This window comes from Mesorhizobium sp. M0772 (assembly GCF_040320135.1).
Classification (GTDB): domain Bacteria; phylum Pseudomonadota; class Alphaproteobacteria; order Rhizobiales; family Rhizobiaceae; genus Mesorhizobium.
The window spans coordinates 1-108306 of sequence record NZ_JAMYPB010000018.1 but is presented as its reverse complement, the minus strand read 5'-3'; the positions used below and the strand labels follow the sequence as shown (position 1 = coordinate 108306).

Here is a 108306-nt window from a genome sequence, read left to right as displayed (position 1 = left end):
CCCCCCCCCCCCCCCCGTGGCGTGGGGGGGGAGTGGGGGCCCCGCGAGTCGGCGGGGGGCGGCGCGGCCCAGCGGCGGCGCTTTGTCACGACCCCCACCCCGGCTCACCAGCTTTGCGATGCAAAGCTTGTTCGCCGACCCCCCCCACAAGGGGGAGGGTGAAGCGCCCTGATGGCCACGCCCCCCGCTTCGACTCTCAAACCCGATTTTCCCTGGTGGCTTGCCGCCGCGATCGCGCTCGCCGTCGTCGCTGCGCTCTCCATTGCCGCCAGCGATCTCTACGCCCAGGTTTTTGCCACCGTCGCCAAAGGCATCGGCATCACCATTCTTGTCACCGTGGTCGCCTTCGCGCTGGCTTCCGCCGTCGGGCTCGGCATTGCGCTGATGGGGCTGTCGGGGTCGCGTTGGCTCAGGCAGATCGCTCGTTTCTATGTCGAGATCATCCGCGGCGTGCCGATCCTGGTGCTGTTGTTCTGGATCGCCTTCGCCGGCGCGCCGGCCTTCGTGGCTGCGTGGAATGCGCTGACCGCGCCGCTGCAAAACGCCGGCTATCTCGGCGAGCTTTTGGTGCGCGACGTGTCGCTGTTGTGGCGTGCAATCATGGCGCTGACCATCGGTTATTCCGCCTTCATCTCCGAGGTCTTCCGCGCCGGCATCCAGTCGGTCGAGAAAGGCCAGATCGAGGCTGCCAAGGCGCTCGGGCTGACGCGCACGCAGCGCTTCCGGCTGATCGTCTTCCCACAGGCGATCCGCACCATCCTGCCGCCGCTCGGCAATGACTTCGTCGCCATGGTCAAGGATTCCTCGCTGGTCTCGGTGCTCGGCGTCGCCGACATCACGCAGATGGGCAAGATCTACGCCGCCGGCTCGTTCCGCTTCTTCGAGACCTATTCGATCGTCGCCTATATCTATCTCATCCTCACCGTCAGCCTGTCGCTGGTGCTGCGGGGGCTGGAGCAACGACTGCGGCGGGCGCAGCAGGAATAGAAGTCCGACGCGGGCACGGCTACGATCGCGGAGGACAGGATTCCGGAGGATGCAGGCGATGACGATCGACAAGGCCAATGCGGCGCTGGGCACCGTCTATTCGGCCGACACGCCGGAAGGGCTGGCCAAGGCCTATGCGGACTGGGCCGCGACCTATGACAGCGAAACCGCTTCGCTAGGCTATCTGCTGCCGTTCCTGATCACCGCCTGGGTGGCGCGCCATGTGCAGGCGGGCGAAGGACCGCTGCTCGACGCCGGCTGCGGCACCGGCCTGTCGGGCCCGTCATTGAAGGCGCTGGGTTATCACGACATTGCCGGGCTCGACCTCTCCGACGACATGCTGAAGATCGCCGGCAGCCGCAATGCCTATGGCGATCTGAAGCAGGCAATGCTCGGCGGGCCGCTGCCCTGGCCAGACGGGCATTTCCGCGCCTTCTTCTCGACTGGCGTGTTCACCATCAGCCATGCGCCGGCGTCCGGCCTGCACGAGCTTGTCCGCATCACCAGAAAAGGCGGCCACGCCATCTTCACCGTGCGCGACCAGGTGTTTGACAGCGGCGGCTTCCAGGCCGTGTTCGACGGGCTGGAGCGGGCCGGGAAATGGCGGCCGGCCGAGCAAAGCCCATGGTTCCGCTGCTATGCGATCGCCGAGCCGGACGCGCTGGTGAAGACTTTTGTGTTCGAGGTGCTTTGAGCGCCGCCCTCTTCGCCTTCTCTCACAAGGGGAGAAGCGAAAACACGCCGCAATTGCCGAAAAGCCAAAACATTGGTATGAGCCACGCCATGGAAGAGCTTTTTGGCGATCCGGCCTATAAGGGTTTCGTGCTGCAGGACAGAAAACGCCTGCCGTCGCGTTTCTCTTCGCGCATTTCCGGCGCGCTCACCAGCCAACTTAGCTAAGCCGCTTTCGCTGGGCCGAAGGCTTCGGCGCGTCTGCCCTTCCCCTTTTTGCAAATCGACGGATTTACGCACATGAGCGCACCGCGCACCCTCTACGACAAGATTTTCGACGACCATGTCGTCGATCGCCAGGATGATGGCACCTGTCTGCTCTACATCGACCGCCATCTCGTCCATGAAGTGACCAGCCCGCAGGCCTTCGAAGGTCTGCGCATGACCGGCAGAAAAGTCCGGCATCCGGAAAAGACGCTGGCCGTGGTCGATCACAATGTCTCGACCTCGCCCGAGCGCAAGTTCGGCATCAAGAACGAGGAAAGCCGCATCCAGGTCGAGGCCTTGGCCAAGAACGCTAGGGATTTCGGTGTCGAATATTATTCCGAGAACGATATCCGCCAAGGCATCGTCCACATCATCGGGCCGGAGCAGGGCTTCACGCTGCCTGGCATGACGATCGTCTGCGGCGACAGCCACACCTCGACGCATGGCGCCTTCGGCGCACTGGCGCATGGCATCGGCACCTCCGAGGTCGAGCATGTGCTGGCGACGCAGACGCTGATCCAGCGCAAGGCCAAGAACATGCTGGTGCGTGTCGATGGCCAGTTGCCGGAAGGCGTCACCGCCAAGGACATTATCCTCGCCATCATCGGCGAGATCGGCACCGCCGGCGGCACCGGCTATGTCATCGAATATGCCGGTGAGGCGATCCGCGCGCTGTCGATGGAAGGCCGCATGACGATTTGCAACATGTCGATCGAGGGCGGCGCGCGCGCCGGCCTGATCGCGGCCGACGAAACCACCTTCGCCTATGTCAAGGGCAAGCCGCGCGCGCCGAAGGGCGCGTCGTGGGACGCCGCGCTCGAATACTGGAAGACGCTGCAGTCCGACGAGGGCGCGCATTTCGACAAGGTGATCGTGCTCGACGCGGCCAAGCTGCCGCCGATCGTCTCCTGGGGTTCCTCGCCCGAGGACGTCGTTTCGGTGCAGGGCGTCGTTCCCAATCCGGAAGAGATCACGGACGAGAACAAGCGGACGTCAAAGATCCGCGCGCTCGATTATATGGGGCTGACGCCGGGCACGAAGATCACCGACATCACGCTCGACCGCGTCTTCATCGGCTCCTGCACCAATGGCCGCATCGAGGATCTGCGTGCGGTGGCCAAGGTGGTCGAAGGCAAGACGGTGAGTGCGCATGTCGATGCGATGATCGTGCCGGGCTCCGGTCTGGTCAAGGAACAGGCGGAGGCCGAGGGTCTCGACAAGATCTTCATTGCCGCCGGTTTCGACTGGCGCGAGCCGGGCTGCTCGATGTGCCTGGCCATGAACGACGACCGGCTGAAGCCGCATGAGCGCTGCGCCTCGACCTCGAACCGCAATTTCGAGGGCCGGCAAGGCTTCAAGGGCCGCACCCATCTGGTGTCGCCGGCGATGGCGGCGGCGGCGGCGATCGCCGGCCATTTCGTCGACATCCGCGACTGGAAATAGCGCAGACTGTTTCAAGCCTGATCTGAGCTTATGCAAACCCCGAACGGCAAAACCGTTCGGGGTTTTGTTTAATGCGCGCCGCTCTAAGGCCCTTGGGGTATATGCCCTAGCCGGCACGCCGGATGATTTCATGAAATTCCTCCCGGCTGCCGGGTTCGTCGGCCGCGACCACCAGCGCCAGTTCGCGCTCGTCGAAGATCTTGAACCACTCGTCCCATTCGACCAGCTCGTAGCCGCCTGCGTTGACCGGGCGTTCAGGTTGATCCTGGTCCTGATAGGCGTGCTGGCCGAAGACGAGCCTCAGCAACGGCTGCGTTCCGGTTTCGGGCGATACATCGACGATCGCCGGAAATCCGGCGCGCCCTGCGGCCCATGAGCGAATTGCTTCGTGGTCGGTCAGCGTGATCGTGTCGGCCATGAATAACTTCTCCTTGATTGCTGTCACGAAACGCCTGCCTCAGGTCCCGGTTCCGTGCAGCAGCTTCATCAGTGGCGACTTGCATATTCGTCCCGGCTTAACCGCTTGTTGGGGCTTGCGCTCTAAGGTCTTCCCTGACGTCAAGCGGGGAAGTCACCGTCCTTTGGACACCGGCCTGTTCATAGCGCTGCTCAATCCGACGATCGCGCTGGCGCTCGGCGCGGCGTTCCTCGTGCTATGGTTCTATCAGCGCCACCGGCCCTATCTGGCTGTGCTCGGCACGAGCTATTGCGTGTCCGCGCCCGGCTTCCTGCTGCAGTATTTCACGCTGCCCGGCGGCATGGTGCTGACCAAGCTGGTCTCCAACCTCTGCTTCACGCTCGCCGCCTGTTGCCTCGTCGGTGCGATCATCTCACGCTACGGCAGGCGCGTGCCCTATATCGCGATCGGCATTCTGGCGGGTGGCGGGATGGTGGCATTCTGCTGGTTCCTGTTCGTCCAGCCGGACTTGACTTGGCGCATCCTGTCGATCAATTTCGGCTTTGGCGGCCTCAGCCTGCTGGTCGCCGCCGAGCTGCGCGCCGTGCGCAAGAACGGCCCGACGGAAAAAATCCTGTTCGTACTGTCGCTGCTGTCCGGGCTGAACTTTATCGGCCGCACGCTGCTCGTCGTCATCTCGCACGGGCCGTTCACCAGCTATGACGGGTTTTATGGCTCGTCCTACTGGACGACGGCGCTTTTGACGCACGCGCTGCTGTCGTTGCTGATCGCGCTCTGCCTGTTCTCGGCAGCTGCGCTTGACGTGATGAAGGCGCTGAAGACCGAGACGCACACCGATCCGCTGTCTGGCCTGCTCAACCGCAGGGGTTTCGAGGAGCGCGCCTTGCTGGTGCTGCAACACTGCGCCGCCGCCAAGGTGCCGGTCGCGCTGGTGCTGGCCGATCTCGATCACTTCAAGGCGCTCAACGACAAATATGGACATGCCGCGGGCGACCAGGTGATCGCCGACTTCGCCGCCAAGCTTCGCGCGGCCGCCGGCACGCGTGCGGTTGCCGGCCGCATCGGCGGCGAGGAGTTCGCCGTGCTTCTGTCGCTGAGCGATCTTGCCACGGCGCGGCTGTTTGCCGAAGCCGTGCGCACGCACTATTCGGCCGGCAGTGTCGACGGGTTGCCGCCGGGCACCAGGGTGACCGCGAGCTTCGGCGTCGCGGCGCGCACCGGCGACGAAGGGCTGGAGCCGCTGATGCGGCGCGCCGACGAAGCGCTCTACAAGGCCAAGAAGAACGGCCGCGACAGCGTGCGATTGTCCTATGAGCGGGCGGAAACGGTGTTCATCCCGGATACAGGCAGCGTCGGTTAGCGTCTCGCTTAAACGGCCTCTCGGCCGTGCCGGATCATCAGCGGCAAGGGCTGAGGTTGGGCATTTCGCCATCGGAGAGGCCGTACATATAGGAGCGGCCCTTCACGAACACCGGCGGCTGGTAGCAGCCACGCCTGGAGATGTGATCCGCCTCGTCTTCATAAAGGACTTCCGGTTCCGCTTCCGGCTGCCCGGCGCTGGTGTAGTCGGACAATTTCTTGGCCAGCCTGCCTTGGCCGACAATGATGCGCTTGTAGCCGGCGGCGCTGTCGATGACGAGATTGCCTAGGGAATCGGCATAGACGCGGTCATGATGGCGCGACCAGGCCATTGCCGGGGCGGCGAAGCCGAGACTGGCTGTCGCCAGCACAAGCGCCGCAAGGCGCGCTCTTCCTGAATTCGAAAGCATGGTGTCCTCTCTGCTGTGGACCCGATCGAATCGGAAATTAACCTTTTCTTAACCTTTGTTAAGAGGGCAGGCGCATCCGGCGGCGATCTCTCGCCAAACATGGTTAATATCCGACGGGATGGAAACCCGGGCGTCATCATTCGGCCATGCTTGCCCGCACCATCGGCCGCGACGCACACAACTACGCTGACGTCGGGTGAGCTTGATCTTGGCGGAACATCGCGGCTAGTTAGCCGCGCAGGAGGACAGCATATGGCGTTACGCCGGACGTTTCGGGTGACGCTGTTGTCGATCCCCTTGCTGACTGCCGCAGCCTGCGTGCCGCAGAACGGCGCGCCGACGGCGGTGAATACCGTACCACCCACTGTCGCGCCCGTGCCGGCTCAGCAGTCCGCCGCACCTGTGGCGCCCCCGGCTTCCGCAACGGCTCCGACAGCGCCTGCCGCACCTTCAGCCAAGATCGTCACCGACCTTACCGCGCCGCGGTCTGCTGTCGGCACGGCAACTTACAGATGCGGCAATGGCGGCATGATCACCATCCAGAACCTCGGCACGGCGTTGCGCGTTGTCAGGCCCGATGGCACGACCGAGGAGTTTGCCGCATCACCCGCCAACCAGTCCAGCCGCTACCAGGAAGCCGCGTCGCATGACGCAATCGTGATCGACGCGCGCGAGGCGCTGGTGATGAAGAGGGGCTCGACACCACAGACCTGCAAACGATAGCCTAGCGTCAATTGCAAAGGAAATGCCGCACTGCAGCGAACGGTGCGCCGGCTTTCGACGGTGGCCAAATCGATTGAAGCGAAACAGCAGCCTTTTGTCAGACTAAATGACGTTTTCAAAACGATTTTCCGGCTTTGACGCGGTGCAAAAAGAGCATTAGAAACCGGCTGTCTGAAGTCATATATCGAGGCGGTAAGTGCCGCTTTCCACCGCGGCTCCGGACATCGAACTGGGGCAGCCATGAGCAAATCACCAGCCACCCGAACCGCCAGACGTGAACGGCCGCTCTCGCCGCACCTGACGATTTACCGCCCACCGATCACCATGACGATGTCAATCATTCATCGCATCACTGGCGGGGCGCTGTATTTCGGCACGCTGCTGGTCGCCGCGTGGCTGATGGCGGCGGCGAGTTCGCAAGGCGCTTTCGATTGGATCAACTGGGCCTTCGGCACCTGGCTCGGCCGGCTCATCCTGTTCGGCTACACCTGGGCGCTGATGCACCACATGCTGGGCGGCGTGCGCCATCTCGTCTGGGACACAGGCGCCGGGCTGGAGAAACACACGGCATCGAAGATCGCCTGGGCGACGCTCGCCGGTTCCATCCTGCTCACGCTGCTGATCTGGGTCGCCGGCTACATGGCGCGGGGAACCTTGTGATGAGCGGCACGAACAACAACGATATGCGCACGCCGCTGGCCAAGGTCCGCGGTCTGGGCTCGGCCCGCGAAGGCACCGGGCATTTCTGGCGACAGCGGCTGACGGCCATTGCCAACATCCCGCTGATACTGTTCTTCGTCGGGTTCCTGATCGCGCTCAATGGCGCCGGCTTCGCCGAGGTGCGGGCGGCGCTCGCCAGTCCGTTCGTGGCGCTGGTGTTGGCGCTGGTGCTCGTTTCCGGTCTCACCCATATGCGTGTCGGCATGCAGGTCATTATCGAGGATTACGTGCATGCCGAAGGCATGAAGCTGGCGCTGATCGCACTCAGCACGTTTTTCACCATAGCGGTCGGCGTCGCCTCGATCTTCGCCCTGCTCAAACTGGCATTCGGAGGCTGATTTGGCCAAGGACGCGAAATCGGCCACCGGCTATACCTTTGTCGACCACAAGTTCGACGTGGTGGTCGTCGGCGCCGGCGGCGCCGGCCTGCGCGCCACGCTCGGCATGGCCGAGCAGGGCCTGCGCACGGCCTGCATCACCAAAGTGTTCCCGACCCGCTCGCACACGGTGGCGGCACAAGGCGGCATTGCCGCGTCGCTGTCCAACATGGGTCCGGACTCCTGGCAGTGGCACATGTACGACACCGTCAAGGGTTCGGACTGGCTGGGCGACGTCGACGCCATGGAATATCTGGTGCGCGAGGCACCGGCGGCGGTCTACGAGCTCGAGCATTACGGCGTGCCGTTCTCGCGCACCGAAGAGGGCAAGATCTACCAGCGGCCGTTCGGCGGACACATGATGAATTATGGCGACGGCCCGCCGGTGCAGCGCACCTGTGCTGCCGCCGACCGCACCGGTCACGCCATCCTGCACACGCTCTACGGCCAGTCGCTGAAGAACAATGCACAGTTCTTCATCGAGTATTTTGCGCTCGACCTGATCATGGAACCGGACGGCACCTGCACCGGCGTCGTCGCCTGGAACCTCGACGACGGCACTATCCATCGCTTCTCCGCCAAGATGGTGGTGCTGGCGACCGGCGGATATGGCCGCGCCTATTTCTCGGCGACGTCGGCGCACACCTGTACAGGCGACGGCGGCGGCATGGCGGCACGGGCCGGCTTCCCGCTGCAGGATATGGAGTTCGTGCAGTTTCATCCGACCGGCATCTATGGCGCCGGCTGCCTGATCACCGAAGGCGCGCGCGGCGAGGGCGGCTATCTCGTCAATTCCGAGGGCGAGCGCTTCATGGAGCGCTACGCGCCGTCGGCCAAGGACCTGGCCTCGCGCGACGTCGTCTCGCGTTGCATGACGCTGGAGATCCGCGAAGGCCGCGGGGTCGGCAAGAACAAGGACCATATTTTCCTGCATCTCGACCATCTCGATCCGGCCGTGCTGCATGAGCGGCTGCCGGGCATTTCGGAATCGGCCAGGATTTTCGCCGGCGTCGACCTGACCAAGGAGCCGATCCCGGTGCTGCCGACGGTGCACTACAATATGGGCGGCGTGCCGACCAATTACTGGGGCGAGGTGCTGAACCCGACGGTCGAGAATCCTGACCGGGTGTCACCCGGGCTGATGGCGGTCGGCGAGGCCGGCTGTGCCTCGGTGCACGGCGCCAACCGGCTGGGCTCGAATTCGCTGATCGATCTGGTGGTGTTCGGCCGCGCCGCGGCAATCCGCGCCGGCCAGGTCATCGACCGCAATTCGGCGATCCCTTCGCCCAACGAAGCCTCGGTCGAAAAGATCATGGATCGCTTCGACCGGCTGCGCCACGCCAATGGGTCGACGCCAACCGCTGTTCTGCGTGAGAAAATGCAGAAGGCGATGCAGGAAGACGCCGCCGTGTTCCGCACCCAGGAGTCGCTCGAAAACGGCTGCAAGCGCATTTCGCAGATATGGACCGAGCTCAAGGACCTGAAAGTCTCCGACCGCTCGATGATCTGGAATTCCGACCTGGTCGAGACGCTGGAGCTGGAAAATCTGATGGCCAACGCCATCACCACGGTCTACGGCGCCGAGGCGCGCAAGGAGAGCCGCGGCGCGCATGCGCGCGAAGATTTTTCGGCCCGCGACGACACTGTCTGGCGTAAGCATACGCTGGCCCGGCTAAGCGAGGACGGCCAGGTGAGCCTCAGCTATCGTCCCGTGCACACCGAGCCGCTGGTGGCGGAAAAGGACGGCGGCATCAGCCTCGCCAAGATCGCGCCCAAGGCACGGGTGTACTGACCATGGTGCCGAAGCTCGTCATCCGAAAGGACCTGAGGTAATGGTGGAACTCACGCTTCCCAAGAACTCCAAGGTGCAGCCGGGCAAGACCTGGCCGAAGCCGGAGGGCGCCACCAACCTGCGGGAATACCGCATTTACCGCTGGTCGCCGGACGATGACGAGAACCCGCGCATCGACACCTATTTCGTCGACATGGACGATTGTGGGCCGATGGTGCTCGATGCACTGCTCTGGATCAAGAACAAGATCGATCCGACGCTGGCGTTGCGCCGCTCTTGCCGCGAAGGCATTTGCGGCTCTTGCGCCATGAACATTGACGGCTCCAACACGCTGGCCTGCACCAAGGGCTGCGACGACATTTCCGGCGCGGTAAAAGTCTACCCGCTGCCGCATATGCAGGTGGTCAAGGACCTGGTGCCCGACCTCACCAATTTCTACGCCCAGCACGCCTCGATCCAGCCATGGCTGAAGACAGTGTCGCCAGAGCCAGCCAAGGAATGGCTGCAGAGCCATGAGGACCGCGAAAAGCTCGACGGGCTCTACGAGTGCATCCTATGCGCCTGCTGCTCGACCTCGTGCCCGAGCTATTGGTGGAACGGCGACCGCTATCTCGGCCCGGCGACGCTGCTGCAGGCCTATCGCTGGCTGATCGACAGCCGCGACGAAGCCACGGGCGAACGGCTCGACGATCTCGAAGACCCATTCCGGCTCTACCGCTGCCACACCATCATGAACTGCGCCCAGACCTGCCCGAAGGGGCTCAACCCGGCCAAGGCGATTGCCGAAATCAAAAAGATGATGGTGGAGCGGCGGGTTTAGTTGAGGCGGATTCGCTCGGGCAAATATCGAACGCGGCGATCCTTCGCGCCCCCCTCTGTCCTGCCGGACATCTCCCCCACGGGTGGGGAGATTGGCCGTCATCGCGGCTTTCGCCAATCTCCAAGGTTGAAGGATGGCGCGCTGTCGGCGAAGCTGCCGATCTCCCCCCGCGTGGGGAGATATCCGGTAGGACAGAGAGGTGGGCGCTGTCTCGCCGGCGCTAGAAAGGATACTCAACCCAATGAGCGAAGAGCTTCCAATCCTTAATCCGGCCGAAGTCCGTGTGCTCGGCTGCCTGATCGAGAAGAAGGAGCTGACGCCGGATGTCTATCCGCTGACGCTGAATGCAGCACTTGCAGCCGCCAACCAGAAGACGGCGCGCGAGCCTGTGATGGCGCTCGAGCCGACAGAGGTGCATCGGACGCTGAAGCTGCTCGAGCAGAAGGGGCTGGTGCGTCAGATGTTCGGCTCGCGCGTCGAGCGCTATGGGCATCAGATGGCGCAGCGCTTCTCGCTGACGACGCCGCAGACTGCGGTGATCGGCCTGCTTTTGCTGCGCGGGCCGCAGACGGCGCATGAGTTGCTGGCGCGAGCTGAGCGCATGGCGCGGTTTTCGTCGATCGAAGACCTGCGCGCTGAACTCGACATGCTGATCGGCCGCCGACCGCCGCTCGTCCAGGAAATACCGCGCGGGCCGGGGCAGCGCGAGGACCGTTTTGTGCATCTGCTCGCCGGCCCCGTGGACGTTGCTGCCCTCTCTGCACAACGGAGTTCGCCGGTCCTGCCGGCCTCTGACCTGGAAGCAAGGATTGAATCGCTGGAGCAGGAAGTCGCAGCGCTTCGCGCCCGGCTTGATGCGCTGGGGGCTTAACTATCACCGGAGCGTTGGCGCGACGGATCGCTGGCCTCTGAAAATGCAAACGCCGGCGTTAAGCCGGCGTTTCTCACTTCGAATCCCTTCGTTTCACCCCAGCTTCGCGTCGAGCGATACTTTGATGGCGCCGAGTGCCTTCGAAACCGGGCACTCCGCCTTGGCCTTCTCGGCCAGTTCCTTGAACTTCGCCGCATCGATGCCCGGCACCTTGCCGATCAGGGTGATGGCGCTGCCGGTGATGCCGGTGCCGGGCACCAGCGTCACCACCGCCTTGGCGTCGAGCTCGGTGGCGGGCGTGCCGTTCTCGGCCAGGAAATGCGACAGCTGCATGGCGTAGCAGCCGGCGTGTGCCGCCGCGATCAACTCTTCGGGATTGGTGCCGGATTTGCCGCTCTCGTCCTCGAAGCGAGCCTTGAACGAATAGGGCGTGCCCTTCAAGGTGCCGCTCTGGCTGTCGAGCGTGCCCGTGCCCTCCTTCAGATTGCCTTTCCAGACGGCGTTTGCGGTGCGGTCCATAAGATTCTCCTTGATTACAGCGACAGCGCCGGCCACGCGGCGTTCCCTCCAACTATAGCGCGGCGGCAGGGGAAGACCACCGCGCTGTTTCGGCCGGATGCGACGCCGGCGAGCCCTGCAAATCTTTTCTGAAAAATGTGCGTGCAAAAATGTCGACTTGCATCGGCGCCGGCCGTCCTGCGAGCGTCCACGGATTCTCGTGGCGGATGGAGATCCAAGATGAACAATCTGTTTTCTGCCCATTGGAACGACGCCGACAAAAGCGCGCGTCTACGCGAGATCGAGTGCTCGCGATCTTCCGGCTTCGGCCGGCTGCTTGCTGCGGTCGCCGTGATCGGCATTGCGGTCTGCGTGCTCGACCACGCTGCTGCCGGCAAGGATGCCGCCGGCACCGTGATCACCTATGGGTCGTCACAGCAAGGGAGCTGGAAATGAAATATGTCTGTCTGGTCTACGGCGAGGAAAAGGACCTCCATGCCATGACGCCGGAGCGTCTGGCCAAGCTCGACGCCGATTCGATGGCCTATGACCGGTCATTGGACCAGCAAGGCAAGCTGATCATCGCGCAGGCGCTGCAATCGGTGAAGACGTCGAAGACGGTGCGGCGGCGCCAAGGCAAGCGGCTGATCACTGACGGTCCGTTTGCCGAAACCAAGGAGCAATTGCTCGGTTTCGTCATGGTCGAGGCCAACAGTCTCGAACAGGCGCTGGCGATCGCAGGCGAGATTCCGCTGGCCGAAATCGGCACGATCGAGGTCAGGGCGATCTACGACGTGCCGGGGTCGTAGGCGGCAGCGGCGAGGTCATGCAGGCCGGCGGATCATATCCGCCGCCTTCTCGGCGATCATCACCACTGGCGAGGCGGTGTTGCCGGAGACGATGCGCGGCATGATCGAGGCGTCGACGACGCGCAGGCCCTCGACACCGGTCACGCGCAGGTCCGGGCTGACGACGGCGCGGCCGTCGACACCCATCCTACAGGTGCCGACCGGGTGGAAGATGGTCGTCGCGATCGAGCCGATCTGGTGCAGCAGGTCCTCGTCCGACTGGTGGGCGAGACCAGGCAGGATTTCTTCCGGATGGAAGCCGGCAAGAGCCTTGGCGGTCATGATGCTGCGCGCCTGGCGCACCGAACGCAGCGCGATCTCGCGGTCGCGCCCCGTAGAGAGGTAGTTCAGCCGGATCTCCGGCTGCACGGCCAGCTCGCGCGTCGTAGCGTGCACCGAGCCGACGCTCTCGGGCCGCAGATTGCAGACCGACATGGTGATTGCCGGGAACGGGTGCAGCGGGTCGCCCAGCCGGTCGGTAGACAAGGGCTGGACGTGGTACTCCAGGTCCGGCGTCGCCATCGACGGATCGGATTTCGAGAACATGCCGAACTGGCTCGGCGCCATCGACATCGGTCCCGAGCGGCCAAAGGCATATTGCAGCGCGATCTTCGCCTTGCCGCTCAGGCTGTTGGCTAGCGTGTTGAGCGTCAGCGCCGACGACACTTTGTAGACAGTGCGGATCTGCAGATGGTCCTGAAGGTTCTCGCCGACATCGGGGCTGGCGTGAACCACATCGATGCCGAGCGCGGCGAGGCGATCCGGCTCGCCGACCCCGGAAAGCTCCAGCAGTTTCGGCGTGTTGATCGAGCCGGCGGTCAGCAGCACCTCGCTCCTGGCCTTTGCCTCGATGGTTTGGCCGCCGACGCGATAACAAACGCCGATAGCACGCTTGCCCTCGAACAACACCGTCTCGACATGCGCGTTGACGACCAGCCTGAGGTTCGGCCGTCGCAGCGCCGGGCGCAAGAATGCCTTGGCTGTGTTCCAGCGCACGCCCTTGCTCTGGTTGACTTCGAAGAAGCCGGACCCCTCATTGTCGCCGTCGTTAAAATCCTCGCGCGGCATGATGCCGAATTCCTTGGCCGCCTCCTGCACGGTGTTCAGGATCGGCCACGACAGGCGTTGCCGCGCCACTTTCCATTCGCCGCGGGAGCCATGCAGCCCGGTCTTGCCGCCATGATGGTCCTCGGATTTGAGGAAGTAGGGCAGCACATCGTCCCAGCCCCAGCCGACATTGCCCATCTGCCGCCAGCCATCGTAGTCCGCCGCCTGTCCCCGCATGTAGATCATGCCGTTGACCGAGGTGCAGCCGCCCAGCACCTTGCCGCGGGGATAGACCAGCGAGCGGCCGTTCAGGCCGGCTTCGGGGGCAGTCTTCATCATCCAGTCGGTGCGCGGATTGCCGATGCAATAGAGATAGCCGACCGGGATATGCACCCAGTGATAATTGTCGCTGCCGCCGGCCTCGAGCAGCAGCACGCGCGTCGCCGGGTTTTCGCTCAGGCGATTGGCCAGCACGCAGCCGGCGGTGCCTGCGCCGACGATGATGTAGTCGTAGTCGCCATCGAGCCGTTGGGTCATTGCGGTGGTTTACTCGGCGGTGTTCTACTCGGTTCTGCGGCGTGTTCGGCCCAGAACGATCGCAGCGTATCGGCAAGGCCGCAATAGGCGCGATAACGCCTGTTGTAATGGTCCTGCATGGCCGGGTTCGGACGGTAGGCGGCGCTTGACCGGGTCATGGCGTCGACGCCGGCCTCATAGTCGGCGAACAGGCCGGCCGCGACCCCGGCGCCGATCGCCGCACCAAGTGCGCCGGTCTCGCGTGCTTCAGGGACGGTGATCGGCACGCCAAGCCCGTCGGCGAAGATCTGCGGCCAGTGCTCGCTGCGCGAACCGCCGCCGGACAGGACCGCTTTGTCGAAGCTGACACCGGCGTCCTTCAGAACATTGATGTGGCGCCGGTGCTCGAACATCACGCCCTCGAACAGCGCGCGCAGCATATGGCCTTCCCTATGCCAGCCGGCGAGGCCGTAGAAGCCGGCGCGGAACTCCGCCCCTTGTCCCGACCCGTAGAGAAACGGGTGGAACATCGGATCGTCCCAGGTTGGCGTCACCGCGCCGACAGCCGCGTTGCAGTGGCCGAACGGATCGTCATAATGGGCACCGCGCTCGACGAGTTCGCGTACATACCATTCGAGATTGGCGGCCGATGTAGCGCTGGATTCGATGTTGACGAAACGGCCGGGACCGAAGCGCGCCACCATGAAAACATCTGGGTCGACGACCGGCGCGGTGGAGAAGACCTGATTGACCGACCAGGTGCCGGCGATAACAGAGGCTTCGCCGGGACGCACGACGCCGGCTCCCATGGCGCTGGCGACGACGTCGAAATAGCCGGCGATGACCGGCGTGCCTTCCGCCAGTCCGGTCTCTTCAGCCGCTTGTGCGGTGACCGCGCCGGCGATGTCGGCGCTGTCGCGCAATCGAGGCAGTTTGGCCTGCGCGTCCTCGATGCCGTAGAGCGCGAGAAGCTCGGAATCATAGACGCCTTCGGGCATGCGGACGAGGCCGCAACCGGACATGTCGGAGACGTCGCTCCCCCGCTCCCCTGTCAGGCGGTAGGTGATGAAATCCTTGCACAGCATCGCTGTGCCGGCCGCGGCATAAAGGTCGGGCGCATGCTGCTTGACCCAGGCCAGCAAGGTCGGCGTCTGCGCCGGCCACGGCTTTTGCAGGCAGATGGCGTGCAGTGCCTCGGCATTGCGCGACGCCAGGGACGCCGCCATGCCGGCGGCGCGGGTGTCGAGCGACTGGATGCCGATCAGCGGTTCGCCGGCACGGTCGACCAGATAAAGGCCGTTGCCATGGCCGGCGCAGCCGACGGCGGCGATCTCGCGGGCATCGATGCCGGCCTGCGCAATGCAGGCGCGTATGGCGTCGCGCGCAGCGGCCCACATGCCGCCGAGGTCGCGCTCGACATAGCCCGGCTGCGGCGTGTGCGAACGGCCGGCGACCGCATGCATGGCGAGCTGCCGTCCCGTATGATCGAACAGCACCGCCTTGATGATGGTGTTGCCGGCGTCGAGGCCGAGCAGATAGGCGGCTTGATCAGCCATTGTTGTAGATGTCCCAAGCCTCTTCGCCGCCGGCGTCGTTGTGGATCATCGCCATCAACGCACTCACTACCGCCTTCGGATTGGCATGCTGATAGATGTTGCGGCCATAGACCAGCCCCTTGGCGCCTTGTCTGAGCAGGGCTGACGATTTTGCCAGCACCGTCTTGAGATCGTCCTTGCCGCCGCCACGCACCAGCACCGGCACGCGTGCCGCCTCGACCACGCGGTGGAAATCTTCCGCGTGCTCGGTCGGGTCGGCCTTGATGATGTCGGCGCCCATTTCGGCGGCGAGCCGCACCAGCGTCACGATCTTTTCGGCGGCGCCGTCGACCTGGTAGCCGCCCCTGATATCGTTGGGCAGCATGACCAGCGGCTCGATCATCAAGGGCATGCCGTATCGCTGGCAGGCGGCGCGGACCTTGGCGATGTTTTCGACGCATTGGCGAAACAGCTCCGGCTCGTCCGGCAGCATGAACAGATTGACGACGACGCAGGCCGCATCCATTTCCAGCGCGCCGATGATCGGCTCGTCATGGTTCTGCAGCATCGACCACATCACCCGGTGGCGCTGTGCATTGTAGGGGTTGCCCATGTCGATGCGCATGGCCAGCGCCGGCTTGTCCTTGTCCGGCCGCGATTGCAGCAGATCGGCCTGGCCATAGGCGAGCTGCAGCGCATCGGGCCCTGCCGCGATCAGCGTGTCTATGACACGTGGCATGTCCTCCAGGCCGATGAGAAACCCCGGTTCATTGCAGACGCCGTGATCGAGTGCCACGTCGAGGCAATTGCCGTTGGTGAACATCCGGTTCATCCGGGCCTTGGTGCTGACTTTCATGTTCTGCTCCTGGGATCGTGCGTTGGTCGAGCATCTCTTGCGAGACGCCGTGATAGGTGTCGAGTTCGACAACCAGGCTTTTTACCGCGTCGCCCCGATACCGGCGGTTCCAGCCGCGTTCGGCGGCCAGTGCATCGGCGATGCGCTCGATCATCGCCATCGAAATGTCGCCGCAAATGGCAAGCGAGGTGCGACGCAGGACAAGGTCTGACAGGCTGGTCACGAACTCATGCCTGATGAGGTAGACGATCTCGGCAGCCGTGGTCTCGGTCCTGTCGTCGAGCCTGATATCGTCGGGACGTCCGAGGCAGAACAGGATGATGTCGCGCGCGCCGCTGCCGTAGCGATCGACGAGATACGCGGCGCGGTCGGAGCTGATCGCGAACTCACCGGCGAGATCGGCTGCCATCGATGCCGGATCTGCGGGGAAACCGAGGCCGCCGCCTATCGGCAGCGCCAGCGTGCCGCGAATGCGCTCGCGGCCAAGCTCGGCCAGCACTTCGTCGGCCGCCTGTTCGGCGAAGGCGCGGAAGGTCGTCCACTTGCCGCCGATCATGCAGAACTGCGGGATGCCGCCGGCTATGCGATGCACGGAATGGCCGCGCGATATCCTGCCGGTGAAGGCATGGTCGCTCTTCGGCAGCGGCCGGATGCCGCTATAGGTGAAGACGACGTCGGCGGCACGGACCGAAATGGACGGGAATACCAACCGCGCCGCCGCCAATATGTAGTCGGTCTCGGCCGGTTCGCAGCGCACGCGCCCGGCTTCGCTGACGCGGATATCCGTCGAGCCGACCAGCACCTTGCCGAGATAGGGAAACATGATGCAGACGCGACCGTCGGCATTCTCGAAGAAAATCATGTGACCGCCGAGCGCACGGTAGAGCGGCTCGTTGTCGAGGATGAGGTGCGAGCCCTTGGTGCCCTCGACCAGGGGCGCCGCGGGCTTTTCGGAGGCGTCGAGCCGGGCGATCGCCGAATCCAGCCATGCGCCGGTCGCATTGACGATCGCCTTGGCGGTCACGGTGAAGCCTTCACCACCCACCGTATCGGTGAGCTCGAAGGAGGAGCCCGCGCGCGCGATCTCGGCGCGATTGAGCGCGAGGCTGTCGGGCGCCAGGCGTGCGGTATCGAGCAGCAATTCGATGCCGAGCCGTTCGGGGTAGCTGATCCAGGCGTCGTAATAGGTAGCGGAAAAGCGCAGTTTGGGATCGAGCGTCGGCCATTGCGCGAAGGTCGCCCTGGCGCCACGGAAACTGTGGCGCGGCAGCACCCGGCGCTTGTGCGTCGTCCAGTCGTAGAGCGCGAGGCCTGCCTTGATCGCCAGCGCGCCGCGGCTGGAAGGCGTTTCCGAAAAGCCGAGAAAGCCTGCCGCGCCGTTCATCAGCCCGGAGAAGACGGAGCGGATCGGAATTGTCGTCGGCAGCGGCCGCACCATATGCGGCGCATTGGCCAGCAGCGCGTCGCGTTCGCGCAGCGATTCCTGCACCAGGCCGAACTCGCCATTCTCGAGATAGCGCAGGCCGCCATGGATCATGCGCGAGGGTGCCGCACTGCAGCCCGAACAGAAATCGTTGCGTTCGACCAGCAGAACTCGGAGACCCTGCAGCGCCAGTTCGCGGAAAACGCCGATGCCGTTTATGCCGCCGCCCATGACGACGACATCGAACGCGCCGTTGCGGCGGATCGTGTCGACGATGACGGTTCTCTGATCAGGCATGGCTTTGCCGGGCAAGGTTGGGCCGTTCTGCCGTCCGGTGGACGGCAGCTCAACTTGGTTCGGGTTACTGGTGGCGGTCAGGCGTCGAGATTGGTCAGATGGCGTCTGGCGGCCTCACTGATCTGGTTGATCTCCTGTCCCGACAATTTGATGCGGCCGGCCTGCGCGTTTTCCCTGGCTTGCTGCGGGCTGCGCGCGCCGCAGAGTGAGAAGGTGATGCCGGGCTGCTGCAGCGTCCAGGCGATGACCACCTGCGCCTCGCTGGCGCCGTGCGCCTCGGCACTCGGCCTGATCGCTTCCATCAGCGCTGCCACCTTGCGGCGGTTGGCGAGCGAGAAGCGCGGATTGTCCTTGCGCTGGTCGTCGCCGGTAAAGACGCGGTCGGGACCGATCTTGCCCGAGAGCAGACCGAGCGCCAGGGAGGAATAGCTGAGCACCGACACGTTGTTCCCGGCGCAGAAGGGCAACAGGTCTTGTTCTATGTCGCGCGCGACCATGCTGTATTCCTGCTGGACCGCATCGAGCTGGCCGGCCGCGAGATAGGCCTTCACATCGGCGACGCTGACATTGCTGGCGCCGATGGAGCGGATCTTGCCCTGGGTTTTCAGCCGGTCGAGCGCTTCCATCGTTTCAGCGACCGGCGTCGTCGGATCCTGCCAGTGGGTGATGTAGTGGTCGATGTGGTCGGTGCCGAGACGGCGCAGGCTCTGCTCGACTTCGTAGACGACAGAGTCGGCACCGAGATAGCGATGCACGGGCGCGCCGTCATAGTCGAAGAAGTGGTTGCCCTTTTTCGCGTGCCAGATCAGCCCAAGCTTGGTGGCGAGCACGACCTTGTCGCGGCGGCCCTTGATCGCCTTGCCGACGATTTCCTCGGACAGCCCCTTGCCGTAGGCCGGCGCGGTGTCGATCAGCGAAACGCCTTCATCGATCGAGGCGCGGATGGTGTCGATGGATTGCGCCTCGTCGGTGCCGCCCCACATCCAGCCGCCAATGGCCCAGGTGCCAAGGCCGATTGCGGAGGCGGATATTCCCGACGCGCCAATGGTGCGCGTCAACATTTCAGGCGACATTGCGTATGCTCCCCGCATTGCTCAGGACTGCATTGGCCGTCTCTTCGTCGACGACCAGTGATTTGAGATAGTTGCCGCGAAGCGTTGCGCGGATCGGCCAGACCTTTTCGGCGCCGCTAGCGACGCCCATCACCGACCGGCAGCGACCGAGTTCCGAAGGCGCCAGCGCCACCAGGCGGTCGTTGGGCGGATAGTCGGCCAGCGTGCCGTCGTCGCGGATCAGATGCGCAAGGAACTCGCCGACCGCGCCGCTGGCGGCGAGTTTTTCGCGGTCGGGATCGAGGCCGGGGTGGAGGTCGTAGTAGCTCGACCCCGGCGTCTGAATCGACCCGACGCCGACCAGCGCGATCGCGGCTTTGCGGGCCAGGTCGAAGATTTCGCGCACCGAGGCCATGTCCAGCAGGAGATCGCGCTGCTCGCGGCTTTCGGCAAAGAGCGGCGCGTGCAAGAGCATGCTGGTACCGCCGAGGCGTTCGGCCAGCCGCGTCGCCAGATGGTTGACGTCGGTATAGTGCTTGCCCTGGACGCCGCCGGTCAGCGGCACGACGGTGACGTCGAAGGCGCGCTCGGGCTGCAGGTTTTCGACCAGCGCGCTGATCGCCTTGCCGCCGGTGATGGCAATGACGTCGCCGTCGCGCAAGGTCTCGAGCAACTGGTTGGCCGCCGCGCGTCCCACTTGCTGCAGGGTGCTGTCGGGACTGCCGGCCACGGTCGGCGTCACGATCGCGGCCGCCAGTTGCGCGACCTCGATCAGCTGCTTTTCGATGTCGACGAGGCGCTGGAACGGGCTCTCGACCGCGATCCGCAGCATGCCGAGCTTGCGCCCTTGCGCGATAAGCCGATTGACTTTCGACGCCGAAAGGTTGAGCGCCGCCGCAATGTCGTTCTGCTTCATGCCGTCGACGAAGTGCAGCACCAGAACGGTGTGGATCTGCCGGATCGCCTCGAAATCTTCCCTGCCGTCCGCCATCTCAGCCCCGCCGCTTGTTGAAGTGGTAGTCGGCGGTGACCGCCGTCAGCAGAATGGACCCGCGGATGATGTCCTGCCAATAGACGGACACGTCGAGCAGAGCGAGCGAGCTTGAAACGACGGAGAGCAGGATGGTGCCAAGGATGGCGCCGAGAATGGTGCCGGAGCCACCAGTGAGGCTGGCGCCGCCGATCACCGCGGCGGCGATGACGTTCAGCTCCATGCCGGCGCCGAAGGTCGGCTGGGCCGAGCCGAAGCGGGCCATGTAGATCACGCCGGCAAAGCCGCACAGCGTCGAGCACAAAGTTGTCGTCAGGAACACGACCTTCTTGGTGCGAATGCCGGAATAGGCGGCGGCCTTCTCATTGCTGCCGGTGTAGAAAACTTTGCGAAACATCGTCGTGCGGCGCAGCATGAAGTCGGACAGGATGACGAAGACGATGAAGATGATGATGACGACCGGAATGCCGCCAATGGCGCCCTGGCCGATGAATTTGAACTCGGGCGGCAGGGTATAGAGCCCGAGCGGGCGGCCGCCGGTGCCGAGCAGGCAGAGCCCGCGCGCAATCACCATCACGGCCAGAGAGACGATGAAGTGGTGCAATCCCACCTTGGTGACGAAGAAGCCCATAAAGGCGCCGATGCCTGCACAGGCCGCTATTGCAATCAATGATGCCAGCCAGGGGTCGACGCCGCCGAGGAAGAGCAGGCCGGCAATGACCATGGCGAGTGCGGTGACCGAACCGACCGAAAGGTCGATGCCGCCTGAGATCAGAAGGATCGTCATGCCGACGACGACGATGCCCTCGACCGCGAAGGCCATCGCCATCGCCCGCATATTGTCCCAGGTCAGGAAGTACGGCGATGCGAACGACATGACCGCAAAGAGCACGGCGATGATGAGGATCAGACCGGTCTCGCGCATCCTGATCAGGCCGCCAAGCCTTTCACCGAACCCGATGCGGGCCGGCGGCGTCACGCTGTCCATGCTTTCCCCCACGATGCTCATGCGGCGCTCCGTTGCCGGCCGTCATCGGCAAGCGATGCCAGGACCATGATGTTTTCTTCGGTCATTTCCGCGCCGGTGACCTCGCCGGTGATGCGTCCCTCGCGTACGATCAGCACCCGGTCGCAGACACCGATCAGTTCCGGCAGTTCCGACGAGATGACCACGATGCCGACGCCGTCGCGCGCCAGCTTGCGCAGGATCCGGTGGATTTCGGCCTTGGCGCCGACATCGACGCCGCGCGTCGGCTCGTCGAGGAAGATCACCTTCGGGTCGACCGATAGCATCTTGGCGATCGCCACCTTCTGCTGGTTGCCACCCGAGAGCGTCGAAACCGGCTGGCCGACATGGCCGCATTTCAGCGACAGCTGCCTGCCGATGGTTTCCGCCCGCTGCTTCTCGCGGCGGTCGTTGATGAGGCCGAAGCGCGTCGAGATCCGATCCACCGCCAGCGCCGAGATGTTGGCGGCGATCGACATGTCGAGGAACAGCCCGTCACCCTTGCGGTCCTCGGAGAGGTAGACGATGCCGGCGGCGATGCTGTCGCCATAATGGGTCAGCGACAGCGGCTTGCCATGCAGGCTGACATTGCCGGTCACCTGACCCTCCAGCCGGCAGATACCCCGAACGATCTCGCTGCGACCGGCGCCGATCAGGCCGCCAATGCCGAGGATTTCGCCCTTGCGCAACTGGAAGCTAATGTCGCGGAAGGTGGTTGTCTCGCAGAGGTTGCTGACCTCGAGCAGAATTTCCTCGGACCGCTCGTCGCCGCGCAGCTTCTCGGGATAGAGGCTGTCGATGACGCGGCCGACCATGGACGCCACCACCTGTTCTGGCGTCGTCGCCGATATGTCGAGCGTGGTGATGTACCGGCCGTCGCGCAGCACCGTGACGCGGTCGCAGTTTTCGAAGATTTCGGCCATGCGGTGCGAGATGTAGATGATGCCGATGCCTTCGCCGGCAAGCTGGTGGATGATCTCGAACAGTTTCTTGGCCTCGCGCTCGGTCAGCGCGGCGGTCGGCTCGTCGAAGATGAGGATGCGGCAATCGAGCGTCAGCGCCTTGGCGATCTCGACCAGCTGCTGCTGGGAGATCGACAGGCTGCGCACCATCGCGGTCGGATCGATGTTGCCAAGCCGCGCCAGGATCGCGGCAGCGCGCTTCTCGAGGTCACGGTAATTCATCAGCAAAGCCTTGCTGGCGTTGGTGATCGACATGAAGATGTTTTCCGCCACCGAGACATCGGGGCACAGCGCGATCTCCTGGTGCACGAAGCCGATGCCGAGCTTTTGCGCCACCAGCGGCGAGCGGATCGAAACGGAGCGGCCGTCGATCTGGATGTCGCCGCTGTCGGGCGGCAGTATGCCGTCGATCACCTTCATCAGCGTCGACTTGCCGGCGCCGTTCTCGCCGGCAATGGCGTGGATTTCGCCGGCGCGCAGCTCGAAACCAACATCGCGCAACGCACGGACAGGGCCGAACGATTTGCTGAGGCCGGATATTTTGAGGAGGGCCGGTTTTTCCACTTGTGTGCTCACCTGCTCAGGGAGGGATAAGGCAACCGCGCCGGATGGCGCGATTGCCTGATGGACGCGATTAGCTGGGATCGCGGCCCTGCATGTACTTGTTCAGGTCGAACGAGTCGGCATTCTCCTTGGTGATGACGGCAAAGCCGTTATCGGCGAAGGGGATGCTCATCGGGTTGTGGCCCGACGTCTTGTAGTCGTTGAACGGGTCGATCAGCTCCGGATGCGCCGCCATGAAGGTGGCTACGAAGCCGAGATAACCCTGCATGCCCTGGTTCGGGCTCAGCGCCATGTGGATGTTGCCGGCCTTGATCTGCTCCAGCGTCGCCGGGGTGATGTCGGCGTGCATGATCAGCACCTTGGCCTTGGCTTCGAGAACGGCCGCGACCGCGCCTTCGGCCGAACCGGCTTCCGGAATCCACAGCGCCTTGAGGTTCGGGTTGGCTTGCAGCATCGAGGCCACCGCCTTGTTGGCGACATTGGCGTCCTGATTGGAGGCCTGGCGTCCGACCAGCTTCATCTTCGGATAGTTCTTGGCGAGATAGTCGATGAAGGCGGTGACGCGCAGATCGTGGTTGCTCTGGCCGGGGTTCTCAAGCACGCCATATTCGGCGTCGTCGCCGACCTGCTTGACGATCTCCTCGGCGGCAAACTTGGCTTCCGCCAGATTGTCCGAGGTGATGTAGGAGACGCGCTTGGATTTTGGCGAGTCGGCGGCGAAGGTGACGACGGTGGTGCCGTTCTCGATGGCGCGGTTGATCGGCTCGATGAACGGATCGGCCTGCATCGGGTGCAGCAGCACGCCGGCCGGCTTCTTGATCAGATCCTGTTCGAAGGAAGCGATCTGCTTGGCGATGTCATAGTCCGGCGTGCCCGAAAACACTGTCTTGCAGCCCATCGCCGCAGCCGCCTGCTTGAAGCCCTGATAGACCGGCACCCAATAGGGATGCGCGGAGACCATGACGTTCATCACGTAGGTCTCATCCGGCTTGCACTGAAACTTGCTCTCTGCCGACGCTGGCATCGCCAGGGTCAACGTCATCACAGCGGCGCTCAGCGCGCCCACCAGCCCAATCCTGTTCATTCTCTCCTCCGGGTTCCCCGACGATGAAAGCCTCGTCGCATCAGCTTTGCAAGAAATTTCATAAGATGAAATCTCTGGCGAGATTGAATACGGCGGGATTTATGGCATGTCAATGATGGCGAACGAAATATCAGTATGTGAAATATCTTGCAGGTGGGTGGGGTGGATGCGAAGTCGGCGTTATCGCCAAGCGGTTGCACCATCAGATGCCCGTGACGAGCGACCTGAACCCAGGACGTCCGATCTCGGCGTCTGGATGATTAGGGGGCCAGCTCTGCTTTCTCATCAGATACAATTCTTGCGTGTTGAAGCAACGCCGGAGTTCTCCTATCGTCGCCGCAATTTTCGGGGGAATTCGACATGCCTTTCCTGATTGCTATTCTCGGCGTGCTGGGAGCCGGGGCGTTCTGGTGGTATCGCATGAAGGCCATGAACGAAGCCGCGCGCGAGGTCGCCGACGTCGTCGGCCGCGTCCAGGGCAACATAAGGCGCAAGAAGCTGCGCAAGCAGGCGGCGCTGTCGCCGCTGACGGCGATCGACGATCCGGTGGTGGCGGCAGCAACGCTGATCATGGCAATCGCGGCGGAGCATGGTCCGATCCTGCCGAAGCGCGAAACGGTTATCCGCGAGGTGATCTCGCAGATTGCGGACAACCAGAAGAAGACCGATGAAGCCGTCGTCTACGCCAAATGGGCCGCGGCGCAGATCGACGACACGACGATCGTCATCGACAAGCTGGCGCCCTTCCTGCGCGAGCGCCTCGATCCGCATGAGCGCGAAGACCTGCTGCAGATGCTGGATCGTGTTGCCAAGAGCGGCGAGCAGAGTTTCAAGGTCGCCGACCAACGCATGCTGCGACTGCGGCAGAAGCTGGGGTTTGAGGTCAACTGACCTCGGTCAACATTGATCTTGAACGGAAGGCGGTCGTCCCCACATCAATGGGACGGTACCCCCAAACCGTCAAGGCACAGATGGAAGCAATTGCGTACGTGGCTGCGGAATTGGCCGATCTGATCGGCATGCTGTTTGGTGACAGATTGCGCAAATCCCACGCCGGCAGGCTGGTGGTCGGCACGCTGGTCGCCATTGTGGTCTTCTACTACCTTGTCTGGCTGCTAGATCGCCTCCCCCTTCAATAGTCGCGGTGTGCCGTTGGACAACCCCGACGCCTGGCGGATGAAGAACTCCTTCAGCCTGGGCATCCGTTCGACAAGGCCGAGGCCTATGTCGCGGAGCTGGCGCAGCGGGCCGATGTCGTTGGAAAACAGCCGGTTCAGCACATCTGTGGTGACGCCCATCTGCACCGTGTCGAAGCGGCGCCATTGCTGGTAGCGCTCGAGCACGTCGAGCGCGCCGATATCCTGTCCCAAGCGATCGGCCTCGACCACCACTTCAACAAGGGCCGCCACATCCTTGAAGCCGAGATTGAGGCCCTGGCCGGCGATCGGGTGGATGCCGTGCGCGGCGTCGCCGGCAAGCGCGATGCGCGGGGCGACGAAGGCGCGCGCGATGGTCAGGCCGAGCGGCCAGGCGCGCGGCTTGTCGGTGACGCGGATTTCGCCGAGCTTCAGGCCGAAGCGCAATTCAAGCTCCTGCTCGAAGACGAGGTCGTCGCCCGAGACCAGCTTTTCGGCATCCTCGGAACGTTCGACCCAGACCAGCGACGAACGGTTGGTGCCGTCCTCGGTCGGCTTGAGCGGCAGCGTTGCAAACGGGCCGGCCGGTAGAAAATGCTCTTCGGCGCGGCCATTGTGCGGGCGCTCATGCGCCACCGTGCAGACGATGCCGGACTGGCCATATTCCCATTTCACCGTCTTGATGCCGGCCATGTCGCGCAATTTGGAATTGACGCCGTCGGCGGCGACCAGCAGCCGCGCCTCAATCGCCGCGCCGTCGGCCAGATGCACGGTGATGCCGACGCCATTGCCGTCGAACGATGCGACCGCGACACCTTCGATGATGTCGATGCCGAGCTTTTGCGCGCGGTGGCGCAAGGCGCCGTTCAGGTCCTTGTTGGCGACCATGTGGGCGAACGGTTCGCCCGGCGCGACCTCGCCATCGAAGGTGAGAAACACCGGACGCACCGGATCGGCGGTGCGCGAATCGGTGACGATCATCTCGGTGATCGCCTGCGATTGCCCGACGATTTCCTGCCAGATGCCGAGCTGGTCGAGCATGCGGCAGGCGGCGGCGGCGATCGCCGAGGCGCGGCCGTCTTTCTGCCAGACGCCGGGGGGCGTGGCATCGACGACGGCGACAGCCAGGTTCGGCCGCGCCTGTTTCAGCGACACGGCGGCGGCGAGGCCGACATAGCCGGCGCCAGCGACCAGCACGTCGAGCGGGGTTTTTGCGTCCGGGTTGCGGTTCGCCATGTCAATTCCTTTCGAAGTCTCGACCATCCCCGCCCACTGGGGCATTCCGGCCTTGACTGCCCGCCATTCCTGTCGGAAACCGCCATAGCATCTTACGGCGAGGTCACGAAGCATGACGGCGGCCATGGACGAGCTTCTCAGCATTCTCGACCTCGAGCAGCTGGAACACAATCTGTACCGTGGTCGCAGCCCCAAGCTCGACTGGCAGCGCGTTTTCGGCGGCCAGACCATCGCCCAGGCGCTGGTCGCCGCGCAGCGCACCGTCGAGCCCGAGCGCCACGTGCATTCGCTGCACGGCTATTTCATGCGGCCCGGCGACACCAAGGTGCCGATCGTCTACGAGGTCGACCGCATCCGCGATGGCGGCTCCTTCACCACGCGGCGCGTGGTGGCGATCCAGCACGGCCAGGCGATCTTTTCGCTGGAAGCCTCGTTCCAGCAGGACGAGGTTGGCCTTGAGCATCAGCTGCCGATGCCGCGCGACGTGCCGCCGCCCGACAGCCTGTTGTCGCAGCGCGAATTGCTGGGCAAGTTCGGCGAGGCGGTGCCGGACGGCATCAAGCGCTACTGGGAGCGTGACCGGCCGATCGAGATGAAGCCGGTGATGCTGAAGCATTACACCAGCCGCGAAAAGCTGGAGCCGCAGCAGAACATCTGGATCCGCACCACCGGCCCGGTGCCGGCCGACCGCGGCATCCAGGCGGCGGTGCTTGCCTACCTCTCCGACATGACGCTGCTCGACACCTCGACCTTTGCGCACGGCCGCGCCATTTTCGACCGCGACATCCAGGCGGCGAGCCTCGACCATGCGATGTGGTTCCATCGCAGCCATCCGCTCGATGATTGGATCCTGTACACGCAGGACAGCCCGTCGACGCAGGGGTCGCGCGGCTTCACCCGCGGCTCGCTGTTTGCCCGCGACGGCACGCTGATCGCCTCGGTTGCCCAGGAAGGCCTGATCCGGCTGAAGCGGCCGCCTGCGGAATAGGCATTTTCGAAAAATTGCCTACTTTTTAATCAGTGACTGTCCGTTGACAGTGCGCGCCGTGGCGCCGGGACTCGAGCGATCCGTTTATTTACAATGAGTTAACGCCCTGCTTCGGCAACTGGCACGGAGCTTGAATCCTGTTGGGCACTCTCCGGGCTTTTTGGGATCGGTGAAGGTGTGCAAACGCGGGGGACCGCAACAGCAAAGGGTGAAACCTTATGAAAATCGTGATGGCAATCATCAAGCCGTTCAAGCTCGACGAGGTGCGCGAAGCGCTCACCGCCGTCGGCATCCAGGGCCTGACCGTCACCGAAGTCAAAGGCTACGGGCGTCAGAAGGGACACACGGAAATCTATCGCGGGGCGGAATACGCGGTCAGTTTCCTGCCGAAAATCAAGATCGAAGTCGCGGTTAGCACAGACCTGGTCGACAAGGCCGTCGAAGCCATCACGGCGGCGGCCAAGACCGGCCAGATCGGCGACGGCAAGATCTTCGTCTTCGGCATCGATCAGGCGGTGCGCATCCGTACCGGCGAAACAGACACCGACGCACTTTGAGCGGCGAACACGTATTCCAATGGAGAGTTCAATGAATATACCTTCCACCTTGAAGTCAGTGGCGCGCTCCGCGCTGCTGGGCTCCTTAGCGCTCGGAGCATTGGGCACGGTTGCTGCCTTCGCGCAGGAGGCGGCTCCCGCCGTCGCGGCGGCAGCGCCAGCAGCGCCGGCTTTTACCGTCGACAAGGGCGACACCACGTGGATGATGATTTCCACCGTGCTGGTGCTGTTGATGACCATTCCCGGCCTTGCGCTTTTCTACGGCGGCCTGGTTCGTACCAAGAACATGCTGTCGGTGCTGATGCAGGTCTTCACCATCACCAGTGTGGTCATGATCATCTGGGTCTTCTACGGCTACAGCCTCGCCTTCACCCCGGGCAACGCCTTCGTCGGCGGCCTTTCGAAAATGTTTCTCTCCGGCGTCAACGTATCGACGCTTTCGGAAACCTTCAGCAAGGGCGTCGCCATTCCTGAACTGGTGTTCGTCGTCTTCCAGATGACCTTCGCCTGCATCACGCCCGCCCTGATCGTCGGCGCATTCGCCGAACGCGTCAAATTCTCCGCCTTGATCCTTTTCGTTATCCTATGGGTGACGTTAATCTACTTCCCGATCGCGCACATGGTCTGGTTCTGGGGCGGCCCGAGCGCCTATGCCGACCCGTCCGGCCTGATCTTCAGCTTCGGCGCCATCGACTTCGCCGGCGGCACGGTCGTTCACATCAATGCGGGCATTGCCGGTCTCGTCGGCGCGCTGATGATCGGCAAGCGCATCGGCTACAAGAAGGACATCATGGCGCCGCACTCGATGACGCTGACCATGGTCGGCGCTTCATTGCTGTGGGTCGGCTGGTTCGGCTTCAACGCCGGTTCGAACCTCGAAGCGAACGCCTATGCGGTGCTGGCGATGATCAACACCTTCGTCGCCACGGCGGCGGCGGCAGTGGCCTGGATCGTGCTTGAATCGCTGCTGCGCGGCAAAGCCTCCATGCTCGGCGCTGTTTCGGGCGCGGTCACCGGCCTCGTCGCGATTACGCCGGCTGCAGGTTTTGCCGGCCCGATGGGCGCTATCGTGCTTGGCATCGTCGCCACCTTCGTCTGCTACTTCTTCGTCTCGGTGGTGAAGAACACGTTCGACTATGATGACAGCCTCGATGTCTTCGGCGTCCACTGCGTCGGTGGCATCATCGGTGCGCTAGGCACTGGCATTCTGGTCAATCCCGCCCTCGGCGGCGCCGGCATCGTCGACTATTCGACGGCCGACTTCGCCGCCGGCTATGCCGGCACGGCCACGCAGCTCCTGGCGCAGGGCAAAGGCGTCCTGGTAACCCTGCTGTGGTCGGGCATCGGCAGCGCAATCCTCTACAAGGTCGTCGACTTGATCATCGGTCTGCGTCCGACAGCCGACGCCGAGCGCGAAGGCCTCGACCTGACTTCGCATGGCGAAGCGGCCTACCACTCGTAAGCCTTGCGGGGCGGCCTTGGCCGCCCGCATTCTCCCATCCCGTCGTGACGCTCCCGAAAGGAGTTCACGCTTTGAGGCCCGGGTCATTCCGGGCCTCTCTTTTTGGCAACCGTGCTGGCAGGCCTCGGTCCCTGCGCAATCACGTTCTAGTGATGGCCGCCGGCGGGGAGACGTCGACCGGATTGGTTCCGAACTGTTGAGACTGCCTACAGTGGAGTGAGCAAGATCGTGGCTCTGGGTGCGTATAGTTAATGCGGCCTTAACCTTCCCCCCGATAGTCTGACATCCGAATCTGCCGGAGTGCGTCATGCGCCCGGCCAGTCCATGACAGACGGGGAACGAAGCATGCGTTCAGGGGCTTCAGCACCGCTCGCGCTGACCGATACGGGGCACGGCATCCAGGCATTCGCGCGGCGCCAGGTCGGGCGGCTGGTCGGCGCCGGCCTGTTTGCGCTGGTCGCCTTCGGCGTCGCGGCGCTGGCGACCTGGAACGTCGCCGATCCCAGCTTCTCGCACGCCACCGACAACATCGTCACCAACGCCATGGGTTATGCGGGCGCGGTGTTCTCCGACCTCGCCATGCAGTTCTTCGGCCTTGCCGCGGTCGCCACCCTGGTGCCGGCGGTGATCTGGGGCTTTCTTCTGTTTTCGGCGCGCGGCGTCGACAGGCTGCCGAAGCGCGGCCTTGCCTGGTTCGGCTTCGCGCTGCTCGCGGCGGCGATGGCCGGCTGCGTGGTGCCGCCCAAGACGTGGCCGTTGCCGACCGGCCTCGGTGGCGTGTTCGGCGACATGGTGCTCAATGTTCCGGGCCTGGTCATTGGCGGCTACCCGACCGGAATCGTTGCCAGCATCATTGCCATGGTGCTCATTGCGCCGGCGCTGTGGCTGTTTGCCTATGGCTCGGCGCTGATTGCGCGCAAGAACGGCTTTGCCGTCATGGAGCGCACCGCGGAGCCCGATCCCCGAGAGGACGACCTGCTCTTCGACGAAGACGACGACGAGGGCGACGAAGGGATACTGGCGCTCGGCGCCATTACCCATTGGTGGCTGTCTTTCCGCGCCTGGATGCATCGCAGGGCTGTGCGCCGCCAGCAGGAGCGCGACGAGTTCGAGCCGGAGATGGAGCAGCGCTCCACCGCATGGCGCCGCGCCGCCGAACGGGTCGAATCGGCGGAATTCGCCGAAGCGCGGATGAGCCCGGATGGCCGCGCCCGCGTCGAGCCGGAATTCTTCGCCGCCATGGTCAATGACCGCAGCGTTTCCGTCGATCCGGACGATGACGACGTCCTCGATGCCGGTTTCGACAATGGCGACGACGAGGTCGAACTCGACGACGAGCCGGTCCAGCGCCGTGCCGCGCCTAACGCCAAGGTGCAGAACTTCCGCTCCGATGCGGCGACCCGCGTCGCCGCACCTGCGCCGCGTCCCGCTCCGGGCGCGCGCGTCCAGCGCGAGGCGCAGACCTCGCTGATTGGCTCGGAAACATTCGAAATGCCGTCGCTGCATTTCCTGTCGGAGCCGAAGAACGTGGTGCGCGACGCCAGCCTGTCCAAGGACGCGCTGGAGCAGAATGCGCGCCTGCTCGAAGGCGTTCTGGAGGATTTCGGCGTCAAGGGCGAGATTATCGCGGTACGGCCCGGCCCGGTGGTCACGCTCTATGAGTTGGAGCCGGCGCCCGGCATCAAATCGTCGCGCGTCATCGGCCTGTCCGACGACATCGCCCGCTCGATGAGCGCGATTGCCTGCCGCGTCGCCGTGGTGCCCGGCCGCAACGCCATTGGCATCGAATTGCCGAATGCCAAGCGCGAGACCGTCTATCTCCGGGAGATCCTGGCCAGCCGCGATTTCGAGACGACCAAGTCCAAGCTGGCGCTGGCGCTGGGCAAGACCATCAATGGTGAGGCGGTGATCGTCGACATCGCCAAGATGCCGCATGTGCTGGTCGCCGGCACCACCGGCTCCGGCAAGTCCGTCGCCATCAACACCATGATCCTGTCGCTGCTCTACAAGCTGACGCCGCAGGACTGCCGGCTGATCATGATCGACCCGAAGATGCTGGAACTTTCGGTCTATGATGGCATCCCGCACCTGCTGACGCCGGTGGTCACCGACCCGAAGAAGGCGGTGGTGGCGTTGAAATGGACCGTGCGCGAGATGGAGGACCGCTACCGCAAGATGTCCAAGGTCGGCGTGCGCAACATCGACGGCTTCAACGCGCGCGTGCAGTTGGCTGAAAAGAAGGGCGAAAAAATCTCGCGCACCGTGCAGACCGGCTTCGACCGCCAGACCGGCGAGGCGATCTACGAGACCGAGAACCTCGATCTCGAGCCGATGCCCTACATCGTCGTCATCATTGACGAGATGGCCGATTTGATGATGGTCGCCGGCAAGGACATCGAAGGCGCGGTGCAGCGCCTGGCACAGATGGCGCGCGCGGCCGGCATCCATGTCATCATGGCGACGCAGCGTCCGTCGGTCGACGTCATCACCGGCACCATCAAGGCCAATTTCCCGACCCGTATCTCCTTCCAGGTGACGTCGAAGATCGACAGCCGCACCATTCTGGGCGAGCAGGGCGCCGAGCAGCTGCTCGGCATGGGCGACATGCTGTACATGGCCGGCGGCGGCCGCATCCAGCGCGTGCACGGCCCGTTCGTCGCCGACGACGAGGTCGAGAAGATCGTCGCCCATCTGAAGCTGCAGGGCGTGCCCGAATATCTCGACGCCATCACCGAGGATGACGGCGAGGACGATGACGAGCCGTCGGGCAAGGGCGGCGCTGGCGGCGGCGGCAACAGCAATTTCGAGGATTCCGACGATCCCTACGACCAGGCGGTCTCGGTCGTGCTGCGCGACGGCAAGGCGTCGACCAGCTATATCCAGCGCCGGCTCGGCATCGGCTACAACCGCGCCGCCTCGATCATCGAGAAGATGGAGAAGGAAGGCATTGTCGGCCCGGCCAACCATGCCGGCAAACGCGAAATCCTGGTGCCGACCGAGGACGACAAGTTCTGATCAGCCGATACGGCCCGGCGGCAACCTTGAACCTTTTGGCGCGTTACAGCGACTGAGCGCTGTCCGGCCCGCCAAACTTAAGTCTAACTGGGGGTCCACGGACTGCAACGAGACACACACCACACGAGAGTGACCGGCATGAAAAACGATCTTTCCGCGATCAGCGATTTCGCTCCAAACCGTCGCCAGTTGCTCGGCTTTGGCCTGATGCTTGCCGGCGCCGCGGCAATCAACGTCGTGCCGGGGTTCCAGCTCTTGGCCTCGGCGCAGGCGGCGGTGCCGCCGACGGCGCAAAAGATCGCCGACCATTTCTCCTCGGTCAAATCGATGAGCGGCGAGTTCGTCCAGTTCGGCCCCAACAACCAGCAGACCGGCGGCAAGTTCTTCCTTGAGCGGCCAGGCAAGATTCGCTTCAACTATGACGGCAAGTCGAATTTCCGGGTGATTTCCGACGGCAAGTCGGTGGTCATCCTCAACAAGCGGCTGAAAACGTCCGATCTCTATCCGTTGTCGAAGACGCCGCTGAAGCTATTGCTCGACACCAAGATCGACCTCTCGGGCGGCCGCGTCAAATCGATCAAGGAAGAGAGCGACCTCACCACCATCCAGCTTGCCGACAAGTCGGTGTTCGGCAATTCGAAGATCACCATGATGTTCGATCCGAAATCCTATGATCTGCGCCAGTGGACCATCACCGACGCCCAGGGCAAGGACACCACGGTGATGATCTACAACACCAAGGAAGGCGTCAGCTTCCCTGCGGATACGTTCGCCATCGACTATACGGCGAACCGCGAGCTGAACACCAACCACCGCTAGATCCGGTCAGGCCGGCCTGCAAATGGCGATCTCCTGCGCTTCCGGCGCTCACGTGGTTTAAGTACGCTCCGCTCCGGTTCTCGGAGACCACCATTTTCGACTCGGCCTGACCTGAATCAGGGCCGCCGCCCGCAAAGGCTGGCTTGTGTTTGTGGCGCTCGGCTGGCAGTAGATCGGCGACCTTGTTCGGACCGCCGCATGCCCTTCTCCATCGCCACCTGGAACATCAACTCCGTGCGCCTGCGCATGCCGATCGTCGAGCGGCTGCTGACGGAGCAGGCGCCCGATGTGCTTTGCCTGCAGGAGACGAAGGTTCCCGACGAGCTGTTTCCGGAAAAGGCGTTCCGCAAGGCCGGCTACGAGCACATCGCATTCCATGGCCAGAAGGGCTATCACGGCGTTGCGACGGTGGCGCGGCGGCCGATCGAGATTGTCGAGAAACGGCGCTTCTGCGAGATCGATGACAGCCGGCACCTGTCGGTCAAGGTGCAGGCCGGCGGCAAGGCAATCCTGGTCCACAATTTCTACGTGCCGGCCGGCGGCGACGAGCCCGATCCGGAGATCAACCGCAAGTTCCGCCACAAGCTCGATTTCGTTGCCGAGATGAACGCCATCCGCGCCGCGCATGACGAGGCGTCCGCCTCGATCCTGGTCGGCGACCTCAACATCGCTCCGCAGGAGCACGATGTCTGGTCGCACAAGCAATTGCTCAACGTCGTCAGCCACACGCCGGTCGAGACGCAAAATTTCGACGCGATGCGGATCGCCGGCGACTGGGTCGACCTGATGCGGCTCGACGTGCCGCCAGAGCAGAAGCTCTACACCTGGTGGAGCTATCGCGCGCGGGACTGGGAAGCCTCGAACCGCGGCCGCCGGCTCGACCATGTCTGGTCGTCACCGAACCTGGTGCCGAGCTTTGCCGGCTATGAGATCCTGCGAGAGGCGCGTGGCTGGGAGCGGCCCTCGGACCATGTGCCGGTGATTGCGCGGTTCGACTTGGATTAGGAAATTGGGGATGGGCGCAGCCCGTGAATTCGTCATCCTAGGGCGGAGCGACGCGAAGCGGGGCGCAGACCCTTGGATGCATGCCCTGACGGTAAAGGGTTGAAACGGTGAAGAATTCTGCTCCGCGGCATCCTTCGATCGAGATCACGGAATGGATTCTAGGTCTCCGCGACGTCGCTTCGCTCCTGCTTCGCCCTAGGATGACGAAGGTCAGGGGGCTTAGCGCCAATTTTGAACGGTCGATGTGGGGTTACAGTCGCCCGTGTCCTACCCGCCAAACCTTGGCGCCAGCTTCTCGATGCGGGCGATCATGGCCTGAAAATCATCGAGGATTCGCTGGTGCAGTTTCACCGCCACCTCGGGATATTCCTCCAGGATGCGGCGAAACATCTTGCGGCTCAACCTTATCACTTCCGAATCGGTCTCGGCTGAGGCGCTGGTCAGCCGTCTTGAGTCGGCGATCAGCGCCAGTTCGCTGAGGATCGTGCCGGGGCCGGCGGTGCCGATCGGGATGCGGTCGCCGTCATGCTCGCGGTAGAGCACGATGCGGCCACTGACCACGATATAGGCTGAGTCGGCTTCGTCATCCTCGCGGTACAGCTTGCGGTCGGCCTGCAGATGGGTGGCTTCGGCGCCGAAGGCGAGCAGGCGCAGCTGTTCCTGCGTGAAACCCTCAAAGAGCTTCACGGCGGACAGGATGCGGATGTCGTCATCCAGCGCCATCTCTAGCTGCGTCCCCGAACGGTCAGTCCAATCCCTCCTTTAGAGCGCCGCGTGTCCAATTGGACGCGCAAAGGACGCTCTAACACTTCAATCTGCGCAGCGGGCTGATCCAGGCTCCCCCAGCCGGATCCTCCCCGAAACAGTCCCGCCCCGACCGCTTATTGAACAATGACAAGTTTAAGGAACCAGCTTGTAGCCGCCGCTTTCTGTCACAAGAATTTCAGCATTGGAAGGATCGCGCTCGATCTTCTGGCGCAGCCGGTAGACGTGAGTTTCCAGCGTGTGCGTGGTGACGCCGGAATTGTAGCCCCACACTTCCTCAAGCAGGACGTCGCGCGTCACCACCTTCTGGTCGGCTCGATAGAGATATTTGATGATCGAGGCTTCCTTCTCGGTCAGCCGCACCTTGCCGCCGCGCTGGTCGATCAGAAGCTTCTGGCTGGGCTTGAACGTGTAGGGCCCGACCGAAAAGGTGGCGTCCTCGCTCTGCTCGTGCTGGCGCAGTTGTGCGCGTATGCGGGCGAGCAGCACGGCGAAGCGGAACGGCTTTGTGACATAGTCGTTGGCGCCGGCCTCGAGGCCCAGAATTGTGTCGGAATCGGTATCGTGGCCGGTCAGCATGATGATCGGCGCCTTGTAGCCGCCCTTGCGCAGGATCTTCACCGCCTCGCGGCCATCCATGTCCGGCAGCCCGACATCCATGATGAGCAGGTCGATGAGCCCGCCGCGCGCCGCGGCGACGCCTTTGGCGGCGGTCGCTTCCTGCAAGACGTCGAATTCTTCGTAAAGGGCCAGTTGCTCGACGAGGGTTCCGCGCAGGTCGTCATCGTCGTCAACGATCAGAATGGTACGTGATGTCATGGATCAATCCATTGTTTTGAAAAGAATTTTCAGTTGACCGCCCCCCATTTATGCGGAAGCTGACCGGCGCAACAGTCCGATCACAGTGATTTGTTCCGTGACACGATCATACAAGAAAAAACGCGATCGCAATGCAGCCGGCGCAATTTTGCCGAAAGGGCTGCGTGTGCTGGTGGTTCGGGCGAGGCCGGGCAACCCCAGCCAGGGGATATTGCAGGCCGGCAGCAAGGTGTTTGCCTGTGCGCTCGGACGCGGCGGCATCTCGGCCAACAAGCGCGAAGGCGACGGTGCGACGCCGCTTGGCGAGATGCGGATTTTGTCAGGATATTTTCGGGGCGATCATTTCGCGGCCGGCCGCAAAACCCGGCTGGCGATGGCGCCGATCGGCGCCGATCTCGGCTGGTGCGAGGTGCCGGACGACCGCAACTACAACCGGCCGGTGAAAATCCCTTATGGCGCCAGCCATGAGCGAATGCGGCGCGACGACCGCCTCTATGACGCCTGCCTGGTGCTCGACTGGAACATGGCGCCGCGCCGGCGCGGCCGCGGCAGCGCCATCTTCTTCCATCTGGCGCGCCCAGGCTTCACACCGACGCAAGGCTGCGTGGCGGTGACGGCGCGGACAATGGCGCGGCTGTTGCCGCTGGTGTCGGACCGGACGGTGGTGAGGGTGGTGAGGTAGGGAGTAGGGAGTAGGGAGTAGGGAGTAGGGAGTAGGGAGTAGGGAGTAGGCTGGTGTCGGCGCCGTTTCAATCCTTCACTACTCACTACTCACTACTCACCATTGCCTAACGCCTTCTCGGCTTCTGCCACCCAGTGTCCAGCAATCCAAGCCGGCCGAGTTCCCGGTCCACGGCCCGCGTCACGTCCTTGCGCTGCGCGCCGACATCGCGCAGCTGGCGATCCGACAGATCCTCCACGTCCTGGCGCGGCAGGTTGACGGCGACTTTCGCCTGGCGAAGCCAGTCCGTTACGGCATGGAACCAGTTCGAGCGAGCTGCTGGCGAGTTCAAAACGAAGATGGACATGATGCGCTCCCGTGTTCCGCCGGATATCAAATCCGGCTTGATGGTGTTTCGATGGATGCATCATGCCGCATTGAAATCCATAAGAGAAACGAGTAGTTCTTTTCGGATCGTCAAGTTTTATTTGAGGATACGGTGATGTCCCGTCTGTTGCCCGGAACGCGCGCGCTGAGGACTCTGGAAGCCGCCGCCCGCCACCTCAATTTCACCCGCGCTGCCGACGAGCTCGGGCTGACGCCGGCGGCGGTCAGCCACCAGATCAAGGAAATCGAGGATCAGCTCGGGCTGGTGCTGTTCACGCGAACCAGTCGTACCATCCGGTTGACCGAGGCAGGTACGGTGCTGTTCGAGGCCTCGATCGATGCGCTCGACCTGCTCAACCGGGCGGTGTCGCGGGCGCGCAAGCTGACGCGCGGCACGGCATTGCTGAAGGTGACGCTCGACGCGCAGTTCGCGTCAAAATGGCTGATGCGGCGCGTCGATGATTTTCGCAAACTTCAGCCCAATATCGAACTGAGGTTCGACATCGGCTACGAAGTGCGCGATTTCGAACTCGACGATGTCGATGTCGGCATCCGGTTCGGGGTTGGCAAGTATCCGGGGCTTCGCGCCCATCGCCTGTTCGACAACATCCTCATTCCGGTGTGCAGCCCGAGCCTGCTGACCTCCGGCCCGCCGCTGCGCGAACCGCGCGACCTCTTCAACCACACGCTGGCCCATATCGAATGGTCGCGCCAAGGCGTGACATGGCCGAACTGGCGCATGTGGATGGCGGCGGCCGGCATCAACGATTTCGACGACAGCCGGACTATCGTGTTTGGAACCTCTACCGATGCCGTGCAGGCGGCGCTCGACGGCAATGCCGTGGCGCTCGCCGAGTTCGCCATGGTGGCAAACGACCTTTCCCAGGGAAGGCTGGTGCAGCCCTTTGAACTCGGTCTGCGCGTGGGGCCGGAGTTCGGCTACTTCCTGGTCTATCCCGAGAGCACTGCCAACGATCCGCGCATCATCGCTTTCCGTGAATGGATCCTCGACGAAGTCGCCAGGACGCAGACCTGACGATTTCTGCAGGCCTCAGCCGGCGACCGGCGTCCCGAACCAGCCGATCACCGCGCCGATGATCAACAGCACGCCGAGCCAGTGGCCGCCGTCGATCAGGGTCAGGTCCCAGCCGAAATTCTCATAGCGATGGTTGGCCGTCAGCGTCGTGGCGACGAAACCCAGCCAGAGGACGAAGCCGAAGACCAGCCCTGCGACAAGGACCGGCTCGCCGCCCGTCATCGCGCCGACGACCAAGGCCAAGACCAGCGCCATGATCAGCTCGGCGATGAAGGAGATGATGAAGGGCAATATCGATTTCTTTGACGTTGACGGATCGATCCTGGCCGCCCTCATCCAAGGCTTGCTGAGGGCCGTGTACCAGACGGCGCCAAACAGCCACGCCGCGACGGCCGCGACAACCACCGCCAGCCAGTTCACCACTGAAAAATCCATAAAGTCCTCCCCTCAAGCATGCCGCCCAAAGCCTGACGGTTCTGGGATAACGACATGCGTATTCTTCAAAATGCGCGATGGAACGCCTGTTCGGCAATGCCGTCAAGCGAAGCGCCACACCGTGGTGCGCTTGACCAGGGCGTCCTCCAGCGCCCGCGTCACCGCCACTTCGTAGACGGCGAGCGGCTCCAGTCCCGCCTTCGGCATGTAGGAGCGGCCCGGATCGCCGACGAGGATGTCAGCGCCGCGCGCCTTCAGTGTCGAAAACCACGGCATCAGCGTGTCGGCGAAGGATTTGTCGTAGAAGACGTCGCCGGCCAGTACCACGTCCCAGCCGGCGTCGGTGCCGATGCAGTCCGTGCCGCAAAAGTCGATGGCAACGCCATTGGCCTTTGCGTTGAGGCGGACCGCCGTTTCGCAGAACGGGTCGATGTCGGCGGCGATCACGTGCGCCGCACCCGCCTTGCCGGCGGCGATGGCGACAAGGCCGGAGCCGGAGGCGAAGTCGAGCACGCGTTTGCCCCGCAGATCCGACGGATTGTCCAGCACGTGACGGGCAAGGCCCTGACCGCCGGCCCAGGCAAAGGCCCAAAACGGCGGCGGCAGGCCGATTTCGATCAGCTCGTTCTCCGTGCGCTGCCAGAGGTCATGCGCTTCGTCGGCAAGATTGAGCACAATCTCCGGCACATGCGGCGGCGACATAAGCGCCGTGTTGTCGAGAATGAACTTTTTCGCGCTGTTCGGCATGAGGGCCGTCACGGAGCCGGCGTCAGGCCGCCCATGCGGCAGACTTCCTTCCATTCGGCCGGCGTCACCGGCTGTACGGAAAGCCGTCCAAGCCGCACCAGCGCCATCTCGGCGAGTTTCGGATTGGCCTTGACCTGTTCCAGCGTCGGCGGGTTCGGCACATCCTTGAAGGCTCGGATGTCGACGCATTCCCAGCGCGGATCGTCGGTGGTGCTGTCGGGATGGGCAAGCCTGCAGACCTCGGCAATGCCGACGACGTTCAGCCCTTCATTGGAGTGATAGAAGAAGCCGAGATCGCCGATCTGCATCGCCTTCATGTTGTTGCGCGCTGCATAGTTGCGCACGCCGTCCCACTGCGTGCCGGCCTTGCCCTTGGCCTTCAGCGCCTCGAAGGAGAAGACCGAAGGTTCGGATTTGAACAGCCAGTAGTTCATGTCTTTGCTCCAACTACTATTTTTTGCGCAATTCCGGACGGAAAACCGTTCCACACTTTTCCTGGGATCGCTCTAGGCGCCGTCGGAACTAACTAGCCGCCGGCTTGTTGAAGGTCCAGTTCCACTGGCGGATTTCGACACTTTCGAACAGCCCGGCCTTGGCATAGGGGTCGGCAGCCGACAGCGCCTGCGCACCGGCGAGATCGGGCGCTTCGACGACGACGAGGCTGCCATTGGGCTTGCCCTCGGCGTCGAGGAACGGGCCGGCAAAGGCCAGTTTGTTGTCGGCGTTCAGGCCCTCGAGAAAGGCGACGTGGACCGGCCGCGTGTCGACCCGCACCTGCAGGCTGCCGGGCTTGTCCTTGCAAATCAACGCAAACAGCATGCTTTCGAAACTCCGGGTTGGGATTGCGACTAAAGTTCGCCTTGAACTGCCGAAACCGCGTTTTTGCTTTTATGGTGCCTTCGGGTCAATGCCAAATGATCTGTCGCGATGGATCTCCGCCCCGCTCAAGGCCAAGGCATTGAAATGATGGATCCACATGAGTTTGATGAAAGTCACAGACGATATCGCTTCGCCCGAAAGAGCAGACACAGGCAACAGCGCTGCATTGCGAAAAAAGAGCGCCTGGCCTTTGCGATTGCTGCTTATAAAGACGCCACTGGATATTTCGTAAGTCAAAGATAATCAATTTTCGATATGATACGCTCCCAGCGGGTCAGTTGTGGGGATGGGCTGGTTCTTCCAGAACGCCTGAATAGAGGACGCAATGGAGAGCATCGCGGGGGACACGACAGTCAGGATCGACGACGCCACGCCTGCTTTCACGGTCAGCATGGAGACCGAGCGCGTTCTCGTCTCTGCAATTATTCCTTGCCTGAACGAAGAATTGACGATTGGCATTTGCATTCGCAAAGCCTTCGATGCCTTCTTGAGGCGCGGCGTCAAGGGGGAAGTCGTCGTCGGCGATAATGGCTCCACGGACAGGTCGGTGGAGATTGCGCAACAGTCGGGAGCGCGGGTCGTCCATCAGCCGGTAAAGGGCTATGGCGCGGCAATCAGCGCTGCAGTTGAAGCGGCCGAGGGCAAATATCTCATCATGGCCGATGCCGATGATTCCTACGACTGGAGCCAATTGGGCGATTTCATCGATGCGTTGGAATTGGGTGCGGACTTTGTCATGGGCAATCGGTTCGCCGGCGGTATCGAGCCGGGCGCCATGCCGCTACTGCATCGCTACCTGGGCAATCCCGTCCTGTCCACCATCGCTCGCTGGCTGCACAAATCTCCGATCCGCGACTTCCATTGCGGCATGCGCGGCTTCACTCGAGAGGCATTTCAGAAAATCGGCGCACGCTCGCCGGGAATGGAATTCGCCTCGGAAATGATCATCAATGCGCATCGCGCTGGGCTCACCATTCGTGAAGTGCCGATCAAGCTCTACCCCGACAAGCGAAACCGCGCCCCGCATCTGCGTTCCTTCCGCGACGGTTGGCGCCATTTGCGGCTCATTATTGCTCACGCGCCGGACACCATGTATCTCGTGCCTGGGCTGACCTTGCTGATCACTGGCATTGCCGGCCTTGCAGTTCTCGCTGCCGGACCTGTTCGCATCGGTGGATGGTACTTCGGAATTCACTTCGTCGCGCTCTCGGCTATGGCGACGTTGATTGGCCTTTCAGCGATCCTGTTCGGTATGCTGGCAAAGGTGGCAATCGCCATCTACCATCCGGTCTACAGCGGTCGAATTGTGTCATGGCTGACGCGCGGTCGCCCTTTGGAATGGCTGGTTTTTTCCGGTGGCGTACTCGCGGCAGCTGGCTTCGCGGCGGACGTGGCACTGGCGCTACATTGGATTTTTGTCGGTGGCCCCATGGAGCAATCAGTGCATCTGACCTTTGTGGTCACCACTATCTGCGTGGCCGGCATGTCCATGGTGCTATCTGGCTTCGTGCTCAAGTTGCTGCTTGATACATTGAGCGCCAGACATGAGTTCTAACCCTTCAGCAGCCTCGCGAGCGGAAATTCAAGCCGTAAGCCGCGCAGCCGAAAAGCCTTTTCTGTCGGTCGTCATGCCTGTCCATGACGGGGCGGCATGGATTGGAGCGACACTTGATTCACTTGCTGCGGAGCTGACTGGCGACCTCGAGATAATCATTATCGACAGCAGCCCGACAAACGCCACTTCTGCCATTGTCGAGCGATTCCTCCACCGGCCGGCCTTCCGGCTGCTTCGGCGAAAGGATCTAGGGCCTTGGCAGTCGAAGACCAATCTGGGCGTTGAGCTGGCCGCCGCCGACTATGTCTGCATACTCCACCAAGACGATTTGTGGTTGCCCGGGCGCATCGAGGCCACGCGACGCTGGCTCGCGGACGTTCCCGAAGCAACGCTTCATTTGGCCCCGACTGCGATCGTTGACCGCCACGGCCGGCGAATGGGATGCTGGAACTGTCCCTTGCGGAGCGACAAGGTGCTCGAATCTGAATTCTTGCTGGAACGGCTTCTCGTCCAGAATTTCGTGTCCGTGCCTGCTCCGATATTTCGTCGGAATGCGTGGCTGGCATGCGGGGGTATGGATGAGAGGCTCTGGTATACGGCTGATTGGGATATATGGGCGAAGCTCGCCGTTGCCGGACCCGTCATTTATCACCAGGAGATAACCACGGCCTTCCGGGTTCATGGCGATTCGCTGACCGTAACCGGATCGCGCGATGCGAACGAATTCCGTTCGCAAATGCAGACTGTCCTGGAGCGCCATCTGGATCGGCTTTCGGCGCGCAGCCGGCGCCGGATCGAATCTGCTGCTCGGGCATCGATCAGCGTCAATGTGTCGCTGGCGGCTGCGTCAGGCGGCGACTTGAAGGCTTTGGTTCGTGCCGCTCGCATTATGCTGTCGCTCGGGCCGACGGGATTGAGGCGTTATTTGCGCGATTCGCGATTGCGGGAGCGTGTCATGTGCCGGCTTCGCGCGAAACTGACAGGAGCTTTCTGAGGCAATGTCCAGCTCTGCCAGGATCGCCGACAGCCCAGTGGACCAGCGCGAAAGACCGCTTCTGGAACGGGGATGGCGATACACCGTGGTGGGAGCGATATGCGCAATTGCGCACAATGCCATCATGATTGCGGTTGATCAGCTGGGTGGGCACTACCTGCTGGGCATCATGATTTCATTTCTGGCTGTGACGCCCACCGGATACGCGCTGCACAGCTGGTTCACCTTCGGCAAGCCACTTCGCGTCAAGGCATTTGCGCGTTTTGCGGCAGGCGTGGCTGCGGCCTACCCGATCTCGGTAGCCATGATGGTGCTTCTCTGTTCCTGGCTTGGCCTTGGTGTCCCGATTGCGTCTCCGATCGCCACCGTCGCGTTACTCATCTGGAACGTTGTCGTTGCCCATTTGGCTATCCTGTCACGGTTCAATCTACGGCCCGCAACCGCGCCGACGGCATCTCGCTCAACCACACAGCAATTTGCGGGAAACGAGGAATAAGAATGTTACCGCCAGGTCAGATCATGCGCAGGGCTCTTGGCCGCCATTTCAAGCCGGTCGGAGATGTCTACCGTCGTGTTTTCGTCAATCTCAATGTAATCGCGGATTTTCTCGATCGCGAATTGCCGAACGGCGCGAAGGTTTTGGACATCGGCGGCGGGGATGGAGCGCTCATCGACCGGCTGCTCGATCGGCGCCCCGACCTGACGGTTACGATGTGCGATCTCGCCCCTTCGATCGGTGCGTTTCTAAGCAACGCCAATCGGGCGAAGGTCGAACTTCTGCCCGCGACGGACCTTTCCAGCGTGCAGGGGTCTTACGATGTCGTCACGATTTCCGACGTCATTCATCATGTACCGGTCGATGGGCGCGACGCGTTCTTCAAATCGCTGGCCGACAGTTGCGAACGCTGGGCCTGCCGGAAGATCATCTTGAAGGACATCGAGCCTGGTGGAATACGCGCCACCTTGTCGCTTCTTGCGGACCGGCACATTACCGGCGACAAGCATGTCGTCTTGTTTTCGCGCTCGGACTTCGCGGCCATGGCAAGGCGGCATTTCCCGACGGCAAAGAGAGCATCGGCGTCGCCGGACCGGCCGAATTATTGTGAACTGCTCAGCTGGTAGCATATGGGGCAGATCCTGGCGTGTCGCTAGAACGTTTCACCGTTTCACGGAAACGGCGAACCGCTCTATCTCTTTGTTTTTGCGCAATTCCCCAGCGAAAGCGCTACGCGCTTTTCCCGGGAAAACCGCTTCACACTTTTCCTGGAATTGCTCTAGGCGGTACGCGCGCGGATCAACGACACGCTATTTGGTCGCGATGGTGCCGAGCATGCTGGCGATCCGGTGACTCTCCGGGCGATCGACCAGAAATTTGTCGATAAACTTCAACGGGAATGTCAGCGTCAGGATCGCGGCTTTCGCTACCATGTAGCGGGTTCGGTTCTCTCGACCGATAACGACGCCGATATATTCGGACAGGATGTTGACGATCGCGCTTGTCGGCCCTTGATGCGTCTGGACCTCCACCTTTCCGAACCGCTGGAGAAGCTGCTCGATCCCGTCCTTCGTGAAGTTGCAGTAGTGGGCGGGATAGCCATGATAGGGGAACAGGAAGGGGTTGATGCACAGCAGCTTTCCACCCGGCTTCAGGACACGGAACACTTCATCGACGACCGCTACCGGATTGGGAACATGCTCGATCACGCTGTCCAGAATGACGAAGTCGACGGAATTGCTCGCGAGCGGCGTGTGCTCGATATTCGCAACCAGATCGACGTTCGGCGTGGGGAACAGGTCGATGTTGAGGACATCGGGGCGGACGCGCCGTGCGCCGGAGCCGAACTCAACGATCATTGAGTCCTGAGGTATCGACGCAAGAAACGAATTCAGCGTGTCGTGCGGTGAATATTCGCTGGTGATGACCTGCTTCAGCGAATTGTAGAGACGGGCGCGCGTACTGGTACCGGCATACGCCTCTTCATGGAAGCTCGCGTCGAAGCCCTCCCTCACCGGCGACTCGACAAAGAACGGAATGCCTTTGTGCACGGGATAGGTGGCAGGGCAAGATTCGCAGGTCAGGGCAACCGGGCTTGTGCCAAGCTTGGAATAGCAGACTGGGCAGACGAGGCCCGATGCCATCTTGGGTTGTAGCACGCGATGTCCTTTCAAGCCTCCGCATTGTCGCAGGAGGCAGGTTGCCATGTCTGAACATAACCCCTTCTTAGCAAGCAAAAGGCTAACAGCGGCTAAAGTCCGCTGCGAATAGACTGGCTGGCGCGGAGCACTGCAAGAATCCGAAGCGCGACGGCCGCAGTTCCGCACAGTGCTCGGAAAATTAACCGCGGTGGAACCATGCTTCGCCAAGCGGAGCTGCCGGCCTGGAAGTTATTGTCTGGGGATGAAGGGCGGTGCGCCCAGCGAGGCAGCACGCGCTGGCGTCCGGCAAGGGTAGGGGTGGTCTGCCTGGGCACGATCGAGGGGGTTGTCTTGAATACGCAGGAGCCGGGACCAAACAAGCTGTTCGCTCTCGGGCAGCGCCAAATCTCAATTTATCTGCATGTCCTGATCGCACTCAAGATCATCTTGCTGTTCATTCTGGCCTGGAACATCCGCTTCGTCATGGATGAATTCGTCCAACTCGGATGGGCCAAATATTTCTCCAACGGCCTGTTCGGTACGATCTGGCACCCCAAGGCGGTCGGTTATGCGGTTTTTTATGAGATTGCTCATCTGATCGGCTGGAATGCCACGTCGATTCTGCTTGCTGGCCGCATGCAGACTGCGCTGCTGGCCTGCGGGACGATCGCTTTGATCTACGCATGCGCTCGCGCTCTCGGCGAGGATCGCGTGCGCGCTTTGACGATCGTCCTCGTTCTCCTGTGCTTTTCGAATTTCATGGAGCGCATCTTTCGCACCATCGCCGAACCCCCGGCAGTGTTCTTCGCCGTGGCGGCGTTGCTGGTTGTCCTGCGCGCACCTGGGTTGAAGGCAAGGCAGCTTGTTGCCGCCGGCATGTTAAGTGGCCTTGCCTTCGTCATCACTCAGAAATCGGTCTACTTCAACGTTGCGCTCGGCGTCGGCTTTGTCGCTGACGCAGCCTTGACGAGACGCTACGCAACAGGTGCGGTCCGCGGAGGGTGGCTCGTGCTTGGATGGGCTGTTCCGGTAATTGTCTATTGCTTCATCTTCGGTGGAGGCGCCCCGGTTCTCGCGGCCAAAAACCTCATACTGGGCCCGGTCGAGATTGCGACGCGTGGAGGCGGTGACTACGGAGGCCTGAGGCAGTTCGTGTTGCAGACCCTGGCGCGGAACGCCCTTCTTTATGGGATCTGTTTCTCCGGCATGGCTCTGTCGCTGATGCGGATCATGAAACTCGATGAGCGAAGGCGAATTGCGCTGATCTTTTCGCTCGTCATCACGGTGCTGGTGTTCACGCATGACCAGCCCTGGCCTTATGTATTCATCATGGCGTTGCCGTTCATTGCGCTCTGGTCATTGGAGCTTCTCGACAGCACTGCAACCCACGCGCGCTACCGGGTTCCTGTCCTGGCGGTGCTGATCACAGCCGTGGCCATGAGCTACGCGAGCAATGTCATTTACCTTCGCCTCAGCAATCAGCCCCAGCTTGAACTGGTCGCGCGCACGGAATCTTTGCTCGCGCCGGATGAGAAGTATTTCGACGGTATCGCCATGCTGCCCAATCGACAGGAACCCTCCACACTCTGGCTCGACCAGCATTATGTCTTGAAAACATTGCAGGAAGGCAGGGAATCGGAAGCGTACAAAATCCTCTCGGATTCTCCGCCCAAGATGGTCCTCTGGTCATATCGCATGGATCTGATCGATCCCGTGATCGCCCCTCTTATCCGCGACAGCTACGTCCAGATCGCTCCCAACATCAGAATGGCCGGTCGTCGCCTTCATTCCGGTCGTTCGGTCGTTTTCAAGGTGCCTGTCGCCGGACGATACAGCCTGTACACGACGAACGGGGAGCTTGCAGACGGCGAGGTCGAGATAAACGGCATCCCGCATTCCTCGCCTTTGTCCTTGGAGGCAGGTGTCAGCGATGTTGTCCTGCGCAGCGGTCCGGCCGAGGCACTGCTGCTCCCGGAAGGTCACTACGAAAACCGCATCGTGCCTGGCGAGGACAATGCTGGGCTGTTCACGGAAGTTTACAATTAAATATCGGTTTCGGTCTTCAGCGGTCGAGTCATCAATGCCGTCACAGCCTGCCGAATGGTGATCGTACCGTCCAGTATCGCCGACACCGCAGCGATGATCGGCGCGTCGATGCTGCGCTCGGTGGCGATGCTGGCAGCGATCGCCGCCGTCGGCACGCCTTCGGCGAGCGGCAGCCCGGCCAAGGGCTTACCTTGCCCCAGCGCCAGCCCATAGGCGAAATTGCGCGACTGGGCGGAAGAGCAGGTGAGCAAAAGGTCGCCGAGGCCGGAAAGCCCCATCAGCGTCTCCGGCTTGGCGCCGAAGGACGCCCCGATGCGGCGCAGTTCGACGAAGCCGCGCGTCACCATGGCGGCCTGCGCGCTGGCGCCGAGCCCGGCGCCGGTGACTGCCCCGGCGGCTATGGCAAAGACATTCTTCAGCGCGCCGCCAATCTCGACGCCGATCAAATCGTCGCTGGAATAGCAGCGCAAATTCTGCGCCGAAAACCGGGCAGCGAGCTCGGCCGCCAAGGCGTCGTCGCGGGCGGCGACCACGACAGCGGTCGGCAGGCCCTTGGCGACATCGGTGGCAAAGCTCGGGCCGGACAAAGCCGCGACCGGGCTTTCCGGCAGGATGTCGGCGACGATTGCCGACAGCAGCGCGCCGGTATCGCGCTCAATGCCCTTGGCGCAGAGAACCAGCGGGATGCCTTTTGGCATATGGGGCTTTGCCGTCGTCAACATGGCGCGCAGCGCCTGCGCCGGCGCCACAGCCAGCACGCAATCGGCATCAGTCAGGGCTGCGTCGATATCGCTGGTCGCCGCGATGCCTGTTTCAATGGCGATGCCGGGGAGATAACGCGGGTTCTCGCCGCGGCGGATCGCGGAAACCGTTTCTTCGTCGCGAGCATAGAGCCGGACATCGTGACCGGCGCGCAGCATCGCCAGCGCCAGCGCCGTGCCCCAGGCGCCGCCGCCAAGCACGGCGACGCGCCAGCCGGTCTTGTCCCTGCCGCTTGTCTTTTCGGCACTCATGCTTTCGCTCCACGCCGGCCGGAGCCGATCATCGGCGCCGAAATGCTGTCCAGCGGCCAGCGCGAACGCGGCACGAAATCGAAGCCGTTCCCTTGCGACAGGCCTGCCCGCAACCGCTCGATGCCGGCCCAGGCGATCATCGCCGCATTGTCGGTGCACAGTTTGAGCGGCGGCGCGACAAAGGAAAAGCCAGCCTCGGCGCACTGCTTCTGCAGCGTCGCCTTGATCGTGCTGTTGGCGGCGACGCCGCCGGCAACGACCAGTGCCGGCTTGGCCTTGTCCGGAAATTCCTCGCGGAAGCGGGCCAGCGCGCGGGCCACGCGGTCGCCCAGTGCATCGGCCACCGCTGCCTGGAACGAGGCGCAGATGTCGGCGACATCCTGCTCGCTCAGCGGCTGGATGGCGGTTGCGGCCTGGCGCACGGCGGTCTTGAGGCCGGAGAAGGAGAAATCGGGCTGCGCCGAGCCTTTCATCGGCCGTGGAAAGGCAAATCGCGTTGCATCGCCCGTGGCCGCGGCTTTTTCGACATTCGGACCGCCGGGATAGGGCAGGCCGAGCATTTTCGCCGTCTTGTCGAAAGCTTCGCCGAGCGCGTCGTCGATGGTCGTCGCCCAGCGTTGGTAGTCGCCGACGTCGCGGACGGCGACGATCTGGGTGTGGCCGCCGGAAACCAGCAGCAGCAGATAGGGAAAGTCGAGCCCGTCGGTCAGCCTTGCGGTCAGTGCGTGGCCTTCCAGATGGTTAATGGCGATCAGCGGCTTGCCGGCGGCCGCTGCAATCGCCTTGGCCGTCATCAGGCCGACGATCAGCCCGCCGACCAGGCCGGGGCCGGCAGTAGCGGCAATGGCGTCGATGTCGGCCAGGGCTACGCCCGAATCCGCAAGAGCGGCCTCGACAATGCCGTCCAGCGCCTCGACATGGGCACGCGCGGCGATCTCCGGCACGACGCCGCCGAAGGCGGCGTGCTCCTCGATCTGGCTGAGCACGATGTTGGACGCAATCACCGGCACGGAATCGCCGTCCAGCGTCACCACGCTGGCGGCGGTCTCGTCGCAACTCGTCTCAATGCCCAGAACGCGGATCAATTCGTCGCTGTCTCCAGAGATTGTGTCGCCGGACTTTCCTAGTTAGTAGAGGCGGGCCTCGCTAGGGAGAGCGCCGGAAACGCAAAGCCAGCCGGGGGTTATCACGGACCGCGCGCCATGCAAACTTTGAAAATAGGAACACGCGGCAGCCCGCTGGCGCTCGCCCAGGCGCATGAGACGCAGGCGCGGCTGATGGAAGCGCATGGCATGCCGGCGGAAGCCTTCGAGGTCGTCGTCATTTCGACCAGCGGCGACCGCATCCAGGACCGGCCGCTGTCGGAAGCCGGCGGCAAGGGGCTGTTCACCAAGGAAATCGAAGAGGCGCTGCTGGCCGGCACGATCGATATCGCCGTGCATTCCTCCAAGGACATGCCGACAGTGCTGCCGGTCGGGCTGGAGCTGTCCGCCTTCCTGCCGCGCGAGGATGCGCGGGACGCCTTCATCGGCAAGGCGGTGGAGCGCATTGTTGATTTGCCGCAAGGCGCCAAGGTCGGGTCGTCTTCGCTCAGGCGTCAGGCGCTGATCCGGCGCATGCGGCCGGACCTAGACGTGGTCATGTTCCGCGGCAATGTGCAGACCAGGCTGCGCAAGCTGGAGGAAGGCGTCGCCGAAGGCACGATCCTCGCTTATGCCGGGCTGAAGCGGCTCGGGCTCGGCCATGTCGTCACCGATCTGATGCCGCTCGATGCTTTTCCGCCGGCGCCGGGACAAGGCGCAATCGGCATCGAAACCCGCATCGGCGACAGCGAGGTCGAAAAGATGCTGGTGGCCATCCATGATGTGCCGACAGGCCAGGCGCTGGCCTGTGAGCGCGCCTTCCTGGCGGCGCTCGATGGCTCCTGCCGCACGCCGATCGCCGGCTATGCGACGATATCGGGCGGCAGGCTGGTTTTCGCCGGGCTGATCATTTCGCCCGATGGCACGCAATCGCATGAGGTCAAGGCTGAAGGCTTGGCGCTGGATGCCGCTGACATCGGCACGGACGCGGCCAGGATGGTGCGGGTCAAAGCGGGCGAAACCTTCTTCGACGGCTGGGTCTGATATGCGTGTCCTGGTGACGCGGCCGCAACCCGGGGCGTCGCGAACCATGCGGCGGCTGCAGGAATTGGGATTTGAGCCGCTCCTTCTGCCGCTGACCGAAACGGTGACACTGCCGGTTGGCGCCGATGCTGCGAGCGACAATGCCGTGGCCGTCGCTGTGACCAGCGCCAATGCCGTGCGGCATGCGCCGAAAGAACTCATTCGTGCGCTCGCCGCCTTGCCTTGCCATGCCGTCGGACGCAGGACGGCTGAAGCGGCACGTTCGGCAGGGTTCTTGTCGGTCAGCGAAGGGGCGGGCGACGCCGAGCGGCTGGCCGAGGCGATTGCTGCCGGCCTTTCCGGCAAGGCGGTCGTCTATCTCACAGGGCGCGTGCGGTTTCCGGCCTTCGAGGCGCGGCTGCGAAAGGTCGGCGTCGAGGTCCGCACCGTCGAAACCTACGACACGATTTCGCTCGATTATTCCGATGATGAAATCCGTGCACGCCTGTCCGATCAGGCGGTCGACGCGGTGCTGCTCTATTCAGCCAAGGCGGCGGCAGCGTTGCAGGCCTTGACCAACCGGGCGGGGCTGCGCGATCTCTTTGAAAACATGCAGGCTTTTGCGCTCTCCGAGCGCGTGGCAGCGGCATTTGACAATGCCGCCGGCAAAAAAATACGCATGGCGCGGGAACCGCAGGAGGAGGCGCTGCTTGAGCTGTTGCACCGCGGCGACTGAGCCCCGTGTCATCACGCCGCCCCTTTTCACCTGATGATGATGTGCTAGACCATTTTTCAAACCATCACGCGCCGTCGGGCGCCCAGACGAAGCAGGATTGCGGAGCCCAGGCATGGTCAAGACGCCGAAGATGCGACATTCGAAAAGCCGCCGCGAGCCGGTGACCATCGAACTCGAACCCGGCGCTGTCTCGCGCATTGCCGATGCGGATGCCGCCAAGACGGATGTCGCCAACTCGGATGACGTCGGGGGCCCGGCAGAATCGGTTGCGGCCGAGGATGCGGCTGCCATGGCCAATGCGCAGCCGGAGACGCCTGACGAGCCCGTTCATGCCGATCAAGCCGATCTCGAGCCGTGGGAGCACTCCGATGCCGCGGCGCAGGCCGCTCCCGAAAGCGCCGATGCCAAGGCGTCCACCCAGGCGGAGCAGCCTTATCCCACCGCTTCGGATGCGCCACCGCGCGCCAGAACCTCCGACTACAATTTCGAGGATGCCTCGCCCAAGCCGGGTGCACCCAAGGAAACCCCAAGAACAGCCAGGAACCAGCCCATGGCCGCGCAACCGAAGCGCACGAGCGGCATTGCCGCCGGCATCATCGGCGGTGTCATCGCGCTGGCTGCCGCCGGCGGGCTGCAGTTTGCCGGCATGCTTGGCGCTCCGGGCTCAGGGGCGGGCACGGTCTCGCTCGACGGCGTCAATGGCGAGATCGCTTCGCTGAAGCGCGAAATCGCCGACCTCAGGGAAGCCAGCGGCAATAGCGCCGCAACCGCCAAGGTCGACGGGCTGTCTTCGGCGCTGGATCAGGTCAAGGCCGATGTCGCATCGCTGAAATCGGCGGTCGAAAAGGGCGGCGCCGGCGACAATGCCGGGCTTGCAGCGCTTGGCGACAAGGTCAAGCAGATCGAGACGGCGGTTGCCGCCCTTGGCCAGGCCAGTGGTGCAGCGCCCGTCGATCTCGCGCCGCTCAATGAAAGACTGGCGGGCCTCGACGCACTGGTGAAATCGGCCGGTGAGGCAGCCAAGACGCAGGAAGGCAAGATCGCCGCGCTGGAGCAGTCGGTGACGCAGCTCGCCGGCAAGGTCGATGCGCAGGCCTCGCAGCCAAAGATCGCGATGGCCATCGCCGCTTCGGCCTTGAAGGCGGCGCTTGACCGCGGCGCGCCGTTCGCCGCCGAGTTGGAGACCTTCGCAGCGATCTCGCCCGATGCACCGCAGATTGCGGCGCTGCGTCCCTACGCTGAAAAGGGCGTCCCGACCCGCACCGAGATCGCCGGCGAGGCCGATGCCGCGGCCAATGCGATGGTCGCGGCGGCGACGCCGGTCGATGAAAATGCCGGCTTCTTCCAGAACCTTTTGTCGAGCGCCGAATCGCTGGTCAAGGTTCGGCCGATCGGCGCCGTCGAAGGCGCCGGCGCGCCGGAAACCGTGGCGCGCATCGAAGTGGCGGTCAATCAGGGCGACTACGCCAAGGCGCTCAGCGAATACGCAATGCTGCCGGATCCAGTCAAGGCTGCCGGCGCCGACTTTGCCGGCAAACTGAAGGCGCGCATCGACGTCGAGACGCAGGTCGACGCGCTGATTGCAGGTGCGATGAAGGCATGAGGACGACACGATGATCCGCATTCTCATCTTTCTCGCCGCCGTCTTCGCGCTCGGCCTCGGCTTTGCCTGGCTGGCCGATCGTCCCGGCGAGATGGTCGTCACCTTCAACGGTTACCAATACCAGGTCAGCCTGATGGTGGCGGCGGTGGCGATCGTTGCCGTCGTCGCAGCGGTGATGATCGTCTGGTGGCTGATCAAGTCGCTGTGGAACAGCCCGTACACGATCTCGCGCTATTTCCGCGTCCGCCGCCGCGACCGTGGCTATCAGGCGCTGTCGACCGGCATGATCGCAGCCGGCGCCGGCGATGGCGCGCTGGCCCGCAAGAAGTCCAAGGAAGCCGCCAAGCTGATCCGCTCCGACCAGGAGCCGCTGATCCAGCTGCTCGAAGCGCAAGCCTCGCTGCTCGAAGGCGACCATGAGGGCGCGCGCGAAAAATTCGAGGCCATGCTCGACGACCCCGAAATGCGGCTGCTCGGCCTGCGCGGGCTCTATCTCGAAGCCGAACGGCTCGGCGACCGCAACGCGGCGCGTCACTATGCCGGGCGCGCCGCTTCCGTCGCACCGCAACTGGCTTGGGCCGCCGAATCGACGCTGGAAGATCTGACCGGGCGCGGCGACTGGGACGGCGCGCTGAAGCTGGTGGAGGCGCAGAAGTCGACCAGGCAGATCGAACGCGACGCCGCCAATCGCCGCCGCGCTGTGCTGTTGACCGCCAAGGCGCAGGCGCTGACCGACAGCGACCCCAATGCAGCCAAGGCAGCGGCACTCGAGGCAAACAAGCTCGCGCCCGATTTCGCGCCGGCCGCGGTTGCAGCCGCCAATCTTCTGTTCAAACAGAACGATGTGCGCAAAGGCTCGAAGATCCTTGAGGCAGCCTGGAAGGCGGAGCCGCATCCCGAGATCGCCGAGCTCTACACCCATGCAAGGCCGGGAGATGCCGTGGTCGATCGTCTCAACCGGGCGAAGAAGCTGCAGGAGCTGAAGCGCAACAATGCCGAATCGTCGATGACGGTGGCGCGCGCCGCGCTCGATGCGCAGGATTTTTCCACCGCCCGCCGCGAGGCGGAAGCCGCGATCCGCATGGATCGCCGGGAAGGCGCTTACCTGCTGCTGGCCGATATCGAGGAGGCAGAGACCGGCGACCAGGGCAAGATCAGGCAATTGCTGTCCAAGGCGGTCAGGGCGCCGCGCGATCCGGCCTGGGTCGCCGACGGCGTCGTCTCCGAACGCTGGGCGCCGGTATCGCCGGTCAGCGGCAAGCTCGACGCTTTCGCCTGGCGCGCACCGATGGAGCGGCTGGGCCAGCTCATCGACAGCCATGAAGACGAAGCCGATGTGCCGGTGCTTGCGGCACCCGCCAAGCCGACAAAGGAAGCCGAAGTGATCGATTATCCCGCCGTTGCCAAGACGATCAGCGAGGCGCCGACCGAGCCGAAGCCCGCTGTGGGCGATGACCAGGTCACGCCGGTCACCGCCGCCGCTTTCGCCGCAATACCAAACGACGCCGAACCCGTCGAACCTGCCGAGGAACTGGCGCGGCTGCCCGACGACCCCGGCGTCGACCCCGATGACGAAGCGGAGAAGTCACCGCGCCGCTTCCGCCTGTTTTGATCCCTGAAGCATGATCCCAAAAAGTGGATACCGGTTTTTGGAAAAGATCATGCTCTAATAATGTGAAGTGAGCACCATGTTCGAACGCGTCCTGGCCTTTCTGAAAGACCTGCCCTCCGGGGCTGGGGCTCGCGCCAATGCGGACGATCCGCGCGTTGCGGCGTCGGCTTTGCTCTATCATGTGATGAATGCCGACGGCGTGCGCCAGGATGTCGAGTGGGAGCGGTTCAAGCAGGTGCTGGCGCAGAGCTATTCGATCAGCGGCGACGAACTCGATGCGTTGGCTGCCGCCGGCGAGCGCGCCGACAATGAGGCGATCGACCTCTATGCCTTCACCAGCGTCTTGAAGCGCCATCTCGACGCCGAGGCGCGCAAGGCTTTCATCGGCCTGATGTGGGAAATCGTCTATGCCGATGGCGAACTGCACGAGTTGGAGGACAACACCGTCTGGCGCGTCGCCGAACTGATCGGCGTCGCGCGCCACGACCGCGTCGAGGCGCGCCGCAAGGCGGCGGCCGCCGCGCCCGGCGCCAGCGGAACGTCGAGCGACGAATAGGAGTCTGCCTTTCCATGCCGCCCAGACCGAGCTCGAAACCAAAAATCCTGATCGTGCTGCATCAGGAGACTTCGAGCCCCGGCCGGGTTGGCCACATGCTGCTCGAGGAAGGTTTCGACCTCGACATCCGCCGGCCGCCTCTCGGCGACAGCCTGCCGGAGACGCTGGAGGGACACGCCGGCGCCGTGGTGTTCGGCGGGCCGATGAGCGCCAATGATGAAGATGAGTTCGTCCGCCGCGAGACCAACTGGCTCAATGTTCCGCTAAAGGAGAACCGGCCCTTCCTCGGCATCTGCCTTGGCGCGCAGATGCTGGCCAATCATCTCGGCGGCAAGGTCGAGGGGCATGGCGAGGGGCTGGTCGAGATCGGCTGGTATCCGCTGAAGCCGACCGAAGCCGGCAAGAAACTGCTGCCTTGGCCCGACATGGTCTACCAGTTTCACCGCGAAGGCTTTTCGCTGCCCAGGGATGCGACGCTACTGGCGACGGCGGAAACCTACCCCAACCAGGCTTTTCGCTATGGCGACAATGCCTGGGGCATCCAGTTCCATGGCGAACTGACCCGGTTGATGATGCAGCGCTGGGTGGTGCGCGGCGAGCACCGTTTCGAATTGCCCGGCGCGCAGCCCGGCCGCGACCATCTCGGCGGCCGGCTGATCTGGGATATGCACCTCAAGCGCTGGCTGAGCGAATTTTTGAGCCTGATCTTCGGCAAGCCTACTGAGGGATTGAGCAAAATCCAACTACTCTGAACGGCCGAGCTTGCCCAAAGACGACTTACCTGTGGGAGGCGTGTACGATGGATCCGGGACCTTAGCCCGTTCCCGCAGATTTGGATTGCGCCCCAAACACTCCGATGGATCGAAAAACTCCGTGGCGCATTTAAGCTTCGGCTAATAACGGCCCCAGGAGAGAACCAATGAAGAAGACGCTGCTCATTTTAAGCCTACTCATTCCGCTCGCGGCATGCTCCCGCACCGAACAAGGCGCTGCCGTCGGTGGTTTGGGTGGCGCAGCTGTAGGCGCAGCAGTGGCCGGCGACCCGGTAAAAGGGGCGGTTGTTGGCGGTGCGGTCGGAGCGCTGGCCGGGGCGGTCATCGGGCACGCCAGCGAAGCCGGCCAGTGCAGATATCGCGGTCGGAACGGTCGAGTTTACGTTGCTCAGTGCCCGGACGGCTACTGATCTCAAAGGCGCGTGATCTCTTTCGATCACGCGCCTGCTCGGGGTAGGATAACTTGAATGGCATATGACAGCAAAAGACTGCTGGCTTTCTGGTTAGCCGTTGTCAGCGCTGTCGCGATAAACGCCGAACTTTCGACTGCGGCCTTGGCCGCACCTGTAGAAGCGAAGACAATTGCCGATCACTTCTCATCGGTAAAGTCCATGTCCGGGGACTTTGTCCAGTCGGGCCCAAGAGCGGAAAGGACCAAAGGGAAATTTTTCCTCCAGCGGCCGGGCAAGATCCGGTTCAACTATGCAGGCCAATCAGGGGTCAGCGTAATTGCAGATGGAAAATCCTTGGTGGTCTATAACAAGAAGCTCAAGACATCGCGGCTTTATGCTCTCTCGAAGACGCCGCTCAAGCTGCTCCTCGACAATCAGGTCAACTTTTCCGGCAATCGCCTCAAAAGTATCAAGGACGATGGCGCCCAGGTGATCATCAGGCTGGCCGACAAGTCGGCCTTCGGCAATTCGAATATCACTATGGTGTTTGACAGGGAATCGCTCGATCTACGCAGATGGACCCTGACTGACGAGAGGGGCCTTACCTCGACAGTCACCATATCCAACGTGAAGCAGGGCGTTCGCGCTCCTGCGGGCACCTTCACTATCGACTATGCCGCAAACCGTGAATTCAACACCAAAACGAAATAGTCGGCAGCGCCACGAACTGCCCGTGTAACACTACTCGGCGGCCGTCTCCGACGGCACCTCTGCCGGTGCCGAAGGCTCGGCCTCGGCATGCGGCTTGCGCCGTGAAAACAGCGACCTTAGCGTGACGTAGAACACCGGCGTCAGGAACAGGCCGACGAAGGTGACGCCGAGCATGCCGGAGAACACCGCGGTGCCGAGCGACTGGCGCATTTCCGCGCCCGGGCCTGTCGCGATCATCAGCGGCACGACGCCGAGGATGAACGAGAAGGCGGTCATCAGGATCGGCCGCAGCCTGAGCCGGCAGGCTTCGACGGCAGCCTCGGCCACCGACAGGCCGCGTTCCTGGGCCTGCCGCGCGAACTCGACGATCAGGATCGCGTTCTTGGCGGCAAGCCCGATCAGCACGATGAGGCCGATCTGCACGAGGATGTTGTTGTCCAGCCCTCGGAACGACACGCCGAGCAACGCCGCGAGCACGCCGAGCGGCACCACCAGCACGATGGCGAACGGCAGCACCCAGCTTTCATATTGCGCCGCCAGCGCCAGGAACACGAACAGCACCGACAGTCCGAAGATATAGACAGCGGCATTGCCGGTGTTGCGCTCCTGATAGGCGAGTTCGGTCCATTCGTAGGAGGTACCGGCCGGCAACGTCTGTGCCGTGATCGCTTCCATCTTGGCAAGCGCATCGCCGGTGGAAACGCCGGGCGCGGCGTTGCCCTGCAGCGGCACCGAGACGTACATGTTGTATCGCTGGACCAGCGCCGGGCCGGTGACGTCGCGGATCTCGATCAACGTGCCCAGCGGAACCAGCGCGCCGGTCGCCGAGCGCACCTTCAGCTTCAAGATGTCGGCGCGATCGAGGCGGAACGCCTGGTCGGCCTGCGCGCGCACCTGGTAGACGCGCCCGAAAGCGTTGAAGTCGTTGACGTAGGCGGTACCCAGATTGATAGACAGCGTCTCGAAGATGTTGGGGATCGGCACGTTCAGGATGCGCGCCTTGTCGCGATCGATCGCCAGGAAGAATTGCGGGCTGGACGCGGAGAAAGTGGTGAACACGCCGGTCAGCCCCGCCGTCTTGTTGGCCTTGCCGGCAATTTCATAGGCAAGCGCCAGGATCTGCCGCATGTCGGCGCTGTTGCGCTCCTGGATCTGCAGCTTGAATCCGCCGGCATTGCCGACGCCGCGGATCGGCGGCGGCGGCAGTGCGATAATGAAGGCTTCCTTGATGCTTTGCAGGCTGCCGAACAGATTGCCGATGACCTGGGTCGCCGACTGGCCGGCTTCCAGTCGCTCGTCAAACGGCTTGAACCTGGCGAAGATCACGCCCGCGTTGCTGGCATTGGTAAAGGTGGCGCCGGAGAAGCCGGCGAAGGCGACCGCGTAGTCGACGCCCGGCGTTTTCTGGATGATCTGCGACGCCTGCTGGATGACCGCATCGGTCCGCGATAGCGAGGCGCCGTCCGGCAACTGGACGACGACGATCGCATAGCCCTGGTCGAGCGACGGAATGAAACCGCGCGGCACCGTCTGAACCATATAGACCGTGGCGTAGATGAGGGCCGCGAAAACGGCCAGCGTGGCGGCGATCGCTATCCGCGAGCCGACCAACACGCGCACGATGCTCGAATACCAATGGGCGACCTTGTCGAAGCCGCGATTGAAGCCGTCGGCGAGCGCCCGTCCGAACCGCGCCAGGAAAAAGCGCGGCGGCGCCGCAGCAGTGTGGTGCGGCTTGAACAGCAGCGCGGCCAAGGCCGGCGAGAGCGTCAGCGAATTGAATGCCGAGATCGCCGTCGACACCGCGATGGTGATCGCAAACTGCAGGTAGAACTGCCCGGAAATGCCGGGAATGAAGGCTGTCGGCACGAACACCGCTATCAGCACCAGCGAGATCGCGATGACCGCCGTGCCGACTTCGTCCATGGTCAGATGCGACGCCGGATTGGGCGCCAGCCCGCTGGCGATATTTCGCTCGACGTTCTCGACCACGACGATCGCATCGTCGACGACGATGCCGATGGCCAGCACGAGGCCGAACAGCGTCAGCATGTTGAGGGAGAAGCCGGCGGCGTAAAGCACCGCCAGCGTGCCGATCAGCGACACGGGGATCGCCACGATCGGCACGATCGCCATGCGCCACGATTGCAGGAAGACGATGATGACGATGATGACCAGAACCATCGCCTCGAGGATCGTCTTGTAGACCTCCTGGATCGACTCGGCGACGAACTCGGTCGGATTGTAGACGATGTCGTAGCTCAATCCCTTCGGGAAGTCCTGGGAAAGCTCCTTCATCTTGTCCTGGATCTCCGCGGCTGCGGCGAGCGCATTGGTGCCTGGCCGCTGGAAGATGGCGAGCGCCACCGCCGGTTTGCCGTTGAGATAGGAGTTGGTGACGTAATCCTTGGCGCCGAGCTCGATGCGCGCCACGTCCTGCAGCTGGATCAGGCGGCCGTCTTCGGCCGATTTGACGATCACGTATCGGAAGTCGCGTGCGTCGTTGAAGCGGCCTTGCGTGGTGACCGTGTACTGGAACGCCGTGCCGGTCTTGGTCGGCGGCGCGCCGATGGAGCCGCCCGACACCTGGACGTTCTGGTCGCGCAGCGCCTGCACCACATCGCCCGAGGTCATCCCCAGGGCGGACAGTTTTTCCGGATCGAGCCAGATGCGCAGCGAATATTCGCGTTCGCCAAAGATGATAAGGTCGCCAACGCCGTCCAACCTGAGCAATATGTCGCGCACCCGCGAGCGGGCGTAGTTCGAGACGTAGAGCTGGTCGTAGGTATTGTCGGGCGACAGCATGTGCACGACCATCATCAGGTCGGGCGAGCTCTTGATGGTGGTGATGCCGAGGCGGCGGACTTCTTCGGGCAGGCGCGGCTCGGCGACCGAGACGCGGTTCTGTACCAGCACCTGCGCCTGGTCGAGATCGGTGCCTAGCTTGAAGGTGATGGTCAGCGCCATCGCTCCGTCGCCGGACGAATAGGACGACATGTAAAGCATGCCCTCGACGCCGTTGATCTCCTGCTCGATCGGCGTTGCCACCGTCGCTGCGACCGTCTCGGCGTCGGCGCCCGGGTACTGGGCGCGAACGACGATGGTCGGCGGCGCGATCTCGGGATATTGCGCGATCGGCAGCTGGGTATAAGCAATCCCGCCGAGGATCAGGAGGACGATCGAAACCACCGATGCGAAGATCGGACGGTCGACGAAGAAATGGGCGAACCTCATTGCTGCAACCCGGCGGTCTCGACCTTGGGCGGCAACGTCACCATCTCGACTTTCACCTTGGTGCCGGGCCTGGCGTGCATCAGCCCGTTGACGATGATCGTCTCGTCGCCGGTCAGGCCCGCGCGGATCACCCGGTAGCCGTCGAGAAGCGGGCCGGTGCGCACGGGCTTCGCCGACACCATCCCGGCCTCATCCACCAGATACACGATGCGGCGATCCTGATCGGCGCCGACCGCCTCGTCGGGCACCAGGACGCCGCTATGCGGCAGCGACCCCGGCACGTTGATGCGCCCGAACATGCCTGGCTGGAGAACGCCGTCGGCGTTGGCAAACCTTGCACGCACCCGCATGGTGCCGGTCGCGTTGTCGATCCGGTTCTCGGCAAAATCGAGCTTGCCCTTGAATACCGCCTCCGCGCGGTCGGCGACGCGAACCACCACCTCGAGCCCGCCGGCGCCTTCCTGCATGCTGCCGCCGCGCTCCTTCGCGTCGCGGGCGTAGCTGAAATACAGGCGCTCATCGACGTCGAAATAGAAGTCGATCGGATCGCGCGTGACGATAGTCGTCAGCAAGGTGGAATCCGGCTGCACGAGGTTGCCGACCGACACCAGCCGGCGGTCGATGCGGCCGGACAAGGGCGCCTTGATCTCGGTGAACTCCAGGTTCAGGTTGGCCGTCGTCAGCGCAGCCGTCGCGCCTTGCATCTGCGCCTGCGCCGAAAGGTATTCCCGCCGGCGGTCGTCGACCGTCGCGGCCGAGATATTGCCAGTCTTGGCGAGTTCATCGGCGCGATCCAGCTGCATCTTGGAGAATTCGAGCAGGGACTTGGCGACGTCTACTTGCGACTTGGCGGCATCGTAGGCCGCCTGGTACGGACGCTGGTCGATGGTGAAGAGCAGGTCGCCCTTGTTGACCAGTGCGCCGTCCTGGAAGCTGATCTTGTCCAGATAGCCGCTGACGCGCGAACGGATGGCGACCTCGTCGACGGCTTCGAAGCGCCCGACGAACTCGTCGTCTTCGACGATTTCACGCACCACCGGCTTGGCCGCCGTCACCACCGGCAGTTGCTGGTCCTGCGCAAACGCGTTGCTGCTGAAAGCCATGCCGAGCAGGAATGCCACTGGGACGGCGGAGCGGGCCAGCCAGCCGACCGATCGGCTGGGTCGCCCGCTTGCGTCGCGATGCGATTGCCGATTCCCTGAAGTGTCCATTTGCGTCCCCGCTAGCTGGACCCGGAGGTCGGGTGGTTCTCTTCTATATTTAAGGTTTCTCGTCGAGACCAGAGCACTGCAGTATTGTGCATGGCAACATGATCATTTTCCATATGGACTGAAATGTCCACCCTGTGGCTGCCCCGCCATCTGGCTAGTTCGCCCAGAACCGGCCCATCCGCTTCCGGCCCATCTCAGCCGTCATCGGCGCAAGCTGATTTGGACCGAGCGCCGGATCCTGCGGCTTACTCGATCAGTTGCGGCTGTTGAGATGCCGCACCCTTCGCAGTTGCGGAAACAGCACCGCCCACATTCCGGCGACGGCAATCGCACCGACGCCGCCGATCACCACCGCCGGCACGGTGCCGATCAGCGCCGCCATGGTGCCGGCGCGGAACTCGCCGACTTCGTTGGAGGCGCCGACGAAGACCTGGTTGACGGCGTTGACGCGGCCGCGCACCTCGTCGGGTGTCCACAGCTGGATCAGCGTCTCCCGGATATAGACGCTGAACATATCGGTGGCGCCGAGGCCGGCAAGGGCCAGGATCGACAGCCAGGTGATGGTCGAGACGCCGAACAGCACGGTGAAGGCGCCGAACCCGGCGACGAAGCCGAGCATGATCTTGCCGGCATTGTCGCGCAGCGGATGCCCGGCAAGCCAGACCGCGACACAGATGGCGCCGATGCCGGGCGCCGAGCGCAGCAGGCCGAGGCCCCACGGGCCGAGTTCCAGAATATCGCGGGCATAGACCGGCAGCAGCGCCGAGGCACCGGACAGAAGCACGGCGAAGAGGTCGAGCGAGATGGCGCCCAGGACGATCTTCTCGCTCCAGATATAGCGGAAGCCGGCAAACAGCGTCTCCATCGTCGGCTTGTCGGTGGCGCTCTGCTGCGCCGGTTTCGGAATGGTGAAGATCAGCAGACCGGCCACCAGCATCAGCACGGAGGCAACGGCGTAAGCGGCTTCGGCCGAGACGCCATAGAGCAGGCCGCCGGCGACCGGGCCGACAATGGTCGCCGTTTGCCAGGCGGACGAGTTCCAGGCGATCGCATTGCCGAAATCTTCCGGCGGAACAAGGTTGGCGAACAGCGACGACGAGGCCGGCCCATAAAAAGCGCGCGCCAGGCCGAACATAGCCAGCACGATGAAGATCGGCAGCGGGCTGACGAGACCGCGCAGCGTGAAGTACAACAGGACAAGCGCACAACCTGCCTCGACTACCGTCGCCAGCGCCATGATCAGGCGGCGGCCGAAACGGTCGGCGACAACGCCGGTGACCAGCACCAGCAGCAGCGACGGCAGGAACTGGACGATGCCGACAATGCCGAGATCGAAGGGATCGCGCGTCAGATCATAGATCTGCCAGCCGACGGCGACGGACACGATCATGGTGGCGAAGGTGGTCAGGAAACGCGCCGCCCAATAGCTCAGGAAGGAGCGATGGCGGAAGGCGGCGTAGCGCCGGTCAGGCGGTGTATGGGAATGGGATGTCATGGATACAGGCCCCGTTGCTTGCATTGGCCGGCGGGGCACTTCCCGGAAATCGGCGCTGTTCCGGCCAATGAAACTTATCAAAGTTCGGGGCGCGTATGCGTGAAAATCGGGCCTGGATCAAGCGGTTTTCAAGCCGCTCGCCCGATTGCACGCGGACGTTACTGCCTCAGCGCGGCGGAGATGGCGTCGAGGCCGCCCTGTAATTCCGCCTCTTTCGGCCAGCCGAAACCTACGCGGAAGAAGCGCTTGGGCATATCGAACCAGTGGCCGGGACCGACATAGGTGCCGTGGCCTTCCAGCAGATTGACGTAGAAACGGTCGAGGTCGAAGTCTGGACTGACATTGAGCCTTGGAAATCCGACGACGCCGCCTTGTGGCCGCACCCAGTCGACCAGCGGCTCGCGGTCGATCCAGTCTTGCACGATGTCGCGGCGTTTCGCCATCTCGGGCAGCAGCGCGCCCAAGAAAGCGTCGCGGCGCTCCAGCATGCCGCGCGCAATGCTTTCGTCGATGACGCTGCCGCAAATGCCGATCTGCTCCTTGGCGGCGAGGAAGCGCTCCTGCAGTTCGGCATCGCTGGTGATCAGCCAGCCAATGCGGATGCCGGGAATGCCGAAGGCTTTCGACAGCGACGAGACGCTGATCGCCTTGGGGCTGAGAGAAGCCGCCGCCGGCAGGCGCTGTCCATAGGAGAGGTCGCGATAGGTCTCGTCGACCAGCAGATGGCAGCCGCTCGCTTCGGCCAGCGCAATCAGCGCGTCGAGATCGGCCCGGCCCATCATCGTGCCGGTCGGGTTGTGCGGGCAGGTGACGCTGATCAGCTTGGTGTTCGGTTGCATGCTGGCGGCGACGCGGCCGAAATCGATGGCAAAGCCTGCGTCGAAATCGAGATCGACATAGGAGATGGCGCAGCCGATCGCCTTGGGGGTCTCGATGTTGGTGGCGTAGTTCGGCCGGACGACGACAAGGTGGTCGCGCTCCGACAGAAGCGAGGTCGAAATGATGAAGAGCGCGCCCGCCGCACCGGCGGTCACCAGAACATCGTCAGGCGAAATGCCGGAATCCTGCGCCGCGATCAGCGCCCGCAACTCCTTGTCGCCGCGATGCTCGCCGTAGAACAGCGTGAGATCCGGCAGCGACAGGCCGACGTCGGAGAGTTTCTGATCGGCGATCGAGCTTTCGGAGAGATTGAACCGAATGCGATCGTAGCCGTATTCCTCCGGCGCCTCTTTCTCGATCACCATTCTGGCGTAGTTCATGGCTGCTCCCCCAAAGTCCTGACACTCAGAGGTACAAGCCATAAAAGCACGAAGCCTGCCAAGGCTCATTCGCCGGCAGGCTTCTGTTCCAGTCGTCCAAACGATTGGCTCAGGGCCGAGGCGCTGATCCCACTCAGGCCGGAACCTTGGCCTTCCGACCCTTGGCTTTCGCCGGCGCGGCCACTGCAGCCTTGCGGCCGAGGCCGATCGACTTGGCCAGCTCGGAGCGCGACGCCGCGTAGTTGGGGGCAACCATCGGATAGTCGGCCGGCAGGCCCCATTTGGTACGATAGGCTTCCGGCGTCAGGTTGAAATGGACGCCGAGATGGCGCTTCAGCGATTTGAATTTTTTGCCGTCCTCGAGGCAGATGATGTAATCCGGCGTCACCGACCGCTTGGGATTGACGGCCGGGATCTGCGGCGCCGCCACTGGGGCCGGCGGCTGGCTGAGCCCGCCGATCGACGCCGCAACGCTGGCGATGAGATCGCTCAGGCCGGCAACGGGCAAGCGGTTCTTCTCGACGTAAGCGGACACGATATGGGCGGTAAGCTCGAGCAGGTCGATGTCCTTGTCAGAGTCGTTGCTGTCGTCGGCCAATTTATCTCTCCGTCGCTAGGGGGGTGGCGGAAACTCCCAGAGCGGTCCCAGCGGAGCCGGAATCCGCTCTAGTCATTTGTCTTGCCGCATATGTGCGGTTGCGCCAGATGATTCCATCCGGTGCCACCGATCTAATCGCCAAATCTGCGTAACGCAATGACTTCGTATCGCGCCACACGTCATTTTGAACAACTATACTGAATTTTAATACTATCAGACGATCAGCGCCTTGTCGCGCCATAGTCGAAAACCGCCCTCGAAGGCGCGCGTATTGTCGCCACGCCTGGATGTGGCGGGCAATTCATCCAGTCTGTCGACATTGCCGCCGCCGATGACGACATAATCCGGCTGCAGCGCCGCACGCAGCCGCCCGACGACGTCGAAAACGTATTTGCGCCATTTTTTCTTGCCGTATTTCTCCAGGCCGCGCTCGCCGACATAATCTTCGAAACTGCCGCCCTTGCGGTACGGCAGATGCGCCAGTTCCATCGGCTGGCCGACATTGTTGAGGATCATCGCAGCGCCCAGGCCGGTGCCGAGGCCGAGGAACAGCATGCGCCCGCCATCGTAGCTGCCGATCGCCTGCAGCAGCGCGTCGTTGACGACCTTGACCGGCTTGCCGAAGGCGGCGGCAAAATCGTAGCCGTCCCAGCCCTTGCCGAGATTGGCGGGATCGAGCGAAGGCCTGTTGTGCTCGACCGGGCCGGGATAGCCCATCGAGATCACGTCATAGGCCAGCCCTTCGGCCAGCGTCTTCACCGTGGCGACCATCTGCTGCGGCGTCAGGTCCGGTCCGGAATCGGCCCGGCGCATCTCGCCGCCTGCGCTGGTTAGGATTTTTACGTGCGAGCCGCCGACATCGATCGTCAGCACGATCGGTTCCGCCTTGGCCTTCGCGGGCCTGGCTGCCTTGGCCATGTCGTTTCCTCCGCTCACTTGGCGCATTCCCGCGTTTCAGGGAAACGGGGGAATGCTCCAACTCTTTGTTTTTACCCAATTTCGGACGGAAAGACCGCTCGCACTTTTCCTGGAATTGCTCAACTCGGATTGATCCAGCCGTTGGGCGGCCCGAAGCTGGCCATGGCGTCGGCAGGCCCCCAGGTCTTCGGCTCATACATATGCGGCGGCGTGGTGTCGCCCAGCACCGGGCCGACGATGCGCCAGGCAAGCTCGCTGGCATCCTGGCGGGTGAACAATTGGCCATTGCCGTTCATGGCATCGCCGATCAGCCGCTCATAGGGCGGCATGTCGCCCTTCGAATCGTCCAGCGCGGTGAGCTCGACCTGCTCGCCGACCATGTCGTCGCCGGGCGCCTTGCGCTGCGCGCCGATCGAGATCGCCACCTGCGGGTCGATGCGGAAGCGCACGTAATTGGCGTCGCTGGGCTTGATCGGATCGAAGACGTCGAGCGGCGGCCGCTTCAGCCGCACGATCACTTCGGTCACATGCACCGGCATGTTCTTGCCGGTGCGGATGAAGAAGGGCACGTCCTGCCAGCGCCAGGTGTCGACCATGAAGCGCACCGCGGCAAAGGTTTCGACCGGCGAGTTCGGCTTCACGCCGGGTTCAGCGAGGTAGCCGGTGAACTGGCCGCGCACGACGTCGTCCTTGGTCAGCGTGCGGATGGCGCGCAGCACCTGCACCTTCTCGTCGATCAGATCGTCGGCCGAGCGGCCGACCGGCGGTTCCATGGCGAGCAGCAAAAGGATGTTGAGCAGATGGTTCTCGATCACGTCGCGGATAGCGCCGACATCGTCATAGAATTTGCCACGGCCTTCAACGCCGAAGTCCTCGGCCATGGTGATCTGTACGCTTTCGACGAAGTTGCGGTTCCAGATCGGCTCGAGAAAGGAATTGGCAAAGCGGAAATAGAGCAGGTTCTGGATCGCCTCCTTGCCGAGATAGTGGTCGATGCGGAAGATCGACTGCTCTTCGAACACCAGATGCAGCACGCGGTTCAGCCAGCGCGCCGATTGGAGATCGTGGCCGAACGGCTTTTCCACCATCAGCCGCGCGCCATGCGCGGTACCGGATTGCTCCAGCCCCTGGACGACGGTCTCGAACATGGTCGGCGGCACCGCCATATAGTGAAGCGGCCGCTGCGCCGAGCCGAGCGCCGTCTTCAGCTTCTCGAAGGTCGCGCCGTCGCGGTAGTCGCCGCTGACATAGCGCAGCAGACTGGCGAATTTGGCGAAGATCTTTTCGTCGATCTTGCCGAGAGCGTTGACGATGCCGTCGCGGGCCCTCGCCTGCAATTGGTTGATGTCCCAGGCATCGAAGGCGACGCCGATCACCGGCTCGGTCAGCGTCCCCTTGGCTACCATCTGGTAGAGGGCCGGAAATATCTTCTTGTGGGCAAGGTCGCCGGTTGCTCCGAAGAGCACCAGCGTGTCGGACCGTTCCGGGCTCATCTTGCGAGTCTCCCCTGCGGCCTTCACTTGCCGGCCTTCGGCTTTTCGACATGGCCGCCAAAGGCATAGCGCATGGCCGACAGCAGCTTGTCGGCGAATTCGGATTCGCCCTGCGAGGAGAAGCGGTCGAACAAAGCCGAGGACAGAACCGGCGCCGGCACGCCGGTGTCGATCGCCGCCTTCAGCGTCCAGCGTCCTTCGCCGGAATCGGAGACGCGGCCGCCGAACTGGGCCAATGCCGGGTCGCTCTTCAGTGCGCCGGCGGTGAGGTCGAGCAGCCACGAGCCGATCACACTGCCATGGCGCCAGACCTCGGCCACTTGCGGCAGGTCGATGTCGAACTGATAGTATTGCGGGTTTTCCAAAGGGCTGGTCTCGGCGTCCGCCGTGCGCTGTCTTTTGCCGGCATTTGCCGATTTCAAAATGTTCATGCCTTCGGCATAGGCGGCCATGACGCCATACTCGATGCCGTTATGGATCATCTTGACGAAATGGCCGGCGCCGCTCGGTCCGCAATGCAGGTAGCCAAAGGGTGCGGTTCCACCCGCCTTGTCGGGCGTGGCGCCGACATCGGCGCCGGGCGCCAGCGTGGCGAAGATCGGGTCGAGGTGTTTGACCGCCGTGTCGGGGCCACCGATCATCAGGCAATAGCCGCGCTCCAAGCCCCAGACGCCGCCGCTGGTGCCGACATCGACATAGTGCAGGCCCTTGGCCGCGAGCTCGGCCGCCTGGTCGACAGCGTCGTGATAATAGGAATTGCCGCCGTCGATGATGATATCGCCGGGCTCCATCAATGCTGCCATCTGGTCGGCGATCCTGCCGGTGATCGCCGCCGGCAGCATCAGCCAGGCGCTACGCGGCTTGGACAGCTTGCCGACGAACTCTTCCATGGAGGCGGCGCCGATGGCGCCATCGGCAACCAGGGCGGCAACGCTTGCCGGGTTGATGTCGTAGACGACGCATTCATGGCCGTCGCGCATCAGGCGGCGCACCATGTTGGCGCCCATCCTGCCCAGTCCCATCATTCCGATCTGCATGGTGTTGTCCTAGTCGCTTGAGGAAAGAAATTGCTGGCGAGTTAGTTCTCAATGCCGACGGTGAAGTCGACATTCTCCCAACGGTCGCCGTCGGGCCAGAAAAAAGTGAAGACGATCGTATTACCTCGCGGAATATCGGTCACCGGCAGATCCGCCATATGGACCCCAAAGACATTCACGGACGTGTTGATTTCATGGCTGGTCTGCCACTGGTCGCCGCTCCAGCGGATCAGTGCCGGCTGCAGCAGTTCAACCCGCAGCGTCTTGCCGGCTTCCAGGGTGCGCAGCCTGTTGTTGAAGCGCCATATCCTCAGCGGCGAGCCGGTCTTGTCCCTGACATAGCGCTTGACGCCTTGCGGCGGCATGTCGAAGACGGCGCCGTCGCGGAGCGAGCGCAACAGCTTGATGTGTTCCGAATGCGCCCAGACCAGCGGCATGGCGCTGCCCGACGGCCTGCCCAGCCACAATTCGCGCTCCGGTATGTCGGCGCCGTCCCAGACCTGTTCCGGCAGCAGACCGCCCACACCAGCCGAAGCCTCGAATGTCCTGAGCAGGCTTGCCGCCTTGTCCTTGTTACCGGCGGCCAGCTCGTAGTGGGCGCTTTCGCCGGCCCGCAACGGCCAGGGGGGGCCCGGGCCGTTGCCGTCGAAGGGGGCGCCGTCGGCGTGTTCGCCATAACCGTCGCTGGTGTAGCGGTACCATAGAGGCCCTTGCGGCAGGTCGCAGCGCAGTTGCGCGTCGATGATCTTGACCGTGCCGACGATGCGCGGATCGTCCGCGGCCCTGAGGCCGAAGCGGACTAGCGCCAGCGCGTCCGGGCTGACAATCGCTTCGGCCGGCTTGTCGGTATCGCCCGGCGGACGGTTCTTGATCGGTACGAAGCCGTCCTTCGGCGATGCGGCGCCTGAACCGTCGGCCGGCGCGATGCGGATGTAGTAGCCGTCGACGCCAGCCTCGTGGCACGCCGGTGTGCCGCTGACATAGGTCCAGCGCTCGATCTGGTCGTTCCAGCAATCCGCGACCTCGCGCAAATAGTTAGCCGGCTCCGGTTTGCCGTCAACGTCGAACAGATCGGCGGCGCCAAGCAGTGCCGATATTTCGACGGCGAGCGTGAATGGGCTGTAGCCGGCATCCTCTTCCCAGCGGTCCTGCCCGGTGACGGGACCATTGCGCACGACATAGGACGCTGCTTTCTCGACCATCGGCATGAAGGCGGCGAGCTTGGCGCGCGGCAGGTGGCCGGCGCGGTGCAGCGCATCGGCAAGCAGCAGTGGGAAGGCGCATTCGTCCATCTGGATGCCCGGCCAATAGAGCGAGCCGTCGAGCCACACATTTTGTGGCCAGTGGCCGTCCGGCTGCTGGATGGAACGGAGATAGGCGAGGATCTCAAGCGCCTGCGCCGGATCGCCGGCGGCGAGCAAGCCGCCCGCGGTTTCCACAAGGTCGCGCGGCCAGACCAGATGATAGCCGCCAAGATCGTCGTCGCCCTTGCTCGCTCCCCACGGGATCGACAGGCTGGCAACGGCCGCGCCGGGCCTCGCCAGCGACAGGTGCGTCGCCAGCACCGCTGTGCTGACGCGGTAGGTGTTGAGGCCGGATGCATCATGGTGGTCGAGCGGCGTCAGGCCTGCCTGCCATTTCCGCCATTTCGCGACATAGGCCTTTGCCGCCGGCTCAAAACCGCGTTTCAGGCTGGCGGCGGCGTTTTCGGCCGCTTCATCCGGCGTCGCCCCAAACCCAAGCGCAAGCAAGGCTTCGCTGTTGGCTAAAGAAAAGCCGATCTCGCCGGTCAGCGCGACATTGCCGTCCTCCGCGCTTTGGCAGGTCGGATCGAGCCGGCCGGCGCGGCTGAGTTGCTGCCAGCCGTCGGAAAAGCCTGCATAGCCGGCCGAGCAGTCGCCCCAGGGCAGCGAGGAGGCAAGCGCCAAGCAGGCGCCGTGCCCGGACGCAAACAGCATCGGCTTGCCCTTGTGCTCGCCGATCCAGGCGGTGTTGCCCATGCCGGCATTGACCAGATGCGGCGCCAGCAGGGCGTAGACGCGGTAGTCCGTGGCCACGCCCTCGAGTGCCGTGAAGCTGATTTCCTGCAGCAGGGCCGGGCGCGCCGGATCCGCCAGGATGCGCTTTTCGATCCGGTAACGCGCCGTCGCGTTGACCAGCCGGTAGGCGGGCACGCCTTCCTCGAACGGCTCGATGGCATGCGTGGCGTCACGCTTCTCCTCGGAAAACCAGCCGCCGAGGCCGGTGACCAGCAGTCCCATGTCGCGCGTGCAGGCGCTGTCGAGGCCGGGATAGTAGACTTCATTGACGATGCCATGGCTGAGCGTGAACCAGACGCGACTCGCCGTTGAAAGCGCGGCACCTACGCCGCTCTTGGCGCTTGACGTCCAGCGCGCCGGAATTCCGGGCGCGCCCATTCTTTTGGGTGCACTGGGGGGAAGGGTCGGCGGCGTCGCTGCCATGCATGGTCTCCTGGGCCCTTCCCTAGACCAGCAGGCGAAGGCTTTTCAATCATCGCACCTGAAGTTGATCGCCAAGGCGTAACCGATCGCAGTTGACAAGCGAGCTCATCTGCATTTGTCTGACAATAGATAAAAAACAGGCAGCCAAAGCCAAAACCATCAGCAACAGTCGGCGGGGCCGACAATCCATGGGAGGATTATGACATGAAGAAACTGCTCGTCCTGAGCGCTCTGGCGGCGATGCTCGCCTCGGGCACGGCGCTTGCCGACACCAGCGGCAAGAAGATCGCCTTCTCCAACAATTACGCCGGCAATTCGTGGCGCCAGGCGATGCTCGACAGCTACGGCATCGTCACCAAGAAGGCGGTGGAGGATAAGATCGTCGGCGCCGCCGACATCTTCACCACCGCCGACAAGGAAGTGCCGACCCAGGCTGCCCAGGTGCAGAACCTGATCCTGCAGGGTTATGACGCCATCGTCATCAATGCCGCATCGCCGGATGCGCTGAACGGCGCCATCAAGCAGGCCTGCGATGCCGGCATCGTCGTCGTCTCCTTCGACGGGACCGTCACCGAACCTTGCGCCTACCGCGTCGTCGTCGACTTCAAGGACATGGGCAAGCAGGAAGTCGAGCAGATGGCCAAGTTCCAGCCCAAGGGCGGCAATTTGCTGGAAATCCGCGGCCTTGCCGGCACCTCGATCGACGATGCCATCCATGCCGGCATCCTCGAAGGCGTCGCCGCCCATCCCGAGTTCAAGATCGTCGGTTCGGTGACCGGCGACTGGGACCAGACGACGGCGCAGAAGGCGGTCGCGACGATCCTGCCTTCGTTGCCCGACATCGTCGGCATCGTCGACCAGGGCGGTGACGGTTATGGCGCGGCACAAGCCTTTGCCGCCGCAGGCAAGCCGCGTCCGACCATCATCATGGGCAACCGCCAGGACGAGCTGAAATGGTGGAAGGAGCAGAAGGACAAGGATGGCTACCAGACCTGGTCGGCCTCGATCGCGCCCGGCGTGTCGTCGCTGGCCTTCTGGGTGGCGCAGCAGGTGCTCGATGGCCGCACGGACATTCCGCATGACCTTTTGGTGCCGTATCTCGCCTTTACCCAGGACAATTTCGAGACCGAGCTGCCGAAAATCAAGGAGGGCGGCGTCGCCACCCACGAATACAGCCAGGAAGACGCAATCGCGGCGATCAAAGCCAATATCAAGTGATGCATTGCATTCATTGCCAGCGGCATGACCAACCGGATATCGTTGAGCATGCCTGAGGCCAATACGGACATCATCAGACTGGGCGGCGCCGAAAAACAATTCGGCGCCGCCCATTTGGACATCATCAGGCTGAACGGCGCCGAAAAACATTTCGGCGCCGTTCGGGCGCTTAACGGCGTCGATTTTCATGTCGCATCAGGCGAATGCGTCGGGCTGGTCGGCCACAACGGCGCCGGCAAGTCGACGCTGATGCATATGGTGGCCGGTACGCTGCAGTCCGATGGCGGTGAGATCGCGGTGCGTGGCAATGCCGAAACCGACTACTCGGTGGCGCGCGCGCTGAAACTCGGCATACGCTGCGTGTTCCAGGAACTGTCGCTGTGCCCGAACCTCAGCATCGCCGAGAACACCCGCATCAATCATCCGGCGCTCACCGGCTTCGGCTGGCGGCGCAAGGCGGGCGCTCTCATCGCGGCCAAGCTGGACGAAATCTTTCCGGATCACGGCATCTCGGCAGACGACATTGCCGGCGATCTCTCCATCGGCCGGCGGCAGATGGTCGAGGTGGCGCGCGCCTTCACGGTGACGCGCGATCCGCTCGACTTGGTCATTCTCGACGAGCCGACCTCTTCGCTGGACGCGCATACTGCGGGCCAGCTGCTTGCCTTCGTGCGCCGTTTCGTAGCCACCGGGGGCAGCTGCATCCTGATCTCGCATGTGCTGGGCGAGGTGCTGCAGAATGCCGATCGCATCGTGGTCATGCGCGACGGCAAGGTGGTCGCCACGGACGTTGCAAAAGCGTTCGACCGCGACCGGCTGGTGACCACCATGGGTGGCGCGGAAGCGCGCGAGAAGATCGCGGCGGAGATCGCCGCCAGGCCGGCGGCGGGCCCGCTCAGGGTGCGGGCGCGGCCCGAGCGGCAGCAGGACGGCAAGGAGCTTGTCGCTCGCGCCGGCGAGATCATCGGGCTTGCCGGGCTTGCCGGCCATGGCCAGACCGACCTGTTGCTGGCGATCTTTGCCGCCGCGACGCGTAGAAGGCTTGATATCGAGGTGACCGCCCCGGTGGCGCTGGTGGCCGGAGACCGCCAATCGGACGGCATTTTCCCGCAATGGTCTATTGCCGAAAACATCGGCATCCGCTCGCTGGCGCGGCTGCGCAAAGGGTTGCTGATCTCGCCGCAGCGCGAGGCCGAGCTTGCCGAGTTCTGGAAGCAGAAGATCGGCATCCGCACGCCTGATATGACCAACAACATCTTCTCGCTGTCCGGCGGCAACCAGCAGAAGGCGCTGTTTGCCCGCGCACTGGGTTCCGATGCGCAGATCGTGCTGATGGACGATCCGATGCGCGGCGTGGACATCGGCACCAAGCTCGAGGTCTACGATCTCGTGCGCGAGGAGGCGGCCAAGGGCCGGACCTTCCTCTGGTACACCACCGAGACCGAAGAGCTCGACAATTGCGACCACATCCATGTCTTCAAGAACGGCCGCATCGTCGCCAATCTCACGCGCGACGAGCTGACCGAGGAAAAGATCATCCAGTCCTCATTCGGCGACGCGGCCTGAGATGACGGCAGTCGCTCCCGGCCCGACGACCTCGCCGCGCAGCAGTCCCGCCCGTGCGCGCCTGTTGCGCAGCCTGTTGCCGGCGCTGTCGCTGGCGCTGGTGGTTATCGCCATCGCCTGGCTCAACCCACGCGCCATCAGCTATTTCGGCTTCAGCCTGATGCTCAACCTGGCGATCCCGATCGCGCTGGCGACGATCGCCCAGATGTTCGTCATCGCCGGCAACGAGCTCGATCTGTCGATCGGCACCTTTGTCGGCTTTGTCGGCTGCGTCACCGCGACCTGGCTGAAGGACGCGCCGCTGCTCGGCGTGGTCATCCTGCTCGGCGCCATCGGGGTCTATGCACTGCTGGGCGCATTGATCCATCTGCGCAATCTGCCGTCGATCGTGGTGACGCTGGGCATGAGCTTCGTCTGGCAGGGGCTTGCCATTCTGGTGCTGCCCAAGCCCGGTGGCAAGGCGCCGGACTGGCTCTTGTCGCTGATGGCCTTCAAGCCGCCCTTCATTCCGTTCCCTATCATCGCCGCGCTGGCGATCGCAGCGGTGGTGCATTTTGGGCTGATGCGCACCTCCTATGGCGTTATCCTGCGGGGATCCGGCGGCAATCCGGCGGCGCTCAGGCGCGCTGGCTGGTCGCTGCTGCGCACCAAGATCGTGCTGTTTGCGCTGACCGGCCTGTTCGGCGTTCTGTCCGGCATGGCGCTGATCGGCATCACCACCTCGGCCGACGCTAATATCGGCAATGGCTACACGCTGCTGGCGATCGCCGGCGTCATCCTCGGCGGTGGCGAGTTCGTCGGCGGCCGGGTATCGCCGATTGGCGCCGTGCTCGGCGCGCTGACACTGGCGCTGGCGGCATCGCCTCTGCTCACCTTCATGCACATTCCGCCGGATTGGCAGGTCGCCGCCAACGGCGCCATCCTGATCATCGTGCTGGCAGCCCGCGTCCTGATCAGTCGCAGGGAGAGATAGCGATGACATTTGTGAAATCGCTGGCCGCCAAACCCTGGATATGGTCGTTCATCGGCGCGATGTCCGTCTGGCTGGCGACCATCGCTTTCACCGGCGGCTATGGCGGCGGTGGCATGGTCACGGCGGCACTGTCGCTGGCGGTGTTCACCGTCATCGTCGGAGTCGGCCAAATGTTCGTCATCACGCTCGGGCCAGGCAATGTCGACCTGTCGCTGCCGGCCAATATCGGGCTCGCCAGCGCCGTCGCCATGAAGGTCATGGGCGGCAGCGATTCCATGATCGTGGTCGGGCTGCTCGCCGCGCTCGCCTGCGGCGCTGCCATCGGTGCCGTCAACTATCTCCTGATCTGGGCGCTGAGGATCCCGCCGATCATCGCCACTCTGTCGGCCAGCTTCATCATCCAGTCGATCGACATCAGCTATGGGCGTGGCCTGCAGATCAAGCCGCCGCCCGGCTTTGCCGATTTTGCCAACTGGCAAATCCTGGGCATTCCAGTGCTGGCGATCCTTACCGTATTGTTCACCATCGGTGCGGCCATCGCCTTGCAGCGCATGATCTATGGCCGCTCGGTGCTGGCGATCGGCCAGAACATCCGCGCCGCGTGGCTTGCCGGCGTCAATGTCGGCCGCACCCGCTTCCTCACTTACACGCTGTCGGGCGCGCTCGGCGGCATGGACGGGGCGCTGCTCGCCGGCTATTTCCGCGGCGCCAATGTCGATATCGGCAACGAGTACCTGCTGGCCTCGATCGCCGTCGTCGTCATCGGCGGCACCTCGGTCGCCGGCGGCAAGGCCAATGTTCCCGGTGTCTGGGGCGCGGCGCTGTTCCTGGTGCTGCTTCTGACCATGCTCAACACGTTCGGCGTCAGCGCCGGCGTTCGGCTGTTGCTGACCGGGCTGATCATCGTCGGCGTCATCACCGTAGCCGGTGGCGAGAAGGCGGTACGCTAGCGCCGGCTCATGCCAGCGACACCGCCAAATTTGACCATGTGGACAAAAGTCCGTACCCGTTCCATAGTTCCGCGTCTGATTTCGGAACAGCCGGCTCGACACGGCTGTCAAACAGAGGGGCACTAGATGGAAAACCGGAAAAACAAATCGCAATCGACCGGCCTGTCGCGGCGCGACGTGCTGGAACTCGGCGCACTTGGCCTGGCCGCAGCCATGCTGCCGGGTGCAGCCTTCGCCAAGGACAAGAAGCTGAAGGTGGCGGCGATCTTCGCCACGCCGATCGAGGAGCCGTGGGACAACCAGATCCACGTCGCCCTGCAGAAGGCCGAGAAGGAACTCGGCATCGAATACAAATGGTCGGAAAAGGTGCAGACCGCCGATTTCAGCCGCGTCATGCGCGAATATGCGCAAGGCGGGTACCAGCTGGTGCTGGGCGACGCCTTCGCCGCCGAGCGTGAATCGCGCCGCACGGCAAAGCAGTTCCCGAAGACGGCATGGCTGTTCGGCTCGGGCGCCGGCCCGGCCGAGCCCAATTTCGGCGTCTTCGACAACTGGATCCACGAGCCGGCCTATCTCTCCGGCATGATCGCCGGCAAGATGTCGAAGTCGAGCACGATCGGCGCGGTGGCGGCCATGGGCATTCCGGAAGTGAACCGGCTGGTCAACGCCTTCTTTGCCGGCGCCAAGGAGGTCAATCCCAACATCAAGAAGAAGGTCGCCTTCATTGGCTCGTTCTTCGATCCGCCCAAGGCCAAGGAAGCGGCGGTCGCCCAGATCGATGCCGGCGTCGATGTCATCTATGCGGAGCGCTTCGGCGTCATCGAGGCGGCGGTGGACAAGAAGATCCTCGCCATCTCCAACATGTCCGACCAGTCGAGCCTCGGCCCCGACACTGTCATAACCGGGCCGGTCTGGGACATGTATCCGACGGTCGAGCAGGCGATCAAGCTGGTCAAGGCCGGTGTCTTCACCGCGCAGGATTATGGCGATTTCTCGCGCATGGCCAAGGGCGGGTCGTTCCTGGCGCCCTACCATAAATTCGACAAGACGCTGCCGGCGGATGTGAAGGATCTGGTCGAGAAGAAGAAGGCCGAGATCCTGGAAGGCAATTTCCGGGTGGATGTGGATGAGAACACGCCGGTTTCGGATTAGGCGCTTTTTACCCTCCCGCTTGTGGGGAGGGTCGATCCGCGAAGCGGGTCGGGGGGGGGGGCTTCGGGGCCGCACCCCCACCCTGTCTTCCGATCTACGTCTTCCGATCTACGCTTCGCTGCGATCGTAAGCCGGCCCTCCCCACAAGGGGGAGGGTGAAGACTCGCGCAGCCCTCCGCAGGAGCACCTTTGTCCGCCCCTCTCATCGAAATGCGCGCCATCACCAAGAGCTTCGGCGCCGTCAAGGCGAATGAGGCTGTCGATCTAAGCGTCGCCCCAGGTGAGATCCTCGGCCTGCTGGGCGAAAACGGCGCCGGCAAGACGACGCTGATGAATGTGCTGTTCGGCGCCTATGCGCCGGATGCCGGCGAAATTCTTATCCAGGGCAAGACCGTGCGGATCACCAGTTCGGCCGATGCGCTGGCCGCCGGCATCGGCATGGTGCACCAGCATTTTCATTTGGCGCCAAGGCTGACGGTCCTGGAAAACCTTCTGATTGGCATTCCCGGCAAATCCGGCCGCATCGACCGCGCCGGCGGACTTGCCCGGTTGTCCGACATCAGCCGTCGGCATGGGCTGACGCTGGACCCCAACCTGCCTGTCTCCGCGCTGTCGGTCGGCGAGCAGCAGCGGCTCGAAATCGTCAAGGCGCTGTTTCGCGGCGCCAGGCTGTTGATCCTCGACGAGCCGACGGCGGTGTTGGCGCCGGGCGAGGTCGACGGGCTGTTTTCGGCGCTGCGCTCGATGGCGGCGCAGGGGCTCGGCATCATCTTCATCTCGCATAAATTGAACGAGGTGCGGGCGCTCACCCATCGCTGCACCGTATTGCGGCACGGCCGCGTCGCCGGCCGTGTCGACGATCCGGCGAACACGACATCGGCAGAAATGGCGCAGCTGATGTGCGGCCATGAGATCGTGCCGCCGGCAAGAGGACCTTCGACCCCAGGCGCGGCGGTGCTGACGCTCGACGGTATTTCCACCTCACGGCATTCGGGGACGCCGCTGCGCGATGTATCGCTTGCCGTTCGCGCGGGCGAAATCCTCGGCATTGCCGGGGTCTCCGGCAATGGCCAGCGGGCGCTGGCCGAGGTGATTTCCGGCACGCGCGCGCCCGACGCCGGCGCGATGACGATAGCCGGCAAACCTGTTACGCGGTTCTCGCCGCGCGAGGTGCAGGCGCTCGGCCTTGGCCGCATCCCGGAAGACCGTATGACGACCGGGCTGGTCACCAATCTGCCGCTCGCCGATTCCATGGTGTTGCCGCGCATTGGTACTGCGGCTTTCAGCAGCCGGGGCCTGCTCAAGCCAGATGCGATCCGCGCCTTCGCCGAAGAACAGATCAAGGCCTATGACATCAGGTGCCCCGGGCCGATGACCCGCGCCGGCGCGCTGTCGGGCGGCAATCTGCAGAAGGCGCTGCTGGCGCGCGAACTGGCTTTCGACCCGAAGGTGCTGATCGTCTCGCAGCCGACGCGCGGCCTCGACATCGGTGCCGCCCGCTTCATCCACGAAAAATTCCTCGACATGCGCGCCAAAGGCTGCGGGATCATCGTCATCGGCGAGGATCTCGAAGAGCTGCTGGTGCTCTGCGACCGCATCGCGGTGATGTATGAGGGCCGCATCGCCGGCACGCTGGACAGCGCCGATGCGACCATCGCGCGGCTTGGGCTGCTGGTGACCGGGGCGGAGGGCAGAGCCTAGATGGACTTTCTCACTCGGTTCCTCGCAGAAACTTCAAATAATACTGCCCGCTTTTGGCTGACTTTAAGCGTCAGCGCTGCCCCTCACCTGCCTGCCGGCATCCTCTCCCCGTATAGAGACGGGGAGAGGGGCTCTCACCCATGGTTACGCCAATCACCACAGCTGCAAGAGGGGAGTTGCATAGGGCCCGGATCCCTTCTCCCCGTGTCTATACGGGGAGAAGGTGCCGGCAGGCGGATGAAGGGCGGCGCGACCGTCTGGGCGGCGGAGGGGCATAGCTGATGTTCCGCCTCGAAGCCCGCAGTTCCACCCCCGCCTGGTTCAATCTCGCTTTGCCGCTGCTGGCCATCGGCGCAGCGCTGGTCCTGTGCAGCGGCCTCATCGCGCTGGCCGGCGCCGGCGTGCTTGAGGCCTATGGCGTGATGCTGTCGGCCTCGTTCGGCGACAGCTATGCCATCACCGAAACGCTGGTGCGCGCCGCCCCGATGATCTTCACCGGGCTGGCTGTGGCCGTCGCCTTCCGGGCCAAATTCTGGAACATCGGCGCCGAGGGCCAATTGCTGTCCGGCGCCGTGGCCAGCTGCTTCGTCGGCGCCATCCCAATGCCGGGCGCGCTGGCGATCCTGTCGATGGCGCTGGCGGGCGCTGCTGCCGGTGCCGCGGTAGCGCTGGTGCCCGCGACGCTCAGGGTCAAATTCAAGGTGGATGACGTCGTCAGCTCGCTGCTGCTCAACTCGGTCATCTACTATGCGCTGATGGCGCTGATCGAGGGGCCGTGGAAGGACTCGTTCAGCGGCTATCCGATCTCGCCGCCGATCGAGGATTCGGCGAATTTCCCGGTGCTGCTCGAAGGCACAAGGCTGCATCTGGGTGTCATCGCCGCGTTGATCGCAGCACCGTTGATCTGGTTCCTGATCGTGCGGACCACGCTCGGCTTCCGGATCAGGGTCACCGGCGAAAGCCCGGAAGCCGCCCGCTATGGCGGCATCCACGTCGAGCGGGTGCTGATTTCGACGGCGCTGCTGTCGGGCGCGCTGGCCGGGCTTGCCGGCGTAGGCGAGGTCGGCGGCGTGCATTTCCAGGTGATGAGCGACATTTCGCCGGGCTATGGCTATTCCGGCATCGTCGTTGCCATGCTGGCCAGGCTCAATCCGCTCGGCGTCGTACCGGCGGCGATCTTCCTGGCCGCCGTGATGACCGGCGCCGAAGCGATGTCGCGCGCCACCGGCGTGCCGGCGTTCCTCAGCGATGTCATCCAGGGCACGGCGCTGCTCGCCATGCTGGTGGCGCTGCTGTTCACGGCCTATCGCATCCGCCGCGTCGGTGCCGCCTTATGAGCGCGGTGTTCGAACAGATCTTTCAGGTCGGCTTCCTCGCCGCCATTATCCGCATCGCCACGCCGCTGGCATTTGCCACGCTGGGCGAGATGTTCTCCGAGCGGGCCGGCGTGCTCAATCTCGGTATCGAAGGCATCATGCTGCTCTGCGCGATGACCGGCTTCACCGCCGCCAGCCTCAGCGGCAGCCTGTGGCTCGGCGTGCTGGCCGCGGTGTTGACCGGCATGGCGATGAGCGCGCTGCATGCGCTGTTCACCGTGGCGCTCGGCCTCAGCCAGCATGTCTGCGGCATCGGCGTTACTTTGTTCTCGTCCGGCCTTGCCTATTTCCTCTACCGTCTGACCTTCGGCCAGCAATCGGTGCCGCCCAGCATCAAGGGTTTTCAGACGGTGCCGATCCCGCTGCTGTCGGATATTCCGGTTCTGGGGTCAGCGGTTTTCAACCAGTTTGCGCTGGTCTACTTGGCAATCATTGCCATCCCGCTCGCTGCTTTCGTGCTCTACCGCACGCCTTGGGGGCTGTCGGTGCGGATGGTCGGCGAGAACCCGCGCGCCGCTGATTCCGCTGGGGTCAGCGTCATCGCCACGCGCTTCCAGGCGGTCATCCTCGGCGGTGCGCTGATGGGGCTTGCGGGCGCCTTCCTCACCATGGCACAGTTCAACGCCTTCACCTTTGGTGTCGTGTCGGGCCGTGGCTGGGTGGCGATCGCGCTGGTCGTGTTCGGCCGCTGGGACCCGTGGCGCTCTGCGGGCGCGGCGCTGCTGTTCGCCTTCGTCGATGCGCTACAATTGCGCATGCAGGCGAGCGGCCTCGGGCATATTCCCTATGAGACGTTCCTGATGCTGCCGTTCATTTTCACCATCGTCGCGATGGCCGTGATGTCACGCAACGCGGTTGCGCCGTCGGCGCTGCTGAAGCCGTTTCGACGAGAAGAGCGGTAAGCGAGTAGGCCAAGCCTGGGATACTCACATCGCCGTAAAACCATTATCGACAAACAGATGCGTCCCGTTGACGAAGCTGGACTCATCGCTGGCGAGGTACAGCGCTGCCTTGGCCACTTCCTCCGGCTCACCGATGCGGCCCTGCTGTGCGGCCAATGCGGCGTCCGACACGTCGACGCCGAGCTTGCCGAGATCGGCGACCTCGCGCAGGCCGTGCGGCGTGCGGATGAAGCCGGGACAGACGGCGTTGCAGCGTATGTTGCGGTCGCGGAATTCGACTGCGATGGCGCGCGCGAACATGTGGCAGGCGCCCTTGGTGGTGTCGTAGAGCACCTCCATGGGTGTGGCCGCCACAGCCGAGATCGACGAGGTGCAGACGATCGAACCGCCACCGGCAGCGATCATGCCCGGCAACACGGCGCGCGTCATCAGGAACATCGAGCGGACATTGACCGCATGCAGCCAGTCCCATTCCTGCACTGTCGTCTCCAGGAACGGCTTTATCACGATGGTGCCGGCATGGTTGAACAACACCGTGGCCGGGCCGAGCCTGGCAGTCGCCGCCTTCACTGCGGCCTCGACCTGCGCCTCGTCCGAGACGTCGGCCACCCAGTGTTCGGCGATATGTCCCCGCGCGCGTATCGCCGCCGCAGTGGCTGCCGCCGCCTCGCCATTGCGGTCGATGATCGCCACCTTGGCGCCTTCGGCGGCGAACAATTCCGAGGCCGCTCCGCCCATTCCGGTCGCGCCGCCCGAGATGATTGCAATCTTGCCGGCTAGTCTTGTACCCATGTTCTGTTCCCCGTTCCCGATCGAAATGATCCGCATTTACGCCGGAATGGCGATGCTATCGCCTATGCAGATGTCGGCCAAGCTTGTCGCTCGCTTGTCGCCAACAGGGGTCTCCCAGCAATCCCAAACCAAATAATAAGGAATACTGAGAAAATCGTTCTACATATCGCCAAAAAATAGCACTCGACAAAGTCTACTGATTTTATAGATTAATCCGCAAGACGGAGGTCGATATGTCCTATATCCAGAACGCCGAGACGGACCGCACCAGCCAGAGGCTGGCCAATAGCCAGGCTTTCCGCCCGGCCTATGCCGGCGCTTTCGCCTATCTCGTCTTTGCCCTTGCGTTCGTGTTCACCGGGGCAGTCGTGCTCGGCTTGATTCCCTGACCGATCAGGCCGAAAGGGTGGCGACCTAGCGCTTTCAGTGAGTGACCGGAGTTGATGAACCGAACGCGGACGCGCTTTGGCGCTGATGCTTGTTTTTACGCATGTCGTCGTCTCAAAACCGGGGGCGACATACATCCAACGTGATGGAGGAGATGGCAATGCCGATCGAGTTCACGCATGTTCCCGGTAAAACGCACGCCGCCGATGCCGGTTCGGCCGTACCGTTCTTCTATGATTTCGTCGAGACGGCGACCAAGCTGTCGCTGATCGAGGATTCCGGCTTCCAGAACATCGTCGTCGACGACCCGGCCGGGCTGTTGACCAATATGGACATCGCCGCCCAGGCGCTGGACCGCACCTCGTCGCTGGAAGTGGTGCTGACGCACTGGGCCGGCGTGATCGCGCCAGCCGTTGCGGCGCGGCAACTGGCGGCGCTCGACGCCAGGAGCGGCGGCCGGCTGGCGCTGAGGATGCTGAGCGAGCCGCTGGATGACGACGATGCCGAGACGCGTCCGGTCGGCCACACCGTGGTCTGGCAGCGCATCGACGAATATCTGGTGCTGCTGAAGCGGCTGTGGTCGAACGACCGGCCCTTCGACCATGAAGGTGCATTCTACAGCATCAAGGGTGGCTATGTGCCGCGCAAGGGGCCGCATGGCGTCGACGTGATCATCCGCATGGGTGGCCAGTCCGGCACCGCGCTCAAGGTCGCCGGCCGCCATGCCGACGTGTTTGAACTCACGGCTGGTTCGCTCGACGAGATCCGCCAGCTGATGGAACGGGCGCGCAGCGCCGCCGCCGAGCATGGCCGCGCCGGCAAGCTGCGTTTTGCGCTTCCGGTCCGGGTCCGCTCGGAGGGTGGCGCCTCTACCGTCGGCCACAAGGCGGTCGAACTTTCCGGACCACCGGCGCAGATCGCCCTGTCGCTGCTGCCCTATGCGGCGCTGGGCATCAGCGAGTTCATGATCGTCGGTGTCGACCGGCCGCGCGAGATCGCCAGCGTCGGCCGCGAGACGATCGCGCTCTTGCGCAACTCGCTGGCACGCCGGGAGGCGGAGGTGCCGCAGCCTGGCGCGTTTGCCTCGCGAGGCGGGTCGGATATTCACGCAGGGTGAATTTCGGGTGGAATGAAAGCTATTTCGTAGCGTTCCTTCACACCCCCCTCTGCCCGGCAGAGCAGAGGGGTGCTGTCCCGCCAGCGTCTAGTCACCACTCAGCACCGCTAGCGCCTCCAGCACCGCGCCAGATTCCGTCAGCGCACCAAACACCCCGTCCTCCACCGTCACCATATGCAGCGCTGCGTCATGCGCGTATTGGTCGCCGCTGGCGCAGGCGTCGGCGATGGTCAGGCACTGGAAATTGAGGTCGCAGGCCTCGCGCAGCGTCGTGTGCACGCAGACATCGGTCGTGCAGCCGGAAAAGATCAGATGGGTGATGCCGCGTGCGCGCAGCACAAGCTCCAGATCCGTATAGGTGAAGGCGCTGTTGCAGGTCTTGTCGACGATGATGTCGTGCGGCGCGACGTCGATCTCGGCGACGATCTGAAAGCCGGGGCCGGAGCGCAGCAGCACGTCGGTGCCTTCTAGACCCGCCCGCTTGCGGCGCCATCTCTCGTACGGCGTCATGTCGGCCATGTCGCCGCGATATCCCTGCCTGGTGTGAATGATGGTGAGGCCGGCCGCGCGTGCCGCTGATATCAGTCGGTTGACCGTAGGCAGGATGGCGCGCAGCGGCGCGGGGTCATAACCCTTCCTGGCGAAATAGCCGGTCGGCGAGAGGAAATCCTCCTGCAGGTCGATGACCAGCAGCGCGGTGTTTGCCGGCACCAGCCGGCCGTCATAGGGGAAATCGAACGGTATCGCCTTGATCATCGCAGCCTGCCTCAATTGCTGCCCGGTATCGTGGCCCAGCAACCCTGCGGCCGTCCATCCCTCAGTGCGACGACACCAGGTAGACCGATCCCAGCACGATGTGCCGTTGAGACATCGCGCCCACAATCGTTGGCCAAAAAAGCCATCTTGTTTGTTGACTACTAAACTCATGTTTTATAGTCAAGCAGGGGCACTCGGCCGCCTGAATTGTTTTCCAGCGGCTGTGCCGCGTTTGAGAGAAGCCAGAATCCGTGGCTGGAGTTTTCGGGTGAGATCGGGTGTTCCCGCATCCCGTCACCGACCAGCCGATCGGTACGTGCAATGACGAAGCGAGGACGAAGCGTGTCCAGAAATGGTTTGTTGGCGGCGCTGGCCGCGGTCATGCTGTCGGCCGGCAGCGCTGCTGCGCAAGAGCAGCCAAACACGCAGCCCAGGGTGACGACGGTGCCCGCTGCAGCTGCCCGGTCGGCGGCCCAGCCTTCCCCGGTCGCAGTCGAACGGCCCGCACCGGCTGCGCCTGTCGCGCCGGCTTCGCCAACTGCCGGGCAGGCGGCGCCGACCGCGCCCCAGCCGGCAAACCAGCCCGGTGCATCCGCGCAGGCCGAGCCTTCGGCAATATCGCTGACGCTGCCGCACGATCTGTCGCCCTGGGGCATGTTCATGGCCGCCGACATCATCGTCAAGGCGGTGATGATCGGGTTGGCCTTCGCCTCGCTCGTCACCTGGACGGTGTGGCTGGCCAAATCGCTGGAGATTCTCTTCGGCAAGCTCGGCGCCCGGCGCGCTGCGCGCGCCATCGGCAATGCCGCCACACTGCGCCAGGCCGGGCGCTCGCTTGGCAACAGTGGCGGCCCCGGTGCGCTTTTGGTGCGGGCAGCCGAGGAAGAGACTGCCCTTTCGGCCGGTGCGCTCGGCCATGTTACCGGCGACGGGCTGAAGGAACGAGTGACGTCGCGCCTGTCGCGCATCGAGGCGGCGGCGGCGCGGCGCGTGTCGCGCGGCACCGGCGTGCTGGCGACGATCGGCTCGACGGCGCCCTTCGTGGGCTTGTTCGGCACCGTCTGGGGCATCATGAACGCCTTCATCGGCATCTCGCAGGCGCAGACCACCAACCTCGCGGTCGTCGCGCCCGGCATCGCCGAGGCGCTGCTCGCCACTGCGATGGGCCTGGTCGCGGCCATTCCCGCGGTGGTCATCTACAACGTCTTTGCGCGGTCGATAGCCGGCTACCGGCAGCTCCTTGCCGATGCCTCGGCCGGGGTCGAACGGCTGGTCAGCCGCGATCTCGATTTCCGCACGGTGCCGCAGGCGCCCGCGCTGGCGGCGGAGTGATGGGCCATGGCGGCTAGTATTCGCGAGACTATCGACGGCGATCTCGAGGAAAGCCACGAGATCAACGTGACGCCGTTCATCGACGTCATCCTGGTGCTGCTGATCATCTTCATGGTCGCTGCCCCGTTGGCGACAGTCGACGTCAATGTAGATCTGCCGGGTTCGACCGCGACACCGGCGCCGCGGCCGGAAACGCCGCTGTTCCTGACGCTGAAGGACGATCTGACGCTGGCGATCGGCAATGACAGCGTGCCGCGCCAGGCTTTTGCCTCCGTGCTCGACGGCAGAACCAAGGGCGATAAGCAGACCCGCATCTTCCTGCGTGCCGACAAGGCGGTCGGCTATGGCGAGTTGATGGAGGTGATGAACCTGCTGCGCGGCGCCGGTTATCTGAAGATCGCGCTGGTCGGGCTGGAGACGGTGCCAGCGGACGCATCCCCGCCGCAACCAGGCGCCGCCCCATGACGCAACTGGCCGCGGCCGTTCCCACCGCCGACCCGCCGGGCGCCGGCGCGCGCGAGATCGGTTTGTGGGCGGCTGCGGCCATTGTCATTGTCGGCGCGCATGTCGCGATCGTCTATGCCGTCCAGAGCTTCAGCCTGGCCAACATGGCCGATGGCGGCCCGCCGCCGGCTGTGGCTATCGAGCTGTCGCCGATGATGGTGGCGCCGGCGGTGCGGGTGGACTCAGCGGCCGACGTGGTGACGCCCGAGCCGCCGAACCAGATCGAGGAGGCGGTTGCCGAACTGAAGCCCGTCGTAGAGCCCGAGCCCGGTAAGCCGGAGCCGGTCACCGAGAAGAGGGAAGCGGCTCAACTCGATAAGACCGCTCCGATCGAGACGGCAGCGGCCGAGCAGCCCGATCAATCGCCGCCGCTGGATGAGGTGGTGCCCGACATCGTCCCGACCATAGCGCCGGATGTGGTCATTCCGCTGCCCCAGACCAAGCCGGCGGAGACCAAGCCGGTGGAGGCCAAGCCGATCGAGAAGGCGAAGAAGGCTGCCGAAAAACCCAAGCCGAAACCGAAAGAGAAGAAGGAAAAGGCCGCGCCGGCGAAAGCGGTCGTGACCGCCAGTGTCGATCAAAAGGCAGCGGCGAAGGCGTCGGCGCCGAAAGCTTCGCAATCGAGAGGATCATCAGTCAGTGCAAGCAAATGGAACTCCCAGCTGATCGGATGGATCAATCGGCACAAGCGCTACCCGAGCGCGGCAAGGTCGCGGCGCGCCGTGGGTACCGCAAATGTGACCTTCGTCGTCAGCGCTTCGGGCAAGGTGACCTCCGTCCGGCTGACACGGTCTTCGGGGGACGCCGATCTCGATCGCGCCGCGCTCGGCATTCTGCAGGGTGCGACGGTGCCCGCGCCACCGCCTGAGAAGGCCGGGACGGCTGTCGTGGCGCCTTTGATGTTCACGCTGCGGAACTAGAATCAGTCGGACAAGGCCGATCCCATGACCACGTACTTTCCCGCTTGACTGACCCGCCGGACCGAATACGCTAGCGCAAAATACCGGCCTTGGTCGCCGGGCGGCAAATATGCCTCGCATGCCTCGCCCTCCGGCGCTGGCTGCGGGGCATTGTCATTTCTGAGGATCGGTTTGAAACGGCGTATCGAGATCGGCATCCTGTATTCCCGCTCGGGCAGCTATCAGCTGGTCTCCGATGCGTGCCGGATGGGCGCCATGCGCGCCATCGCCGACATCAATGCCGATCGGAGCTATGGCATCGAACTGGTTCCGGTCGAGCGCGATCCGCAAAGTAATGCCGATCGCTACGCGACTTTGTGCGAAGATATTTTCAGGACCAGCAGCGCGCGCCATGTCGTCGGTTGCGTCACCTCCTGGAGCCGCAAGGAAACCATCCCGGTGCTGGAGAAGGCCGGCGGCATGCTCTGGTATGCCTGCCCCTATGAAGGGTTCGAGGCCAACGAGCATGTCGTCTACATGCACGCCTGCCCCAACCAGCATCTGGTTCCGCTGATGGCGCATGTCGTGCCGCGTTTCGGCGCCAACGGCTTCCTGCTCGGCTCGAACTACATTTGGGGCTGGGAGATGAACCGCGTGGCGCGCGACCTGATCGCGGATGCCGGCGGCAAAGTGCTGGGCGAGCGCTATCTGCGCATCGGCGAGACCGACGTGTCGCGGCTGATCGCGGAAATCCGGGCGACGAGGCCGAGCTTCATCCTCAACAATCTGATCGGCACCTCATCCTACGCCTTCCTGGCGGCTTACCGCGAGCTGGGCGATGACAATGCGGCATTCAGGCCGGAAAACTGCCCCGTCATCTCCTGCAACCTCACCGAAGGCGAGTTGCCGGCGATCGGCGATACAGGGAAAGGGCATCTGTCGGTCGGGCCCTATTTCGCGCCCCGGCCGGCTGCCTTCGCTTCGTCCTTCGAGGCCTCCGCCTATGCCTCGGTGCAGGTGATGGCCGACGTGCTGTCGCGCGACACTGATGCCGGCCCGGCGGAATTTTCCAAAGCCTTCGCCGAGCGGCGCTTCTCCACCCGGCTCGGGCCGATCGCCATCGACGCCCACTCCCAGCACGCGACGCTGCCGGTGATCATCGGCCGGATCGCCGATGGCTTCTTCGAGGTCGTCAGCCAGGAGGATGAGGTCGCGCCGGATCCATATCTGTCGCGCTACGACCCCGCCAAGACGTTCGGCCGTCCGCGTCTGAGAGTGGTGTCATGACCCGGACGCGCATCCCCAATCTCGGCGGCGCGCGGGCTTTCATCCTGCATCGCCCGCATCCGACGGTGCAGGCCATCACCAGGCAATTGTCGGCCATCGGCCTGGCTACGATCGACTGCTGGCCGGAATTGCCGCCGGAAGCTCTCGCCGCCGATTTCGTCTTCTTCGATGCCGATCTCGGTTTCGACGAGCAATTCCCGTGGAAGCCGGGCGAGGCGCCGATGCCGCTGGTGGCGCTGATCGGTTCCGAGGCGCCGGGGCGTATCGAATGGGCGCTGTCGCACAAGGCCGATGCGCAGCTGCTGAAGCCGGTCGGCAATGCCGGCGTCTACAGCGCTCTGTTGATCGCGAGACAGAGTTTCGAGGCCCGAAAACATTTAGCCGGCGAGATAGCGTCGCTGCGCCAGCGCGTCGCCGAGCGCCAGACCATCGTGCGCGCGGTGACGGCCTTGTCGAAAGGCAGCGACGACGAGCGCGCCTATGCGCAGCTGCGTTCGCTGGCGATGAGCTGGCAGATCAGCGTCGAGGATGCCGCGCGTCGGATCGTGGCAATGACAAGCGAGGAAGCGACGGGGGAAGAAGGCGGCGATGACCAGTCCCATCGCGCCTGATCTACCGGTGCGCATGCCGGCAAAACCGCGCGCCGGTGTCTGGCGCCGGCTGGTGAAACGCCGCCTCGCGCTGCTCGGCCTGGTCATCGTCGCCATTGTCCTTGCCGGCGCTGTGCTGGCGCCCCGGCTGACCGGCTATGACCCCAACGAGCAGATGTTCGACGGCCTGACCATCGAGGGCTCGCCGCTGCCGCCCAGCGCCCAGTACTGGCTCGGCACCGACCTGCTCGGACGTGACCTCTTGACCCGCATCCTCTACGGCGCCCGCACCTCGCTCATCATCGGCATCGTCGCCAATGGCGTGGCGCTTTTGATCGGCACTTTGGTGGGCGTCACCGCAGGCTATTTCCGCGGCTGGATCGGCAGCGCGCTGATGCGCTTCACCGATCTGATGATGGCGTTCCCGGCGCTGCTGCTCGCCATCTGCCTGGCGGCAGTGTTTCAGCCCAGCCTGTGGATCGTCGCCATGGTCATCGCGCTGGTCAACTGGGTGCAGACGGCGCGTGTCATCTACACCGAGACATCGTCGCTGGCCGAACGCGAGTTCATCGATGCCGAGCGCAGCATCGGGGCGAGTGCGCCGCGCATCCTATTTCGCCACATCCTGCCGCATCTGCTGCCGACCATCATCGTCTGGGGCACGCTCGGCATCTCGACCACGGTTCTGCTCGAGGCGACGCTTTCCTTCCTCGGCATCGGTGTGCAGCCGCCGACCGCGTCGTGGGGCAACATCATTTTCGAGAACCAGACCTATTTCCAGGCCGCCCCCTGGCTGGTGTTCTTCCCCGGCGCCGCAATCCTGGCGTTGGCGCTGGCCTTCAACCTGATCGGCGACGCATTGCGCGACATCCTCGATCCGACGCAAAGGGGCCGGGAATAATGGGGGGCCGGTCATGATCGCCTATCTCGGCCGCCGGCTGATCCAGTCGCTGCTCATCCTGCTTGGCGTCTCGCTGATCACTTTTGCGCTGCTCTACCTCTTGCCGGCCGACCCGGTGCGGCAGATCGCCGGCCGCAGTGCTACGCCGCAGACGGTGGAAAACATCCGCCAGCAGCTCGGCCTCGACCAGCCTTTCTTCGTGCAGTATTGGCACTACCTGACGAAGCTAATCAGCGGCGATCTCGGCCGCTCCTACATCCAGCGCTCGGAGGTTACCGAGCTCATCGTCTCGCGGCTGCCGGCCAGCCTGCTTTTGATGGTGGGCGCCATATTGTGCGAGTTGCTGATCGGTCTAAGCATGGGGCTGATCGCCGCCGTCAAGCGCGGCTCCGCCACCGACCAGACCCTGATGGTGGCCTCCTTCGTCGGCGTCTCGGCGCCGCAATTCGTCGTCGGCTTGTTGCTGCTCTACGTCTTTGCCGTGCGGCTAAGCTGGTTTCCGATCGGCGGCTACGGCACATGGCGCCATCTGGTGCTGCCGTCGCTGACCATGGGCATACTCGGCGCCGGCTGGTACGCGCGCATGATGCGCTCGTCGATGATTGACGTCCTGCGCCAGGATTATGTCCGCACGGCGCGGGCCAAGGGCCTGGCGCGCAGCGCCATCATATTCCGCCACGCACTGCCGAATGCCATCCTGCCGGTCATCGCCATGATCGGCATCGACATCGGCATCTTCATGGGCGGCATCGTCGTCGTCGAAAGCGTGTTCGGCTGGCCGGGTATCGGTCAGCTGGCGTGGCAGGCGATCCAGCGCGTCGACATTCCGATCATCATGGGCGTCACGCTGGTCTCGGCCTTCGCCATCGTGCTCGGCAATCTGCTCGCCGACATCATCGCGCCGTTCATCGATCCCCGCATCAAGCTCAGATGAAAATGAAACAGAGAAAGGGAACACAACAATGAAAAAGTTTCTCGCATCCACAGTCGCGGCATCGGCCTTGGCCCTCATGCTCGGCATGACAAGCGTCCGCGCCGAAGACACGGTCGATCCCAACGCCAAGCAAGGCGGCGCCATCACCATCACCTACAAGGACGATGTTGCGACCCTCGATCCGGCGATCGGCTATGACTGGCAGAACTGGTCGATGATCAAGAGCCTGTTCGATGGGCTGATGGATTACGAGCCGGGCACCACCAATTTGAAGCCCGATCTGGCAGAAAGCTACGAGATTTCGCCCGACGGCCAGACCTTCACCTTCAAGCTGCGCCATGGCGTGAAATTCCACAATGGCCGCGAGATGACGGCCGACGACGTGAAATATTCGCTCGACCGCGTCACCAATCCGAAGACGCAGAGCCCCGGCGCCGGCTTCTTCGGCTCGATCAAGGGCTATGACGATGTCGCCGCCGGCAAGGCCGAAGGCCTGTCCGGTGTCACCGTCATCGACCCCTACACGGTCAAGTTCGAACTGACCCGGCCCGACGCCACCTTCCTGCATGTCATGGCCATCAATTTCGCCCATGTCGTGCCGAAGGAAGAGGTCGAGAAATATGGCGCCGATTTCGGCAAGCATCCGGTCGGCACCGGCGCCTTCAAGCTCGCCGAGTGGACGCTGGGACAGCGCATCGTCTTCGAGCGCAATGCGGACTATTGGCACAAGGGCCTGCCGCATCTCGACAAGATCACCTTCGAGATCGGCCAGGAGCCGATCGTGGCGCTGCTGCGCTTGCAGAAGGGCGAGATCGATGTTCCCGGCGACGGCATTCCGCCGGCCAAGTTCCAGGAGGTGATGGCCGATCCCGAGCAGAAGGCGCGTGTCGTCGAAGGCGGTCAGCTGCACACCGGCTACGTCACCATGAACACCACCATGGCGCCGTTCGACAATGTTAAGGTGCGTCAGGCCGTCAACATGGCGCTCAACAAGGCGCGCATCATCCAGATCATCAACGGCCGCGCCGTGCCGGCCAACCAGCCGCTGCCGCCGTCGATGCCGGGCTACGACAAGGACTACAAGGGTTATCCCTATGACGTAGCCAAAGCCAAGGCGCTGCTGGCCGAGGCCGGTCATGCCGATGGTTTCGACACGCAGCTGTTCGCCATGAACACCGATCCCAACCCGCGCATTGCCCAAGCGATCCAGCAGGACCTGGCGGCGATCGGCATCAAGGCCAGCATCCAGTCGCTGGCGCAGGCCAATGTCATCGCCGCCGGCGGTGACAAGGCCGGCGCGCCGATGATCTGGTCGGGCGGCATGGCCTGGATCGCCGACTTCCCCGATCCGTCGAATTTCTACGGCCCGATCCTCGGCTGCGCCGGCGCGGTGCCCGGCGGCTGGAACTGGTCGTGGTATTGCAACAAGGATCTCGACGCCAAGGCGGCCGAGGCGGATTCGGTGGTCGACCCGGCAAAGGCCGGCGAACGCGACAAGATGTGGAGCGCCATCTACGACAAGGTGATGGAAGACGCGCCCTGGGCGCCGGTCTTCAACGAACAGCGCTTCACCATGAAATCCGCGCGCATGGGCGGCGCCGACAACCTCTATGTCGACCCGGTCCATATCCCGATCAACTACGACAATGTGTACGTAAAAGATGTGCAATAACTGCGACTACACCATCCATGGGCGCCACCACCATTTCGGCTGGGACAATTCCTTTGTCCCGGCCGAGCGGGTGGCGCCCGGCGCGACCATCGAGTTCCAGTGCCTCGATGCCGCCGGCGGCCAGCTGAACGCCGACAGCACGGTTGCCGAAATCGCCAAGCTCGACTTCGCCGGGGTCAACCCGGTGACCGGGCCGATCTTCGTCGAGGGCGCCGAGCCGGGTGACGCGCTCAAGGTGACGATCGAGATGTTCAAACCGTCCGGCTTCGGCTGGACGGCGAACATTCCGGGTTTCGGCCTGCTCGCCGACGACTTCACGGAACCGGCGCTGAACATCTGGAAATACGATGCAGCCGCGCTCGAACCGGCGCTGTTCGGGAAAAACGCGCGCGTACCACTGAAGCCGTTCGCCGGCACCATCGGCAATGCGCCGGCTGAGATGGGGCTTCACTCGGTGGTGCCGCCACGGCGGGTCGGCGGCAATCTCGACATCCGCGATCTCGCTGCCGGCACGACGCTCTATCTGCCGGTTGAGGTGGCCGGCGCGCTGTTCTCGGTCGGCGATACGCACGCCGCACAAGGCGATGGCGAGGTCTGCGGCACGGCGATCGAGAGCCCGATGGACGTCGTGCTCAAGCTCGACCTTGTCAAGGACGCCAGGCTGAAGACGCCGCGCTTCACCACCGCCGGTCCGGTGACGCGCCATCTCGACGCCAAGGGCTATGAGGTGACGACGGGTATCGGGCCGGACCTGATGACCGGCGCCAAGGAGGCGGTGGCGCAGATGGTCGATCTGCTTGCTGGGCGGTATCAGATCGATCCGGTCGAGGCCTATATGCTGGCCTCGGTGTGCGGGGACCTGCGCATCAGCGAGATCGTCGACATGCCGAACTGGGTGGTGTCGTTCTATTTTCCGCGTTGCGTGTTTGAATGACGGTACGTCGGCGCCGCACCCCCACCCCGCTGCTTCGCAGCGACCCTCCCCACAAGGGGGAGGGTAAAGCGCTGCCACCCTACCTCCCCCTTGTGGGGAGGTCGGACCGGAGGTCCGGGTGGGGGTCAGCGCCAAGGTTTGTGCGAATGGTGCGACGGAACCAATCCGTCGCAGGGCTCCACCCACAATGACCCTCGCCGACAACCCCATCCTCTCCATCGCCAACCTCTCCGTCAGCGTGCGCGGCGAGGACGGCGAGCGCGATGTCGTCTCCAACCTGTCGCTGACGCTGGCGCGCGGCGAGACGCTCTGCATTGCCGGCGAATCCGGCTCCGGCAAGTCGATGACCGCGCTGGCGATCATGCAGCTTTTGCCGCAGCCGGCGGCGCGCATATCGTCAGGCATGATCCGTCTTCGGGATGGGAATCGGGGCGACACCGACCTAGCAACCCTCGACGAACGCCAGATGCGGCGCATTCGCGGCGACCGCATCGCCATGATCTTCCAGGAGCCGATGACCTCGCTCAACCCGGTTCTGTCGATCGGCCGGCAACTCACCGAATCAATCGAGGCGCATACCAGCCTGTCGTCGGCGCAAGCCCGCCGGCGCGCCATCGAGGCGTTGAAGGCGGTGCGCATTTCGGAGGCGGAAAGCCGGTTAAAGCAGTTTCCGCACGAACTCTCCGGCGGCATGCGCCAGCGGGTGATGATCGCCATGGCGCTGGCGCTCGAGCCCGACGTGCTGATCGCCGACGAACCGACGACGGCGCTCGACGTCACCGTGCAAGGCGAAGTGCTGGAGCTGTTGCGCGACCTGCAGCGCCAGCATGGCACCAGCGTCATCCTGATCACCCACGATATGGGCGTGGTTGCCGAAATGGCCGACCGGGTCATCGTCATGCGCGACGGCCGCATGGTCGAAGAAGGCACGACATCGGATATTTTTGTCCAGCCGCAGGCCGACTATACGCGCGAACTGCTGGCTGCCGTGCCGCGCATCGGCAGTGGCGTCGGTCGACAGAAATCCAGGGATGCGATTGACGTCTTGAAACCGGCCAATGTCGCCGAGATCAACGACCTGCATGTCCGCTTCGATCTGCGTGGCGGCATCTTTGGCCAGGTCACCCGCCGCGTCCACGCCGTCGAGGGCGTCAGCTTCTCGATCGCGCCCAACGAAACGCTTGCTCTGGTCGGCGAATCCGGCTGCGGCAAGTCGACGACCGCCAAGGCGCTGGCCGGACTGGCGCCGTATAGCGGCGACATCGTCATTGGCGGGCGCAATCTCTCCGGTCTTGGCCGCGACGAGCGCAAGGCGGTGCGCCGTGACGTCCAGATGATTTTCCAGGATCCCTTCGCTTCGCTCGATCCGCGCATGCGCGTCGGCGAGCTCGTCGCCGAGCCGCTGGTGATCCATGGCATCGCCTCGAAGGACGAGCGCCGGGAACGGGTCGCGGCGCTGTTCGAGCGCGTCGGCCTGTCGGCCGACCAGATGGAGCTTTACCCGCACGAATTCTCCGGTGGCCAGCGCCAGCGCGTCTGCATCGCCCGAGCGCTGGCGCTACGACCAAAACTGATCATCGCCGACGAAAGCGTCTCGGCGCTCGACGTCTCGGTGCAGGCGCGCGTGCTCGATCTCCTGAAGGAATTGCAGCGCGAATTCGGCGTCGCCTATCTCTTCATCTCGCACGACATGGCGGTGGTCGAGAACATTTCCGACCGCGTTGCCGTCATGTATCTCGGCCAGATCGTCGAGATGGGCACGCGCGACCAGGTGTTTTCCAACCCGCTCCATCCCTATACGAGGCGGCTGATCGAAGCGGTGCCGGTGCCCGATCCGGCGCAGCGCAGAACGCGCTTCGCGCGCCTCGACCAGGAAATCCCGAGCGCCACCCGCAGGATCGGGGAGGCGCCGTTGAAGCTGGCGCTGAACGATGTCGGCGGCGGCCATCTGGTTGCTGCGGAAAGCTGAGCCCGCACTGGCTGGCAGCTGTTCTTTTACTTTGTTGAGTACAACCAAGAACTGCCGTCTCGGGTTTACCGCGTCTTAGGTGGACGGCGGCCACTATACGGTCGGCGTTCTTGCCACGGGGAAAAATAGTGCTCAAGGCGGTTCTGCAGCTGCTGCCGGGTCGGTTCATGGATGTGCGCATGCGCGTATCCGCCGACTACGAGACGCGCGTCGTGGAGCGGCCCGGGCGCTGGATGAAGGCTGCCGAACTGGAGCAGCTGAGCAGCGATCTGCGGCTGGTAGCGTCCAAGACACTGAAGTTCGGCAGCCTGACCTATGGCGTGTTTTCCGGCGACCGCAGCCGGCTGGAACATTCCATCATCACCATTGTCTACCGGCGCAGCGACCGGCAGCCGATCGCCTTCAACTCGCTGGCGCTGATGGAGATATCGCTCGCCGGCAAGCCCTATGAAGTCTTGCACCTCGGTTTGGTCATGATCGATCCCGACGAGCGCAGCCGCGGGCTGAGCTGGATCCTCTACGGCCTGACCTGCTTCCTGATGTTTTTGCGCAATCAACTGCGGCCGATCTGGATTTCCAATGTCACCCAGGTACCCGCTGTCGTCGGCATGGTCGCGGAGGCGTTCAGCAATGTGTTCCCAGGACCGCATGCCGGCGCGCGCCGCTCGCTTACCCATGTGCTTCTGGCGCGGCAGATCATGGCGCGCCATCGCCATGTCTTCGGTGTCGGCCCCGAAGCTGGTTTCGACGAAGAGCGCTTCGTCATCACCAACGCCTATACGGGCGGCTCGGACGATCTGAAGAAGACCTTCGACGAGGCGGCCAAGCACCGCGTCGAGACCTTTAACGAGTTCTGCCGCAAGGAACTCGACTACACGCGCGGCGATGATGTGCTGCAGATCGGACAGATGAGCTTTCAGTCGGCGCGCACCTATCTCGCCGACGCGGTTCCGTGCGGCTCGCTTGCCGCCCTTGCGGTAGCAGGTGCGGCGGCCACGCTGCAGCGGCTGGTTTTGCCGGTGGTACACTGGGCGGATAGCAGCCGCCAATGGAATGTGCTGAGACCATGGACACGCTGATGGCTTCATCCGTGATGATGCCTGGGTGTGAGCTGATGGGCGCTGACCGATGAACCTCGACGACACGCTCGTGGCCGACACCATCACCTCGCTGGCGGCGCTGTTCGGGCTGCTGATCGTGATATCGGTCGTCGGCGGGCGCGACACCGGCGATCCGCTGTCGCGGCGTTTTCTGTTCGGTTTGCGGGTGCTGACGGTTCTGCTCGCCTGCCGCATCCTCGACTGGACTACCGGCCTCGCACTCTTCCGCTTCGTCACCATCGCGGCGGCGGGCCTGCTGCCGCTGGCCGCACTGCTGCTGACCGAGGGGCTGTTGCGCCGGCATGCGCCGTTTGCGCTAAAGTTCTTTGCCGCCGGCGGCGCCCTGCTGTTTCTACTGCTGGCGCCGATCCCGGAACGCTTTGCCGAGCCATGGCGGATGGCGGTACTACTTGCCTTCCAGTTCGGAGGTTTTCTCGCCATCGGCTGGCTGGTGATGACGCGCGATCGCGACAGCCTGTCGGCGGCCGAAAACCGCACGGTCGAGCGCATGGCGCTGTCGCTGCTGTTGATCATTCCGTTCATGGTCACCGACTACCGGCCCGGCCTGTTCGAAGTGCCGGTTCGGCTTGGCGGCATCGCCATCCTGTTCCTGTGTTGGCTGACGATCGGCCTTGGACGCGCGAGCCTCGGCCATCGCTACACGATCGGCGCCTTTACCGTGATTACGCTGAGCTCGGTTTTCGCCGGGCTGGCGCTGGGCGGCATCGACGATCTCGGCTGGCGCGGCAGTGTGCAGGGCGTGGTGATCGTGCTGTCGGCGACGCTGCTGGCAGTCATCTACAATGACAGCGTCAGCCTCACCGCGGAGAAGCGCCGCGACTCGTTGCTGAAGCATATGGCCGAGGGCGACCTCACCGATTCGGCGCGCTTCCTGCGCGGCCTGCAGAGCCATATTCTTGTCGACGGTGCGCTGATCCTGCCGGCAGCCGACCTCGGTGATTTCGACCTGAAGGTGCTGGCCCGTGCACTAGAGCAGGAGCCCGTGCGCTCGCTCGCCGATGTCCAGCCGGATTCACCCGTGGACGAGAACATACGCGAGCAGTTGGCATGGCTGTTCGAGAAATATGAGGCGACCCATGTGCTGCTGGCGACGCTCGAGCCGTTGACCGTGGTGGCGCTCAACATGCCGGCGCTGGCATCGTCGCCGGGCGTGGAAATGGAGCTGCGGGCAGTCCAGCGCATGGCGATGCTGATCTCGCAGCGGCATGCGAAGGGTTGATCATACTGAACGGGCCGGCTCTTGCGTCGGCCCGTTGCCGTAGCCGGGTCAGGCGGCCTTGGTCTTCAAGGCCTCTTCGTCGCGCACCATTTTTGTCACGGCGGCGAAGTCGAGCTTGCCGGAGCCAAGGACCGGTACCTTTGAGACCACCCGCACTTCGGCCGGGACCATCAGGTCCATGGCGCCGTTGGCCTTGGCGTAGGCGAGGAATTCCGCTCGTGTGGCGCCGGATGCCTCAGTGATGAGGATCAGCTTTTCGCCCTTGCGCGCGTCGGGCACCGTGGCGACCGCCGACAGCGAGCCCTTCCACAATTCGCCGGCCAGCGCTTCGACAGCGGCGAGCGAGATCATCTCGCCGCCGATCTTGGCGAAGCGCTTGGCGCGGCCCCGAATGGTGATGAAGCCGCCTTCGTCGATAGCAACGACGTCGCCCGTATCATGCCAGCCGTCCTCCAGCGGTTCGAGCACGCCGGGCTTCTCGGCCCGGAGATAACCGGCCATGACATTGGGGCCGCGCACGAACAGCCGGCCGCCTTCGTCGACGCCGGGGACCGGATCGAGGCGGTATTCCATGCCGGGCATGATCTTGCCGACGGTTCCAGAGCGATTGTACATCGGCGTGTTGATGGAGATCACCGGCGCCGTCTCGGTGACGCCGTAGCCCTCGAGGATGCGTAGGCCGAACTTCTCCATATAGGTCATGCGCGTCGCTGTCTTGACCGGTTCCGCGCCGGCAAAACAATAGCGTATCGAGCGGAAGTCGTAGGGGTGCGCGGTGCGGGCATAGCCGGAGAGGAAGGTGTCGGTGCCGAAGATGATCGTCGCGTTCGAGCCGTAGATCAGTTCCGGCACGAGGCGGTAGTGCAGCGGCGAGGGGTAGAAATAGACCGGCACGCCGGAGATCAGCGGCAGCACCGTGCCCGCGGTCATACCGAAGGAGTGGAAGATCGGCAGCACGTTGAACACCTTGTCGCCCGAATGGAAGTCGATACGCGACGCCGCCTGGGCGGCGTTGGCCAGGATGTTGCGGTGGGTCAGAACGACGCCCTTCGGCGTACCTTCCGAACCCGAGGTGAACAGGATCACCGCCGCATCGCCGGGCTTGCGTTTCGCGCGCGGCGTCGACTTGCGCAGCAAGCCGAGCAGCTTATCCTTGAGACTGATGGTCTTTCTGAGATCGTCGAGCCACACGATGTCGACCGAGCGACCGAGTTCCTCGACCACAGCGCCGAGCTTTGCCTGTTCGACGAACGCGCGGGACGTCAGCACGGTGCGGACTTCGGCGGCCTTGCAGGCGGACAGAATATTGGCGGCACCTGCGGTGAAGTTCATCATCGCCGGAACCTTGCCGGCGGACATGACGCCGAGCAGCGTCGCGCAAGAGCCGTTGGCGTTGGGCAGCATGATGCCCAGCGTCTGCTGGTCGGCATAAAGGTTCTGGAACTTCTCACCAAGCACGGCGGCAGCCGTGAGCAGCTTGCTGTAGCTGAGAGAACCGGTGACCGGATCCTGAACTGCGAGCTGTTTCATGCCGCGTTCGTTCGCCGTCTCCATGATCTTTTCCAGTACGGTCTTGTCGATGTCCTGGGTGCGGAAAACGAGATCCGACATCACCTGGTAGAGCGCGGAACCCGCCGCGGCGCGGCGCTTGCGGCCCTTCAGCTCCTGCGGCACCTCGAGCTTGACCGGTTCCAGAATAGTCACCTTGACCTTCGGGAACAGGCGGCGGCGCACATGCTGCGAGCTCAGCCGCGAGAAGTAGGTCTTCTCCAGCCCGTCGATGCGCACCGGCACAACCATCGAGCCGGTCTTGTCGGCAACCATGGCGGCGCCGTCATAGACCTTCATCAGGCCGCCGGTCACGGTGATGCGTCCCTCCGGGAAGATCACCAGCGGGTCGCCGCCCTGCACGATCTTGATCAGCGTGCGGGTCGACATCGGCTTGGCCGGGTTGAGCGGCAAAGCGCGGGCAAGTTTCATGAACGGCTTCATCCACCAAGCCTGGGCAATGGTGTAGTCGATGGCGAAGACCGGTTCCTCATCGGTCAGCGTCAAGGCGAGCGGACCGTCGAGGAAGCTGACATGGTTGAGCGCCAGGATCGGCGCCTTGCCGGCCGCCTTGAGGTTTTGCATGCCCTCGACTTCGAGGCGCAGGAAAGCGCGGAACAGGATGGAGACGAAGTCACGGAAGGGGTTCGTCGGCAAATATTTCAGCATCAGCCAGGCGGCAATCGCATTGGCCGCGACGAGGCCGAACAGGATGCCGCCGGTCGAGACCTTCGTCTGGATCAGGGCCATGATGATGCCGCCGCCAGTCATGAAGCCGGCATTGACGATACTGACGGCGGCGACGACCCGGGCGCGCCGCGCTTCGGGCGACCAGGCCTGCACGGCGGCGAAGGTCGGCACCACCAGGAAAGCGGCTGCAATGGCCATGCCGGCGAGGTCGATGGCGACGCGGATCGTGTTTGGGCCGGCGAAGAATGCGCCAAGGGTTTCCGCCTGGGGCGACGGCGTCATGCCGGAGATGGTCCAGGCGAGATGCAGGCCGAACAGGGCGAGCAGCGCCGTGCCGACCGGTGCCGGCAACAGCACGATGCGGCCCTGCGACATCCAGGCGGCGATGGCCGAACCGATGGCGATCGAGACGGCGAACACGGCGAGGTAGACGGTGACGGCCATTTCGTTGCCGCCGAGCGAATCCTTGATCAGGACCGGCAGGAGCGAGAGCACGATGGCGCCGATCAGCCAGAACCAAGACGTCATCAGGCCGGCGCGCCAGATGCGCGTGTCGGTGCGCAATTCGGTGACCTGGCGCCAGGTCGAGCGGAAGATGTTCTTGTCGATGACAAGGTCGGGCGCCGCCGAACCGGTGGACGGGATATAGCGGCTGACGAGCCAGCAACCGACGGCGAGCGCCATCATGATCGGTCCGAACACCGCGACGCCGATACCATCGGCGGAAACGACGCCGCCGGCTATGGTGCCGCCGAGAATCGCGGCAAACGTGGCTGACTCGATCCAGGCGTTGGCCTTGGGCAGTTCCTTGCGTTCGAGGTGATCGGGCAGGATTCCGTATTTGATCGGTCCGAACAGCGCCGAGATGATGCCGAACATCAACAGCGCCGTCATCAGCACGGGAATGGACGACAGGGCGATGCCGACGACGGAGACACCCGCCGCGGCGATCTCGGCGAATTTCAGACGCTTGGCTATGAGAGCCTTGTCGAAGCGGTCGGCGAGCTCGCCGCCGAGCGCCGACAAGAGCAGGAAGGGAGCCATGAAGACGGCGCCCGCCAAGGTGACCAGTGATGCCGCCTGGTCCGCCGCCAGCGTGAACAGAATAAGGAACACCAGCGTGTTCTTGAGGAAATTATCGTTGAAGGCGGACAGGAACTGCGTCCAGAACAAGGGCGCAAAGCGCCTGGATGTCATCAGATGAGCTGTGGGACGATTGATCGGGGCGATTTCCATAGCGGCGACTTCCATTGGGCAAGACCGGTGAAAATCCTGACTGGATTGATCAGCGGTCTTGCGCGTTGAGCCTTGTTTAGCGGGAACCCGGTTACACTTCGTTACTGCGGCTGACTTCCATCAGCAACTTCTCGGTCTTGGCGTCTTCCAGCCGGTTGATGAAGCGGCTTGCCTCTTCCGAGTCGCGCAGTGTCTTGGTGATGGTGATCGAGGTGTGCACGAGCATGATGGCGGCCATGGCATAAAACCCCTTGGCGGCGAAGCTCGCCTCCATGAAGTAGATGCCGCCGGCCATCATTGTGGCGGCAACGGCGAAACTGGCCATGGTGAAGGTCTTCCAGGCGCTTGAGTCCTTGGGGGAATAGGTGTTCGGGGTCATCGATATGGTCCTTTCGTTTCAAGGTTAGGTTGGTTGGGCGTGGGTCTGTTTCAGGCTGGATACAATCAGGCTGGATACAATCAGACTGGATAACAATCAGGCCGGGTACGATCAGGCCGGCTTGGTCACGGTCTTCGTGAGCCGTTCGAGCACGGCGTCGGCGCTGCTTCTCAGCGGCGCACCGCAGCCGGCGGCCGCAAGCTTCTCTGAGACCGCGGCAGGATCGCCCGACTGTTCCATCTCGGCCATGGCGGCCGCGGTGTCGTCCATCTGCTTTTGCCTGGTGCGCAGGCGCAGCAGCGTCTCCTCGGCGTCCCTGAGCGCCGACAGGCTGGAGCCGGGCGCGCTTTCTCGCAGGCGCTGGGTCGAGTCGACCGCGGCAACGATGCGCTGGCCGCGCTGCAATTCGCGCAGGCGCATTTCGGAGACGCGGATAATCCGCTTGAGACGCTCAATCTCGGTGCCGAAGCTTTTCTGCGCCTCGGCGGAGGCGTCGCGTTCGGCTTCCAGCATGGCGATGGTTTCGGCGGCTTCGCGGGCCAGTTCATTCTGTCCCTGCTCGATCGCGGCGATCGTGCGCTTCTCCAAATCGTCGATGCGGAGGACAAGCTTCTTGTACTGCGCGACTTCCTGTTCGTTCTGGGCGATGGCAATTGCAACCGCCCGGCGGGCGGCCGCGATAGCGTCGGCGCAATCGCGGATCTGCTGGCGCAGGATTATCAGCGCGTTGCGGTCGACGACCGCCTCGGCGGCTTCGTAGCTTCGGCCGCGAACGAGAGCAAAAAACTGTTTCAACATTTCCGTTTCTCCTCTATGAACGTTGTTCATGAGGCAAAGTAGCACATTGTGAACGGCGTTCAAGGAGAAAATGAACGGTGTTCATGATTGCGCATAAGAGAAGGTTAATGACCGCAAAACGGGACGCCAAACGCGAGGACCTCAAAGGCAGGCTGATCGAGGCCGCGCAAGCGCGCATCCAGTCCTCGGGGCTCGCCGGTCTGCGTGCGCGCGACATCACGGCCGATGCCGGCTGCGCGCTGGGCGCGCTCTACACCGCCTTCGCCGACCTGGACGAGCTCATCCTGCACGTCAATTCGATCACATTGGCCAGGCTGGGGGCGGCCCTGCAGCAAGAGGCGACCGGCGTCGCCGAGCCTAGGGCAAGGCTGAAGGCGCTGGCCAAGGCCTATCTCGGCTTCGCCCGCGACAACCGCATGGCGTGGAAGGCGCTGTTCGAGCACCGTATGGCGCCAGGCGTGGCGGTGCCCGAATGGCATCTGGCCGAACATGCGGTGCTGGTCCAGCATCTGGTTGAGCCGCTGGCCCAGCTGCTCCCGGCGGCGGCAACGCCGGAGCTTTTGGCCCGCGCGCGCACGCTGTTCTCCGCCGTGCATGGGATCGTCGCCATCTCGCTCGAAGACCGTTTCATTGGCCTGGCGTCCACCGACCTCGAAAGTGAGCTGCTGGGTTTCGTCGACACGCTGGTGAGCGGACTGGAGACGGAAAGGGAATGAACTGCTGCGATCGGCTCTTGCCTCACGGCACTCTGCCCTTATGAAGATCGTGGCGCGGACTGCCGGTTGATCCAGGCCGGCTGAGACTGTTGGGGATATCCGGTGACAATCGATCAGAACCGTCGGTTTCGACCCGAAATACAGGGGCTGCGCGGCTTGGCGGTCGCGCTTGTCGTGGTCTATCACATATGGCCGGATGTGCTGCCTGGCGGATATGTCGGCGTCGACGTCTTTTTCGTCATCTCTGGCTATCTGATCACGGGCCTGCTGGCGCAGATGGCGCTGCGCGGCGGCCGGATTTCACTGATCGAATTCTACTCGCGACGGGTGCGACGGTTGTTGCCGGCAGCAACCCTGGTGCTGCTGGTGGCATTGCTGGGCACGCTGCTTTTCATCTCAAAGGCGCGCTGGGAGGAAATGGGCAACCAGATCGTGGCGAGCGCTCTTTATGTCGAGAACTGGCGGCTGGCCTCGATTGCGGTCAACTATCTCGAGGCCGACACCTTGCCGAGCCCGGTGCAACACTACTGGTCGCTTTCCATCGAAGAGCAGTTCTACATCGCCTGGCCGTTGGTGATGATCGGCGTGATCTGGCTAGCGCGCCGCCGTGACCTTCCGCTGAGGGCCTGCTTGATCGGGGCGTTGTCGCTCATTTTCGCGGCATCACTTGTTGCCTCCGTCGTTTTGACGGCGACGGATCCGGCCCAGGCCTATTTCGTCAGCCATACCCGCCTGTGGGAATTGGCGCTGGGTGGTCTGCTGGTGCTGACCGAACACCAGTTTCGACTGGCGGCACTCACTAGACAGTGGCTGGCGATCGCCGGCATCCTGGGCATCGTTGCGTCCGCCTTGCTGTTTTCCGCTGCAACTCCATTTCCCGGCGTCAGTGCGTTGTTGCCGACCTTGGCCACAGTGCTGGTCATCCTGGCTGGCGAGGTTGAAGTCGGCCGGTTTCGTGGGCTCGATTCGTTGCCACTTCGTTTCATCGGCGATCGCTCCTACTCGGTCTATCTATGGCATTGGCCGCTGATCACCATCTTCCAGGCGCAGGGTCATTCGCTGACCCTTGCCGGCGGTTTCGGCCTGATTGCGGCGACCCTGCTTCTATCGGATCTGTCCTATCGATATGTTGAGCAGCGCTACCGGCAAGCTCGGGGCGGCGCCTGGTGGAAGCCGCTGGGATACGGCACCGCGGCGGTTCTCACATGCGTGGCCGCATCCGGCAGCCTGCTGCTCTTTCTGAAGACCGAACGCATCGACACCGCGCTGATCGGCACGCCTTCCTACCCTGGGCCCGCCGCTCTCGTCTCCGGCGCCGTGGTCCCGGACGGTGTGAACCTTCTGCCGCCGCTGGCCCGGCTGAGGCGGGACGTGCCGGTCGTGTATGCAAGGAAGTGCCACCAGGAGGAAAGCTCGGAGCCCAAACGATGCTCTCTAGGCGATCCCACGGGTGCGAAAACAATGGTTCTGGTGGGAGATTCTCATGCAGCCCAGTGGGTGCCGGCACTGGACAAGATCGCAAAGGACCGCAACTTCAAACTGGTTACCTTTACAAAATCCGCCTGCCCATTCACCCGCGTGGCCATCACGGCGGATGGCAAACCCAACGTCTTATGCGCGCAGTGGCACGAAAAGGTGCTGGCCGAGATCCTAAAGCTGAAACCGGATCTGATCTTCACCAGCCAGTCCAATTACGGAGCGGTTCAGCAAGACGTGATGATCGAGGGGCTGCGAAGTCTCTGGGGCGGGCTGACGGACGCCGGCTCGCAAATCGTTGCCATCCGCAACACGCCCTATATGAAATTCGACCCGGGCGAATGCCTGAGTTCGACCCCAACGAAATGCGTCACCAAACTGAGCGATATTGAGCGGAGCAACGTGTTGGCGCTGGCCGCGGAAGGACAGAAAAATGTGCGCGCCATCGATATGCTCGATGCCATTTGCGGGCCGCAACTATGCCCGGCAGTTGTCGGCAACATCATCGTCTGGCGGGACAGTCATCATCTGACCGCCAGCTACTCGCTTGCCCTGGCGCCCTATCTCGCAGCGAAGGCGGGGCTTTGACGAGACGTCTCGGAACTTAGATGTGTCGACAGGCAGGAAAATTCCGCTGGTGGAGCTGAGGAGGATCGAACTCCTGACCTCGTCATTGCGAACGACGCGCTCTCCCAGCTGAGCTACAGCCCCGTCCAGCGGATGGCGCATTTATCGAAGGCTGCGGTTTCCTGTCAAGGCGGGGTTTTGCGGAAATCCCTTGTGCCCGGTGCTTGCAGGCGACCGGCCCTTGCCGGTTTCGCGCGCAATGGCTACATGTCGGCAACAATCGGAGACCGGCATGCTCGCCCTCATTCAAACAATCGTCATGGCGCTGGACCTGTACTGGTGGGTCATCATCGCCTCGGCGATCTTTTCCTGGCTCTATGCGTTCAACGTCGTCAACTCGCGCAATCAGTTTGTCGGCAGCATCGGCAACATGCTCTACCGGCTGACCGAGCCGGCGCTGCGGCCGATCCGTCGGTTCATGCCCGACCTCGGCGGCGTCGACATTTCGCCGATCATCCTGCTTCTGCTCCTGTTCTTTCTCAGGCAGCTCATTCTCACCACGATAGCGCCGCTGGTCCTGTGAACCTGACGATGGCATGAGCGCGCCATTCCGCTTGCGCGCTGACGGCATCGACCTGTTTATCCGGCTGACGCCGAAGTCTTCCGTGGACAGGCTCGGAGGCGCCGAAACATCGGCCGACGGGCGCAGCCATTTGAAGGCGCGCGTGCGCGCCGTGCCGGAGAATGGCGCGGCCAATGCGGCGCTGGAACGGCTGGTGGCCAAGGCGCTGGGCGTTCCGGCATCGGCCGTGTCGGTCATTGCAGGCGGCACGGCGCGGCTGAAGACACTGCGTGTGGTTGGCGAACCATCGACGCTGGTGAAGAGCATCGAGACACTGGCCGCCGGATAATCCTCAATCCCCCAGCGGCAATTTCGGATCGTCGACCTTCAGCGTGTTCACGCTCTGCTTGATGCGGCGCAGGTTTTCGAGAACCCTGGATCCGCGCGTCTCGGCCACGGAGGTGACGATCATGTCGACGATCGACAGCAGCGCGTAGCGCGACGAGGTCGGCTTGTAGATGTTGCCGTCTTCCAGCGACTGGAACTGGATGACGGTATCGGCGGCCTTGGCCAGCGCTGATTCCGGCGGGGTTACGGCGATGGTGGTGGCGCCATATTGCTGGGCCACCTGAACGGCGTCGATCACCGAGCGCGCATAGCCGGACACCGAGAACGCGATCAGCGTCGTCTCCGATGTGGCGACCGCGGCATACATGCGCTGCAATTGCCCGTCGATCTGCGCCAGCACCGGCACGCCGAGCCGAAACAGCCGGTTCTGCATCTCGGTCGCCATCATCGAGGAAATGCCGCCGGAGCCGATGCACAGCACATTGCCCGAACTGACGATGCGCGCGGCCACGCCCACCAGCGTCTTCATGTCGAGGTTTTCGCTGGCGCGCTGGATGGCGGCGATTGCCGCTTCGGTGATGGCCGACGCAATGCGCTGCTCGCGCGCGTCGCGGTTCAGCGGTTCGGGCGACAGATACTGGCCGCCAATGGCAATCGCCTGCGCCAGGTAGAATTTGAAATCGCGCAGACCCTCGCAGCCGAGATTGCGGCAGAAACGGGTGACCGTCGGCTCGCTGACGCCGACGCGCGCGGCAATTTCCGAGATTGCCGCCTTGGAGGCGAAGTCGAGATCGGTCAGCACGAGGCCGGCCAGGCGGCGGTCCGATTTGGTGCCGTCCTGCGACATCAGCTGCAGGCGCGTGATGATGTCGGCCGGCGTTTTCATTTCTGGGTTGGCGTCTTCATCGTGGTGTTTTCGTTGTCATGCCGGCGCTCTCATAGCGGCAGGCCTGTCGCCGTGTCGAACAGATGGATGTTTGCAGGCGCGACCGAGACCGGCAGCATTTCACCCGGCTTGACCTGGATCCGGTCGCGGAACACGGCGCGCACCGTGTCAGCGCCGATGGCGCCATAGACATGGGTTTCCGAGCCGGTCGGCTCGACGACATCGACCTTGATCGCCATCGCGTCGACAGCCTCGCCGATGACGAAGTGTTCGGGCCGTATGCCGGCCTCGACCGTGCTGCCAGCCGGCACCGTCTTGCCGGCAAGTGCCAGACGTCCGCCCCCGGCCGATTCGAACCAGCTTTTCTCGGGCGTCGTCTTCAGGGCGCCGGAGACAAAACTCATCGACGGCGAGCCGATGAAGGAGGCGACGAATTTGTTGGCGGGACGGTCGTAGAGTTCCAGCGGTGCGCCGACCTGCTGGATCTTGCCGCGGTCCATCACCACGATGCGGTCGGCCATGGTCATGGCCTCGATCTGGTCGTGGGTGACGTAGACGATGGTCGATTTCAGCCGCTGGTGCAGCGCCTTGATCTCGGTGCGCATCTGCACGCGCAATTGCGCGTCGAGATTGCTGAGCGGCTCGTCGAACAGGAACACCGAGGGTTCGCGCACGATGGCGCGGCCCATGGCGACGCGCTGGCGCTGGCCGCCCGACAACTCCCGGGGATAGCGGTCGAGATAGGAGAACAGGTTGAGGACGCCGGAGGCCTTTTTCACCTTGTCGTCGATTGCCGTGCGACTCTCGCCGCGAATCTTGGGACCAAAGCCGATATTGTCGGCCGCTTTCAGGTGCGGAAACAGAGCATAGGACTGGAAGACCATCGCGATGTTACGCTGTTGCGGCGGCAAATCGTTGGCGCGCACGCCGCCGATCAAGAGGTCGCCTGAGGTGATCGGCTCCAGCCCGGCCAGCATGCGCAGCAAGGTCGACTTGCCGCAGCCGGAAGGGCCGACCAGCACGACGAACTCGCCGCTCTTGATGTCGAGGCTGATATTTTCGAGGATCTTATGGCGTCCGAAAGATTTCGACAGGTCGCGGAACTCGACATCGGTCATGGTCAGGCTCCCAATATGTCGTCGATGAAGGGCAGGAAGCCGGCGGTCAGTCCGGCGTCGACCGGCACCACCGCGCCGGTTATCCCCGATGCGCGATCCGAAACAAGGAAGGCCACCGCTTCGGCCACTTCCGTGGCGTCGACGATGCGGCCGAGCGGATAGAGCCGCTTGAGCTTGCCGAGAACATCCGGGTTCTTGGCCAGCCGATGGTCCCATGCGGCGGTGCGGATCGAGCCGGGGCAGACGACATTGGCGCGCAGCCCGTTGCGGCCGAGTTCCACAGCGATCGCTTTGGCATAGGCATTGATGCCGGCCTTGGCTGCGGCATAGGCCGGGTTGCCGAAGTGGGCGATGGCGTTGACGGAAGAGATGAAGACGACGCTGCCCGAACCGCGCGCGGCCATCGCCTTGATCAGTGGATCGGCGAACAGCATCACCCCGGTCAGATTGAGGTCGAGCTCGTGCTCAATCTTATCGGGTGTCAATGCGGCAAGCGTCTCTGCGCGCGTCCAGCCGGCATTGTTGATCAGCATGTCGGGAACGCCATCTTTCTCAAGGATCGCTGGTATCGCCGCCTCGATGGAAGCCCGGTCGAGGAGGTCGAAGGCGTGACGCGACGCCAGGTGTGGGCTGCGCAACGCATCTTGCGACTGGTCGCAGCCGACGACCCGCGCGCCTCGTTGGGCCAGCAGCGCCACAATAGCCGAGCCGAGCCCGCCGCCGGCGCCGGTCACCAGCACGGTCTTGCCCGCGAATTCGGCCGTTGAAACCACCCTGCGCGCCTCCCTGGGATCCACGATAGTCGGAAAACGCTATTTTAGGAAATGTAATTAAGCAACAGGATAATCCGCTTGCACGGCGTGAAATGAAGGATAATGTAGGAAAGTCACATAAAGCCATGGCCGCCTGAAAGCCGCAAGAGCGCAGGCGCCAATCAAATGGGAGAGATCGAATGAAGCTTGCAAAATGGACTGTCGGCCTGATGGCCGGAATGAGCCTGCTCGCCCTGGCCGCCCAAGCAGATGCCGGCGAGGTGCGCGTAACCGTCGCCGAATACAGCGCCAAGACCGGCCCGTATTTCGAAGCGGTGAAAAAGGAATTCGAGGCAGCCAACCCGGGTATCACCGTCAAGTTCGAAGTTGTGCCGTGGGACGTGCTGCTGCAGAAGCTGACCACCGACATCACCGCCGGCACCAATGCCGACCTGTCGATCATCGGCACCCGCTGGCTGATCGATTTCGTCCAGCAGGATGTCGCCGAGCCGCTCGACGCCTACATCAAGCCAGACTTCAAGGACCGCTTCATCGACACCTTCCTGTCGCCGTCGATCATGGAGGGCAAGACCTATGGCCTGCCGATCGCGGCTTCGGCGCGCGCCATGTACTACAACAAGGAATTGTTCGAGAAGGCCGGAATCGCCAACCCGCCGGCAACCTGGACCGAGTTGCAGGAGGATGCGCGCAAGATCAAGGCGCTGGGCACCGGCACGTTCGGCTTCGGCCTGCAGGGCAAGGAGATCGAGACCGACGTCTATTACTACTATGCGATGTGGTCGCAAGGCACCGAGATTCTCAACAAGGATGGCACGTCGGGCCTCGGCACGCCGGGCGCGCTCGAAGCCGCCAAGCTCTACAAGTCGATGATCGACGAAGGCCTGACGGAACCCGGCGTCACCTCCAACAACCGCGAGGACGTCCAGAACCTGTTCAAGCAGGGCAAGGTCGGCATGATGATCACCGCGCCCTTCCTGTCCAACCAGATCAAGGACGAGGCGCCGAACCTGAAATATGGCGTGGCCGCTATCCCCGCCGGACCGACCGGCGCGCGCGGCACGTACGGCGTCACCGATTCCATCATCATGTTCAAGAATTCCAAGAACAAGGATGAGGCCTGGAAGCTGCTCGACTTCCTGTTCACCACCGAACAGCGCGCCAAGTTCACGCAAGGGGAAGGCTTCCTGCCGGTGAACAAGGAAGAGGCCAAGATGGACTATTACGTCAACAATGCCGATCTGGCAGCGTTCACCGCGCTGCTGCCCGACGCCCGCTTTGCACCGGTCATCCCCGGCTGGGAAGAAGTCGCCCAGATCACCTCGGATGCCATGCAGAAGATCTATCTCGGCGGCGACCCCGAGGCAGGCTTGAAGGAAGCGGCTGGCAAGGCCAACGCCGTGATCAAGAAATAGGGCGTATCTCCCTGCGCCCGGCGCGCCCCACGGGGCGCGGGGCGCCGCCTCGACGGCCGCGGGCGGGGGGAGGGCGTGGTGAGTGGTGGGTTAAGACTCTGGGAGGACGCGCGCACGCGGA

The 108306-nt window shown here is 63.6% G+C and carries 103 protein-coding genes and 1 tRNA gene; 63 read left to right on the top strand and 41 right to left on the bottom strand.

The features are described 5' to 3' along the window. Positions 1–171: 171 nt before the first annotated feature. The 4 genes from NKI06_RS14910 (at position 172) to leuC (ending at position 3369) form a co-directional block, all read left to right on the top strand. The gene (locus NKI06_RS14910; protein ID WP_352985983.1) at positions 172–987 is read left to right on the top strand and encodes an amino acid ABC transporter permease; all 816 of its coding nucleotides are present in this window, start codon (positions 172–174) and stop codon (positions 985–987) included. Positions 988–1045: 58 nt separating this feature from the next. Continuing rightward, positions 1046–1681, top strand: a complete 636-nt coding sequence (locus NKI06_RS14905) for a class I SAM-dependent DNA methyltransferase (RefSeq protein WP_352985981.1) — start codon at positions 1046–1048, stop codon at positions 1679–1681. Next, positions 1678–1887 carry a hypothetical protein gene (locus NKI06_RS14900; RefSeq protein ID WP_197031338.1) on the top strand — a complete coding sequence of 70 codons (210 nt, stop codon included), beginning with the start codon at positions 1678–1680 and terminating at the stop codon, positions 1885–1887. The genes NKI06_RS14905 and NKI06_RS14900 overlap by 4 nt, the downstream gene beginning before the upstream one ends. A gap of 72 nt (positions 1888–1959) precedes the next feature. Then, complete coding sequence (gene leuC, locus NKI06_RS14895; protein ID WP_023670518.1) at positions 1960–3369, top strand: 3-isopropylmalate dehydratase large subunit; 1410 nt, start codon at positions 1960–1962, stop codon at positions 3367–3369. A gap of 106 nt (positions 3370–3475) precedes the next feature. On the opposite strand, the gene NKI06_RS14890 is transcribed toward leuC, so the two are convergent. After that, a complete protein-coding gene (locus NKI06_RS14890; RefSeq protein ID WP_023670517.1) occupies positions 3476–3787 on the bottom strand; it encodes a hypothetical protein in 312 nt (103 codons plus the stop codon). A gap of 163 nt (positions 3788–3950) precedes the next feature. Between NKI06_RS14890 and NKI06_RS14885 the strand changes: the two genes are divergently transcribed. Further along, positions 3951–5147 (top strand): GGDEF domain-containing protein, encoded by a 1197-nt coding sequence (locus NKI06_RS14885; protein WP_023736776.1) that lies wholly within the window; start codon positions 3951–3953, stop codon positions 5145–5147. A gap of 37 nt (positions 5148–5184) precedes the next feature. Here the strand turns inward: NKI06_RS14885 and NKI06_RS14880 are convergent, their stop codons facing one another. Then, entirely contained in the window at positions 5185–5556 is a 372-nt protein-coding gene (locus tag NKI06_RS14880; protein ID WP_023687709.1) for a hypothetical protein, read from the bottom strand. 252 nt (positions 5557–5808) lie between these two features. Between NKI06_RS14880 and NKI06_RS14875 the strand changes: the two genes are divergently transcribed. The 6 genes from NKI06_RS14875 to NKI06_RS14850 all read left to right on the top strand — a co-directional run bounded on the left by NKI06_RS14875 (position 5809) and on the right by NKI06_RS14850 (position 10859). After that, positions 5809–6279 (top strand): hypothetical protein, encoded by a 471-nt coding sequence (locus tag NKI06_RS14875; protein ID WP_023709350.1) that lies wholly within the window; start codon positions 5809–5811, stop codon positions 6277–6279. Between the two features lie 240 nt (positions 6280–6519). After that, positions 6520–6939: a succinate dehydrogenase, cytochrome b556 subunit gene (gene sdhC / locus NKI06_RS14870; protein ID WP_023683884.1), complete on the top strand. Its 420-nt coding sequence runs from the start codon at positions 6520–6522 to the stop codon at positions 6937–6939. Beyond that, positions 6939–7337, top strand: a complete 399-nt coding sequence (gene sdhD / locus NKI06_RS14865; RefSeq protein WP_023683885.1) for a succinate dehydrogenase, hydrophobic membrane anchor protein — start codon at positions 6939–6941, stop codon at positions 7335–7337. Before sdhC ends, sdhD begins: the two co-directional genes overlap by 1 nt. 1 nt (position 7338) lies before the next feature. Then, positions 7339–9168 carry a succinate dehydrogenase flavoprotein subunit gene (gene sdhA / locus NKI06_RS14860; RefSeq protein WP_023752701.1) on the top strand — a complete coding sequence of 610 codons (1830 nt, stop codon included), beginning with the start codon at positions 7339–7341 and terminating at the stop codon, positions 9166–9168. A gap of 40 nt (positions 9169–9208) precedes the next feature. After that, the gene (locus NKI06_RS14855) at positions 9209–9988 is read left to right on the top strand and encodes a succinate dehydrogenase iron-sulfur subunit (protein ID WP_023670510.1); all 780 of its coding nucleotides are present in this window, start codon (positions 9209–9211) and stop codon (positions 9986–9988) included. 241 nt (positions 9989–10229) lie between these two features. Next, a complete protein-coding gene (locus NKI06_RS14850) occupies positions 10230–10859 on the top strand; it encodes a YceH family protein (RefSeq protein ID WP_352985979.1) in 630 nt (209 codons plus the stop codon). A gap of 93 nt (positions 10860–10952) precedes the next feature. Here NKI06_RS14850 and NKI06_RS14845 read toward each other — a convergent pair whose 3' ends face one another. Beyond that, the gene (locus NKI06_RS14845) at positions 10953–11378 is read right to left on the bottom strand and encodes an OsmC family protein (RefSeq protein WP_023670508.1); all 426 of its coding nucleotides are present in this window, start codon (positions 11376–11378) and stop codon (positions 10953–10955) included. Between the two features lie 219 nt (positions 11379–11597). Here NKI06_RS14845 and NKI06_RS14840 point away from each other — a divergent pair, with 219 nt between their 5' ends. Together NKI06_RS14840 and NKI06_RS14835 are read left to right on the top strand one after the other, a co-directional pair. Continuing rightward, complete coding sequence (locus NKI06_RS14840; RefSeq protein WP_352985977.1) at positions 11598–11813, top strand: hypothetical protein; 216 nt, start codon at positions 11598–11600, stop codon at positions 11811–11813. Continuing rightward, the gene (locus NKI06_RS14835) at positions 11810–12166 is read left to right on the top strand and encodes a YciI family protein (RefSeq protein ID WP_352985975.1); all 357 of its coding nucleotides are present in this window, start codon (positions 11810–11812) and stop codon (positions 12164–12166) included. Before NKI06_RS14840 ends, NKI06_RS14835 begins: the two co-directional genes overlap by 4 nt. Before the next feature lie 15 nt (positions 12167–12181). Here the strand turns inward: NKI06_RS14835 and NKI06_RS14830 are convergent, their stop codons facing one another. From NKI06_RS14830 to NKI06_RS14790, 9 genes are all read right to left on the bottom strand, one after another. Further along, positions 12182–13789, bottom strand: a complete 1608-nt coding sequence (locus tag NKI06_RS14830; protein WP_352985973.1) for a GMC family oxidoreductase — start codon at positions 13787–13789, stop codon at positions 12182–12184. Then, positions 13786–15324 (bottom strand): FGGY-family carbohydrate kinase, encoded by a 1539-nt coding sequence (locus NKI06_RS14825; protein ID WP_352985971.1) that lies wholly within the window; start codon positions 15322–15324, stop codon positions 13786–13788. Before NKI06_RS14825 ends, NKI06_RS14830 begins: the two co-directional genes overlap by 4 nt. Further along, positions 15317–16159 (bottom strand): class I fructose-bisphosphate aldolase, encoded by an 843-nt coding sequence (locus NKI06_RS14820; protein WP_352985969.1) that lies wholly within the window; start codon positions 16157–16159, stop codon positions 15317–15319. The genes NKI06_RS14825 and NKI06_RS14820 overlap by 8 nt, the downstream gene beginning before the upstream one ends. Next, positions 16071–17879: a glycerol-3-phosphate dehydrogenase/oxidase gene (locus NKI06_RS14815; RefSeq protein ID WP_352985967.1), complete on the bottom strand. Its 1809-nt coding sequence runs from the start codon at positions 17877–17879 to the stop codon at positions 16071–16073. Before NKI06_RS14815 ends, NKI06_RS14820 begins: the two co-directional genes overlap by 89 nt. Before the next feature lie 77 nt (positions 17880–17956). Continuing rightward, positions 17957–18952, bottom strand: a complete 996-nt coding sequence (locus NKI06_RS14810; protein ID WP_352985965.1) for an aldo/keto reductase — start codon at positions 18950–18952, stop codon at positions 17957–17959. Beyond that, positions 18942–19922 carry a sugar-binding transcriptional regulator gene (locus tag NKI06_RS14805; RefSeq protein ID WP_352985964.1) on the bottom strand — a complete coding sequence of 327 codons (981 nt, stop codon included), beginning with the start codon at positions 19920–19922 and terminating at the stop codon, positions 18942–18944. The genes NKI06_RS14810 and NKI06_RS14805 overlap by 11 nt, the downstream gene beginning before the upstream one ends. 1 nt (position 19923) lies before the next feature. After that, a complete protein-coding gene (locus tag NKI06_RS14800) occupies positions 19924–20910 on the bottom strand; it encodes an ABC transporter permease (RefSeq protein ID WP_352512835.1) in 987 nt (328 codons plus the stop codon). A gap of 17 nt (positions 20911–20927) precedes the next feature. Next, complete coding sequence (locus tag NKI06_RS14795) at positions 20928–22454, bottom strand: sugar ABC transporter ATP-binding protein (protein WP_352985962.1); 1527 nt, start codon at positions 22452–22454, stop codon at positions 20928–20930. A 70-nt stretch (positions 22455–22524) separates the two neighbouring features. Next, positions 22525–23496 carry a substrate-binding domain-containing protein gene (locus NKI06_RS14790; RefSeq protein WP_050587426.1) on the bottom strand — a complete coding sequence of 324 codons (972 nt, stop codon included), beginning with the start codon at positions 23494–23496 and terminating at the stop codon, positions 22525–22527. A 402-nt stretch (positions 23497–23898) separates the two neighbouring features. Here NKI06_RS14790 and NKI06_RS14785 point away from each other — a divergent pair, with 402 nt between their 5' ends. Continuing rightward, positions 23899–24429, top strand: coding sequence for a hypothetical protein (locus NKI06_RS14785; RefSeq protein WP_023698376.1), 531 nt, complete (start codon positions 23899–23901; stop codon positions 24427–24429). Positions 24430–24527: 98 nt separating this feature from the next. Continuing rightward, positions 24528–24677, top strand: a complete 150-nt coding sequence (locus NKI06_RS14780) for a hypothetical protein (RefSeq protein ID WP_352839645.1) — start codon at positions 24528–24530, stop codon at positions 24675–24677. On the opposite strand, the gene NKI06_RS14775 is transcribed toward NKI06_RS14780, so the two are convergent. After that, entirely contained in the window at positions 24654–25910 is a 1257-nt protein-coding gene (locus NKI06_RS14775; protein WP_352985959.1) for a ubiquinone biosynthesis hydroxylase, read from the bottom strand. The two genes, NKI06_RS14780 and NKI06_RS14775, sit on opposite strands and share 24 nt — an antisense overlap. Positions 25911–26022: 112 nt before the next feature. Here NKI06_RS14775 and tesB point away from each other — a divergent pair, with 112 nt between their 5' ends. From tesB to xth, 6 genes are all read left to right on the top strand, one after another. After that, complete coding sequence (tesB, locus tag NKI06_RS14770; RefSeq protein WP_023687727.1) at positions 26023–26898, top strand: acyl-CoA thioesterase II; 876 nt, start codon at positions 26023–26025, stop codon at positions 26896–26898. A 218-nt stretch (positions 26899–27116) separates the two neighbouring features. Then, a complete protein-coding gene (locus NKI06_RS14765) occupies positions 27117–27455 on the top strand; it encodes a P-II family nitrogen regulator (protein ID WP_023670499.1) in 339 nt (112 codons plus the stop codon). Positions 27456–27486: 31 nt separating this feature from the next. Continuing rightward, positions 27487–28917, top strand: coding sequence for an ammonium transporter (locus NKI06_RS14760; protein WP_023670498.1), 1431 nt, complete (start codon positions 27487–27489; stop codon positions 28915–28917). Between the two features lie 345 nt (positions 28918–29262). Then, positions 29263–31932, top strand: a complete 2670-nt coding sequence (locus NKI06_RS14755; protein ID WP_352985957.1) for a DNA translocase FtsK — start codon at positions 29263–29265, stop codon at positions 31930–31932. 138 nt (positions 31933–32070) lie between these two features. Next, on the top strand, positions 32071–32751 hold the full coding sequence (locus NKI06_RS14750) for an outer-membrane lipoprotein carrier protein LolA (RefSeq protein ID WP_352985955.1): 681 nt from the start codon (positions 32071–32073) through the stop codon (positions 32749–32751). 198 nt (positions 32752–32949) lie between these two features. After that, positions 32950–33756 (top strand): exodeoxyribonuclease III, encoded by an 807-nt coding sequence (xth, locus tag NKI06_RS14745; protein WP_023730229.1) that lies wholly within the window; start codon positions 32950–32952, stop codon positions 33754–33756. A gap of 267 nt (positions 33757–34023) precedes the next feature. Here the strand turns inward: xth and NKI06_RS14740 are convergent, their stop codons facing one another. Both NKI06_RS14740 and NKI06_RS14735 read right to left on the bottom strand, forming a co-directional pair. Beyond that, positions 34024–34479 carry a cyclic nucleotide-binding domain-containing protein gene (locus tag NKI06_RS14740; RefSeq protein ID WP_023670494.1) on the bottom strand — a complete coding sequence of 152 codons (456 nt, stop codon included), beginning with the start codon at positions 34477–34479 and terminating at the stop codon, positions 34024–34026. A 177-nt stretch (positions 34480–34656) separates the two neighbouring features. Next, positions 34657–35340, bottom strand: a complete 684-nt coding sequence (locus NKI06_RS14735; protein ID WP_023670493.1) for a response regulator transcription factor — start codon at positions 35338–35340, stop codon at positions 34657–34659. 145 nt (positions 35341–35485) lie between these two features. Between NKI06_RS14735 and NKI06_RS14730 the strand changes: the two genes are divergently transcribed. Further along, on the top strand, positions 35486–36022 hold the full coding sequence (locus tag NKI06_RS14730) for a L,D-transpeptidase family protein (protein WP_196813612.1): 537 nt from the start codon (positions 35486–35488) through the stop codon (positions 36020–36022). Positions 36023–36128: 106 nt separating this feature from the next. On the opposite strand, the gene NKI06_RS14725 is transcribed toward NKI06_RS14730, so the two are convergent. Then, the gene (locus tag NKI06_RS14725; protein ID WP_023824350.1) at positions 36129–36368 is read right to left on the bottom strand and encodes a hypothetical protein; all 240 of its coding nucleotides are present in this window, start codon (positions 36366–36368) and stop codon (positions 36129–36131) included. A gap of 135 nt (positions 36369–36503) precedes the next feature. Here NKI06_RS14725 and gcvA point away from each other — a divergent pair, with 135 nt between their 5' ends. After that, on the top strand, positions 36504–37424 hold the full coding sequence (gene gcvA, locus NKI06_RS14720; RefSeq protein WP_023670490.1) for a transcriptional regulator GcvA: 921 nt from the start codon (positions 36504–36506) through the stop codon (positions 37422–37424). 15 nt (positions 37425–37439) lie between these two features. On the opposite strand, the gene NKI06_RS14715 is transcribed toward gcvA, so the two are convergent. The 4 genes from NKI06_RS14715 to NKI06_RS14700 form a co-directional block, all read right to left on the bottom strand. Continuing rightward, positions 37440–37859 carry a DUF1761 domain-containing protein gene (locus NKI06_RS14715; RefSeq protein WP_023698384.1) on the bottom strand — a complete coding sequence of 140 codons (420 nt, stop codon included), beginning with the start codon at positions 37857–37859 and terminating at the stop codon, positions 37440–37442. Positions 37860–37961: 102 nt separating this feature from the next. Further along, a complete protein-coding gene (locus tag NKI06_RS14710) occupies positions 37962–38660 on the bottom strand; it encodes a class I SAM-dependent methyltransferase (RefSeq protein ID WP_352985951.1) in 699 nt (232 codons plus the stop codon). Further along, complete coding sequence (locus tag NKI06_RS14705; protein ID WP_023737976.1) at positions 38615–39040, bottom strand: EVE domain-containing protein; 426 nt, start codon at positions 39038–39040, stop codon at positions 38615–38617. The genes NKI06_RS14710 and NKI06_RS14705 overlap by 46 nt, the downstream gene beginning before the upstream one ends. An 88-nt stretch (positions 39041–39128) precedes the next feature. Continuing rightward, positions 39129–39425 carry a YciI-like protein gene (locus tag NKI06_RS14700; RefSeq protein WP_023670486.1) on the bottom strand — a complete coding sequence of 99 codons (297 nt, stop codon included), beginning with the start codon at positions 39423–39425 and terminating at the stop codon, positions 39129–39131. Positions 39426–39810: 385 nt separating this feature from the next. On the opposite strand from NKI06_RS14700, the gene NKI06_RS14695 reads away from it, so the two are divergent. From NKI06_RS14695 to NKI06_RS14680, 4 genes are read left to right on the top strand one after another with little or no spacing between them, the layout of a single operon-like run. Further along, positions 39811–41040, top strand: a complete 1230-nt coding sequence (locus tag NKI06_RS14695) for a glycosyltransferase family 2 protein (RefSeq protein WP_352985949.1) — start codon at positions 39811–39813, stop codon at positions 41038–41040. Beyond that, the gene (locus NKI06_RS14690) at positions 41030–42034 is read left to right on the top strand and encodes a glycosyltransferase (protein WP_352985947.1); all 1005 of its coding nucleotides are present in this window, start codon (positions 41030–41032) and stop codon (positions 42032–42034) included. The genes NKI06_RS14695 and NKI06_RS14690 overlap by 11 nt, the downstream gene beginning before the upstream one ends. A 4-nt stretch (positions 42035–42038) precedes the next feature. After that, entirely contained in the window at positions 42039–42530 is a 492-nt protein-coding gene (locus NKI06_RS14685; RefSeq protein WP_352985945.1) for a GtrA family protein, read from the top strand. 2 nt (positions 42531–42532) lie between these two features. After that, positions 42533–43156, top strand: a complete 624-nt coding sequence (locus NKI06_RS14680; protein WP_352985943.1) for a class I SAM-dependent methyltransferase — start codon at positions 42533–42535, stop codon at positions 43154–43156. Between the two features lie 183 nt (positions 43157–43339). Here the strand turns inward: NKI06_RS14680 and NKI06_RS14675 are convergent, their stop codons facing one another. Then, positions 43340–44188 (bottom strand): methyltransferase domain-containing protein, encoded by an 849-nt coding sequence (locus NKI06_RS14675; protein WP_352985941.1) that lies wholly within the window; start codon positions 44186–44188, stop codon positions 43340–43342. A 198-nt stretch (positions 44189–44386) separates the two neighbouring features. Here NKI06_RS14675 and NKI06_RS14670 point away from each other — a divergent pair, with 198 nt between their 5' ends. Then, entirely contained in the window at positions 44387–46216 is a 1830-nt protein-coding gene (locus NKI06_RS14670) for a DUF7056 domain-containing protein (protein ID WP_352985939.1), read from the top strand. Here NKI06_RS14670 and NKI06_RS14665 read toward each other — a convergent pair. Both NKI06_RS14665 and tsaD read right to left on the bottom strand, forming a co-directional pair. Continuing rightward, a complete protein-coding gene (locus tag NKI06_RS14665) occupies positions 46213–47229 on the bottom strand; it encodes an NAD(P)H-dependent glycerol-3-phosphate dehydrogenase (protein ID WP_352985937.1) in 1017 nt (338 codons plus the stop codon). The two genes, NKI06_RS14670 and NKI06_RS14665, sit on opposite strands and share 4 nt — an antisense overlap. Further along, positions 47226–48311 (bottom strand): tRNA (adenosine(37)-N6)-threonylcarbamoyltransferase complex transferase subunit TsaD, encoded by a 1086-nt coding sequence (tsaD, locus tag NKI06_RS14660; RefSeq protein ID WP_352985985.1) that lies wholly within the window; start codon positions 48309–48311, stop codon positions 47226–47228. The genes NKI06_RS14665 and tsaD overlap by 4 nt, the downstream gene beginning before the upstream one ends. Before the next feature lie 120 nt (positions 48312–48431). On the opposite strand from tsaD, the gene hemC reads away from it, so the two are divergent. From hemC to NKI06_RS14620, 8 genes are all read left to right on the top strand, one after another. After that, complete coding sequence (gene hemC, locus NKI06_RS14655) at positions 48432–49355, top strand: hydroxymethylbilane synthase (protein WP_023683914.1); 924 nt, start codon at positions 48432–48434, stop codon at positions 49353–49355. 1 nt (position 49356) lies between these two features. Then, positions 49357–50070, top strand: a complete 714-nt coding sequence (locus NKI06_RS14650; RefSeq protein WP_352861379.1) for a uroporphyrinogen-III synthase — start codon at positions 49357–49359, stop codon at positions 50068–50070. A gap of 112 nt (positions 50071–50182) precedes the next feature. Further along, positions 50183–51673, top strand: a complete 1491-nt coding sequence (locus NKI06_RS14645) for a COG4223 family protein (RefSeq protein ID WP_352985935.1) — start codon at positions 50183–50185, stop codon at positions 51671–51673. Positions 51674–51683: 10 nt separating this feature from the next. Further along, positions 51684–53285 carry a heme biosynthesis protein HemY gene (locus NKI06_RS14640; RefSeq protein WP_352985933.1) on the top strand — a complete coding sequence of 534 codons (1602 nt, stop codon included), beginning with the start codon at positions 51684–51686 and terminating at the stop codon, positions 53283–53285. Positions 53286–53361: 76 nt separating this feature from the next. Continuing rightward, the gene (locus tag NKI06_RS14635) at positions 53362–53841 is read left to right on the top strand and encodes a tellurite resistance TerB family protein (protein ID WP_352985931.1); all 480 of its coding nucleotides are present in this window, start codon (positions 53362–53364) and stop codon (positions 53839–53841) included. A 14-nt stretch (positions 53842–53855) separates the two neighbouring features. Beyond that, positions 53856–54593: a glutamine amidotransferase gene (locus NKI06_RS14630; RefSeq protein ID WP_352985929.1), complete on the top strand. Its 738-nt coding sequence runs from the start codon at positions 53856–53858 to the stop codon at positions 54591–54593. 167 nt (positions 54594–54760) lie between these two features. Next, complete coding sequence (locus NKI06_RS14625) at positions 54761–55024, top strand: YMGG-like glycine zipper-containing protein (RefSeq protein WP_023670477.1); 264 nt, start codon at positions 54761–54763, stop codon at positions 55022–55024. 57 nt (positions 55025–55081) lie between these two features. After that, positions 55082–55717, top strand: a complete 636-nt coding sequence (locus NKI06_RS14620; protein WP_352761380.1) for a LolA family protein — start codon at positions 55082–55084, stop codon at positions 55715–55717. A 30-nt stretch (positions 55718–55747) separates the two neighbouring features. Here NKI06_RS14620 and NKI06_RS14615 read toward each other — a convergent pair whose 3' ends face one another. The 9 genes from NKI06_RS14615 to NKI06_RS14575 all read right to left on the bottom strand — a co-directional run bounded on the left by NKI06_RS14615 (position 55748) and on the right by NKI06_RS14575 (position 69424). Next, positions 55748–58951, bottom strand: a complete 3204-nt coding sequence (locus NKI06_RS14615) for an efflux RND transporter permease subunit (RefSeq protein WP_352985926.1) — start codon at positions 58949–58951, stop codon at positions 55748–55750. After that, a complete protein-coding gene (locus NKI06_RS14610; protein ID WP_023687741.1) occupies positions 58948–60054 on the bottom strand; it encodes an efflux RND transporter periplasmic adaptor subunit in 1107 nt (368 codons plus the stop codon). The genes NKI06_RS14615 and NKI06_RS14610 overlap by 4 nt, the downstream gene beginning before the upstream one ends. Positions 60055–60415: 361 nt before the next feature. Then, entirely contained in the window at positions 60416–61657 is a 1242-nt protein-coding gene (locus NKI06_RS14605; RefSeq protein ID WP_352985924.1) for an MFS transporter, read from the bottom strand. A gap of 158 nt (positions 61658–61815) precedes the next feature. Next, complete coding sequence (locus tag NKI06_RS14600; RefSeq protein ID WP_352985922.1) at positions 61816–62916, bottom strand: aminotransferase class I/II-fold pyridoxal phosphate-dependent enzyme; 1101 nt, start codon at positions 62914–62916, stop codon at positions 61816–61818. Between the two features lie 133 nt (positions 62917–63049). Further along, entirely contained in the window at positions 63050–63514 is a 465-nt protein-coding gene (locus NKI06_RS14595) for a Ros/MucR family transcriptional regulator (RefSeq protein ID WP_023687743.1), read from the bottom strand. A gap of 213 nt (positions 63515–63727) precedes the next feature. Further along, the gene (locus tag NKI06_RS14590; protein WP_023747359.1) at positions 63728–64432 is read right to left on the bottom strand and encodes an ROK family protein; all 705 of its coding nucleotides are present in this window, start codon (positions 64430–64432) and stop codon (positions 63728–63730) included. 119 nt (positions 64433–64551) lie between these two features. Further along, positions 64552–65925, bottom strand: coding sequence for a glucose-6-phosphate dehydrogenase (gene zwf, locus NKI06_RS14585; protein WP_023687745.1), 1374 nt, complete (start codon positions 65923–65925; stop codon positions 64552–64554). Positions 65926–65948: 23 nt separating this feature from the next. Next, complete coding sequence (gnd, locus tag NKI06_RS14580) at positions 65949–66962, bottom strand: phosphogluconate dehydrogenase (NAD(+)-dependent, decarboxylating) (protein WP_023670467.1); 1014 nt, start codon at positions 66960–66962, stop codon at positions 65949–65951. Positions 66963–67003: 41 nt separating this feature from the next. Then, positions 67004–69424, bottom strand: coding sequence for a glucan 1,4-alpha-glucosidase (locus tag NKI06_RS14575; RefSeq protein ID WP_352985918.1), 2421 nt, complete (start codon positions 69422–69424; stop codon positions 67004–67006). Between the two features lie 204 nt (positions 69425–69628). On the opposite strand from NKI06_RS14575, the gene NKI06_RS14570 reads away from it, so the two are divergent. The 8 genes from NKI06_RS14570 (at position 69629) to NKI06_RS14535 (ending at position 79262) form a co-directional block, all read left to right on the top strand. Next, positions 69629–70642: an ABC transporter substrate-binding protein gene (locus NKI06_RS14570; RefSeq protein WP_023683930.1), complete on the top strand. Its 1014-nt coding sequence runs from the start codon at positions 69629–69631 to the stop codon at positions 70640–70642. Positions 70643–70690: 48 nt separating this feature from the next. Next, on the top strand, positions 70691–72208 hold the full coding sequence (locus tag NKI06_RS14565; RefSeq protein WP_352985916.1) for a sugar ABC transporter ATP-binding protein: 1518 nt from the start codon (positions 70691–70693) through the stop codon (positions 72206–72208). A 1-nt stretch (position 72209) separates the two neighbouring features. Continuing rightward, on the top strand, positions 72210–73181 hold the full coding sequence (locus NKI06_RS14560; protein WP_352985914.1) for an ABC transporter permease: 972 nt from the start codon (positions 72210–72212) through the stop codon (positions 73179–73181). A 2-nt stretch (positions 73182–73183) separates the two neighbouring features. Beyond that, on the top strand, positions 73184–74131 hold the full coding sequence (locus NKI06_RS14555; protein WP_352985911.1) for an ABC transporter permease: 948 nt from the start codon (positions 73184–73186) through the stop codon (positions 74129–74131). Between the two features lie 126 nt (positions 74132–74257). Continuing rightward, positions 74258–75283: a BMP family protein gene (locus NKI06_RS14550; RefSeq protein ID WP_352985909.1), complete on the top strand. Its 1026-nt coding sequence runs from the start codon at positions 74258–74260 to the stop codon at positions 75281–75283. Between the two features lie 189 nt (positions 75284–75472). Continuing rightward, positions 75473–76984 (top strand): ABC transporter ATP-binding protein, encoded by a 1512-nt coding sequence (locus tag NKI06_RS14545; protein ID WP_352985907.1) that lies wholly within the window; start codon positions 75473–75475, stop codon positions 76982–76984. Positions 76985–77265: 281 nt separating this feature from the next. Then, positions 77266–78321 carry an ABC transporter permease gene (locus NKI06_RS14540; protein WP_352985905.1) on the top strand — a complete coding sequence of 352 codons (1056 nt, stop codon included), beginning with the start codon at positions 77266–77268 and terminating at the stop codon, positions 78319–78321. Further along, entirely contained in the window at positions 78318–79262 is a 945-nt protein-coding gene (locus NKI06_RS14535) for an ABC transporter permease (RefSeq protein ID WP_023694455.1), read from the top strand. Before NKI06_RS14540 ends, NKI06_RS14535 begins: the two co-directional genes overlap by 4 nt. Positions 79263–79286: 24 nt before the next feature. On the opposite strand, the gene NKI06_RS14530 is transcribed toward NKI06_RS14535, so the two are convergent. After that, positions 79287–80054: an SDR family NAD(P)-dependent oxidoreductase gene (locus tag NKI06_RS14530; protein ID WP_023686096.1), complete on the bottom strand. Its 768-nt coding sequence runs from the start codon at positions 80052–80054 to the stop codon at positions 79287–79289. Between the two features lie 233 nt (positions 80055–80287). Between NKI06_RS14530 and NKI06_RS14525 the strand changes: the two genes are divergently transcribed. Then, positions 80288–80443 (top strand): hypothetical protein, encoded by a 156-nt coding sequence (locus tag NKI06_RS14525; protein ID WP_023670454.1) that lies wholly within the window; start codon positions 80288–80290, stop codon positions 80441–80443. A 158-nt stretch (positions 80444–80601) separates the two neighbouring features. Continuing rightward, the gene (locus tag NKI06_RS14520; protein ID WP_023726079.1) at positions 80602–81558 is read left to right on the top strand and encodes an LLM class flavin-dependent oxidoreductase; all 957 of its coding nucleotides are present in this window, start codon (positions 80602–80604) and stop codon (positions 81556–81558) included. 87 nt (positions 81559–81645) lie between these two features. Here the strand turns inward: NKI06_RS14520 and NKI06_RS14515 are convergent, their stop codons facing one another. Then, complete coding sequence (locus NKI06_RS14515; protein WP_023831834.1) at positions 81646–82314, bottom strand: cysteine hydrolase family protein; 669 nt, start codon at positions 82312–82314, stop codon at positions 81646–81648. A 342-nt stretch (positions 82315–82656) separates the two neighbouring features. Here NKI06_RS14515 and exbB point away from each other — a divergent pair, with 342 nt between their 5' ends. The 12 genes from exbB to NKI06_RS14455 all read left to right on the top strand — a co-directional run bounded on the left by exbB (position 82657) and on the right by NKI06_RS14455 (position 95676). Beyond that, on the top strand, positions 82657–83646 hold the full coding sequence (gene exbB, locus NKI06_RS14510) for a tonB-system energizer ExbB (RefSeq protein WP_352985902.1): 990 nt from the start codon (positions 82657–82659) through the stop codon (positions 83644–83646). A gap of 6 nt (positions 83647–83652) precedes the next feature. After that, complete coding sequence (gene exbD / locus NKI06_RS14505) at positions 83653–84111, top strand: TonB system transport protein ExbD (protein ID WP_352512734.1); 459 nt, start codon at positions 83653–83655, stop codon at positions 84109–84111. Next, positions 84108–85070, top strand: a complete 963-nt coding sequence (locus NKI06_RS14500) for an energy transducer TonB (protein WP_352985900.1) — start codon at positions 84108–84110, stop codon at positions 85068–85070. The genes exbD and NKI06_RS14500 overlap by 4 nt, the downstream gene beginning before the upstream one ends. 171 nt (positions 85071–85241) lie before the next feature. Beyond that, positions 85242–86336, top strand: a complete 1095-nt coding sequence (locus NKI06_RS14495; protein ID WP_352985898.1) for a transporter substrate-binding protein — start codon at positions 85242–85244, stop codon at positions 86334–86336. After that, complete coding sequence (locus NKI06_RS14490) at positions 86333–86947, top strand: ANTAR domain-containing response regulator (protein WP_023668589.1); 615 nt, start codon at positions 86333–86335, stop codon at positions 86945–86947. The genes NKI06_RS14495 and NKI06_RS14490 overlap by 4 nt, the downstream gene beginning before the upstream one ends. After that, positions 86925–87827 (top strand): ABC transporter permease, encoded by a 903-nt coding sequence (locus NKI06_RS14485; RefSeq protein ID WP_023668590.1) that lies wholly within the window; start codon positions 86925–86927, stop codon positions 87825–87827. Before NKI06_RS14490 ends, NKI06_RS14485 begins: the two co-directional genes overlap by 23 nt. A gap of 13 nt (positions 87828–87840) precedes the next feature. After that, the gene (locus tag NKI06_RS14480; RefSeq protein ID WP_352985896.1) at positions 87841–88761 is read left to right on the top strand and encodes an ABC transporter permease; all 921 of its coding nucleotides are present in this window, start codon (positions 87841–87843) and stop codon (positions 88759–88761) included. 76 nt (positions 88762–88837) lie between these two features. Beyond that, a complete protein-coding gene (locus tag NKI06_RS14475) occupies positions 88838–90433 on the top strand; it encodes an ABC transporter substrate-binding protein (protein WP_460221874.1) in 1596 nt (531 codons plus the stop codon). After that, positions 90423–91367: an acetamidase/formamidase family protein gene (locus NKI06_RS14470; protein ID WP_023693232.1), complete on the top strand. Its 945-nt coding sequence runs from the start codon at positions 90423–90425 to the stop codon at positions 91365–91367. Before NKI06_RS14475 ends, NKI06_RS14470 begins: the two co-directional genes overlap by 11 nt. 187 nt (positions 91368–91554) lie before the next feature. Beyond that, a complete protein-coding gene (locus tag NKI06_RS14465; RefSeq protein WP_352535940.1) occupies positions 91555–93336 on the top strand; it encodes an ABC transporter ATP-binding protein in 1782 nt (593 codons plus the stop codon). 128 nt (positions 93337–93464) lie between these two features. Continuing rightward, entirely contained in the window at positions 93465–94415 is a 951-nt protein-coding gene (locus NKI06_RS14460; protein WP_352985894.1) for a hypothetical protein, read from the top strand. A gap of 49 nt (positions 94416–94464) precedes the next feature. Then, entirely contained in the window at positions 94465–95676 is a 1212-nt protein-coding gene (locus tag NKI06_RS14455; protein ID WP_352985892.1) for a hypothetical protein, read from the top strand. Between the two features lie 48 nt (positions 95677–95724). Here the strand turns inward: NKI06_RS14455 and NKI06_RS14450 are convergent, their stop codons facing one another. The 3 genes from NKI06_RS14450 to NKI06_RS14440 all read right to left on the bottom strand — a co-directional run bounded on the left by NKI06_RS14450 (position 95725) and on the right by NKI06_RS14440 (position 100327). After that, entirely contained in the window at positions 95725–99150 is a 3426-nt protein-coding gene (locus tag NKI06_RS14450) for an acyl-[ACP]--phospholipid O-acyltransferase (RefSeq protein ID WP_352985890.1), read from the bottom strand. 91 nt (positions 99151–99241) lie between these two features. Beyond that, positions 99242–99529 carry a YiaA/YiaB family inner membrane protein gene (locus tag NKI06_RS14445; RefSeq protein WP_023668598.1) on the bottom strand — a complete coding sequence of 96 codons (288 nt, stop codon included), beginning with the start codon at positions 99527–99529 and terminating at the stop codon, positions 99242–99244. Between the two features lie 111 nt (positions 99530–99640). Further along, the gene (locus NKI06_RS14440; protein ID WP_352985888.1) at positions 99641–100327 is read right to left on the bottom strand and encodes a PspA/IM30 family protein; all 687 of its coding nucleotides are present in this window, start codon (positions 100325–100327) and stop codon (positions 99641–99643) included. 107 nt (positions 100328–100434) lie between these two features. On the opposite strand from NKI06_RS14440, the gene NKI06_RS14435 reads away from it, so the two are divergent. Beyond that, entirely contained in the window at positions 100435–101043 is a 609-nt protein-coding gene (locus NKI06_RS14435; protein ID WP_023737945.1) for a TetR/AcrR family transcriptional regulator, read from the top strand. Positions 101044–101145: 102 nt separating this feature from the next. Further along, on the top strand, positions 101146–103107 hold the full coding sequence (locus NKI06_RS14430; RefSeq protein ID WP_352985886.1) for an acyltransferase family protein: 1962 nt from the start codon (positions 101146–101148) through the stop codon (positions 103105–103107). Between the two features lie 47 nt (positions 103108–103154). Here NKI06_RS14430 and NKI06_RS14425 read toward each other — a convergent pair. Continuing rightward, positions 103155–103230: transfer RNA gene (locus NKI06_RS14425), tRNA-Ala, on the bottom strand. Positions 103231–103378: 148 nt separating this feature from the next. On the opposite strand from NKI06_RS14425, the gene NKI06_RS14420 reads away from it, so the two are divergent. Together NKI06_RS14420 and NKI06_RS14415 are read left to right on the top strand one after the other, a co-directional pair. Continuing rightward, the gene (locus tag NKI06_RS14420; RefSeq protein ID WP_023668602.1) at positions 103379–103669 is read left to right on the top strand and encodes a YggT family protein; all 291 of its coding nucleotides are present in this window, start codon (positions 103379–103381) and stop codon (positions 103667–103669) included. Positions 103670–103682: 13 nt separating this feature from the next. After that, positions 103683–103997 carry a DUF167 family protein gene (locus NKI06_RS14415; RefSeq protein ID WP_352985884.1) on the top strand — a complete coding sequence of 105 codons (315 nt, stop codon included), beginning with the start codon at positions 103683–103685 and terminating at the stop codon, positions 103995–103997. A 3-nt stretch (positions 103998–104000) separates the two neighbouring features. Here the strand turns inward: NKI06_RS14415 and NKI06_RS14410 are convergent, their stop codons facing one another. From NKI06_RS14410 to NKI06_RS14400, 3 genes are read right to left on the bottom strand one after another with little or no spacing between them, the layout of a single operon-like run. Further along, entirely contained in the window at positions 104001–104882 is an 882-nt protein-coding gene (locus NKI06_RS14410; RefSeq protein WP_352985882.1) for a MurR/RpiR family transcriptional regulator, read from the bottom strand. A gap of 50 nt (positions 104883–104932) precedes the next feature. Then, complete coding sequence (locus tag NKI06_RS14405; protein ID WP_352985881.1) at positions 104933–106000, bottom strand: ABC transporter ATP-binding protein; 1068 nt, start codon at positions 105998–106000, stop codon at positions 104933–104935. A gap of 2 nt (positions 106001–106002) precedes the next feature. After that, positions 106003–106773: an SDR family NAD(P)-dependent oxidoreductase gene (locus NKI06_RS14400; protein WP_023737940.1), complete on the bottom strand. Its 771-nt coding sequence runs from the start codon at positions 106771–106773 to the stop codon at positions 106003–106005. A 179-nt stretch (positions 106774–106952) separates the two neighbouring features. Here NKI06_RS14400 and NKI06_RS14395 point away from each other — a divergent pair, with 179 nt between their 5' ends. Further along, a complete protein-coding gene (locus tag NKI06_RS14395; RefSeq protein ID WP_023737939.1) occupies positions 106953–108185 on the top strand; it encodes an ABC transporter substrate-binding protein in 1233 nt (410 codons plus the stop codon). Positions 108186–108306 lie beyond the last annotated feature (121 nt).

Coding starts and splice junctions, on each gene's coding strand:
- NKI06_RS14910 (WP_352985983.1), top strand. CDS start 172: ATGGCCACGCCCCCCGCTTCGACTCTCAAACCCGATTTTCCCTGGTGG.
- NKI06_RS14905 (WP_352985981.1), top strand. CDS start 1,046: ATGACGATCGACAAGGCCAATGCGGCGCTGGGCACCGTCTATTCGGCC.
- leuC (WP_023670518.1), top strand. CDS start 1,960: ATGAGCGCACCGCGCACCCTCTACGACAAGATTTTCGACGACCATGTC.
- NKI06_RS14890 (WP_023670517.1), bottom strand. CDS start 3,787: ATGGCCGACACGATCACGCTGACCGACCACGAAGCAATTCGCTCATGG.
- NKI06_RS14880 (WP_023687709.1), bottom strand. CDS start 5,556: ATGCTTTCGAATTCAGGAAGAGCGCGCCTTGCGGCGCTTGTGCTGGCG.
- NKI06_RS14875 (WP_023709350.1), top strand. CDS start 5,809: ATGGCGTTACGCCGGACGTTTCGGGTGACGCTGTTGTCGATCCCCTTG.
- sdhC (WP_023683884.1), top strand. CDS start 6,520: ATGAGCAAATCACCAGCCACCCGAACCGCCAGACGTGAACGGCCGCTC.
- sdhD (WP_023683885.1), top strand. CDS start 6,939: ATGAGCGGCACGAACAACAACGATATGCGCACGCCGCTGGCCAAGGTC.
- NKI06_RS14855 (WP_023670510.1), top strand. CDS start 9,209: ATGGTGGAACTCACGCTTCCCAAGAACTCCAAGGTGCAGCCGGGCAAG.
- NKI06_RS14850 (WP_352985979.1), top strand. CDS start 10,230: ATGAGCGAAGAGCTTCCAATCCTTAATCCGGCCGAAGTCCGTGTGCTC.
- NKI06_RS14845 (WP_023670508.1), bottom strand. CDS start 11,378: ATGGACCGCACCGCAAACGCCGTCTGGAAAGGCAATCTGAAGGAGGGC.
- NKI06_RS14840 (WP_352985977.1), top strand. CDS start 11,598: ATGAACAATCTGTTTTCTGCCCATTGGAACGACGCCGACAAAAGCGCG.
- NKI06_RS14835 (WP_352985975.1), top strand. CDS start 11,810: ATGAAATATGTCTGTCTGGTCTACGGCGAGGAAAAGGACCTCCATGCC.
- NKI06_RS14830 (WP_352985973.1), bottom strand. CDS start 13,789: ATGACCCAACGGCTCGATGGCGACTACGACTACATCATCGTCGGCGCA.
- NKI06_RS14825 (WP_352985971.1), bottom strand. CDS start 15,324: ATGGCTGATCAAGCCGCCTATCTGCTCGGCCTCGACGCCGGCAACACC.
- NKI06_RS14820 (WP_352985969.1), bottom strand. CDS start 16,159: ATGAAAGTCAGCACCAAGGCCCGGATGAACCGGATGTTCACCAACGGC.
- NKI06_RS14815 (WP_352985967.1), bottom strand. CDS start 17,879: ATGCCTGATCAGAGAACCGTCATCGTCGACACGATCCGCCGCAACGGC.
- NKI06_RS14810 (WP_352985965.1), bottom strand. CDS start 18,952: ATGTCGCCTGAAATGTTGACGCGCACCATTGGCGCGTCGGGAATATCC.
- NKI06_RS14805 (WP_352985964.1), bottom strand. CDS start 19,922: ATGGCGGACGGCAGGGAAGATTTCGAGGCGATCCGGCAGATCCACACC.
- NKI06_RS14800 (WP_352512835.1), bottom strand. CDS start 20,910: ATGGACAGCGTGACGCCGCCGGCCCGCATCGGGTTCGGTGAAAGGCTT.
- NKI06_RS14790 (WP_050587426.1), bottom strand. CDS start 23,496: ATGACGTTGACCCTGGCGATGCCAGCGTCGGCAGAGAGCAAGTTTCAG.
- NKI06_RS14785 (WP_023698376.1), top strand. CDS start 23,899: ATGCCTTTCCTGATTGCTATTCTCGGCGTGCTGGGAGCCGGGGCGTTC.
- NKI06_RS14775 (WP_352985959.1), bottom strand. CDS start 25,910: ATGGCGAACCGCAACCCGGACGCAAAAACCCCGCTCGACGTGCTGGTC.
- tesB (WP_023687727.1), top strand. CDS start 26,023: ATGACGGCGGCCATGGACGAGCTTCTCAGCATTCTCGACCTCGAGCAG.
- NKI06_RS14765 (WP_023670499.1), top strand. CDS start 27,117: ATGAAAATCGTGATGGCAATCATCAAGCCGTTCAAGCTCGACGAGGTG.
- NKI06_RS14760 (WP_023670498.1), top strand. CDS start 27,487: ATGAATATACCTTCCACCTTGAAGTCAGTGGCGCGCTCCGCGCTGCTG.
- NKI06_RS14755 (WP_352985957.1), top strand. CDS start 29,263: ATGCGTTCAGGGGCTTCAGCACCGCTCGCGCTGACCGATACGGGGCAC.
- NKI06_RS14750 (WP_352985955.1), top strand. CDS start 32,071: ATGAAAAACGATCTTTCCGCGATCAGCGATTTCGCTCCAAACCGTCGC.
- xth (WP_023730229.1), top strand. CDS start 32,950: ATGCCCTTCTCCATCGCCACCTGGAACATCAACTCCGTGCGCCTGCGC.
- NKI06_RS14740 (WP_023670494.1), bottom strand. CDS start 34,479: ATGGCGCTGGATGACGACATCCGCATCCTGTCCGCCGTGAAGCTCTTT.
- NKI06_RS14735 (WP_023670493.1), bottom strand. CDS start 35,340: ATGACATCACGTACCATTCTGATCGTTGACGACGATGACGACCTGCGC.
- NKI06_RS14725 (WP_023824350.1), bottom strand. CDS start 36,368: ATGTCCATCTTCGTTTTGAACTCGCCAGCAGCTCGCTCGAACTGGTTC.
- gcvA (WP_023670490.1), top strand. CDS start 36,504: ATGTCCCGTCTGTTGCCCGGAACGCGCGCGCTGAGGACTCTGGAAGCC.
- NKI06_RS14715 (WP_023698384.1), bottom strand. CDS start 37,859: ATGGATTTTTCAGTGGTGAACTGGCTGGCGGTGGTTGTCGCGGCCGTC.
- NKI06_RS14710 (WP_352985951.1), bottom strand. CDS start 38,660: ATGGAAGGAAGTCTGCCGCATGGGCGGCCTGACGCCGGCTCCGTGACG.
- NKI06_RS14705 (WP_023737976.1), bottom strand. CDS start 39,040: ATGAACTACTGGCTGTTCAAATCCGAACCTTCGGTCTTCTCCTTCGAG.
- NKI06_RS14700 (WP_023670486.1), bottom strand. CDS start 39,425: ATGCTGTTTGCGTTGATTTGCAAGGACAAGCCCGGCAGCCTGCAGGTG.
- NKI06_RS14695 (WP_352985949.1), top strand. CDS start 39,811: ATGGAGAGCATCGCGGGGGACACGACAGTCAGGATCGACGACGCCACG.
- NKI06_RS14690 (WP_352985947.1), top strand. CDS start 41,030: ATGAGTTCTAACCCTTCAGCAGCCTCGCGAGCGGAAATTCAAGCCGTA.
- NKI06_RS14685 (WP_352985945.1), top strand. CDS start 42,039: ATGTCCAGCTCTGCCAGGATCGCCGACAGCCCAGTGGACCAGCGCGAA.
- NKI06_RS14680 (WP_352985943.1), top strand. CDS start 42,533: ATGTTACCGCCAGGTCAGATCATGCGCAGGGCTCTTGGCCGCCATTTC.
- NKI06_RS14670 (WP_352985939.1), top strand. CDS start 44,387: ATGCTTCGCCAAGCGGAGCTGCCGGCCTGGAAGTTATTGTCTGGGGAT.
- NKI06_RS14665 (WP_352985937.1), bottom strand. CDS start 47,229: ATGAGTGCCGAAAAGACAAGCGGCAGGGACAAGACCGGCTGGCGCGTC.
- hemC (WP_023683914.1), top strand. CDS start 48,432: ATGCAAACTTTGAAAATAGGAACACGCGGCAGCCCGCTGGCGCTCGCC.
- NKI06_RS14650 (WP_352861379.1), top strand. CDS start 49,357: ATGCGTGTCCTGGTGACGCGGCCGCAACCCGGGGCGTCGCGAACCATG.
- NKI06_RS14645 (WP_352985935.1), top strand. CDS start 50,183: ATGGTCAAGACGCCGAAGATGCGACATTCGAAAAGCCGCCGCGAGCCG.
- NKI06_RS14640 (WP_352985933.1), top strand. CDS start 51,684: ATGATCCGCATTCTCATCTTTCTCGCCGCCGTCTTCGCGCTCGGCCTC.
- NKI06_RS14635 (WP_352985931.1), top strand. CDS start 53,362: ATGTTCGAACGCGTCCTGGCCTTTCTGAAAGACCTGCCCTCCGGGGCT.
- NKI06_RS14630 (WP_352985929.1), top strand. CDS start 53,856: ATGCCGCCCAGACCGAGCTCGAAACCAAAAATCCTGATCGTGCTGCAT.
- NKI06_RS14625 (WP_023670477.1), top strand. CDS start 54,761: ATGAAGAAGACGCTGCTCATTTTAAGCCTACTCATTCCGCTCGCGGCA.
- NKI06_RS14620 (WP_352761380.1), top strand. CDS start 55,082: ATGGCATATGACAGCAAAAGACTGCTGGCTTTCTGGTTAGCCGTTGTC.
- NKI06_RS14615 (WP_352985926.1), bottom strand. CDS start 58,951: ATGAGGTTCGCCCATTTCTTCGTCGACCGTCCGATCTTCGCATCGGTG.
- NKI06_RS14610 (WP_023687741.1), bottom strand. CDS start 60,054: ATGGCTTTCAGCAGCAACGCGTTTGCGCAGGACCAGCAACTGCCGGTG.
- NKI06_RS14605 (WP_352985924.1), bottom strand. CDS start 61,657: ATGACATCCCATTCCCATACACCGCCTGACCGGCGCTACGCCGCCTTC.
- NKI06_RS14600 (WP_352985922.1), bottom strand. CDS start 62,916: ATGAACTACGCCAGAATGGTGATCGAGAAAGAGGCGCCGGAGGAATAC.
- NKI06_RS14590 (WP_023747359.1), bottom strand. CDS start 64,432: ATGGCCAAGGCAGCCAGGCCCGCGAAGGCCAAGGCGGAACCGATCGTG.
- zwf (WP_023687745.1), bottom strand. CDS start 65,925: ATGAGCCCGGAACGGTCCGACACGCTGGTGCTCTTCGGAGCAACCGGC.
- gnd (WP_023670467.1), bottom strand. CDS start 66,962: ATGCAGATCGGAATGATGGGACTGGGCAGGATGGGCGCCAACATGGTG.
- NKI06_RS14575 (WP_352985918.1), bottom strand. CDS start 69,424: ATGGCAGCGACGCCGCCGACCCTTCCCCCCAGTGCACCCAAAAGAATG.
- NKI06_RS14570 (WP_023683930.1), top strand. CDS start 69,629: ATGAAGAAACTGCTCGTCCTGAGCGCTCTGGCGGCGATGCTCGCCTCG.
- NKI06_RS14565 (WP_352985916.1), top strand. CDS start 70,691: ATGCCTGAGGCCAATACGGACATCATCAGACTGGGCGGCGCCGAAAAA.
- NKI06_RS14560 (WP_352985914.1), top strand. CDS start 72,210: ATGACGGCAGTCGCTCCCGGCCCGACGACCTCGCCGCGCAGCAGTCCC.
- NKI06_RS14555 (WP_352985911.1), top strand. CDS start 73,184: ATGACATTTGTGAAATCGCTGGCCGCCAAACCCTGGATATGGTCGTTC.
- NKI06_RS14550 (WP_352985909.1), top strand. CDS start 74,258: ATGGAAAACCGGAAAAACAAATCGCAATCGACCGGCCTGTCGCGGCGC.
- NKI06_RS14540 (WP_352985905.1), top strand. CDS start 77,266: ATGTTCCGCCTCGAAGCCCGCAGTTCCACCCCCGCCTGGTTCAATCTC.
- NKI06_RS14535 (WP_023694455.1), top strand. CDS start 78,318: ATGAGCGCGGTGTTCGAACAGATCTTTCAGGTCGGCTTCCTCGCCGCC.
- NKI06_RS14530 (WP_023686096.1), bottom strand. CDS start 80,054: ATGGGTACAAGACTAGCCGGCAAGATTGCAATCATCTCGGGCGGCGCG.
- NKI06_RS14525 (WP_023670454.1), top strand. CDS start 80,288: ATGTCCTATATCCAGAACGCCGAGACGGACCGCACCAGCCAGAGGCTG.
- NKI06_RS14520 (WP_023726079.1), top strand. CDS start 80,602: ATGCCGATCGAGTTCACGCATGTTCCCGGTAAAACGCACGCCGCCGAT.
- NKI06_RS14515 (WP_023831834.1), bottom strand. CDS start 82,314: ATGATCAAGGCGATACCGTTCGATTTCCCCTATGACGGCCGGCTGGTG.
- exbD (WP_352512734.1), top strand. CDS start 83,653: ATGGCGGCTAGTATTCGCGAGACTATCGACGGCGATCTCGAGGAAAGC.
- NKI06_RS14500 (WP_352985900.1), top strand. CDS start 84,108: ATGACGCAACTGGCCGCGGCCGTTCCCACCGCCGACCCGCCGGGCGCC.
- NKI06_RS14490 (WP_023668589.1), top strand. CDS start 86,333: ATGACCCGGACGCGCATCCCCAATCTCGGCGGCGCGCGGGCTTTCATC.
- NKI06_RS14485 (WP_023668590.1), top strand. CDS start 86,925: ATGACCAGTCCCATCGCGCCTGATCTACCGGTGCGCATGCCGGCAAAA.
- NKI06_RS14480 (WP_352985896.1), top strand. CDS start 87,841: ATGATCGCCTATCTCGGCCGCCGGCTGATCCAGTCGCTGCTCATCCTG.
- NKI06_RS14475 (WP_460221874.1), top strand. CDS start 88,838: ATGCTCGGCATGACAAGCGTCCGCGCCGAAGACACGGTCGATCCCAAC.
- NKI06_RS14470 (WP_023693232.1), top strand. CDS start 90,423: ATGTGCAATAACTGCGACTACACCATCCATGGGCGCCACCACCATTTC.
- NKI06_RS14465 (WP_352535940.1), top strand. CDS start 91,555: ATGACCCTCGCCGACAACCCCATCCTCTCCATCGCCAACCTCTCCGTC.
- NKI06_RS14455 (WP_352985892.1), top strand. CDS start 94,465: ATGAACCTCGACGACACGCTCGTGGCCGACACCATCACCTCGCTGGCG.
- NKI06_RS14450 (WP_352985890.1), bottom strand. CDS start 99,150: ATGGAAATCGCCCCGATCAATCGTCCCACAGCTCATCTGATGACATCC.
- NKI06_RS14445 (WP_023668598.1), bottom strand. CDS start 99,529: ATGACCCCGAACACCTATTCCCCCAAGGACTCAAGCGCCTGGAAGACC.
- NKI06_RS14440 (WP_352985888.1), bottom strand. CDS start 100,327: ATGTTGAAACAGTTTTTTGCTCTCGTTCGCGGCCGAAGCTACGAAGCC.
- NKI06_RS14435 (WP_023737945.1), top strand. CDS start 100,435: ATGACCGCAAAACGGGACGCCAAACGCGAGGACCTCAAAGGCAGGCTG.
- NKI06_RS14420 (WP_023668602.1), top strand. CDS start 103,379: ATGCTCGCCCTCATTCAAACAATCGTCATGGCGCTGGACCTGTACTGG.
- NKI06_RS14415 (WP_352985884.1), top strand. CDS start 103,683: ATGAGCGCGCCATTCCGCTTGCGCGCTGACGGCATCGACCTGTTTATC.
- NKI06_RS14410 (WP_352985882.1), bottom strand. CDS start 104,882: ATGAAAACGCCGGCCGACATCATCACGCGCCTGCAGCTGATGTCGCAG.
- NKI06_RS14405 (WP_352985881.1), bottom strand. CDS start 106,000: ATGACCGATGTCGAGTTCCGCGACCTGTCGAAATCTTTCGGACGCCAT.
- NKI06_RS14395 (WP_023737939.1), top strand. CDS start 106,953: ATGAAGCTTGCAAAATGGACTGTCGGCCTGATGGCCGGAATGAGCCTG.